Annotated in this window: 101 protein-coding genes, 3 pseudogenes and 3 riboswitches (2 of these 107 running past the window's edge); of the genes and pseudogenes, 63 read left to right on the top strand and 41 right to left on the bottom strand. The window is 51.6% G+C overall.

Translation table 11 applies throughout. The features are described 5' to 3' along the window. The 9 genes from GNP95_RS03315 to tkt all read left to right on the top strand — a co-directional run. A protein-coding gene (locus GNP95_RS03315; protein ID WP_155609449.1) for a DUF7408 domain-containing protein crosses the window boundary here: on the top strand, window positions 1-250 show its final stretch. It extends 2,123 nt beyond the left edge of the window; the window shows 250 of its 2,373 coding nt (coding positions 2,124-2,373); its start codon lies off the left edge, out of view; the stop codon is at window positions 248-250. Then, window positions 247-1,185 (top strand): ABC transporter ATP-binding protein, encoded by a 939-nt coding sequence (locus GNP95_RS03310; protein ID WP_155609448.1) that lies wholly within the window; start codon window positions 247-249, stop codon window positions 1,183-1,185. Before GNP95_RS03315 ends, GNP95_RS03310 begins: the two co-directional genes overlap by 4 nt. After that, entirely contained in the window at window positions 1,172-2,113 is a 942-nt protein-coding gene (locus tag GNP95_RS03305) for an ABC transporter permease (RefSeq protein ID WP_155609447.1), read from the top strand. Before GNP95_RS03310 ends, GNP95_RS03305 begins: the two co-directional genes overlap by 14 nt. Before the next feature lie 57 nt (window positions 2,114-2,170). Then, window positions 2,171-3,850, top strand: coding sequence for a phage tail tape measure protein (locus GNP95_RS03300; RefSeq protein WP_155609446.1), 1,680 nt, complete (start codon window positions 2,171-2,173; stop codon window positions 3,848-3,850). 28 nt (window positions 3,851-3,878) lie between these two features. Continuing rightward, entirely contained in the window at window positions 3,879-4,871 is a 993-nt protein-coding gene (locus GNP95_RS03295; protein WP_155609445.1) for an AAA family ATPase, read from the top strand. Next, window positions 4,868-5,857, top strand: a complete 990-nt coding sequence (locus GNP95_RS03290; protein ID WP_155609444.1) for a DUF58 domain-containing protein — start codon at window positions 4,868-4,870, stop codon at window positions 5,855-5,857. The genes GNP95_RS03295 and GNP95_RS03290 overlap by 4 nt, the downstream gene beginning before the upstream one ends. A 39-nt stretch (window positions 5,858-5,896) precedes the next feature. Further along, the gene (locus GNP95_RS03285; RefSeq protein ID WP_155609443.1) at window positions 5,897-7,948 is read left to right on the top strand and encodes a vWA domain-containing protein; all 2,052 of its coding nucleotides are present in this window, start codon (window positions 5,897-5,899) and stop codon (window positions 7,946-7,948) included. Beyond that, entirely contained in the window at window positions 7,932-10,856 is a 2,925-nt protein-coding gene (locus GNP95_RS03280) for a VWA domain-containing protein (RefSeq protein WP_330163249.1), read from the top strand. Before GNP95_RS03285 ends, GNP95_RS03280 begins: the two co-directional genes overlap by 17 nt. Window positions 10,857-11,039: 183 nt before the next feature. Beyond that, window positions 11,040-13,064 carry a transketolase gene (tkt, locus tag GNP95_RS03275; RefSeq protein ID WP_155609442.1) on the top strand — a complete coding sequence of 675 codons (2,025 nt, stop codon included), beginning with the start codon at window positions 11,040-11,042 and terminating at the stop codon, window positions 13,062-13,064. 963 nt (window positions 13,065-14,027) lie between these two features. Here the strand turns inward: tkt and GNP95_RS03270 are convergent. Continuing rightward, the gene (locus GNP95_RS03270) at window positions 14,028-14,924 is read right to left on the bottom strand and encodes an NAD(P)-dependent oxidoreductase (RefSeq protein ID WP_155609441.1); all 897 of its coding nucleotides are present in this window, start codon (window positions 14,922-14,924) and stop codon (window positions 14,028-14,030) included. A 175-nt stretch (window positions 14,925-15,099) separates the two neighbouring features. Here GNP95_RS03270 and GNP95_RS03265 point away from each other — a divergent pair, with 175 nt between their 5' ends. From GNP95_RS03265 to GNP95_RS03255, 3 genes are all read left to right on the top strand, one after another. Beyond that, window positions 15,100-16,455 carry a glucose-6-phosphate isomerase gene (locus GNP95_RS03265; RefSeq protein ID WP_155609440.1) on the top strand — a complete coding sequence of 452 codons (1,356 nt, stop codon included), beginning with the start codon at window positions 15,100-15,102 and terminating at the stop codon, window positions 16,453-16,455. Between the two features lie 132 nt (window positions 16,456-16,587). Further along, window positions 16,588-17,220 carry a YigZ family protein gene (locus GNP95_RS03260; protein WP_155609439.1) on the top strand — a complete coding sequence of 211 codons (633 nt, stop codon included), beginning with the start codon at window positions 16,588-16,590 and terminating at the stop codon, window positions 17,218-17,220. A 5-nt stretch (window positions 17,221-17,225) separates the two neighbouring features. Beyond that, complete coding sequence (locus GNP95_RS03255; RefSeq protein ID WP_155609438.1) at window positions 17,226-17,822, top strand: TetR/AcrR family transcriptional regulator; 597 nt, start codon at window positions 17,226-17,228, stop codon at window positions 17,820-17,822. Window positions 17,823-18,063: 241 nt separating this feature from the next. Here GNP95_RS03255 and GNP95_RS03250 read toward each other — a convergent pair whose 3' ends face one another. From GNP95_RS03250 to GNP95_RS03230, 5 genes are all read right to left on the bottom strand, one after another. After that, on the bottom strand, window positions 18,064-20,310 hold the full coding sequence (locus GNP95_RS03250; RefSeq protein WP_155609437.1) for a glycoside hydrolase family 31 protein: 2,247 nt from the start codon (window positions 20,308-20,310) through the stop codon (window positions 18,064-18,066). Between the two features lie 23 nt (window positions 20,311-20,333). Next, complete coding sequence (locus tag GNP95_RS03245; RefSeq protein WP_155609436.1) at window positions 20,334-21,152, bottom strand: carbohydrate ABC transporter permease; 819 nt, start codon at window positions 21,150-21,152, stop codon at window positions 20,334-20,336. Between the two features lies 1 nt (window position 21,153). Continuing rightward, window positions 21,154-22,044: a carbohydrate ABC transporter permease gene (locus tag GNP95_RS03240; protein WP_330163248.1), complete on the bottom strand. Its 891-nt coding sequence runs from the start codon at window positions 22,042-22,044 to the stop codon at window positions 21,154-21,156. 92 nt (window positions 22,045-22,136) lie between these two features. Next, the gene (locus GNP95_RS03235) at window positions 22,137-23,390 is read right to left on the bottom strand and encodes an ABC transporter substrate-binding protein (protein WP_155609435.1); all 1,254 of its coding nucleotides are present in this window, start codon (window positions 23,388-23,390) and stop codon (window positions 22,137-22,139) included. Between the two features lie 116 nt (window positions 23,391-23,506). Beyond that, on the bottom strand, window positions 23,507-24,550 hold the full coding sequence (locus GNP95_RS03230; protein WP_196427053.1) for a LacI family DNA-binding transcriptional regulator: 1,044 nt from the start codon (window positions 24,548-24,550) through the stop codon (window positions 23,507-23,509). 362 nt (window positions 24,551-24,912) lie between these two features. On the opposite strand from GNP95_RS03230, the gene GNP95_RS03225 reads away from it, so the two are divergent. Continuing rightward, window positions 24,913-25,977 (top strand): sulfate/molybdate ABC transporter ATP-binding protein, encoded by a 1,065-nt coding sequence (locus GNP95_RS03225; protein WP_155609433.1) that lies wholly within the window; start codon window positions 24,913-24,915, stop codon window positions 25,975-25,977. Window positions 25,978-26,484: 507 nt separating this feature from the next. Further along, a complete protein-coding gene (locus GNP95_RS03220; RefSeq protein WP_155610010.1) occupies window positions 26,485-27,219 on the top strand; it encodes an MBL fold metallo-hydrolase in 735 nt (244 codons plus the stop codon). Window positions 27,220-27,932: 713 nt separating this feature from the next. Here the strand turns inward: GNP95_RS03220 and GNP95_RS03215 are convergent. Genes GNP95_RS03215 through GNP95_RS03205 form a run of 3 tightly spaced genes read right to left on the bottom strand, consistent with a single transcriptional unit; the run spans window position 27,933 to window position 30,816 of the window. Beyond that, window positions 27,933-28,736, bottom strand: coding sequence for a Cof-type HAD-IIB family hydrolase (locus GNP95_RS03215; RefSeq protein WP_155609432.1), 804 nt, complete (start codon window positions 28,734-28,736; stop codon window positions 27,933-27,935). Window positions 28,737-28,791: 55 nt separating this feature from the next. Next, complete coding sequence (locus tag GNP95_RS03210; RefSeq protein ID WP_230873702.1) at window positions 28,792-29,790, bottom strand: DMT family transporter; 999 nt, start codon at window positions 29,788-29,790, stop codon at window positions 28,792-28,794. A 21-nt stretch (window positions 29,791-29,811) separates the two neighbouring features. Beyond that, window positions 29,812-30,816 (bottom strand): lipoate--protein ligase, encoded by a 1,005-nt coding sequence (locus GNP95_RS03205; protein WP_155609431.1) that lies wholly within the window; start codon window positions 30,814-30,816, stop codon window positions 29,812-29,814. A 262-nt stretch (window positions 30,817-31,078) separates the two neighbouring features. Between GNP95_RS03205 and GNP95_RS26535 the strand changes: the two genes are divergently transcribed. The 13 genes and pseudogenes from GNP95_RS26535 (at window position 31,079) to cobS (ending at window position 43,390) form a co-directional block, all read left to right on the top strand. Further along, the gene (locus GNP95_RS26535; protein WP_330163247.1) at window positions 31,079-31,498 is read left to right on the top strand and encodes an aminotransferase class I/II-fold pyridoxal phosphate-dependent enzyme; all 420 of its coding nucleotides are present in this window, start codon (window positions 31,079-31,081) and stop codon (window positions 31,496-31,498) included. Next, window positions 31,438-32,172 carry a pyridoxal phosphate-dependent aminotransferase gene (locus tag GNP95_RS26530; RefSeq protein WP_330163246.1) on the top strand — a complete coding sequence of 245 codons (735 nt, stop codon included), beginning with the start codon at window positions 31,438-31,440 and terminating at the stop codon, window positions 32,170-32,172. The genes GNP95_RS26535 and GNP95_RS26530 overlap by 61 nt, the downstream gene beginning before the upstream one ends. Continuing rightward, a complete protein-coding gene (locus tag GNP95_RS03195; RefSeq protein ID WP_155609430.1) occupies window positions 32,169-33,038 on the top strand; it encodes an adenosylcobinamide amidohydrolase in 870 nt (289 codons plus the stop codon). Before GNP95_RS26530 ends, GNP95_RS03195 begins: the two co-directional genes overlap by 4 nt. Further along, window positions 33,035-33,997 (top strand): adenosylcobinamide-phosphate synthase CbiB, encoded by a 963-nt coding sequence (gene cbiB, locus GNP95_RS03190; protein ID WP_155609429.1) that lies wholly within the window; start codon window positions 33,035-33,037, stop codon window positions 33,995-33,997. Before GNP95_RS03195 ends, cbiB begins: the two co-directional genes overlap by 4 nt. 54 nt (window positions 33,998-34,051) lie before the next feature. Then, the gene (locus tag GNP95_RS03185; protein WP_155609428.1) at window positions 34,052-34,663 is read left to right on the top strand and encodes a histidine phosphatase family protein; all 612 of its coding nucleotides are present in this window, start codon (window positions 34,052-34,054) and stop codon (window positions 34,661-34,663) included. A 115-nt stretch (window positions 34,664-34,778) separates the two neighbouring features. Beyond that, a pseudogene (locus GNP95_RS03180) lies at window positions 34,779-35,742 on the top strand (MsnO8 family LLM class oxidoreductase). An 81-nt stretch (window positions 35,743-35,823) separates the two neighbouring features. Beyond that, a complete protein-coding gene (locus tag GNP95_RS03175) occupies window positions 35,824-36,780 on the top strand; it encodes a TRM11 family methyltransferase (protein WP_155609427.1) in 957 nt (318 codons plus the stop codon). A 73-nt stretch (window positions 36,781-36,853) separates the two neighbouring features. Further along, window positions 36,854-37,112: riboswitch (cobalamin riboswitch) on the top strand. Between the two features lie 201 nt (window positions 37,113-37,313). Then, window positions 37,314-38,327: an ABC transporter substrate-binding protein gene (locus GNP95_RS03170; protein WP_155609426.1), complete on the top strand. Its 1,014-nt coding sequence runs from the start codon at window positions 37,314-37,316 to the stop codon at window positions 38,325-38,327. Then, window positions 38,324-39,370, top strand: a complete 1,047-nt coding sequence (locus tag GNP95_RS03165) for a FecCD family ABC transporter permease (RefSeq protein ID WP_155609425.1) — start codon at window positions 38,324-38,326, stop codon at window positions 39,368-39,370. Before GNP95_RS03170 ends, GNP95_RS03165 begins: the two co-directional genes overlap by 4 nt. Further along, a complete protein-coding gene (locus GNP95_RS03160; protein WP_155609424.1) occupies window positions 39,367-40,152 on the top strand; it encodes an ABC transporter ATP-binding protein in 786 nt (261 codons plus the stop codon). The genes GNP95_RS03165 and GNP95_RS03160 overlap by 4 nt, the downstream gene beginning before the upstream one ends. A 612-nt stretch (window positions 40,153-40,764) precedes the next feature. Then, on the top strand, window positions 40,765-41,844 hold the full coding sequence (gene cobT / locus GNP95_RS03155; RefSeq protein WP_155609423.1) for a nicotinate-nucleotide--dimethylbenzimidazole phosphoribosyltransferase: 1,080 nt from the start codon (window positions 40,765-40,767) through the stop codon (window positions 41,842-41,844). Beyond that, window positions 41,841-42,431 carry a bifunctional adenosylcobinamide kinase/adenosylcobinamide-phosphate guanylyltransferase gene (gene cobU, locus GNP95_RS03150; RefSeq protein ID WP_330163245.1) on the top strand — a complete coding sequence of 197 codons (591 nt, stop codon included), beginning with the start codon at window positions 41,841-41,843 and terminating at the stop codon, window positions 42,429-42,431. Before cobT ends, cobU begins: the two co-directional genes overlap by 4 nt. Further along, the gene (gene cobS / locus GNP95_RS03145; protein WP_155609422.1) at window positions 42,428-43,390 is read left to right on the top strand and encodes an adenosylcobinamide-GDP ribazoletransferase; all 963 of its coding nucleotides are present in this window, start codon (window positions 42,428-42,430) and stop codon (window positions 43,388-43,390) included. The genes cobU and cobS overlap by 4 nt, the downstream gene beginning before the upstream one ends. Window positions 43,391-43,459: 69 nt before the next feature. On the opposite strand, the gene GNP95_RS03140 is transcribed toward cobS, so the two are convergent. Further along, the gene (locus GNP95_RS03140; RefSeq protein ID WP_155609421.1) at window positions 43,460-45,148 is read right to left on the bottom strand and encodes a methyl-accepting chemotaxis protein; all 1,689 of its coding nucleotides are present in this window, start codon (window positions 45,146-45,148) and stop codon (window positions 43,460-43,462) included. A 221-nt stretch (window positions 45,149-45,369) separates the two neighbouring features. Between GNP95_RS03140 and GNP95_RS03135 the strand changes: the two genes are divergently transcribed. Next, entirely contained in the window at window positions 45,370-46,068 is a 699-nt protein-coding gene (locus tag GNP95_RS03135) for a queuosine precursor transporter (protein WP_155609420.1), read from the top strand. 147 nt (window positions 46,069-46,215) lie between these two features. Here GNP95_RS03135 and GNP95_RS03130 read toward each other — a convergent pair whose 3' ends face one another. Next, window positions 46,216-47,301 (bottom strand): M24 family metallopeptidase, encoded by a 1,086-nt coding sequence (locus GNP95_RS03130; protein WP_155609419.1) that lies wholly within the window; start codon window positions 47,299-47,301, stop codon window positions 46,216-46,218. A 369-nt stretch (window positions 47,302-47,670) separates the two neighbouring features. On the opposite strand from GNP95_RS03130, the gene GNP95_RS03125 reads away from it, so the two are divergent. Further along, window positions 47,671-49,200 carry an MDR family MFS transporter gene (locus tag GNP95_RS03125; protein ID WP_155609418.1) on the top strand — a complete coding sequence of 510 codons (1,530 nt, stop codon included), beginning with the start codon at window positions 47,671-47,673 and terminating at the stop codon, window positions 49,198-49,200. A gap of 61 nt (window positions 49,201-49,261) precedes the next feature. Continuing rightward, window positions 49,262-49,504, top strand: coding sequence for a hypothetical protein (locus GNP95_RS03120; RefSeq protein ID WP_155609417.1), 243 nt, complete (start codon window positions 49,262-49,264; stop codon window positions 49,502-49,504). A gap of 95 nt (window positions 49,505-49,599) precedes the next feature. On the opposite strand, the gene GNP95_RS03115 is transcribed toward GNP95_RS03120, so the two are convergent. From GNP95_RS03115 to queC, 5 genes are all read right to left on the bottom strand, one after another. Continuing rightward, entirely contained in the window at window positions 49,600-50,571 is a 972-nt protein-coding gene (locus tag GNP95_RS03115) for a 2-hydroxyacid dehydrogenase (RefSeq protein ID WP_155609416.1), read from the bottom strand. 79 nt (window positions 50,572-50,650) lie between these two features. Then, window positions 50,651-51,148 (bottom strand): preQ(1) synthase, encoded by a 498-nt coding sequence (gene queF, locus GNP95_RS03110; protein WP_155609415.1) that lies wholly within the window; start codon window positions 51,146-51,148, stop codon window positions 50,651-50,653. 53 nt (window positions 51,149-51,201) lie between these two features. Beyond that, the gene (gene queE / locus GNP95_RS03105) at window positions 51,202-51,942 is read right to left on the bottom strand and encodes a 7-carboxy-7-deazaguanine synthase QueE (protein ID WP_330163244.1); all 741 of its coding nucleotides are present in this window, start codon (window positions 51,940-51,942) and stop codon (window positions 51,202-51,204) included. Further along, on the bottom strand, window positions 51,935-52,429 hold the full coding sequence (gene queD, locus GNP95_RS03100) for a 6-carboxytetrahydropterin synthase QueD (protein WP_155609414.1): 495 nt from the start codon (window positions 52,427-52,429) through the stop codon (window positions 51,935-51,937). Before queD ends, queE begins: the two co-directional genes overlap by 8 nt. Continuing rightward, the gene (gene queC, locus GNP95_RS03095; RefSeq protein ID WP_155609413.1) at window positions 52,426-53,094 is read right to left on the bottom strand and encodes a 7-cyano-7-deazaguanine synthase QueC; all 669 of its coding nucleotides are present in this window, start codon (window positions 53,092-53,094) and stop codon (window positions 52,426-52,428) included. Before queC ends, queD begins: the two co-directional genes overlap by 4 nt. A 138-nt stretch (window positions 53,095-53,232) precedes the next feature. After that, a riboswitch (PreQ1 riboswitch) is annotated at window positions 53,233-53,276 on the bottom strand. Window positions 53,277-53,454: 178 nt separating this feature from the next. Between queC and GNP95_RS03090 the strand changes: the two genes are divergently transcribed. The 4 genes from GNP95_RS03090 to GNP95_RS03075 all read left to right on the top strand — a co-directional run bounded on the left by GNP95_RS03090 (window position 53,455) and on the right by GNP95_RS03075 (window position 58,045). Continuing rightward, complete coding sequence (locus GNP95_RS03090) at window positions 53,455-54,939, top strand: copper amine oxidase N-terminal domain-containing protein (protein ID WP_230873700.1); 1,485 nt, start codon at window positions 53,455-53,457, stop codon at window positions 54,937-54,939. A 295-nt stretch (window positions 54,940-55,234) separates the two neighbouring features. Beyond that, the gene (locus GNP95_RS03085; protein WP_155609411.1) at window positions 55,235-56,302 is read left to right on the top strand and encodes an ABC transporter substrate-binding protein; all 1,068 of its coding nucleotides are present in this window, start codon (window positions 55,235-55,237) and stop codon (window positions 56,300-56,302) included. Between the two features lie 31 nt (window positions 56,303-56,333). Then, the gene (locus GNP95_RS03080; RefSeq protein WP_155609410.1) at window positions 56,334-57,251 is read left to right on the top strand and encodes an ABC transporter permease; all 918 of its coding nucleotides are present in this window, start codon (window positions 56,334-56,336) and stop codon (window positions 57,249-57,251) included. Then, window positions 57,251-58,045: an ABC transporter ATP-binding protein gene (locus tag GNP95_RS03075; RefSeq protein WP_155609409.1), complete on the top strand. Its 795-nt coding sequence runs from the start codon at window positions 57,251-57,253 to the stop codon at window positions 58,043-58,045. Before GNP95_RS03080 ends, GNP95_RS03075 begins: the two co-directional genes overlap by 1 nt. A gap of 99 nt (window positions 58,046-58,144) precedes the next feature. On the opposite strand, the gene GNP95_RS03070 is transcribed toward GNP95_RS03075, so the two are convergent. After that, complete coding sequence (locus GNP95_RS03070; protein ID WP_155609408.1) at window positions 58,145-59,005, bottom strand: TIGR03943 family putative permease subunit; 861 nt, start codon at window positions 59,003-59,005, stop codon at window positions 58,145-58,147. Between the two features lie 36 nt (window positions 59,006-59,041). Beyond that, window positions 59,042-60,133 carry a permease gene (locus GNP95_RS03065; RefSeq protein WP_155609407.1) on the bottom strand — a complete coding sequence of 364 codons (1,092 nt, stop codon included), beginning with the start codon at window positions 60,131-60,133 and terminating at the stop codon, window positions 59,042-59,044. Window positions 60,134-60,343: 210 nt separating this feature from the next. On the opposite strand from GNP95_RS03065, the gene GNP95_RS03060 reads away from it, so the two are divergent. The 5 genes from GNP95_RS03060 (at window position 60,344) to GNP95_RS03040 (ending at window position 64,577) form a co-directional block, all read left to right on the top strand. Further along, window positions 60,344-61,561, top strand: coding sequence for a GTP-binding protein (locus GNP95_RS03060; protein ID WP_155609406.1), 1,218 nt, complete (start codon window positions 60,344-60,346; stop codon window positions 61,559-61,561). Between the two features lie 46 nt (window positions 61,562-61,607). Continuing rightward, entirely contained in the window at window positions 61,608-61,757 is a 150-nt protein-coding gene (gene rpmG, locus GNP95_RS03055; RefSeq protein ID WP_148450702.1) for a 50S ribosomal protein L33, read from the top strand. 101 nt (window positions 61,758-61,858) lie between these two features. Further along, a complete protein-coding gene (locus GNP95_RS03050) occupies window positions 61,859-62,575 on the top strand; it encodes a metal ABC transporter ATP-binding protein (RefSeq protein WP_155609405.1) in 717 nt (238 codons plus the stop codon). Further along, window positions 62,512-63,393, top strand: a complete 882-nt coding sequence (locus GNP95_RS03045; RefSeq protein WP_155609404.1) for a metal ABC transporter permease — start codon at window positions 62,512-62,514, stop codon at window positions 63,391-63,393. Before GNP95_RS03050 ends, GNP95_RS03045 begins: the two co-directional genes overlap by 64 nt. Before the next feature lie 98 nt (window positions 63,394-63,491). Then, window positions 63,492-64,577 (top strand): metal ABC transporter substrate-binding protein, encoded by a 1,086-nt coding sequence (locus tag GNP95_RS03040; RefSeq protein WP_196427092.1) that lies wholly within the window; start codon window positions 63,492-63,494, stop codon window positions 64,575-64,577. 10 nt (window positions 64,578-64,587) lie between these two features. Here the strand turns inward: GNP95_RS03040 and speD are convergent, their stop codons facing one another. Continuing rightward, on the bottom strand, window positions 64,588-65,397 hold the full coding sequence (speD, locus tag GNP95_RS03035) for an adenosylmethionine decarboxylase (RefSeq protein ID WP_155609403.1): 810 nt from the start codon (window positions 65,395-65,397) through the stop codon (window positions 64,588-64,590). 185 nt (window positions 65,398-65,582) lie between these two features. Between speD and GNP95_RS26010 the strand changes: the two are divergent. Beyond that, window positions 65,583-65,732: pseudogene (locus GNP95_RS26010) on the top strand (GNAT family N-acetyltransferase); the annotation flags it as partial. Window positions 65,733-65,792: 60 nt separating this feature from the next. Here the strand turns inward: GNP95_RS26010 and GNP95_RS03025 are convergent. Then, the gene (locus tag GNP95_RS03025) at window positions 65,793-66,386 is read right to left on the bottom strand and encodes a 50S ribosomal protein L25 (RefSeq protein WP_155609402.1); all 594 of its coding nucleotides are present in this window, start codon (window positions 66,384-66,386) and stop codon (window positions 65,793-65,795) included. A gap of 408 nt (window positions 66,387-66,794) precedes the next feature. Between GNP95_RS03025 and GNP95_RS03020 the strand changes: the two genes are divergently transcribed. The 3 genes from GNP95_RS03020 to GNP95_RS03010 all read left to right on the top strand — a co-directional run bounded on the left by GNP95_RS03020 (window position 66,795) and on the right by GNP95_RS03010 (window position 70,481). Then, window positions 66,795-67,373: a TetR/AcrR family transcriptional regulator gene (locus GNP95_RS03020; protein ID WP_155609401.1), complete on the top strand. Its 579-nt coding sequence runs from the start codon at window positions 66,795-66,797 to the stop codon at window positions 67,371-67,373. Window positions 67,374-67,445: 72 nt separating this feature from the next. After that, complete coding sequence (locus GNP95_RS03015; protein WP_230873634.1) at window positions 67,446-69,392, top strand: serine hydrolase domain-containing protein; 1,947 nt, start codon at window positions 67,446-67,448, stop codon at window positions 69,390-69,392. A gap of 96 nt (window positions 69,393-69,488) precedes the next feature. Continuing rightward, window positions 69,489-70,481, top strand: coding sequence for a zinc-dependent alcohol dehydrogenase family protein (locus GNP95_RS03010; RefSeq protein WP_155609400.1), 993 nt, complete (start codon window positions 69,489-69,491; stop codon window positions 70,479-70,481). A 61-nt stretch (window positions 70,482-70,542) separates the two neighbouring features. Here the strand turns inward: GNP95_RS03010 and GNP95_RS03005 are convergent, their stop codons facing one another. From GNP95_RS03005 to GNP95_RS02995, 3 genes are all read right to left on the bottom strand, one after another. Then, a complete protein-coding gene (locus GNP95_RS03005) occupies window positions 70,543-72,618 on the bottom strand; it encodes a glycosyl hydrolase family 18 protein (RefSeq protein ID WP_155609399.1) in 2,076 nt (691 codons plus the stop codon). A gap of 410 nt (window positions 72,619-73,028) precedes the next feature. Continuing rightward, window positions 73,029-73,535: an ankyrin repeat domain-containing protein gene (locus GNP95_RS03000; protein ID WP_155610005.1), complete on the bottom strand. Its 507-nt coding sequence runs from the start codon at window positions 73,533-73,535 to the stop codon at window positions 73,029-73,031. A 90-nt stretch (window positions 73,536-73,625) separates the two neighbouring features. After that, entirely contained in the window at window positions 73,626-74,006 is a 381-nt protein-coding gene (locus GNP95_RS02995; protein ID WP_196427052.1) for a MerR family transcriptional regulator, read from the bottom strand. Between the two features lie 125 nt (window positions 74,007-74,131). On the opposite strand from GNP95_RS02995, the gene GNP95_RS02990 reads away from it, so the two are divergent. After that, window positions 74,132-75,049, top strand: a complete 918-nt coding sequence (locus GNP95_RS02990; protein WP_155609398.1) for an aldo/keto reductase — start codon at window positions 74,132-74,134, stop codon at window positions 75,047-75,049. 210 nt (window positions 75,050-75,259) lie between these two features. Here GNP95_RS02990 and GNP95_RS02985 read toward each other — a convergent pair whose 3' ends face one another. From GNP95_RS02985 to GNP95_RS02975, 3 genes are all read right to left on the bottom strand, one after another. Next, complete coding sequence (locus GNP95_RS02985; protein ID WP_155609397.1) at window positions 75,260-76,039, bottom strand: class B sortase; 780 nt, start codon at window positions 76,037-76,039, stop codon at window positions 75,260-75,262. Window positions 76,040-76,058: 19 nt separating this feature from the next. Further along, window positions 76,059-82,361 (bottom strand): DUF7601 domain-containing protein, encoded by a 6,303-nt coding sequence (locus GNP95_RS02980; protein ID WP_155609396.1) that lies wholly within the window; start codon window positions 82,359-82,361, stop codon window positions 76,059-76,061. 417 nt (window positions 82,362-82,778) lie between these two features. Continuing rightward, window positions 82,779-83,378, bottom strand: coding sequence for a DUF2087 domain-containing protein (locus GNP95_RS02975; RefSeq protein WP_155609395.1), 600 nt, complete (start codon window positions 83,376-83,378; stop codon window positions 82,779-82,781). A 189-nt stretch (window positions 83,379-83,567) separates the two neighbouring features. Between GNP95_RS02975 and GNP95_RS25670 the strand changes: the two genes are divergently transcribed. Then, the gene (locus tag GNP95_RS25670) at window positions 83,568-84,074 is read left to right on the top strand and encodes a hypothetical protein (protein ID WP_196427051.1); all 507 of its coding nucleotides are present in this window, start codon (window positions 83,568-83,570) and stop codon (window positions 84,072-84,074) included. Between the two features lie 99 nt (window positions 84,075-84,173). On the opposite strand, the gene GNP95_RS02965 is transcribed toward GNP95_RS25670, so the two are convergent. The 4 genes from GNP95_RS02965 to GNP95_RS02950 all read right to left on the bottom strand — a co-directional run bounded on the left by GNP95_RS02965 (window position 84,174) and on the right by GNP95_RS02950 (window position 86,574). After that, a complete protein-coding gene (locus GNP95_RS02965) occupies window positions 84,174-84,794 on the bottom strand; it encodes an NAD(P)-dependent oxidoreductase (protein WP_155609394.1) in 621 nt (206 codons plus the stop codon). Between the two features lie 25 nt (window positions 84,795-84,819). Further along, the gene (locus tag GNP95_RS02960; RefSeq protein WP_155609393.1) at window positions 84,820-85,455 is read right to left on the bottom strand and encodes a nitroreductase family protein; all 636 of its coding nucleotides are present in this window, start codon (window positions 85,453-85,455) and stop codon (window positions 84,820-84,822) included. Window positions 85,456-85,475: 20 nt separating this feature from the next. Further along, window positions 85,476-85,904, bottom strand: a complete 429-nt coding sequence (locus tag GNP95_RS02955) for a MarR family winged helix-turn-helix transcriptional regulator (protein WP_155609392.1) — start codon at window positions 85,902-85,904, stop codon at window positions 85,476-85,478. A 136-nt stretch (window positions 85,905-86,040) separates the two neighbouring features. Beyond that, on the bottom strand, window positions 86,041-86,574 hold the full coding sequence (locus GNP95_RS02950) for a DUF4269 domain-containing protein (RefSeq protein ID WP_330163286.1): 534 nt from the start codon (window positions 86,572-86,574) through the stop codon (window positions 86,041-86,043). A 39-nt stretch (window positions 86,575-86,613) separates the two neighbouring features. On the opposite strand from GNP95_RS02950, the pseudogene GNP95_RS02945 reads away from it, so the two are divergent. Beyond that, a pseudogene (locus tag GNP95_RS02945) lies at window positions 86,614-86,842 on the top strand (VOC family protein); the annotation flags it as partial. Window positions 86,843-86,923: 81 nt separating this feature from the next. On the opposite strand, the gene GNP95_RS02940 reads toward GNP95_RS02945, so the two are convergent. Further along, complete coding sequence (locus GNP95_RS02940; RefSeq protein ID WP_155609390.1) at window positions 86,924-87,496, bottom strand: DJ-1/PfpI family protein; 573 nt, start codon at window positions 87,494-87,496, stop codon at window positions 86,924-86,926. Window positions 87,497-87,552: 56 nt separating this feature from the next. Then, window positions 87,553-87,635: riboswitch (ZMP/ZTP riboswitch) on the bottom strand. A 153-nt stretch (window positions 87,636-87,788) separates the two neighbouring features. Here GNP95_RS02940 and GNP95_RS02935 point away from each other — a divergent pair. The 3 genes from GNP95_RS02935 (at window position 87,789) to GNP95_RS02925 (ending at window position 89,803) form a co-directional block, all read left to right on the top strand. Then, window positions 87,789-88,223 (top strand): ferritin-like domain-containing protein, encoded by a 435-nt coding sequence (locus GNP95_RS02935; RefSeq protein WP_330163243.1) that lies wholly within the window; start codon window positions 87,789-87,791, stop codon window positions 88,221-88,223. 241 nt (window positions 88,224-88,464) lie between these two features. Further along, complete coding sequence (locus GNP95_RS02930) at window positions 88,465-89,223, top strand: metal-binding protein ZinT (protein WP_155609389.1); 759 nt, start codon at window positions 88,465-88,467, stop codon at window positions 89,221-89,223. 220 nt (window positions 89,224-89,443) lie between these two features. After that, a complete protein-coding gene (locus GNP95_RS02925) occupies window positions 89,444-89,803 on the top strand; it encodes a DUF1878 family protein (RefSeq protein ID WP_155609388.1) in 360 nt (119 codons plus the stop codon). A 76-nt stretch (window positions 89,804-89,879) separates the two neighbouring features. Here GNP95_RS02925 and GNP95_RS02920 read toward each other — a convergent pair whose 3' ends face one another. Both GNP95_RS02920 and GNP95_RS02915 read right to left on the bottom strand, forming a co-directional pair. Further along, entirely contained in the window at window positions 89,880-90,461 is a 582-nt protein-coding gene (locus GNP95_RS02920) for a DUF4256 domain-containing protein (protein WP_155609387.1), read from the bottom strand. Window positions 90,462-90,486: 25 nt separating this feature from the next. Further along, on the bottom strand, window positions 90,487-90,885 hold the full coding sequence (locus GNP95_RS02915) for a YkvA family protein (protein ID WP_155609386.1): 399 nt from the start codon (window positions 90,883-90,885) through the stop codon (window positions 90,487-90,489). A gap of 719 nt (window positions 90,886-91,604) precedes the next feature. On the opposite strand from GNP95_RS02915, the gene GNP95_RS02910 reads away from it, so the two are divergent. Then, window positions 91,605-93,635, top strand: coding sequence for a methyl-accepting chemotaxis protein (locus GNP95_RS02910; protein ID WP_155609385.1), 2,031 nt, complete (start codon window positions 91,605-91,607; stop codon window positions 93,633-93,635). Window positions 93,636-93,727: 92 nt separating this feature from the next. Then, window positions 93,728-93,988 (top strand): hypothetical protein, encoded by a 261-nt coding sequence (locus tag GNP95_RS02905; RefSeq protein WP_155609384.1) that lies wholly within the window; start codon window positions 93,728-93,730, stop codon window positions 93,986-93,988. Here GNP95_RS02905 and rlmD read toward each other — a convergent pair. Continuing rightward, on the bottom strand, window positions 93,968-95,755 hold the full coding sequence (gene rlmD / locus GNP95_RS02900) for a 23S rRNA (uracil(1939)-C(5))-methyltransferase RlmD (RefSeq protein ID WP_330163242.1): 1,788 nt from the start codon (window positions 95,753-95,755) through the stop codon (window positions 93,968-93,970). The genes GNP95_RS02905 and rlmD overlap by 21 nt on opposite strands. A gap of 219 nt (window positions 95,756-95,974) precedes the next feature. On the opposite strand from rlmD, the gene recQ reads away from it, so the two are divergent. Together recQ and GNP95_RS02890 are read left to right on the top strand one after the other, a co-directional pair. Further along, window positions 95,975-97,810 carry a DNA helicase RecQ gene (gene recQ / locus GNP95_RS02895; protein WP_155609383.1) on the top strand — a complete coding sequence of 612 codons (1,836 nt, stop codon included), beginning with the start codon at window positions 95,975-95,977 and terminating at the stop codon, window positions 97,808-97,810. Window positions 97,811-97,822: 12 nt separating this feature from the next. Further along, window positions 97,823-99,727: a B12-binding domain-containing radical SAM protein gene (locus tag GNP95_RS02890; RefSeq protein WP_155609382.1), complete on the top strand. Its 1,905-nt coding sequence runs from the start codon at window positions 97,823-97,825 to the stop codon at window positions 99,725-99,727. Between the two features lie 442 nt (window positions 99,728-100,169). Here GNP95_RS02890 and GNP95_RS02885 read toward each other — a convergent pair whose 3' ends face one another. The 4 genes from GNP95_RS02885 to mnmL form a co-directional block, all read right to left on the bottom strand. Continuing rightward, the gene (locus GNP95_RS02885; protein WP_155609381.1) at window positions 100,170-101,156 is read right to left on the bottom strand and encodes an alpha/beta hydrolase; all 987 of its coding nucleotides are present in this window, start codon (window positions 101,154-101,156) and stop codon (window positions 100,170-100,172) included. A gap of 28 nt (window positions 101,157-101,184) precedes the next feature. Then, the gene (locus GNP95_RS02880) at window positions 101,185-101,583 is read right to left on the bottom strand and encodes a VOC family protein (RefSeq protein WP_155609380.1); all 399 of its coding nucleotides are present in this window, start codon (window positions 101,581-101,583) and stop codon (window positions 101,185-101,187) included. Between the two features lie 138 nt (window positions 101,584-101,721). Further along, window positions 101,722-102,303 carry a tRNA 5-(aminomethyl)-2-thiouridylate-methyltransferase MnmM gene (gene mnmM / locus GNP95_RS02875; RefSeq protein ID WP_155609379.1) on the bottom strand — a complete coding sequence of 194 codons (582 nt, stop codon included), beginning with the start codon at window positions 102,301-102,303 and terminating at the stop codon, window positions 101,722-101,724. A gap of 1 nt (window position 102,304) precedes the next feature. Next, on the bottom strand, window positions 102,305-103,255 hold the full coding sequence (mnmL, locus tag GNP95_RS02870) for a tRNA modification radical SAM protein MnmL/YtqA (RefSeq protein WP_155609378.1): 951 nt from the start codon (window positions 103,253-103,255) through the stop codon (window positions 102,305-102,307). A 384-nt stretch (window positions 103,256-103,639) separates the two neighbouring features. On the opposite strand from mnmL, the gene trmB reads away from it, so the two are divergent. Beyond that, entirely contained in the window at window positions 103,640-104,347 is a 708-nt protein-coding gene (trmB, locus tag GNP95_RS02865) for a tRNA (guanosine(46)-N7)-methyltransferase TrmB (protein ID WP_155609377.1), read from the top strand. Between the two features lie 127 nt (window positions 104,348-104,474). Here trmB and GNP95_RS02860 read toward each other — a convergent pair whose 3' ends face one another. Both GNP95_RS02860 and GNP95_RS02855 read right to left on the bottom strand, forming a co-directional pair. Further along, window positions 104,475-105,608, bottom strand: a complete 1,134-nt coding sequence (locus tag GNP95_RS02860; RefSeq protein ID WP_330163241.1) for an MGDG synthase family glycosyltransferase — start codon at window positions 105,606-105,608, stop codon at window positions 104,475-104,477. 52 nt (window positions 105,609-105,660) lie between these two features. Then, window positions 105,661-106,188: a phosphatase PAP2 family protein gene (locus tag GNP95_RS02855; protein ID WP_155609376.1), complete on the bottom strand. Its 528-nt coding sequence runs from the start codon at window positions 106,186-106,188 to the stop codon at window positions 105,661-105,663. A 562-nt stretch (window positions 106,189-106,750) separates the two neighbouring features. Here GNP95_RS02855 and GNP95_RS02850 point away from each other — a divergent pair. From GNP95_RS02850 to GNP95_RS02830, 5 genes are all read left to right on the top strand, one after another. Next, window positions 106,751-107,989 (top strand): glycosyltransferase family 2 protein, encoded by a 1,239-nt coding sequence (locus tag GNP95_RS02850; protein ID WP_155609375.1) that lies wholly within the window; start codon window positions 106,751-106,753, stop codon window positions 107,987-107,989. Between the two features lie 262 nt (window positions 107,990-108,251). After that, window positions 108,252-108,746, top strand: a complete 495-nt coding sequence (gene infC, locus GNP95_RS02845; RefSeq protein ID WP_155609374.1) for a translation initiation factor IF-3 — start codon at window positions 108,252-108,254, stop codon at window positions 108,744-108,746. A 73-nt stretch (window positions 108,747-108,819) separates the two neighbouring features. Beyond that, window positions 108,820-109,020, top strand: a complete 201-nt coding sequence (rpmI, locus tag GNP95_RS02840; RefSeq protein ID WP_019639356.1) for a 50S ribosomal protein L35 — start codon at window positions 108,820-108,822, stop codon at window positions 109,018-109,020. 30 nt (window positions 109,021-109,050) lie between these two features. Then, window positions 109,051-109,410, top strand: a complete 360-nt coding sequence (gene rplT / locus GNP95_RS02835) for a 50S ribosomal protein L20 (RefSeq protein ID WP_055109039.1) — start codon at window positions 109,051-109,053, stop codon at window positions 109,408-109,410. Window positions 109,411-109,599: 189 nt separating this feature from the next. Then, a complete protein-coding gene (locus GNP95_RS02830; RefSeq protein WP_330163240.1) occupies window positions 109,600-109,899 on the top strand; it encodes a hypothetical protein in 300 nt (99 codons plus the stop codon). Between the two features lie 21 nt (window positions 109,900-109,920). Here the strand turns inward: GNP95_RS02830 and GNP95_RS02825 are convergent, their stop codons facing one another. Then, complete coding sequence (locus GNP95_RS02825; RefSeq protein WP_155609373.1) at window positions 109,921-110,376, bottom strand: GNAT family N-acetyltransferase; 456 nt, start codon at window positions 110,374-110,376, stop codon at window positions 109,921-109,923. A gap of 686 nt (window positions 110,377-111,062) precedes the next feature. On the opposite strand from GNP95_RS02825, the gene ilvB reads away from it, so the two are divergent. From ilvB to GNP95_RS02805, 4 genes are all read left to right on the top strand, one after another. Then, a complete protein-coding gene (ilvB, locus tag GNP95_RS02820; RefSeq protein ID WP_155609372.1) occupies window positions 111,063-112,808 on the top strand; it encodes a biosynthetic-type acetolactate synthase large subunit in 1,746 nt (581 codons plus the stop codon). Next, window positions 112,808-113,302, top strand: a complete 495-nt coding sequence (gene ilvN / locus GNP95_RS02815; protein WP_196427049.1) for an acetolactate synthase small subunit — start codon at window positions 112,808-112,810, stop codon at window positions 113,300-113,302. The genes ilvB and ilvN overlap by 1 nt, the downstream gene beginning before the upstream one ends. Before the next feature lie 166 nt (window positions 113,303-113,468). Further along, window positions 113,469-114,461, top strand: coding sequence for a ketol-acid reductoisomerase (gene ilvC, locus GNP95_RS02810; RefSeq protein ID WP_155609371.1), 993 nt, complete (start codon window positions 113,469-113,471; stop codon window positions 114,459-114,461). Window positions 114,462-114,613: 152 nt separating this feature from the next. Next, window positions 114,614-115,343, top strand: partial view of a glycerol dehydrogenase gene (locus GNP95_RS02805; protein WP_155609370.1) — the 5' portion only. Its footprint extends 377 nt past the window's final position; 730 of the gene's 1,107 nt are visible here — the first part of the coding sequence; its start codon is at window positions 114,614-114,616; its stop codon lies off the right edge, out of view.

The raw sequence follows: 115,343 nt of genomic DNA, 5'->3' as shown, positions 1-115,343 counted from the left end.
AAGCGATGTGAAATTTTCGGAGCTTGCCATGCGCCAGAACAACCGGGGGCACAACATGACCGTGGCGGTATGGAACGCGTCCAAGGGAGAGGTTGAGCCCATCCAATGGAATCAAGGGACAGCGCAGCTTCCTCAGCCGATCGAGCAATACCTGGTTGGGGGAACAACGCTGCGCCTTATCGTCACGGCGCAGGATTGGAGCAGTTTCGACCTGCCCGAAATCTCTGTAAAGGGGAGCAGCAGCCAATGATCGAGATACGTAATTTAACTAAAACTTACGGCGGTTTCGAAGCGCTGAAGTCGGTGAATATTTCCATTTCCAAAGGAACTGTTTTCGGCTTTGTCGGGCCGAACGGAGCAGGCAAATCAACGACGATGTCGATCCTGGCAACGCTGCTGCTGCCGACCTCTGGCACGGCATCGGTTGGCGGCTTCGAGGTGACTGAGCAGCCGCATGAGGTACGCAAGAGAATAGGTTATATGCCGGATTTCTTCGGGGTATATGACCAATTCAGAACGACGGAATACCTTCATTTCTACGGAGCCAGTTACGGGATTCCGCGGCCTGAACGCGAGAAGCTTATTCCCCAACTGCTGGACTTGGTTAATTTAAGCGATAAACGGGATGCCTACGTGGACAGCTTGTCCCGCGGCATGAAACAGCGGCTGTGCCTGGCCCGCTGCCTTGTACATGACCCTGACGTGCTCATCCTCGATGAGCCGGCATCCGGCCTCGATCCGCGGGCGCGAATCGAAATGAGAGAGATTTTGAAAGAACTGAAGCTGATGGGCAAGACGATTATCATTTCATCGCATATTCTGCCCGAGCTTGCGGAGATGGTGGATGAAATCGGCGTCATTGAGCACGGCGAGATGGTTGCTCAAGGCAAGGTGGCTGACATTCAAAATCGCCTGCGTGTCAAGCGGGTCCTGCATATTCGTGTCATGGACCGCGGAGACGAGCTCGCCGCCATGCTGCGGGATGAGCGCCATGTCAGCCAGGTGCTGAGCGACGAAACAGGGGTTCATGTGCATTTCGGCGGCGGAGACGCCGAGCAGGCCCAGCTGTTGAACAAAGTCATTGGCGCAGGTTATGGGGTCGTATCTTTCCATGAAGCACAGACGAATCTCGAGGATGTATTCCTGGAGATCACGAAGGGGGGCGCGTCGGATGGATTGGCGTAGAATTCTAATCAATCCCGTGATGGATAAGGAGTTCAGACTGAGAATGCGCACCTCCCGTTCCGCGGTGACGGTGTTTGCATACGTACTGGTCATGGGACTTCTGGCGATGGGCATCATTTATGTCATGATGAGCAGCGGAGCCGGATTGTCAGGGCGGATTGATCCAGGCACCAGCCGTGTCATGTTCTACGCGCTCAGCATCGCCCAGCTTGTTCTTATCGCATTTATGACGCCTGCGTTAACGGCTGGAGTCATTAGCGGGGAGCGGGAGAAGCAGACCCTGAACATGCTGCTGACGACACAGCAGAGCTCGTCGACGATTATTTTGAGCAAACTGGTATCCTCTTTGAGCTTCATGACGCTGGTCATTTTGGCGACGCTGCCTGTGTACAGCATTGCGTTTCTTTACGGGGGAGTCGCCCCGAAGCAGCTTGTATTCGTTTTTCTGTTTTATTTGTTTATCATGCTGCTGCTCGGTTCGCTGGGTGTGCTGTTCTCCACACTGTTCAAGCGGACGATCGTCGCGGTCATTATGACTTATGGCGTAGGGCTTGTTATTTTCCTCATTACCGGGATCATTTACTTGCTTGCCATGGGCGTAGTCCAGGCTAATTATTATGCTTCGGGGACGACGATGGCGCCGGATTACTCGTGGATCGGATTCATTCTAGGGCTTAATCCTGCGGGAGCATTGATCAGCATTTTTGAACCTTCGTTTTCGGATTCCATCTTTTTGACGCGGTGGGGCAGCCAGCAAGCCGGTGCGCCGATCCAGCTGTGGCAGGAGTTCCTGCTTGTATACAGTGTTGTAATTATATTGGCGCTGTGGCTGGCCATCCGTTATATTCGCCCGGTCAGACGAGTCAGGATCAAGAAGCGGCTGCAGACGGACTGGGAACCGCAAGAGCATGAGCAGGCAGAGAAATAAACAATAGCCGCTCTAGGTAATAGGTTGCAGAACGATGGAGGAAGGGAGGTGGGCAGCATGAAGGAAATTTACGAGCAGCTTAACATCGTCAGGCGCCGCATGCAGTGGCTCGAAGCCTGGAAAGGGACACGCTGCGGACTGCTTGCCGGGCTTGGAGCCGTGCTGCTGTGGTTTGCCGCCGGGCGTTTATGGCCGCTGGAAGGCTTGCTGTGGCAAGGAGCTGTGCTAGTCGTGCTCTTTGCGCTATCCGGGCTGTTATGGGGGTACTTTGCCAAACGAGTATCCTTGCCGGAGGCAGCTCGCATGATGGACCGGGCGATTGCCGATGAAGAGCCGCGCGACGACATGGCGACGGCTTTGGCGTATGGCGAATCCGACGCATTAGCGGCAAAATGGCAGCGGGCGCAAGCCGCTCAATACGGTTCAGCCTACATTAGGGAAATCAAGCGGCGTCTGCCATTCCCGGTTCGCCGTAAATTTTGGCTCTCGGCCGCCTGCCTGTTCATGGCGCTCGTCATTTTGACTATCCTGCCGAATCCGATGCAGCAGGAGCTCGCCAAGCGCAAGGAGCAGAGGGAATGGGTGAACGCTCAGCAGCAAGAGACGGAGGATAAGCTGAAGGAGCTGGAGGCGCACAAGCTTGAGCCCATCGCGAAGGAGGCGTTGGCGAAGGAAATCGCCGAGCTGCGGCGGGCGCTGGAACTCAGTAAAGAACCGGAAGAGGCGCTCGATAGCGTAGAGCATGCGATGAAGAGCCTAAAGGAAATGTCCGACAAAATAGAGCTGAAGCAGCAGGAGATGGAGAAATGGCTGGAAGACTGGAAAACCAATCCGCTTTCCCAGGGCCTGGCAGAGTCTATGAAGCAGCAAAATCAGCAATCCATGAGCGAGAAAATGGAGGAATTCCGTAAAAAGGCTGCTGCCATGTCCACAGAGGAGCGCAAGCGTCTGGCTGAGGATTTGCAGCAAATCGCAGAAGCCGCTCCTCAGAATGATGAGAAGGCTCAGCGTCTCGCCGAAGCTTTAAAAAAAGCAGCCGAGGCGCTAGAGAAGGGAACTCCGCAAGAAATAGAGCAGGCTCTGGAGCTTCTGGAGCAAGCGATTCAAGAGAGTATGGCCGGCCTGAATTCCGACCTTAACCAAGCTGAGGCTGCGGCCGCTTTGGCCGCCGCGCTGGCTGAGCAAGGGATGGGGCTGGCGGAGCAGATGGCCGCCTCCGGGCTTGCGGTGTCCGATACGTGGAGCATGGGTGGAATTGCCGAGCAGTGGGCCGGCGAAGCTATGCTGGCCGGCGGGGAACCGGGAAGCGAAGCATCCGGCGAAGGCGGAGCTGGCAGCGGTTCGGGACAGGGCCAAGGCCAAGGTCAAGGTCAAGGTCAGGGTCAGGGCAGTGGCCAGGGTAGTGGTCAGGGCTCTGGATCTGGAAGAGGCAGCGGTAACGGCAGCGGCGGGCAGGGCGCTGGACTCGGCAGCGGCGGACGCGAGCTCGTGACGACGCCGCGCGATTTGAAGGGCAGCGGCAACGTTGAGCGGGACAGCGGCGAAATTCACGGCAGCGGCGGAGATGTGCAAAAGGGCGGCAAATCGCCCGTATTTGACGGCGAGAGCCGGCCCTATGACGAGGTGTACAGCGACTACGCTGCCGAGGCCAAGCGCTCTCTGGAGCGGAGCGAGCTTCCGATAAGCGTGCAGAGCCTGGTGGAGAGCTATTTTACAGAAATAGACCCGGGATATTAGTCGAGGATGAGGAGAAGGGGGACTTATGATGTTGGAAGCAAATGCGCAGGTGGAGTCATGGAAAAATACGATATCCGGCGTGCGGAAGCAGATTGGAAAGGTCATCGTGGGCCAGGAGGAGATCGTAGAGCAGCTGCTCTGGTGCGTCTTTGCCGGCGGACATGCGCTGCTTGAAGGCATTCCGGGACTCGGCAAGACGATGCTCGTCCGGACGATTGCCGATACGCTCGACCTGTCGTTCTCGCGAATTCAGTTTACGCCCGACCTGATGCCGAGCGATATTACCGGGACGAATGTCATTCGCTTCGGCCCGCAGGGCAGCACGGATACCGTCTTTCAGCCCGGGCCCGTATTCAGCAGCATCGTGCTTGCGGACGAGATTAACCGGGCTACGCCGAAGACGCAGAGCGCTATGCTTGAGGCGATGCAGGAGCAGACGGTGACCGTTGGCGGAGAGACGCACAGGTTGCCGCAGCCGTTTTTTGTGCTGGCAACGCAGAATCCGTTGGAGAACGAGGGGACTTATCCTTTGCCAGAGGCGCAGCTGGATCGCTTCCTGCTGAAGATCCATGTCAGCTATCCCTCGCCTGACGAGTTGAAGGAGATCGTCCGCCGCACGACTTCCAGCAGCCAGCCGACGGCCGACAAGCTGGCTTCGGCCAGCGAGCTGCTGGAAATCAGGCAGGCCGCGAAGGAGGTCCTGCTTGCCGACGATGTGCTGGATTACGGAGTGCGCCTGCTGATGATGACGCATCCCGAGGAGACTTCGGCTCCGGATTCCGTCCGCAAGTATTTGCGCTTCGGATCCGGACCGCGCGGAATTCAGTCGATCGTGTCGGTGGCCAAGGTAAGAGCAATTTCTAAGGGAAGGATGCATGTATCCACGGGAGATATTGCAGCGGTTGCCGTTCCCGCGCTGCGCCACCGCCTGTTTCTAAATTTTGAGGGACAAGCGCTGGGAGTTTCCACGGATTCGCTAATCGAGGACATTCTGTCTTCGCTTGAGGGGGCGAGAAGATGAGCGAGCCTCTTCTTCCGCCCTCGCTTCTCCCCCGCCTCGAACGGCTGTCGATCGACTCCAAGCGGCGGGTTCGCGGAACGATGCAGGGCAAGAGGCGCTCCAGCCGTTTTGGCTCGTCTCTCGAATTTGCCGATTACCGCGAATACGCGCCTGGGGACGACATCCGCCGCTTCGACTGGGGCGTCTATTCACGGACGGGCCGGCCTTTCGTACGCCAGTATTGGGACGAGCAGGAGCTGCAGGTTAGTCTGTATGTAGACGCATCCGCCTCGATGGATTTTGGGGGCAGCGGGGCGTCCAGCCTGGCGGACGGGCTAACGTCTGATGATAACAAGCCTGACGGGAACAAACCCGGCAGCAATCAAACCGGCTGGAACAAAGCAGACCGGAACAAGCTGATTTACGCGAAGCGGCTTGCCGCTTCGGTTGGCTATATGGCGCTAGCGTCATATGACCGCGTGCAGGCAGCCGTTTTCGACTCGGAGGTAGCTAGGCAGCTGTCGCCTGTACGCGGGAAAGCATCGGCCGCCCGGTTGTTTTCGTTTCTGCAATCGGCGGAGCCTGGCGGCGAGGGCCGATTGTCCCAAGCGCTGCGTCAGCCCAAAGCGCTTCCGAAGCAGCCGGGAATGACCTGGATCTTTTCCGATTTCTGGCTGGACGGAGGAATAGATGAGCTGGCTGAGGCATTGTCTTATTACCTTGCTGCGGGGCAGGAAATCCTTCTGGTCCACATATTATCGCCGGAGGAAATCTCGCCTGCCTTAAGCGGAGATTTGCGGCTGGTGGACAGCGAGCTTGGGACGGGCAAGGAAATAGCCCTGACCGGAAAAGTGCTGGAGGAATACAGACGAACGCTGCAGGCATATCAAGCGGAAATTGCGCGATTCTGCAGCGAGCGGGCTATTTTTTATATACAGGTGAACACGGGTGTTCCGCTAGAGACAGGGATCTTCGAAACGCTGCGCGGAGCTGGGGTGCTCGGCTAGCAATATGCGAGACTTAGGCAACAAGAAGGAGGTGAAGGGATGGGAATTGCCTCTTGGTCCGGACTGTGGTTCGCTTTAGCGATCCCGTTGATCATACTGATGTATCTGTTTAAGCGGAAGTATGTGGACACGCTGGTTCCCAGCCATATGCTGTGGAATCGCGTGCTGCGCAATATAGAGGCCAACCGTCCATGGCAAAAGCTTCAAAACAGGCTGCTGCTGTGGCTGCAGCTTCTGGCCGCGGCGCTGCTTGTGCTTGCCCTGATGACGCCATTCATTTGGGTCAAAGGCGGCCTGTCGGGACATACAGTCATTGTCGTCGATGCTTCGGCGAGCATGAGCGGGCAGCGGAATGGAGAACCGGGAAAGGATACTCCTGCATCCTCTACGGCGCTAGATCGTCTCAAGATAAAGGTTCATGAATATATCGACTCGATGGGTACGGATGGCGAGGTTACCTTGCTCAAGCTGGGGACGGAGCCGGAAGTGCTGCTCACTCGCGAGACAGATCAGAGGGCTATCCGTGATCAGGTAGACAAGCTGGAGGCCGAGTTCGGCAAAGCCGCCTACCGGGAAACGATGTCGCTTGCCGCGGCCATGACTCAGGACGATCCCGATGCGAGCGTGCTCGTATTTACCGATGAACAGTGGAGCGAGCGGGCGGATGATATTTCGTTTGCTGCTCCGGTGGAGATTGTATCCCTGAAAGGCGAAGGAACAAGCAATGCTGCGATAGAGCAGTTTGGGATAAAAAATGACGGTGATTACAGCACTGGAGTCGCGGTTATTCGGAATTACGGCGCAAGGCCGTTTGAAACCGGCTTGAATCTGTTTGGGGACGGCCAGCTTTTGGCTTCAAAATCCGTCAAGGTGGACAGTGGCAAGGCTGTGACCGTTACCTTCGATGAGCTCCCCGCCTCGGACGTTTATAAAATAAAACTGGAGCGGGACGACGATTATGCGGTGGATAACGTGGCTTATGCTTTTCGCGAGAGAGGCGGAGCTCCCCATGTACTGCTTATATCAGAGGGAAATCTGTTCCTGGAAAAAGCGCTCCAGCTGTCCGGCGCGAGGGTGACCCGCATGGAGCCTGGGACAAGCGCGCCCTCAAACGAACCGGATAGTGAAGAAGGCAACGGACCGGCTCTTCCGAAGGATAAGCCGGATACGATCATTATCGATGGCATGACTCCGGCTTATCTGAAGACCGGCGAGTGGAGCCGCCTGATTAAGGAGACGCCATCCTGGACACTAGGCGGAGATGGCGGGAAGATACAGCCGGGCAGTGGAAGAACAACCGTCGTCAACCATCCGGTAACCCGCTATATATCGCTGAATGATCCGCCGGCTGCAGCCGTTCTGGCAGGAGACATGCCTTCATGGGGCAAACCGCTCATGGAAATCGGCTCTACACCGGCGGCCTATGCCGGCACGGAGAACGGGGTTAACCGGCTGGTCTTTCTATTCGCGTTAAGCGACGGCGATTTGCCGCTTCGTCCGGAGTTTCCGGTCATGGTTAATAACGCCGTCCAGTGGCTGCAGGCGGGCAGAACGACAGGGCTCGGCCGCATGGTTGCCGGCGCGGAGCTGGAGATGCCGTTGAACGTAGAGGCAGCACAGGCCTCGTGGGTGGCGGCGGACGGTTATGCTGTGGACATAGGCGCTGCTCCAATTCCGGCGGCCGCTAAAGACCACAGCTTGGCAGCGGTACAAGCCGTCCCGCCGCTTCCTGGCTTATGGCGCTTTGAGATGAAAGGCGCGGATGGCAGCGTATTGCCCGCATATAACCTCGAGGTGATCGCCCATCCGTCCGAATCGGCAATCGGCCAGGCGAAGCCGCTTGGTTTTGGCGGCAGTGGAGGCGCATCCGCAGGCGGGGCCGCAGGAAATGGCACAGAGAACAGCACAGGCGCAGGCCAGATCTCGGAGGATGGTTCTGCTAGCCCGGATGCTTCCGGCAAGGCTTTAGGCGGCGTAGGCCCTAATCCTGAGCGAAGTGCCAAGCATTCCCTTACGTATTTGGCCGCATTGCTGGCGCTGATCGTCATTATCGCAGAATGGGGGGTGTACCAGCGTGGGCGTTCAATTTAATCATCCGTGGGTATTGCTGCTGCTGATTTTAGCCGCTGCTGGTGCATTTTACGCGTACCGTTCGGATTTCCGCCTGCATGGCGGGAGGAAGAAATGGGCTGTCGGCCTGCGGGGGACGATCGTTATTTTGCTCATATTGGCCCTGGCCGGTTTTCAGACCTTTACATTGGTTAAAAATAAGGAAGTCGTATTTCTGATCGACCGCTCCGCCAGCATGGAGGATACGGATGCCGCGTTGGCATGGGCCGTACAGGCAGCGGGGGCCAAAGGGGAGCAGGACAGCATTGCCGTCGTATCAGCGGGGCTGGACGGCGCCATCGAGAAAAATCTCGATCCCATGCCGCTGTCTGATGGCGGAGCCCGGGCCGAGGTGAATGCGGCTTTTACCCATCTGGAGAAGGGTCTTCAACTGGCCGGCAGTCTGTTCGGGGGCAAAGGGAACCAGCGGATCGTCGTCATCTCGGACGGTGAAGAAAATGTAGGAGATGCGCTCTCCGCAGCAAGAATGCTGAAGGAGAGAGGCATTGCTGTCGACGTGCTCCAGGCTCCGTCTAAAGAGCGGAAGGATGTCGCCGTCGAATCGCTGCATCTTCCGGAGAAGCTGTACAGAGCGGAGTCTTTTACGTTCGAGGTAGCGATACGCAGTACTTTTTCCGGCAGCGGCGAGCTTCGCCTGTATGAGGACAACCGGGAAATCGGGCGTAAGACGGTTGCGCTGGAGCGGGGGGAGAACCGATTTGTCCTGCAAGGCCTGGCCAAGGAACCGGGGCTGCATCGCTACAAGGCGGAAATATTCATGGATGGGGACGAGCAGGCGGCGAACAATGAAAGTTATGCCTTTACCCGCGTCACCGGCAGCCCGAAGGTGCTGATCGTGGAAGGCAAGCCGGGAACGTCTTCCAATCTGGAGAACGCGCTGAAATCAGGATTGATTCAATATGCAGTCACCGACCCGGGCATGCTTCCGGTGGAGTTGGCGAAGTACGCCGGCTATGACAGCATTATTTTCAATAATGTGTCCGGCGAACAGGTCGGCGGCAAGCAGATGGAGCTTATCGAGCAGGCGGTGCGTTCCTACGGCATCGGTTTTATGATGGTCGGCGGAGAAGAGAGCTTTGGCATGGGCGGATATTTCAAGACGCCGATCGAGAAGCTGCTGCCGGTATCGATGGAGCTGCAGGGCAAACGCGAAATACCGTCCCTGGGGCTTGTTCTCGTCATTGACCGTTCCGGCAGCATGGAAGGAGACAAGATCAGGCTGGCCAAGGAATCGGCGATGCGGACGGTAGAGATGCTGCGTTCTAAGGACACGGTCGGGGTCGTCGCATTTGATGACAGGCCGTGGTGGGTCGTAGAGCCAACGAAGCTCGGCGACCAGAAGGACGATGTCCTCGCCAAGATTAACAGCATACCGAGTGCGGGCGGGACGGATATTTACCCTGCCGTAGCGGATGCTACGGATAAACTGCTGGGCATCGAGGCCCAGCGGAAGCATATCATTCTGCTTACGGATGGGCAGTCGGCAGGCGACTCCGGGTATAATGAGCTGCTAAACACGATGAATGACAACCATATGACGATGTCGACCGTGGCTGTCGGCGACGGCGCGGATACACAGCTGCTGGAATCGCTCGCCCGAGGGGCCAAGGGGCGTTATTATTTCGTTAAAGACGCAACGACGCTGCCTACGATATTCAGCCGGGAAGCGGCCGTGATCGCCAGAACCTATATTGTGGACAAACCTTTTGTTCCGGCGATTGTGCAGCCTGGGGACTGGCGTGAATCGTTATCCGGCGGGCTGCCGACCATCTACGGTTATGTAGCCGCATCGGCCAAATCGACGGCGCAGACAGTGCTGGCAAGCCCTGAGCCCGACCCGCTGCTCGCCCGCTGGCAATACGGTTCTGGACGAACCGTTGCCTGGACGAGCGATCTGACGGGGAAATGGTCGCGGGATTGGGTGAACTGGCCGGGCTTCCCGGATGCGTTTGCGGATATGGTAAAATGGACTTTCCCCCAATTTTCGGCTGCTCCATTTGAAGTAAGCACGACGGTGAAGGGGAATGAGGTTTATTTTGAAGTGGCCGCATCGGAAGGCGTAGCACCGCCCGATGAGCTGGAAGCGGTCATTTCCGGCGAGGATCTGAATGATGCTGCGGTGCCGCTTATCCAGACATCACCCGGAATCTATAGCGGAGTAACGGCGGTGAGAGAGCCGGGCTCCTTTCTGCTTCATTTGCGGGGCAAGCGGGGGGATGAAGTCGTGGAAGGCGGGGGAACGGGCACGGGGTTCGTGATTCCCTATTCTCCGGAGTACCGGATCGTGACGGAGGACGCCGGGGAGCAACTGGCCAAGCTGGCCGATTTAACAGGCGGACGCGTGCTGGCTTGGGAGGAGCCGGGCGCGGCGTTCGATTTCCAGGTGCAGCCGCACAAGTCGCTGCGCAGCTGGGAGCGCGCGCTGCTCATCGCCGCGCTGCTGCTCTGGCTCGCCGACATCGCCGTGCGCCGTCTGGCGCTGCCCTGGGGCCGCATGGCGGAGCGGCTTGCCGCCGCCGCCATGCCTTGGCGCCGCCGCGGCGGCACGCCTGCAGCGGCAGAAGCCGGCGCCGCCCCTGCGGGAGCGGACGCCGGGCTGGCCCGGCTGGCCGCGCGCAAGGCGCGAACGGCCAGCTTCTACGGCGCAGAGGGCGGGGGCGATGGTGTCGCCCCCGTGGAGCCTGCGCCACGTACGGCCCGTCCGCCTGCTGGCGGGACGGGCGGAGAGCCCGCGGGGCCAGCGCCGCGGGCCAGGCCGGCTTCCCCTCCGCAGGAGGAAGCCGGAGGCACGGGGCCCGGCGCGGCCGAGACGCCGGGCGAGGGCACGCTTGGCCGGCTGCTGGAGGCCAAGCGGCGGGGGCGGCGCTAGCCGTATGTTCTTCATATTCCCGGCAAATGCATAAAAAAGTCATCATCCAGGGCAGGGTATGACAAAAAGGGATATGGAAAGGTGCTTAACAACGTGTTACAATATATAAAGTCAAAATGATTTTTTCAAAGTGATTGTTTTGTAACCAAAACGTATTTCTTCATTATTAAGGAGGAAGCTAGAATGCCACTTTCAGACAACAAGGTCATCGAAAATTTGTCGATCACTACGATTCGTACTCTTGCCATAGATGCGATCGAGAAAGCTAAGTCGGGCCACCCGGGCATGCCGATGGGGGCAGCGCCAATGGGTTACCAACTGTTCGCCAAAACGATGACGCACAACCCTGACCAACCAACCTGGATCAACCGCGATCGCTTCGTTTTGTCCGCCGGACACGGCTCCATGCTGCTCTACAGCCTGCTGCACCTGAGCGGTTATGATCTTTCTCTTGACGACCTCAAGCAATTCCGCCAATGGGGCAGTAAAACGCCGGGTCACCCTGAATTCGGACATACCGCAGGGGTAGATGCGACGACAGGTCCGCTTGGACAAGGTATTGCGATGGCCGTGGGTATGGCTCTGGCCGAAACTCAATTAGCGGCTACTTACAACAAGGGCGACTACAAAATCATCGACCACTATACTTACGGTATTTGCGGCGACGGAGACCTGATGGAAGGCGTAGCTAGTGAAGCGGCTTCTCTCGCAGGCCATCTGAAGCTTGGCAAGCTGATCTTCCTGTACGACTCCAACGACATTACGCTGGACGGCAAATTGAACCTGAGCTTCTCCGAGAATGTAAGACAGCGTTTTGACGCATACGGCTGGCAAACGCTGCTTGTAGAAGATGGCAATGATTTGGATGCAATCGAAAAAGCTATCGCTGAGGCCAAAGCGGATACCGAGCGTCCTACACTGATCGAAGTGAAGACGGTTATCGGTTACGGCAGCCCGAACAAGCAAGGTAAAGGCGGGTCCGGCGGAACGCACGGTTCACCGCTCGGCGCGGATGAAGCGAAGCTGACGAAAGAATATTACAAATGGGTATATGAAGAGGACTTCTACGTACCTGAAGAAGTGCGCGAGCATTTTGCAAAAGTAAAAGAGCAAGGCATCGCTGCAAACAAAGCCTGGGATGAGCTGTTTGCGAAATACAAAGCAGAATACCCAGAGCTGGCTGCTCAATTCGAGATTGCTATTGCGGGCGATCTTCCAGAGGGCTGGGATGCTGATCTTCCTAAATACAGTGCAGAGGACAAACCGGTATCGACGCGCGTGGCGTCCGGTAATGCGCTTAACGGTTTGACTGGCGGCGTTCCTCAACTGCTTGGCGGATCCGCTGACCTTGAAAGCTCGACGATGACTCACTTGAAAGGATTGCCGCTCTACACACCTGAGTCGCGCGAAGGCCGCAACCTGTATTTTGGTGTTCGCGAGTTTGCCATGGCTGCTGCCATGAACGGTATTGCGCTGCATAGCGGCCTTAAAGTATTCGGCGGTACGTTCTTCGTCTTTACGGACTACTTGCGTCCGGCAGTCCGCTTGTCTGCGTTGATGGGGCTTCCGGTTACGTATGTTCTTACGCATGACAGTATCGCAGTCGGCGAAGACGGACCTACGCATGAGCCGATTGAACAGCTTGCTTCCCTGCGCATTATTCCTAACCTGACAGTAATTCGTCCGGCTGATGCCAACGAGACTTCTGCGGCTTGGGCTTATGCGGTAGAGAACAAAGGCAATCCGGTAGCGCTGGTGCTGACTCGTCAAAACCTGCCTGTGCTCGAAGGTACGGCCGAGAAAGCCCGCCAAGGCGTAAAACGCGGCGGATACGTTGTATCTGAGGCGAAGGACGGCAAACCGGTTGCTCAGCTGATTGCTTCTGGTTCTGAAGTGCAATTGGCAGTTAAGGCACAAGCGGCGCTTGCTGAGGAAGGCATCCATGTTCGCGTTGTCAGCCTGTCCAGCTGGGATCTGTTCGACAAGCAGGATCAAGCGTACAAAGATTCTGTTATTCTCCCTGACGTTAAAGCGCGCGTAGCTATTGAAATGGCACATCCGTTCGGATGGGAGCGTTACGTTGGCGAGAAAGGCTCCATTATGGGCATTAGCACGTTCGGCGCATCTGCACCTGGCGACAAAGTCATTGCAGAGTACGGCTTTACGGTCGAGAACGTTGTGAAGCATGTAAAAGAGCAGTTGAAATAGACTAGATGAGCATGAAAAAGGCAGGCACCGTGCGGACGCAAGGGGCCTGCCTTTTATTAATCGTTAGTACGGGTGAGGACGCCGACTGCCGCCATCATGCGGTCCTGTGTTCTGTGTGGGACGAGAACTTCTGTTTTACGCGAGTAATTCGGCGATACTGTGCTAGATCAACGCGCCAAACGAGCGGTATTTCAGTACAGTGAATGCGCATATGGGAACTTAACGGGTCTAGGTTCCGCTATTTAACTGAAATTGTGGAAAATGTGAAGCTAACGGATGCAGGAAACGTTATTGGTTTGATTTCAGACGAACAGAGGCGGTTTTACCTAGGATAGCGCCCCCTGAGACCGTTAGGTTCTGGAACGCGTCGAAAAGTCACAAATAACGCATCTTATATCCGTTAGAGTGCTATGCTGCTTGGCACTGGCCAGAACTACAAACCCAAGGGCGCAGCTGCTTCTAGGCCAGGTGGGCTTGGCGAATTTGCAAGCAGTCTGCCTCAGTCACTGCCAAGCTGCTGGCACTTTCGCAGCAGTCTTGCTTCAGGCACTGCCAAGCTGCTGGCACTTTCGCAGCAGTCTTGCTTCAGGCACTGCCAGGCTGCTGGCACTTTCGCAGCAGTCCTGCCTCAGTCACTGCCAAGTTGCTGGCACTTTCGCAGCAGTCCTGCTTCAGTCAGTGCCAAGCTGCTAGCACTTTCGCAGCAGCCTGCCTCAGGCTCTGCCGACTTCCTGATGCTTCCGCCAGCAGCTCGCGCCCTGGGCAGGCTACATCCCAGGGAATCCGATGATCTTCACCGGGCTCGGCTCAACCGTGCTTGCCGTATTGACCACCACGGCCAGCACGACCGGCTCAACCGGCAGGACAGAGTCGAACGCCCCTTTGCCTCAGTCCCGTGCCAGGCTTGGCCAGCAGGCCGGACCCAGCGTCCGGACCCAGCGTCCGGGCCAGGCCACCGACCGGCTACAGCTTGCCGCCGCCGATCGTCTGGCCGATCCAGGCTTCGTACAGCTTAACGACGGAGGAGAGATCCTCGTCGCCGTAGCCTTCGGTCTGGCCGGCCTGGAACATGCTTTTGGCCATGTTCAGCATGGGGGCGGGGATGCCAGCGCCGTCTGTCAGTGAGGAGGCAAGCTTCAAATCCTTAAGCATCAGCGAGAGGGAGAACTGGTTGGTGAAGTCGTGCTCGATGATTTTGCGTCCCTTCAACTCGGCTTGCTTGCTGCCGGCTGAGCCGTTTTGGACGAGCTCCAGGAAGAGGTCGGCAGGCAGACCGGATTTGGCGGCGATGGCGAAGCCTTCAGCCAGGGCGAGGTTGTTGATGCCGACGATCGTGTTGTGCGCCAGCTTGGCGACGGCTCCGCTGCCGTTTGGTCCCATGTGAAGTATTTTCTGGCCCATCGTTTCAAAGATGTCCCGCTGTTCGGCCAGCGCTTCGGCTGATCCGCCGATCATGAATACGAGCGTCCCGGCATGAGCGGCCGGAGAACTGCCGGTAACGGGGGCATCGAGGAACTGTCCGCCGAGCCGGGCAATATCGCCGGCCAATCTATGAACAAGCGACGGAGAGATCGTGCTGCAGTCAATCACGGTGCTGCCGGGGCGCAGTCCCTGCAGAAGACCTTCATCGCCATCGTAAACGGCGCTAATCGAGGCATCGTCGCTGACCATCGTAATTACGGTATCAGCAGCCTGCGCCGCTTGCTTCGCAGTGGCTGCGAGAACAGCTCCTTGCTCAACGAGCGGCTGAGCCTTCTCCGCTGTACGGTTGAATACGGTAACCTCGTAGCCTTGTTTAAGTAAGTTTGCGGCCATGGGAGCACCCATTGTGCCAAGGCCGATAAATCCGATTTTTTTCATTGCAATCACCTTCCATAAGGAATTGAACAGCATTTAATTATTTTATCACGAGTATTGGAATACTGCATATTGTGCCTTGTCTTCACCCGGAATTTACAGTATCCTAGGTGTAAGTTTAATTGTGGATAGGGCAGTAGATAGAAACAATATTGTGTAGACGGAGGAATGAAATACCATGTCTAAAAAAGTCACTTTTGATTACAGCAAAGCTCTCCAGTTCGTAGGTCAGCATGAGATCGATTACTTGACGGAGTCGGTGCGTCTGGCTCATGAACAGTTACATAACGGCACGGGGGCCGGGTCGGACTATCTCGGCTGGATCAATCTGCCGACAGAGTATGATAAGGAAGAATTCAGCCGCATCCAGAAGGCTGCTGCCAAAATTCAAAGCGATTCCGACGTTCTGATCGTCATTGGGATCGGCGGCTCCTACCTTGGCGCGCGTGCAGCGATTGAATCGTTGTCGCACTCCTTCTACAATTTACTTCCGAAAGACAAACGCAAAACTCCGGAAATTTATTTTGCCGGCAACAATATCAGCTCCACTTATGTAAATCATTTGCTTGACCTGATCGAAGGCAAGGATTTCTCGGTTAACGTCATCTCCAAATCCGGCACGACGACGGAGCCGGCGATCGCGTTCCGCATTTTCCGCGCCGCACTTGAGAAGAAATACGGTAAAGAAGAAGCGCGCAAGCGCATCTACGCTACTACTGACCGTGAGAAAGGCGCTCTTAAGAAGCTGGCAACGGAAGAGGGCTACGAGAGCTTCGTCATTCCGGACGATGTAGGCGGACGTTATTCCGTACTTACGGCAGTTGGTCTTCTGCCAATCGCTGCGGCAGGCATCAACATCGAGGAAATGATGCAAGGCGCTGCCGAGGCTGCCAAGGAATTCAGCAACCCTAACCTGGCCGAGAACGCCAGTTATCAATATGCGGCAGTGCGCAACGCCCTGTACCGCAAAGGCAAAGTAACAGAAATTCTTGTGAATTACGAGCCATCCCTGCACTACGTGTCCGAATGGTGGAAGCAGCTGTTCGGCGAAAGTGAAGGTAAAGACTACAAAGGAATTTATCCGGCATCGGTAGATTTCAGTACAGACCTTCACTCGATGGGACAATTCATTCAAGAGGGTAACCGGAACATTTTCGAGACGGTAATCCAAGTGACCGAAGTACCTAGCCATATCACGATTGAATCCGATCCTGCCGATCTGGACGGACTGAATTTCCTTGCCGGCAAGACGCTGGATTTCGTGAACAAGAAGGCGTTCCAAGGTACGCTGCTCGCTCATACGGACGGACAAGTGCCTAACCTGATCGTTAACGTACCTGATTTGACGCCGTATTCCTTCGGCTATCTCGTATATTTCTTTGAAAAAGCTTGTGGCATCAGCGGCTACTTGCTCGGAGTAAATCCGTTCGACCAGCCGGGTGTTGAAGCCTACAAGAAAAATATGTTTGCATTGCTTGGCAAACCAGGCTTTGAGAAAGAAAAAGCAGAACTGGAAGCAAGATTGTCCGAATAGTATTTTGAAGCAGGTTTCAAAAGGACAAGGGACAACATCGTTTCAACCAGAAGATATTAGCGCCAGGGAAGCAGTTCACCGGAGTGTGCCGGTTGAGCTGCTTCTTGGCACATTCTATAAGGATGATCAAATATGCTAGAGCGTTATAAGACGGTTCGCAGAGCCGGAGAAAAGGAAATCGTGATCAAGAAGTCGCGTTTTATCGGGCAGATCAAGCCGGTAGAAAGCGAAGCCGAAGCGATTGCGTTTATTGAAGAAATTAAGAAGAAGCACTGGAATGCCACCCACAACTGTTCCGCCTACATGATTGGGGAACGGGACGAAATCCAGAAGCAGTCGGATGACGGAGAGCCGAGCGGGACGGCGGGCAAACCGATTCTGGAAGTGATTAAGCAGCAGGGTCTCAAAAATGTAGCGATCGTCGTAACAAGATATTTCGGCGGCATCATGCTTGGCGCAGGCGGTTTGATCCGGGCTTACACCGACGGAGCGGTTGCGGCAACCGAGGCAGGAGAGGTCATTACCCGTGTGCTTCATCGCGAAGTATTTGCCGAGCTTGATTATACCTGGCTGGGCAAGGTGGAGAATGAGCTGAGAAACCGGGAAATCCGGACAGGAGAGACCGCTTTTGCGGATAACGTTACATTGTTATGTCTGCCGCTGGAGAGCGAAGCTGAAGCTTTTAAGGCTTGGCTGGTCGATTTGACACAAGGACAGGTCGTATTGAAGGAAGGTAACCAGGTTTACTTTATTGAAGGGGAATAACGCCTATGGCAAGAAGAGCAGTAGAGCAGGAATTGTCGAGGGAAAGAATAATGGATGCGGCCAGACATTTGTTTATCACCAAAGGATACCGGGGGATATCAATGAGAAGCATCGGGCAGCATTTGGGTTATAGTCACGGCTCTCTTTACTATCATTTTAAAGAGAAGGCGGAGCTGTTTTACGCCATCGTGGTGCAGGATTTTAACCATCTGATCCAGCTGTGCGCCCAAGTCCCGAAATCACCGCCGGTCGAAGGGCTGACCAAAATTGAACAGTTGATGCTGGAGTTCATTAAGTTCGGCCTGGAGCATCCGCATCAATATGAAATCATGTTCATGCTTCGGGATGAGGAAATATTGGCCTATTGTCGCAGTGAGCAGGCAAAGTGTTTTGATATATTCGAATCGATCGTCAGAAAGTTTCTGAAGGAAGAGAGACATCCGATGGAAAACAACCAGGCATTTCCGCTTAGTTTGTTTTTGGGAATCCATGGGTTCATATCGTTCTATATTCAAGATCGGTTGACGTTCGAAGAAATTAGGCCTGCTGCCATTGCTCATGTCAAAATGCTCAGCCAGAGCAATTACCGATTGACGTCATAGGACGTTTTTGTTTTCAGGTTACGCTTTAATCATTTACATTGTCATAGCTGTACTTCTTTATTACGTTACTTTAATAACGTAATAAACTTCCAATTTGTTAATTCACTATCAGATTGCTATCATGGATTGGTTCGTGACATGCTTCCGAAGGAGTCATCATCTTACACATGCATAAACAATAAATAAAGAAGTAAGGTACGAGGATACCCTACTTCTTTATTGTTTTTATATGAATATATTATTAGTTCACTTCCACCCATTTCTGGTGCAGCGGATGATAGAATTTGCCTTGGCCATCTGTAATTCCTTCACTGGTGTATGCAGTTATGCTTACTTTGTCCCAATCGATATGATCTGTTGTCAGTGCGGCTTCCACATGCGGGATCGAAGCGCCTGCGCGAACTAGCATAACGATCGGAATTTGGCCCGCTTGGATCGTTAACCATTGCTGCCCTTCATAGACGGCCCCGGTCTGGTAATCGACCCATTGTCCTTGCGGCAAGTAGACGATGCGGCGATCCGTCTCTTCGAATAATGGCGCGACGAGAATATCGGAGCCAAAGAAATATTGATCCTCGATCATCCAGCACGTCGGGTCCTCCGGGAATTCCAGGAACATCGCTCTAAGCAGCGGGTGACCAGCCTGCGAGCTTAAATAGGCTTGCGTATAAATATATGGCATGAGCTTGTACTTCATTTCAGCAGCGGCACGAAAGTCGTCCATAAACGAGGCGCTGTAAGCCCAAGGCTCCTTCGGTGGAGCACCGTGGCAGCGACTGTGGGAGGTCAGCATGCCAAAAGGCATCCAGCGGCGGTAAAGCGCCTCCGGGCTCTCCTTCACGAATCCGCCGATATCATGGCTCCAATAAGTGAAGCCGCTCAAACCGATGGAGAGTGCTGCTCTCAAGCAAGCCAGCATAGCGGAATCAGTATTCTCCGTATCGCCGCCCCAATGGATCGGGTAGCGCTGGCTCCCGGCCCAGGCGCTGCGCGCCCAAATGATACTCTCCCCGTTGACGCGCTCAGTCACATCGGCAACGGCTTTGTTGTAGCGGAGCGGGTACAAATTATGCTCCAATCGACCGCTTTGGCCAGAATGGAACCGCCCAAAAATCGGCGCGCCTTCTCCGAAATCCGCTTTAATGGCGCTTACGCCCATTTTGAGCAATTCGGCGATTTTCTCCTGATACCAGGCTACGGTCTCCGGATTGCTGAAGTCGAGAATCGCATCCTCGGTAGGCAAGTTTCCGTCAGGATCGGTAACGACAAGCCCTTTATCGATCAGCTCCTGGAAGTAGCGGTTCGTCGGCGTAAAATAAGGAATTTGCCATAGACTGACGCGAAGTCCCTGTTTACGCAAGTCCTCAATCATTTTCCGCGGATTGTCGAACCGGGTGTGGGAAAATTCGTAATCACAACGCCAGTCCTCTTCAAACCATCCTGTATCCAGGTGAATAACATCGCATGGAATTTGATGCTCCTGGAGCTTCTGTGCAACTTCCCGGGTTTGAGCCTCGGAATCATAAGTGATCCGGCTCATCCACAGGCCAAAAGACCATAGTGGGGGTACCGGGCTTTTACCGGTCAATGCCGTATATTCGCTAAGGACTTCCTTCGGATCGCCGAAGAAGAAGAAGAGATCCATACTGTCATCATCCATGTAAATCGTATTGGCCGCATCGTACTCTTTGCCGATATCGAGCGTGATTGGCGCAGTGGAATGGATGAACATACCGTATTGCCTGCTGCTCAGGAAAAAAGGAATCGGCTTATACATATCGTCGGTCTGCACGCTAAGCGAATCGCGAGTCCACAGGTCAATGCGCTGGCCGCGTTTGTTGAGACCGGTAAACGACTCGCCGGTGCCATAAATTTTCTCGCCTGGCGAGAGGCTGAAGGTAGCTGCGATTTTATGGGACATATCTTGAATCGAACGGGCAAATGAGAATGGGACAGGGTACATATTTTGCAAGCTGAAGGTATCCTGATGATGCCAGGTTTGTGTCAGCACTTTACCGTTCGCGTCTTTAAAAGTCAGGTGGAAAGGATGAAGGCCAAGCTCGACCTTTCCAAATTGGCTCTCCCATACATAGCCATTATCGGTCTTTGTTGCCGATGTCCACGTTGTATCCTCGCTGATTTCTTTTGAAATCATGAGAGAAGGCTGCTCTTTTGCAACTTTTCTCCGAGTTTGTATACGAATACGCGCTGTTCTTGGCGTAACAAAAGAAATATCAAAAGGCATTTCAGGGGATTCCGGATATTCTACCGGGAACTCCCACGACTGGGTTGGTTCAATAAAGAAATCGTATTGGTTGAACGCAAGTCTCGGCTTGCGGGTAGAGCGGAGCCACTTGATGCGGCCGCTTCTCGATTGCGGATCGAAGTCTGTGACTTGATCCCCCATAAAGTTCAATGTATCCGATTGATGAAAGGGAATGCTAACGTCGATTGCTTCATTAAGTCTGCTAGTTTGATAATGCTTCATGGATTTCCCCACCTATATCTATATTATTTAACCGCTCCGCTAGTAAGCCCGCTAATGATATACCGCTGCAATAGAATGAACATGGCAAGTACGGGAAGGACAGTTATGGTAGCAAAGGACAGCAGATTGTTCCACTGGATGCCGTATTTGCCCATAGAATTGTAAACTCCTGCCGTTAATGGCCACATATCGGTATTGCTAATAAAGGTCATGCTGTAAATCAGATCTCCCCAGGCGAAAAGGAACGAGAACGTTGCCGATACGATAATTCCTGGATAAGAGATCGGAATCATAATTCTCAGGAATGCGGTGAACCGGTTGCAGCCGTCGATCATCGCCGCATCCTCGAGCTCCTTCGGCGCATTCAGGAAGTAGGTTCTGAGTATAAGCACCGAGAAAGGAATCCCTAACGTTGCTGTTGCCAGAATAGGCGCTGCCAAGCTATTGAGCAGAGCCAGCTTCTTGAATAAAATGAACATCGGCGTAAGAACGACGGTTACCGGCAGCATTTGCGTGACGAGGAAGAATAGGATCATCCACTTCTTGCCGGGAACGGGGTATCTAGCCAACCCGTAGGAAGCAGGGATGGCCAGTACAACGACGATGGCCATCGAGCTTAGAGCTACGATTAGACTGTTAATAAAGCTTCTTCCCAGAGCGCCGCCAAGCTGCGAGGTGTAGCCCTCCACATACCATTCATTGGGGAAAAGCGTCGGCGGCATCTGGAAAATTTCGCCTTGCACTTTGAATGAACTGACGACCATCCAGTAAATTGGGAAGAGGATCGCGCCTACAATGACAATTCCAACTATGTTTAACAAAAATTCTTTTGATCTTGGCATTTTACATCACCTCATCGCTGCGAACCATGCGCAAGTAAATCAGACTGACTATGAAGAGAATGAAGAAGAGAATGTTGGAGGCCGCTGCGCCCTGAGAGAAATTGAATTGGTCAAAGGACAGCTTGTATGCCAAGGTCGACAGTACTTCTGTTGCATTTACCGGTCCGCCGGCGGTCATGACAAAGATCAGATCGAACACTTTAAATGTAAAGATGAAGCCCATCATAATGACGATCATAATGACCGGACGAAGCATCGGTAGAGTCATGTAGACAAATTGCTTGAATTTATTCGCTCCGTCGATCGATGCCGCTTCATAAATATCGTCGGGAAGCGAGGATAGCCCGGTAGACAGCAGCATCATGTTAAATGGCGCTCCCACCCATACGTTGGCGATAATGACGCTCCACATTGCAAGCTCTGGATGCGTCAGCCATTCGATTGGCTGATCTACGAACCCAAACGAGAGCAGGATGTAGTTAATGATCCCGACACTTTGGTTGAACATGAATTTGAACAAGAGGGATGTAATGACGATCGGAACTAGATAGGATACGAGCGTCAAACCTCTTAAAAATCCAGCCAACCGGAATTTCATATTAAAGAACAAGGCGAGCGCAAAACCGATCGTAAATTGCAGGAAAATACTCCAAAACGTAAAGAAAAAAGTGTTTTTAAACGCGATATGAAATGAATCCAAACCGATCACTTTACGGTAGTTTTCAAGGCCGGCAAACGCGACATCCGGGTTGTTCAGCGTCATCAGATCCAAATGCTGAAAGCTAATTTTGATGTTGTAGAAAAGCGGATAGCCGATTAACACAAGCATGAAAATAAGCGCTGGAACGACATATGCCAGACTGATCAGCAGATTTCTTTTGTTTAATTCCACAAGAACTGCCCCTTTCAAGGGATTGTCCTTCCCCAGCAGCTTATATTTAAGACGAAGGGGAAGGAGCATGGAGTCATTATTGCATTCTAGTACTATGGATTAATAATGCTTTTGATTTTTTGTCCGGCTTCTGCAGCTGCATCGGCTGGATCCATCGCCATGGAGAACGATTTTTGATATGCCTCCTGGATGACGGAGGAAATTTCCGGCCATTTCGGATGCGGACCGCGTGGCTGTGCGGACTGCATTTGCTCCAGGAATCCGCTCAGATACTCGTCGCTCTTCCAATGATCGGACTTCTCGGCCACGTCTTCACGAGGCGAGAAATAGCCGGTTTGCACAAGGAAAGCTTCGAGATTATCCGCTTCGGACATCCATTTCAAGAAATCCCAGGCGCCATCTACGTTGTTGCCTTTAATAATTCCGATATTCTCGCCGCCAAGTACGGAGGCTTCTTGTTTGTCGATCGGCAGCTTGGCAATGGCAAAATTCATGTTAGGAGCATCAGCTTTTACACCGGCAATATTCCATGGGCCATTGATCATCATCGCCAGTTTGCCGGAAGAGAATTGCTTCAGAGTGTCGCTATTGGATAGGTTAATGACTTCTTTGCTGACAGAGCCGTCTTTGATGAGATCCGTTAAGAAAGTGAATGCACGGGCAGCTTCGGGAGAGTCGATGCTGTCGTAGTTTGCACCGGTGGACAGCAGCCATGGAAGGAAGTCAAATGCACCTTCCTCGGATTTAACGGCAGCAAATCCAAGACCATAACGATCGCCAGTCGTCAATTTTTTAGCGGTTTCGCGAAGCTCGTCCCAAGTTTTAGGAGGTTCGGCAATTCCAGCTTCTTTGAACATATCGGTGTTATAGTAGAGGGCGAGCGTATTGCTCGTAAATGGAAGGCCATATAGCTTGCCTTCATATTTAGCGGACTCGAAAGGGCCGTCAAGGTATTGGCTTCCCTGACCCCATTCATTGACGCGGTCGGTAATGTCTTCGAATATTCCGGCTGCAGCGAAGGAAGCGTGATCAGGATTATCGATGGTTACGATATCTGGCAACTCTTCGCCCATTAGGCCTACGGACAGTCTTTTCTTCATGTCGCCAAATGGCACGTATTGCCCGACAACCTGATATTGATCCTGCGAGCTGTTGTATTTTTGAATAGCGTCCTTAATCGCAGTTTCTTCATTTCCGCCGAAATAATACCAGAATGTAACTTGTTTTTTGGCTCCGTCATCACTAGAGCTGTTCTTGTCGGCGTTTGTTTGATCTCCCCCGCATGCGGTAAGCATAATCGAGAAGATCATCATGGCAATGAGGGTAAGCGATGCCTTTTTTTTCATATTTACGAGCCCCTTTGATTTTAAAATGAGTTGAAATATGATTGGAATGTTTTAGAAATGATGTACGTTAATCATTTTGGCGTAAAAGCAATGCACGAACGTGAATGTCAAAAAAATCATAAAAAGAAATTGGCATTTTCGCGCAGGGCGACTTCAAGCTTGCTTAAGTTAAGAGATGGAATGAAATCGGTTGGACGAGTCAAATGATCGAACAACAGCTTGACGGCTGTATAGCCTTGATTATGCGGATCCTGGCAAATCGTTGCCGTAATGATGTCCTTCTGCAAATAATCATGTACTTCCGGGGTCATGTCATGACCGATGAGGGCTACGTCTAGGCCCCATTTTTCGATATATTGGGCCATGGCGGCAAGCTGGCCAGTAGCCAAATAAATGCCGTCCACCTCCGAAAGCTGGTCTTTCATTAAGTGTTCCATCGAGACCTCGATATTATTCCGGTCCAGCTTGAGAGGGCCGATCATTTGCACGTTGTCGTAATGGCCAATGACCTCGCGAAAGCCCAGGATCTTTTGCTGGAACTGAAACATGTTCTCTGTCTCTAGGATGAAGGCTGTTTTCCCTTTGCGGCCGATAAATTTGCACAGCAATTCCCCTGCTAATTTACCTGCGTCCCGATAATCGCAGCCAACGTAAAATAAGCGCTTACTAATTGGAGAGTCAGTGTTGAATGTGCAGGTGGCAATACCTCTGTTAACAGCTCTGTCAATCAGCTCCGCGATTTCGAAGGAACCGTCGGAGGAAATAGCGATACCATCGTATTTACCGCTGTCCACAACTTCGTTGATCTTCTCGATCTGCTCTTCAATATTGGTATTCATTGTACGGATGATATCCACTTGAAGGCCGAAATGAGACAGTTCATCGAGCGCGTTCTTTACGCCGATTTCGATTTGCTCCCAGAAATAAACGGGATATGTTTGGAATATGACGGCTATGGAAATCATTCTATTCCTGGATAAGTAGCTTGCTGACTTGTTTGGCGAATAGTTGAGCTCCTCGACAGCCTGCATGATTCTGTCATAGGTAGCCTTCTTGACATTCCCCCTCTGGTTTAATGCCCGATCGATCGTAGCGACTGATAAACCGAGTTTTTCCGCTAGCGTTTTCACTGTTACCTTGTTGTAAGACTCTTTTGACATGTTCATCACCTTTCACATCCCTGCTCTCGAAATAATCATAAAAGATAACCTGACGAAATGTCAACGTTTTCATCGAAAAAATGATCAACGTTAATCATTCCAATTATTGGTACACCCCTTAACCTCTTTGACGGTAGGAGATTGCCCATTTTCCCCATGACAAATGTTATGAAATTATTGAAACGTAATGGATTGACGGTAAAGGCAGGGTTTGGTAAAGTATTTTGTAAGATCACAGCTAGAGAATTCGTACGCACCAATCCATGGGTGCTTTTGTTTTAGACATAATGCCGAGTAAGTTCATAAGAATAATATATAAAGTGAGTCGAATAAAGGATTCATCGAAAGGGTGTGGCCTCCGAATGCATGTGGAAGTAAAAAACTTAGACAAACATTTTGGCAATTTTCATGCCGTCAAAGACGTCAGCTTTGGAATCGAGAAAGGACAGCTAATCGGTCTGCTCGGGCCGAGCGGTGGAGGGAAAACTTCCATTTTACGCATGTTGGCAGGCTTGGAACAACCTGATTCCGGGGAAATTTTGTTCCATGGGCAACAGGTTAACAATCTAGCTCCCCAAGAGCGCGGAATTGGCTTCGTCTTTCAGAGCTATGCCTTGTTCAAGCATATGACGGTCTTTGACAATATCGCATTCGGCCTGCAGGTAAAGAAGGTTCCTAAGGCTGCGATTAAGGAGCGGGTCATGGAACTCGTGGAGCTCACCGGCCTGAAAGGGTTTGAGCAGCGTTATCCGCATCAACTGTCCGGCGGGCAGCGTCAGCGGGTCGCCTTTGCCCGCGCTTTGGCTCCAGAGCCGCAGCTGCTGCTGCTGGATGAGCCTTTTGCCGCGATTGATGCCAAGATTCGACAGGAGCTTCGTTCCTGGCTCCGCGAGCTGATCGAGCGCGTTGGGATTACTTCCATTTTCGTCACGCATGACCAGGATGAGGCCATTGAGGTTGCGGATGAAATCATGATTATCAACCAGGGCCGCCTGGAACAGAAGGGAACGCCTTGGGATATTTATAAAGAGCCGATTACGCCGTTTGTTGCGTCATTTATCGGGCAATCCACGCTCGTAGAGAGAGCCTCCGACCTGAAGGGCTTTGAGGAAGCGGCGGAAGGCCCGGGTATCCGGGCATTTGTTCGCCCGGAATACATTGAGGTGGGAACAGAGCAGGAGTTCATTCTGAAGTCCGCAACCGCACCGGGAATCATAAAGCATTTGCACTTCCGGGGGAGCGAATGGCTCGTGGAGGTTGAGGTTGGCGGACATAAATTAACGACGTTCCGGTCGCTGGAGAAAGAGACGCTTCATGCCGGACAGGAGGTAAGAGTGCTGGTGCACCGGGCCTATCTGTTTAATGACGAGAAAAGCTGGATTGTGGAAAATCCGCTGAAAGGCGATCCACTGACCGTAATGATTTAAATGGTGTATGTATTTACTTCAACAACCGTCCTTGAATTGATGAGGACGGTTGTTTTTTTGATGGAGACGGGAAACTGTACTGAGAATGTGTAAGGTCTTTTGCCTGGTATGGCTGGGTGCTGGGTCCGCACTTGCTGTACATAGGAGGATGACCGAGGCTCTAAGGATATGGCCGCAAGACTGTGTTAAAATGATTACATATATGTTCAAACGGATTAAAACAGATTGCACAGAGCGGATATCAATAGGCTATCTATCCAAAACATTGCTGACAACGGGGTGATTAGAGAAGTGAGAAAAGGAGCAGACTGCGAGAAGGCCGGGACGGCGGGGCAACTGGATGAGCTAACGGATGACCAATTGAATGAACGACGAGATGTACGATTGAATGAACGATTGGATGGACGATTGGGAGAGCAACAGAATGAACAACGGAATGGACAACAGGCCGATAGTTCGACCGTGGCGGCAGGAGATCGATTAACGTTTTGGGGGACGGGAGACGCGATGGGCGTACCCAGGGTATATTGCGATTGCGAAACATGCGATGAAGCGAGACAGCAGGGCATCAATCGGCGGTACCGCTCGTCCGTGCTGCTGGAAGGCAGGGAGGGGACATTTCTTATCGATTGCGGCCCGGATTGGCGCAAGGCAATGGAGCGGAAGGGCCTGCGCTTTGTAGAGCATATTGTGGTGACGCATGCTCATTTCGATCATATCGGCGGGCTGCCGGAATGGGCAGATTCCTGCCGCTGGCTGAACCGGCGGGGACAGCTGTATGCGCCGCAGGAAGTGATAGACATGATTATGCGCCAATATCCTTGGCTGCCGGCACAACTGGATATGCATGCGGTTGATCAAGGCTTTGATTTGGCTGGATGGCATATCGAGGGCTGGAAAGTATTCCACGGCAAAAACGGCTACTCCTACGCCTATCGCCTGTCCAAGCGGGGTTACATCTGGGTCTATTGCTCCGATGCGATCGCGCTATCCGTGGAACAGAAGGAGCCGCTTCGCGGATTGGATCTGCTCATTTTAGGAACGAGCTTTTATGAGGAAAAGGCAGAGTTCTCGACCCGCTCTGTATATGACATTAAAGAGGCCTTGGTGCTGCTTCAGGAAGTTCAGCCGAAGCGTGCAATATTTACCCATATGTCCCACGATATCGACCTGCGACGCGACTACGCGCTGCCCGAGGGCGTGGAGCTGGCTTATGTGGGCCAGACGGTTGAATTAGGGTAGCATACAGCCAAAATGGATCTGGAACTCGCACGGTTGTAAGTAAGAGAACGCAACCATCATAAGACGCCAGGCACCGCGTACTGGGAGCTGCGAGGATGGGTTGATCTTGTGCAAAAGCACAGGAAATTTCTGTATAGAGACGTAAATACGGCGTATTGATGCATTGAGACGAAGCCTTATGGCCCCTTAATTGAACTGAAGTTTCTCTCCAAATAATGAAGCTACTGATGATGTATTCTGTACCTAGATGGTCAAGACTGAATTAGGTAACTAGATGTATTTCATGCAGTTAGTTCAGCAGTTTTAGCCGTGTTAGAGGGAACTAACTGCAAAACCTACATTTAGTTTTAAGCTATTTCGGCGAATTCGCTCTATTCAGGCGAACTAACTGCATGTTCTACATTTAGCGCATGTATTTATTATAAAAAGGTTTTACTAGATATATAAAATACATTCCGCTTAAATAATCGGTGATTGACAGGAGAAATGTAGTATTAATTTAGTGTTGCAGTGTTTTCTTCAAACGTAAGTGAAAATGCAACGGAATTCTGCAGTTTTGCAGTATTATTGCTTCCACAGTGTTTCATCCCTAGCTTAATTCAGATTCGATAATTCAGATTTAAAAATCAGATTCAAAAAAATAAGAACCTCGCATACCTATCCATGCGAGGTTCTGTGCTGTGCCGCTTATCTATGAATGTATCCCGCAAGTTTTATGCTTCACGGTTGAAAATAAACTTGTCGATCGCATGCTTGACCCCATCCTCGTTATTGCTCAGAGTGACATAATCGGCGATTTCCTTCAGCGCCGGGATGGCGTTGCCCATAGCGACGCCGAGTCCAGCGGCCTCCAGCATTTCATGGTCATTCCAGGAATCCCCGATCGCGATCGTCTCATTCAGTCCGCAGCCGAAATGGTTGGCGATAAATTTCAGCGCATGGCCTTTTGTCCCTTCTTTGTGCATGAACTCCAGGAAGTTCGGCTTGGACTTGGTAATATGCACGGAAGGACCAAGCAGTTCCCGGAGTACAGGGGCAATTTCATCCAAGTAATCCGGCTCATCGATAATGAGCATTTTTGGCGTAGGCTGCGCCACGAGCTTGGCAAAATCCGGTTCGATAAAATACTCCGTGTTGTTGAGGGACGTATAGTCGATCAGCTTCTGATTTTCCTCTCTCGCATAGAGCTTGTCATCGATATACGTTTGCAGATGCAAACTGTGCTCTACGCAATAGTCAAAAAGCTTGCTGGCCGCGTCCAAAGGGAGATAGCGCTCATAGAGCACCTTCTCGTCGAGCAGATTTTTGACATAGGCGCCTTGATACGTAATGATCGGCACGTTGAGGCCAGTCTGGCGGGCGATGGCTTGGGCTGAGGAATAGGCTCTGCCGGTCGCGAGCGTAACGACGACGCCAGCGGCGACCGCTTCTTCCAATGCCTTTTGCGTGGCCGGGGTAACCTCTTTGTCATCGTTAATCAAAGTATCATCAATATCAATTGCAATAAGCTTATACATCGTCTGGATATCTCCTCTTCTAGTCATGAATTGAAGCAATAATCAGCAACAAACGCTAAGTAGCACTCTTGGTAGGCAACGGGGAGGGAATGCTCTCCTTCATGCCGTCCTCCTTATTGTCTTTAGACTTCGCAATGCAGGAGCTTCCGCCCCTCTGGCCCGGGCTCTGTCCTGCTTTTAATTCGGCCAGGATCATCCCGGTAAAAATAAAGCCGCAGCCCAGCAGCGCAGACCAGCCAAGCTGCTCGCCGGCGAACAGCACGCCCGTAATCGCGGCAAAAACCGGCTCCATCGCGAAGATGACAGCAACCCGCGCCGGGCTCGTGTAATTTTGACAGACGGTCTGAATCCAAAAAGCAAAGGCGCTGGTCGGGCCGATCGAAACAAGCAGCGCCAGCAGTACTTCAGGCCGCAGCAGCAGTTCCGTTGTTTGCGCTAATGTTCCGACATGCTCGCTCATGAGGGAAGCGGCCAGACTGAACAGCCCGGTCACGCCAAGCTGGATCGTTGCCAGCGGCAGCGCCGGATAACGCGGGGCATAGAGCCCGGTAAAGCCGATATGCAGCGCAAAGGCAAGGGCGCAGAACAAAATCAGGGCGTCTCCGCGATTCAGTGAGAAGCTGCCGTTCGTGAACGTTAGCAGGTACAGTCCGGCGGCAGCCAGTATGGCGCTGATCCAGGTGAACACGGACAGTTTATGCCGGAAAAGAACTACCGACAGGAATGGTACAAGCACCACCGATAAGCCGGTAATGAACCCGGCATTCGAGGTTGTCGTATAGAGCAGACCGACCGTCTGAAAACCGTAGCCCGCGCACAAAAACAGCCCCAGCAGCACGCCATGGCCCAGCAAGCGCAGATTGAACCGGCGCCAATCGTTCCGATAGAACAGCGTCGTAATGATCGCCAGCAGCAGGGAGGCTCCGATGAACCGAATCGCATTGAAGGCGAGCGGCGGGAGCGCCTGCACCGCATTTTGCACGATCAGAAAAGTGCAGCCCCACATCATGGCGACGGAGAGCAGACTCAAGTCGGCGATGCGGGAACGCGGCATGTTTATTTTTATCACGATCGGCTACTCTTTCAGAAAAACGAGGCCGACAAAATCGTCAAATTCAAGGTTGCCGAAATAGTGCTTGATGTCGATGCCCGCTAGCGCCTGGCGAACGGCATCTTCCTCGTGACGCACCCCGCGCAGCTTGTCCTCGATATCGGCGACATCGCCTACCCCGAAGAAATCGCCGTAAATTTTAATCTCCTGGATATGTCCGTCTTTAATGTCCATGCGCAGATCGATGATGCCGATGGGGAATTTTTTGGAATGCTTTACATTGGACTCCGGGGACAAGCCGAAATTCCAATCCCAATTTTTATAACGTTCCTTGGAAATTTCGTGAATCTTGCTCCAATCGTCCTCGGTTAGGCGATATTGCGGCACTTTGTCTGCATCCATGCCAAAAATATGCCGCAGCAGCTCGGCGCGAAATTCCTCGATCGTCATTTTTTGCCCCAAGAAGTCAATGATGTTGGCTACCCGGCTGCGCACGGATTTGGTGCTCTTGGATTTGAATTTCTCCGGGTTCGCATGCAGTGAAGCAGCGACATCGCTCAGGTTCAGGTTGAACATCAGCGTCCCGTGGCTGAACATGCGGCCGCGTGTGGAGAATTGGGCGTTGCCGGAAATTTTTTGCTCACCGACCTGCAGATCATTGCGCCCCGTCATCTCTGCATTAACGCCGAGAGATTGCAGCGCTTCAACGACCGGTTGGGTGAACTTGCGGAAGTTGTGGAAGGATTGTCCGTCATCTTTCGTAATGAAACTGAAATTCAAATTGCCCAGATCGTGGTACACCGCACCGCCGCCGGACAAACGGCGCACGACCTGGATATTGTTCTCTTTGACGTAGTCGAGATTGATCTCCTCGATCGTATTCTGATGCTTGCCGATGATGATCGACGGCGCATTGATGTAGAACAGCAAATAGCTGTCATCTTCGAGCGGAAGATGCTTCAGCGCGTACTCCTCGATGGCCAGATTGACCGAGGCGTCGGTGATTCCCTGGTTGTCAATAAACAGCATGACTCTTCCTCCATCCAAATCTATATTTGTAACCTGCAAATTTGAATTATCCTAACGTACATTGTAAACCAATTCAGGCTGAAACCAAAGGAAAAAAGCGGGTACGGGCATTTTCCATTTATTCCGCAGCATGGGGTGTCGTCATTGACGGCGCATAGGGATTCGCCTCATAATGAGGGCATCGAACTTCGGGCGAGAAGCAGTTAAGAGGAAAGAAATGCATAAATACATAAACGGTTTTGGGGAAAAGAGGAATGGCGATATGTTGGAAGTGTACGGACATGGAGGAGATGTAGAGTCGGCAGCACTGCGATACGGCTTTGAGCCGGAGCAATTCACCGACTTTAGCGCAAATATTAACCCGCTCGGGCCGCCGCCAGGCATGCTGGAGGCGCTGCAGGCCGCGCTGCCCGAAATTATCCGGTACCCCGATCCGGGCCATCGGGCGCTGCTCGCTTTATTGGCCGAACGCCACGGGGTTCGGCAGGAGGCGGTTTGCGTAGGCAACGGCGCTGCGGAAATTATGGCCCTCATCTTATTGGCGCTGGCGCCAGGCAAAGTCGGCGTCGTACAGCCTGCTTCTCGGAATACGAAACGCTGTCCCGGCAGTTCGGGGCGGAGGTGCAGGCTGTTTACGGCACCGCAGAGCGGGACTATCGCGCCGAGCCCGGGCAAATCGTGAAACTGATCGCGGCCAGCGACCTCGTGTTCCTTGGCCAGCCGAACAACCCGAACGGGGTGCAATATGATGTGGAGCAATTACAGCAGTTTGCCGAGGCGGGAGAGCGGCATGGGACATATATCGTGCTGGACGAGGCGTTCATCGACTTCATACCTCCAGAGCGGCGCCAGTCGCTGCTCCCTGAGCTGGAACGGTATCCGCACATTATCATCGTTCGGTCGATGACGAAGTTCTATGCGATTCCGGGGCTGCGGCTCGGCTACGGCATCGCCCACCCCCATATGGCAGCGGCAATGAGAGGCAAACAGGTGACGTGGAGTGTTAATATTTTGGCGCTGCGGGCAGGAGAGATCAGCTTGCAGGCAGGGCCGGAATACGAGGCGGCGACAATCAATGCTATTGCAGCGGAGCGAAAGCGCCTTAAAGCTGAGCTTGAGCGCTTAGACTGCGAGGTGACGCCGGGAGAAGCCAACTATTTACTTCTGGGGCTTCCGAGGCCGTGGACGGCTGAAGCGATGCAGGAGGTGCTGGGCCGGCGCGGCGTACTCGTGCGAAGCTGCGCGATGTATCCGGGGCTTGACGCCAGCCATATCCGCGTCGCCGTGAAGGATCGGGCGGCCAATGCCGTGCTGATCCGGGAGATGGAGCAAGTGTTAGGAGGAGGAGAGGGATGACAACCCCTTTTTTGCATGTGCAGGCGGAACAAGCGGTGAAAGCTGGTGGAGCCGGAGAGGCTAGCGAGACCATTGAAATGAATAAAGCTAGTCTTACTGGCTTAGCCGCTCAGGCGAAACCCGCCAAAGTGAATGAAACCCGCCAAATGGGCGAATTGGATCAAGTTGACCAAACGGTCTACCGCTCGAAAATATGGCCGGGACTGAAGCTGTATCGGAAGGAACGGCATATTTTGCTGGAAACGCCAGAGCCAATGGAAAGCTTGGGCAGCGCGGTATACGGTGGCGGAATGCATACGCTCCAGAGGTTCGTGAATATATACGTGGATCGGTTCTATCACTGTGAAGATCCGGTGCGGGATATCCGGAGTTTGCTAGGCGAATGGGGATATCCCGAGCAGGGAACGGCCGGGCTGCTTACGGCGGTGCAGCTGAAGCATGCGGCGGTCGCCGAGGAGCAGGGCGCCGACTTCGGCGTACTGTGCTGCGCGACGGCGGGCGTGTCCAATGCGGCCCGGGCCGGCGTGCGGCGGACGACGTTTCCCGCTTCGTGGACGCCGGGGACGATCAACATTATGCTCGTCGTCGACGGCAGAATGACCCACGCGGCCATGGTGAACGCCGTCATCACGGCGACAGAGGCCAAAGCGGCCGCGCTGAGCGATTTCGGCGTGCGCGACGCCGAGAACGGCCTGGCCGCAACCGGCACAACGACGGATGCGGTCATGCTGGGCGTCAGCCAGCGGGCCGAGTGGCCGCTGCTGCACGCCTACGCGGGAACCGCGACCGATCTGGGCGGCACGATTGGCCGCCTGGTGTACGACGCGGTTCGCGAATCTTTGGCCGCGGCCGGAGGGCCGAAATGACGGCCGCGTGGTGGGTGCTGCCGGTCGCGTATGCGCTTGACCGGCTGCTTGGCGATCCGCGCTGGCTTCCCCATCCCGTTGTCGGGATGGGGAAGGCGATCGCCGCGATCGAGGCGGCCATTCGCCGCCTGGTGAAGCCCCGCGCCTACCGGGCCGCGGGGCTGCTGCTGCCGCTGCTTGTGGCGGGCGGCAGCTTTGCCGTGACCTGGGCCGTGCTGCGCTTGCTGGCCCAGGTCAACCCGTGGCTCGCCGCGCTGGCGGAGGCCGCGCTGATTGCCACGACCATCGCGGCCAAGGGGCTGCGCGATGCCGGCATGGAGGTGTGCGGCCATTTGCGCCGCGGGGATATGCCAGCTGCGCGGCGCGCGCTCGGCATGATCGTCGGGCGCGACACCGCACACCTCCCCGAGCCGGAAGTGGCGCGCGGCGCGGTAGAGACGGTCGCCGAGAATATCGTCGACGCCGTCGTTTCGCCGCTCTTCTTCGCGCTGCTGGGCGGCGCGCCGCTGGCGATGGCTTACCGCGCCGTCAACACCCTCGATTCGATGGTCGGCTACAAGAACGAGAAATACATCGATCTCGGCTGGGCGTCAGCCCGGCTTGACGACATTGTGAATTATATTCCCGCGCGCCTTACGGCTCTGCTGCTGATTGCCGCGGCCTGGCTGTTGCGTTTCAATGCCAAAGGCGCTGCCACCATGGTGCGGCGCGATGCTTCGTCCCATCCAAGCCCGAACAGCGGGTACCCGGAATCAGCCGTTGCCGGAGCGCTCGGCGTTCGCCTGGGCGGTGAAAACTCTTATCATGGCGTGGTGTCCTTTCGCGCATATATGGGAGACAAGTCCCGCGAACTGGAGGCGGAGGACATTCCAAAAACGGGCCGAATGCTGTTTGTAGTTTCAGATATGTTCGTGCTGCTGGGAACAGTAGCGGGGCTGGCGTTAACGGGCGGATTTTAGTTCCCGATCAATAGGTAAAGGCTGTTACTGGGATGTTACTGGGAGGCGGGATGATTGAAGAGGCAAAACAGTTACGCAACTGAGCTCTGGCTGGTCCGCCATGGCCGTACTAGCTGGAATAGGGAGCGGCGTTATCAGGGGCATTCGAATGTTGCTCTATTGGATGATGAAGCGTCTGGATTGGAGGGTCTGGAGAAGGACCTTGAGAGCGTTTCTTTCTCTTCGGTATATTGCAGCGATCTGCTGCGCTGCCGCCAGACCCTGGAGAGAGTCAGGCCAGATCTTGCCGGGAAGGCTGTATACGACTCGCGCTTGCGGGAGATGAACTTTGGACAGTGGGAAGGGCAGACGTATGAAATGCTCAAGGATAGCCTGGTTTACCGCGCCTGGATTGATGATCCGGTATCGGTAACTCCACCCGGCGGGGAAACGTGGGGCGATTTCCACCGGCGGGTAAAAAGTATCTATGAGGAGTGGTTAAACCTGGCGCAACGTAATCCATGCCCAGGTCATAACATGGAGCAGCGGATTCTTGCTGTCACTCATGGGGGCGTCATCTCGCTCGCAGCCTCATTGCAGCGTCCTGGAACGGGATTTTGGGATACGGCTGTCGAAGCTGGAGGCGTAATTCGGCTTAGAATCGGAGAAAGAGCTGCGGCGGATTAGCGGAGCAGGAGTAGTATGATTAAGCCGCCCCAACACCGCAAGGCGAGGTCTTCTGCGGGACAAAATAAATCAAAGTTAGCTATTATGCATCCATACGGACGAAGGAAGTGATGGCATGCCAGAAACAAGAACGGGAGCATCCGTGCAACTGGCGGTTAGTGTGCTGGATCTGGTTCCCCGGTTGCCCGGGTATTCGGATGAAGAAGCGTTAAGACAAGCTGTGTCTTTGGCGCAGCATGCCGAAAAGTGGGGCTACGCCCGGTATTGGACAGCTGAGCATCACGATATGCCCGGGCTGGCCTGTACTTCGCCTGAGGTGCTGCTGGCCCATGTTGGAGCTAAGACAGAGCGGATTCGCCTCGGCTCGGGGGCCGTTCTGCTGCCCCACTACAGTCCGCTGAAAGTAGCGGAGTGGTTCCGGCTGCTGTCTGCATTATATCCGGGCAGGATAGATCTGGGGCTAGGACGGGCTCCGGGCGGGGAAGCGCACGCTGTCATGGCTCTTAGCGGCAATTTTTTAGCGCGGGTTGCTGAGCTGCCGAAGACGATCGCTTCGCTGCTGGAGCTGCTACAGGACGCTTACGAGTATGAGGGGCATGCCGTAATCGCACGGCCCCAGCCGCAAATCGGACCAGCGGTCTGGATGCTCGGAACGAACAAGAAAAGCGCGGAATATGCGGCCAAATTTGGAACGGGTTTTGTTTTTTGGACAGTTTATGAGCGAGCGTGACGGCGTAGACATATTGACCGCCTATCGGGCGAATTTTACACCCTCTGCGCTGCAAAGCGCGCCAAAAACGCTACTGGCCGTTAGCGTAATTTGCGCAAGGGCGGAGAGTGAGGCCGCGCGTTGGGTACAGGTGCTTGATGAGACGTCGAGACAAACGGGGAGGGGTTCGTTCCGAAGCATAAGCGGCACGCCGTATAGCGTGTTTGAGCAGCTTAAAGATTTGCAGCGCGAATACGCCAATGACGAATTTCTGATCGTTTGCCCTATTCCTGACTATGCGGCAAGGCTGGAATGCTACAGACTGCTGGCCGAGGCACTGCGGGGGCTGGCGGCGTTTGACGGTGCGTAACAATGGCCCGTATATTGCTGTAAGGAAACTTGATCCGTGCAAACGGGCAGAAGTCAGTTCATGGTTGGAGGCAAGATTTACATGTATAAAGAAAACAGCGGCGGCTCCATATACACTTACGCCTGCCATGAGAATGAGCGGCGGCTATGCGAAATGGAGCTCGCGGCTTTGTTTGGACATTCGCCGAATACGGAAGGTTACGTCGCAACGGACAAACGGATAGATCCGAGCCGCAGTCCATTTATTTCATACCGGATAGATATTCTGCTTACTGGAGGCGACCTGGACAGTGTGGCCATGCAAGCGGCTGAGCTTGATCTTAAGGGCAAAACATTTAAAGTCGTATGCATAAAGCTGGGCGGCATGCTTGCATTTACTTATGAGGAGCAGCGCGAGCTCGAGAGGCAGATCGGCGGTCGGATTCGAGGTAAAGCGGATATGCGAACTCCCGAGGTGACGTTCGGCCTAATGTTCGTTGAGGGGGCCTGGCTGCTTGGAGTATGCCATGCCGCAGAGTCCGTTTGGCTGCGCCATAAGAGCAAGCCGCGCAATTATTCCACAGGACTGAGCACGGCTGTCGCCAGGGCTTTGGTGAACATCGCGGTGCCCGAGCCGCACGCCGTCAAGGCCATCGACCCTTGCTGCGGGATGGGGAATGTGCTGATCGAGGCGTTATCGATGGGGATCGATATCGTAGGCCGGGATATTAACCCGTTGGCGGTCCGGGGAGCGAGAATCAATTTGCGCCATTTCGGATACGGCGATGATCGGGTCAGCCTGGGTGATCTGAATGAAGTAGGCGAGCTCTACGATGCGGCTATCGTGGACATGCCGTACAATTTATGCTCTGTGCTGTCACCCGGGGAGCGAGGAGAAATGCTGCGCAGCATAAGACGGTTTAGCCAGAGGACAGTCATCGTTTCCACGGAGCAGCTGGAGACGGAAATAGTTGACGCCGGTTTTCGCATTCACGATTACGGAACGGTCAGCAAAAGTTCTTTTGTCAGACATATTTGGGTTTGCGGAGCTAATTGGTAAGGGATGAATGATTGTCATCTGTGCGGTTTTCCCCTATAATCCAATACAGACGAAGATGTATGAATGCCTATTGCCATATGGAAAAACCGTAGGTCCCAAGGCGGCGCTTGTCCGCAAGCTTCCGCCACGGGTTAATAGGGAAGCCGGTGCAATTCCGGCACGGTCCCGCCACTGTAAACAGGGATGAAGCTCATTGTATGCCACTGTCATTCGTTAAACCCGCACTCTGCCTTGCTTTGAAGGTACTTGCAGGAAAGGGACACGCGAAGATGGGAAGGCGAGCCGAATCGGCAACCTGGAGTCAGGAGACCTGCCTATGGGGAATCAAGAGACGGTCCTTCGAGGAAAGGATACGTTCTGCTAAAAGTGCTATGCTGCGGACAACTTGGGTGGCTTGTACCGTACATGGACTTGCTTGTAGACGTAGCCCGATCCTGAACGGATGGGGCTTTTTCCTGTCTTTTTCCTGTATTTCCAGTGAGAACGGGCTTTTCATGTACAAACTATACGCCTTGTAAGGAGAGAGAGATTTCATGAACAAATTTAGAAAGTTCTGGGGGATTTGGCTTTTAGCAATCATGCTCGTCGTGATGGCTGGCTGCGGCAAGGATGCTGCAGGCACGAACACAGGAAATGCTCCAGCTCAGCAGGAACAGAACGTTCAAACCGGACAGGGGGAGCAGGGGGATTCTGCGTCTGATGCGCAGCGCACAGTCTACCCGTTGACCGTGACGGACATTACTGGCGCGGAATTCACTTTCGAAGCTGCGCCGCAAAGAATCGTTTCGCTGGCTCCATCAGAGACGGAAGGATTATTTGCGCTCGGGCTGGATGAGCAAATCGTAGGTGTGTCCGATGTCGATGATTATCCTGAAGCCGTGAAGGACAAGCCGCGTATGGGCGGGTTCCAGGTCAACGTTGAGGCGGTCATCGCTGCCAAGCCGGAACTGGTGCTGGCCGGCAATCTGATCGACCCGGCAACCGTAAAAAGCCTTACCGATCTCGGAATCAAGGTTTATCAATCGAATCCGACCAATCTGGACGAAACGCTGGCCAATATTAGAGCTGTAGGGGAAATTACCGACCGGCAGAAAGAAGCCGAGGAAGTTGTCGCCCAAATGGAGAAAGAACGCGATATGGTTTTGGATGCCGTTAAGTCCTTGACTCCGGATCAGAAAAAGAAAGTCTACATCGAGTTTTCGCCAGGCTGGACCGTTGGGAAAGGCGTGTTCATGGACGAGCTGATTACGCTGGCTGGGGGAGAAAACGTAGCTTCCGATCTGGAAGGCTGGAATGAAATCAATGAAGAGAACATTATTAAGGCGAACCCGGACGTTATTCTGTTTGCGAAAAATGTCGTCGACGAGAACAATAAGACGATTGGAGATATGATTAAAGCGCGTGGTGGCTGGGATCAAATTACGGCCGTAAAAGAAGACCGTGTCATCGGCCTGGATGATAACCTGCTCAGCCGTCCTGGACCGCGCGTGACCCAGGGATTGATTGAAATGGCACGGGCCATTTATCCGGAATTGATCCAGCAATGATGAATAAATTGGCGGGATACGGAACGGCGGGTTTGGCACTTCTGGCTGTTACGCTGCTGGTCTGCATCGGCGTTGGTTCCGTTTTTCTGCCGACCGGCCAGATTATCGGCATTTTGCTTCACCGCCTGCCATGGATCGGCAGTATGATTACGCCGGACTGGGACGTCTCGGCAGAGCAGATCGTCATGCAGGTACGGCTTCCGCGCGTACTGCTCGGCATGCTGGTCGGCGCTTCGTTAGCGGTGGCGGGGGCCGCATTTCAGGGCGTGCTGCGCAATCCGCTGGCAGACCCGTTTACCTTGGGCGTTTCCTCGGGCGCGGCGGTCGGTGCGGCTACGCTGATTTTCTTTGGTTGGCAGTTCTCTTTAATCGGCGTGTTTACGCTGCCGGTCATTGCGTTTATAACAGGGGCAAGCACACTGCTTGTCGTAATGTGGCTGGCCAGGGAAAACGGGAAAATTCCGATCGAAAGCCTTATTTTGTCGGGCGTGGTCATGCAGTCTTTTCTCGGTGCGATCGTTTCTTTTTTGACGGCCATGTCGAAAAAAACGGTGAACGAAATACTATACTGGACGATGGGAAGTCTCAGCTTGCGCGGATGGTCGTATACGATCATCCTTTTCCCGTATTTGGTCATTGGGCTGCTGTTTCTGTGGAGCCAGGCCCGCAGCTTAAATCTGCTCGCGCTTGGTGAGCGTCAGGCATCCCATTCCGGATTGAATGTTGATCGCACGAAGGTCTTGGTTTTGCTTGTGGCGACGTTAATGAGTGCGGCGGCTGTATCCGTGTCTGGGGTCATCGGTTTCGTCGGCTTGGTTATTCCCCATATGATACGGCTGATAACGGGACCGGATTATCGGTTGATTATTCCACTCTCCGCGCTTGGCGGAGGGATATTCATGATGTGGAGCGATTTGGCCGCCCGGACGGTATTGGCCCCAACAGAGATCCCTTTGGGCGTGGTCACGGCCTTCGTCGGCGCTCCGTTCTTTGCTTATCTGCTGTACCGCAATAAGAAGCGGAGAATGGAGGAATTGCAATGATCGAAGTACAAGGGGTAGAGAAATCCTACGGACGCCAAACGGTGCTGAAAGGGATTGACTGGCAGGTGCAGCGGGGCGATTTTTGGGGAATTATCGGGCCGAACGGCAGCGGCAAGACGACGCTGCTGAACGTGCTGTCAGGCGTAGAGAATCCTGAGGCGGGGGAGGTAACGCTGGACGGCAGGCCTCTCACAGCATATGGGCGCAAGGCGCTGTCAAGGAGACTCGCCGTGCTTCAGCAGGACGGCTTGCCGCCGATGGCTTTTCCGGTGCGCCAGGTTCTGGAAATGGGAAGATTCCCTTTTCAAAATTGGCGTGGGAAGGAAGAAGGAAACGGTGCCGAGGTTTTGCTCAATGAAATTGTAAGCCGTCTGGATTTGCAAGGGCTGGAGAACAAGCCGCTGCATGTGCTTAGCGGCGGGCAAAGACAGCGGGTGGCCCTCGGCAAAGTGATGGCGCAGCAGCCGGAGCTTGTGCTGCTGGATGAGCCGACGACCTACCTCGACATCCGCTACCAGATGCAGTTCATGGAACTGGTCTCGAGCTGGCAGCGGGCCGAACATTTAACGGTCGTTGCCGTGATGCATGATTTGAATTTGGCAGCCTTGTATTGCGACAAGCTGCTTGCTTTGCGGGATGGCAAAATCGTTGCCATGGGAACGCCAAACGAAATTATTACCCCGGAAATAGTGAAGTCGCTGTTTGAAATGGATGCTTATTCGGTCATGCATCCGGATCGCGGCGTGCCCCAACTGCTGCTGCGTAGTGAAAAGGGGACGTGAGTCGGGAGAAATCTAGGCATGAGGCATTAGGCATGATGTACGAGGTATGAGGTATGAGGTATGAAGTGTGAGTGTGTGTACCTGAAACTGTACCAGTATCCGTCCCTTTACTGCAACCGTACCAGTTCCAGTGCTGTCTCCTAAGTCTGTTAGGTCGCTGAAAACTACTCAAATAGGTCAAATAGAGCCTCTTGTGTCCGCAAGCGAGCCAGCAAGCAGCGAGCAGCGAGTTTGCAGCAACTTAGGCTCGTTGGTGCCCTGGTTAGTAGTGTTGCAACTCCACATGCCGCGTAACGGACACAGGTTCCGCTATTTCCCGAAAACTTCGGTTTACGGGTAGCTAACGGACCGTGGTTCCGCTATTATGCACCAATCATGGCTTTTTGCACAGATCTGGTGCCAATAAGGTCTTCTAAGTCCGTTAGGTCGCTGAAAACAACGCAAACAGGTCAAATAGCGCCTTCAGTGTCCGTTAGCGAACTTGCAACCAACGAACTTGCCAACCAACGCGCCAGCAACCAGCGAGTTTGTAGCGCCTTCTGTGTCCCTAAGCAAAAGTAACCGTACATTTGTCGACATATTGTAGATTAATTTAGAGAAGAGGGCTGATGAATGAGCTATTCCATTTCGGACGTCATTGGATTAATTGCGCCGCTGCAAAAGAAAGCGGCAGAGTCAGCGGTAGAGCACCTGGATCGATTGACCAAGCCGCCGGGCAGTCTTGGCAAGCTGGAGGAGCTGGCGGTTCAGCTTGCCGGTATAACCGGGCAGGTTAAACCAAGCTTCCCGCAGCGCGCGATCATTGTGATGGCTGCGGATCACGGGGTATGCGAGGAAGGGATTAGCGCTTTTCCGGCTGAGGTTACCCCGCAAATGGTGTTGAATTTTCTGGCTGGCGGAGCAGCGATTAATGTATTTGCCCGTCAGGCTTCAGCGGAAGTGTTGTGTATCGATATCGGCGTGAATGCAGAGCTGAGTCATCCTGACCTGTTGGAGCGGAAGGTGAGGATGGGAACGGGCAATATGGCCCTTGGACCGGCGATGAGCCGTGCGGAAGCAGAAGCGGCTATTTTGGCCGGGGTTGCTGTCGTGAAGGAAGCTGTGAATAAAGGCACAACATTGTTCGTCACCGGTGAAATGGGCATTGGCAACACAACGGCTAGCGCCGCTATCATGAGTGTGCTTACGGGCATTGCTCCAGCCGAATGCGTCGGCCGCGGCACCGGAATTGACGAACGCAAGCTAGAGCATAAAGCATCCGTAGTAGAACGGGCCATTGCGGTAAATCAGCCGGACGCCAATGATCCGCTCGATGTGCTTTCCAAGGTGGGCGGACTGGAGATTGCCGGATTGACCGGGGTCATACTTGGCGCAGCCGCCCATCGATGCCCGGTCGTTATCGATGGATTTATTTCGAGCGTTGCAGCTTTAGTCGCTCAAAGACTATGCGCGGAGACGGCGGGTTATATGGTGGCTTCCCACCACTCGCAGGAGCCGGGGCATATTCAGGTGCTGCGCGAGCTCGGACTTTCCCCGATGCTGGAGCTGAATATGCGGCTCGGTGAAGGAACGGGCGGTGCGCTTGCTTTGCATCTGATTGACGGAGCTTGCCGGATCATGAAGGAAATGGCTACTTTCGAAAGCGCGGGAATCTCTGCGGGTGAACCGGCTGCCGAGGAGGATGCGAAGTGATCGTTATGGTGACTGGCGGCGCCCGGAGCGGGAAAAGCAGCTTTGCCGAACGCTGGTGTATGAAGCACGCATCCAAGTCATACTATGTCGCCACGGCACAGGCTTTCGACGAAGAGATGGAGCAGAGAATTGCTCTGCATCGCGAGGATCGGGCATCGGCAGGTTATACGTGGAGGACGATTGAGGAGCCGCTTCAGCTAAGTAATTTACTCTTTGAACTGGGAAGCGGTCAGCGTGAAGATGCGAACGCAGAAACTGAAGACGAAACCTCTCCTGCCGTACTGATCGATTGCCTAACGCTATGGCTGTCCAATATGCTGCTGGCTGTTGGCGAACAGGTTGATGCCGAATCCGGGATGATGCAGGAAATCGATCGTCTTCTTGAGGCAATCGCAGGTTACAGGGGCATGCTTGTAATTGTAACTAACGAGGTGGGGAGCGGGATTGTTCCCGCGTATCCGCTGGGCAGGCAGTACCGCGATTTGGCGGGGATTTTGAACCGGCGTGTAGCCGCTATAGCTGATCAGGTATTTCTTGTTACAGCGGGAATTCCAATCGAGCTGAAAAGCAGGGAATATAAGCTATGAGCAGAAGCAACGATAGCGAAAGAAACGTTGTGGACGATCCCCGCATGCTCAGCGCAAACAACAATAACAGCGTATCCAGCACCGATAGCGTTAACAACCCCATCATCACTAACAGCACCAACAGTCCGGGCTTACCCGATGCCAGTTCTATTAAGGATACCGGCAAGGATTGGCCGCTGGCGGCGGCGTTTCAATTTTTGTCGCGGTTTCCTGTTCCGGTTGAGGTGAATTTTACGCCGGGGGTGCTGCGGCGCAGCGCCAAATACTATCCGCTAGTCGGCTTCGCTATAGGTGCTGCGCTCGGTCTGGCTGCTGTAGGTATTGCTTGGGTGCTCCCGCCGATGCCGGCTGCGGTGCTCATCCTCGCATTATGGATCTGGCTGACCGGGGGGCTGCATCTCGACGGCTGGATGGATGCAGCGGATGCGCTGCTCAGCTACCGGAGCAGGGAGAGAATGCTGGAAATTATGAAGGACAGCCGGGTCGGCGCCATGGGAGTCATCGCTTGCGTGCTGCTGCTTCTGCTGAAAATGTCTCTCCTCTACACGCTAATCGGCTACGGCTATGCCCAGGTGGGTGCAGCGCTTCTGACAGCAGCAATATGGAGCCGCTGGTTCATGACCTATGCTATGCAAGCATGGCCGACGGCCCGGCAGGGTGAAGGTCTTGCGGGCAATTTTCGCGGGCTGAAGACGGGCAGTATTGCTGTTTCCACGGCTGCCGCCCTGCTGCTATCCGCCGCAGGATTAACAGCAATAACCTCACTGGAACAGGGTAATGATCCAGGCTCTCTTATGCTGTTATACTGTGTCGCGCCTTGCATCTCTTGGCTCGCAGGCACGCTGGCTGCGAGCAGGATCAGCAAGCGGCTAGGCGGATTAACTGGAGATGTGTACGGCGCTCTGAACGAAGGCATTGAGGCAGCGGTACTGCTAGCAGCGGTGATTTGTCTGGGGTAAAAACAACAAAGCCGTGGTACCTTGAGTATCACGGCTTTGCTGAGGCAGTAAATAATTTCTATCCATTTATCAGATGATAAATTTGCTAACGGATTCCCGCAGGGAGAGTGCGCCTTCATGCAGGTTGCGCACGGTGTTGGCATGATCCTTAATTTCCTCCGCCTGTGTTGTAGAGTTGCCGGCAATTTCCTCGATCATCTCGAGCGATTTAGCTGTGATGTTGGCAGCGTCTTCTACAGAGACGGTGACCTCTTCCGCGCTGGCCGAAACCTGCTGGGTCGAAGAGGAGATCGATTGAATGGTCAAGTTTATCGATTGAATCCATTCTGTCAGATGGGAAAAGGCTTCTTCCGCGTTTTTGACGCGGGACGTCCCGGACTGGATTTCCTCGCTGACACGCTGCATGGCACGAACCGAGTTGCCGGACTCCTCCTGGATGGCGAGGAGATAATCGCCAATTTCATCGGTAGCGATGCGAGATTGCTCGGCAAGCTTGCGTATTTCTTCGGCTACGACCGCGAAGCCCTTGCCTTGTTCGCCGGCGCGGGCCGACTCGATGGCGGCATTGAGCGCCAGGATGTTGATCTGTTTGCTGATTTCTTTTACCGTTCCAACGATTTGGGCAATCGCTTCGGAGCGCTCGTTCATCAGGGAAATAAGGTTCATCGATTCGGCCGCGGCTACTTCAACGAGGAGCATGCCGTCGACTGCGCCGTGCGCCAGTTCATTGCCTGTGATTGCCTTCTGCGAGGCTTCGCCGATTTTTTCGGTGATGTCGGCCGAGGAGGACGCGATATATTGAATGCCTTTGGAGATTTCCTCCATGGCCCGCGCATTCTCAGCTGCAGTCGAGGCGAGCGTCGTGCTCCCTGCTTCTACTTGCTGTGCCGCTTTATCGGAGCTGTAAATCAATTGCTCGAAGGTTTGCGCCGAGCTCAGCAAGCGATCCGAAGTGTTAACGACAGCCTGGGACGTATGGTGTACGCTCGAAATCATTCCTTTCAACTGTTCTGTCATCGTACGGAAGCTTAGCGCGAGCTGGGCCAGCTCGTCGTGGCCCTGAACCTGAATCGATTGGCGCAAATCACCGCGGGCCATGGCCTCGGTCACCTGAGTCAGGCTCTTTAACGGCCGTGTAATCCGTTTACTGATCCAAAAGGCTGCGGCAGATCCGACAATGATAATGAGGGCGGTAATGCCGAAGCAGATCCAGAAGATCTCCGATTGCTTCTCCTTGACGAAGGTTGCATCCATACCAACAGCTAGCATTAGCTCGCTGCCCGGAACTTGGATATAAGCCGTCTTATGGTAGCCGAACTTGTCCGAATACAGGTCGCTAATGGCCAGTTTGCCTGCGGACGCCTGCTTCATCGCATTTTGAACGGCGATCGCTTCGGAGGCTTGTACGGCAGAGCCAGTGCTCGCCGCAATGACGGTAGCCTGCTCATCATGCAGATGAATGAGATAAACCGTATCTAGTTGAAAATCCTCTGCGCTCTTTGTTAAGTAAGCCTCCACGCCGAACCGGTTATTTTCTCCGCCCTTAAGCAGCTGGAGGGACATGGTAGTATCGAGTCTGCGGTATATATCCTGCGTACTCGTATGTAGAACTTTATCGAACTGGGGCAAGACGTTATTATTGATAATGCCCATGGATACGTAATAAAAGCTAATACTGAATAAAAGCGAAGACAATACAATGACGACGGCAAAGGTTGTCATGAATTTACGGCTGATAGAATGCTTAATTCCGAGCATGACAAGAAGTCCTCCTAATCTATTTAAACCGTGTTGGTTGGTCGCTATTGCTATTGGTCTCCTTCCATTCACCCAAGCGAAATATTAACCATTGGTTTATTAGACATATAATATAGCAAGTTCTCCCATTTGAAAATAGGGATTTTAATGATTTCTATCTTCTTTCATAAAATTTTCACTGATTTTTCAATTAAGCGACATAAACATAGGGAGGAAGTCATATGTTCAATTTCGGATGGGGCGTTCTGTTCATGCTCGTGAACTTTACGTTCTTCTTGATTTGCTATCGATGGTTCGGTAAAAAAGGCCTTTATGCGTGGATCGGAGTAGCTACGGTCATCGCCAATATTCAAGTGGTAAAAACGATCGAAATGTTCGGGATCGTGATGACCCTCGGCAATACGATGTATGTCAGCCTCTATCTGACGAGCGATTTGCTCAATGAAAAATACGGCCGTGGCGAAGCCAAAAAAGCGGTGTGGTTCGGTTTCTTTACTTTGATTATGACGACCGTCCTGATGCAGATGGCTCTGGTCTTTACCCCTCAACCCGGGGACTTTGCTCAAGAATCGCTACAGAGCATATTCGGCTGGATGCCGCGGCTTGCGCTCGCAAGCCTGACGGCCTACTTCATCAGTCAATTTCTGGATGTCCGTCTGTTTGCATGGATCAGGAAGTTCTATCCGAGCCGGGGCCAGCTGTGGATTCGCAACAATTTCAGCACGATGGTCAGCTCGTTTGTCGATACGCTGATTTTCTGCACCATCGCTTTTGCCGGGCAATACAGCCTGCCTATTTGGACGGAAATTTTGCTCACCACTTATGTCATCAAATTTATTCTTACGGCTGCAGGTACTCCATTCCTGTATATCGCTCGAAACTATCATCCCGATGAGGTTGAAACGGCGCATACCAGGTAGCCGGAATTCATGCGGCGTATCCGGGGAACAATGGCAGGGCGGCACTGCCGAGGCGGTTATTCATGAAAAAATATTGGCAAATGCAAAGGCAGCCTCCGTCTTGACGACGAAGGCTGCTTCAGGTTGGTTATGGCCTCATAAAGTGGTTTACAAATAGGTAAGCTCCTTTGGAAGCGTCGTTAACACATCGACTCCCGAAGCCGTTACCACGACATCGTCCTCGATCCGGACGCCGCCCAGCCCTGGGACGTAAATTCCCGGCTCGACGGTAAATACGTTGCCTTCTTCCAGCAGCAGCTCGTTCTCGCCGTGGACGGAAGGGAACTCGTGAACGTCGATGCCGAGGCCGTGACCGAGCCGGTGAATGAAATAGGGCCCGTATCCGGCGTCCGCAATGACGTCGCGGGCAGCTTTGTCGATCGAGGCATAGGACACTCCGGGCTTAATGGCCTGGATCGCGGCTTCATTGGCAGCGCGGACCGTATTATAGATGCGCTGCAGCGGTTCGTCCAAATGGCCGACAGCATAGGTTCGGGTAATATCTGAAGCGTAACCGCCAGCGTACAGGCCGATATCGAACATTAGCAAATCGCCGCTCGCGATGGCCTGACTGCCTGGCACTCCGTGGGGGAGGGCGGTTTTTTTGCCGGTAAGCACCATGGAATCGAATGCCGGTCCTTCGGCGCCTACTTTACGGATGAGGTACTCGATTTCGGCGACGAGCTCGTTTTCAGTAACGCCTATTGCAGCACGGGGCAAAGTGTCCTGCAATACTTGCTCGATCAGGTTGGCCGCATGCCGGATTTTCTCGATTTCCTCTGGCGATTTACGGTTGCGAAGCTGACGCAGCCAAGGCCCGACATCCAGATATCTAGCGAAGGATAGGGAGTCCTGAAGCTGCTCGAAGCGGGCTACGGACATATGGTCCTTTTCAAAGCCGATCGTACCGACTGAGGATTTCAGATTTTTTTTCAACACTTCATAAGGGTTGTCCGTATCACTGTGCGTGACGACTTCGGCGATGTCGGCTGACACGCGGGCGTTCTCTTCATCCAGCTCGGGAACGAGCAGGAAGGGCTGTTTGCCCATGGAGAATACGGCGCCCAGAAACCGTTCGTGAGGATTGCTGAGAAAGCCTGTCAGATAATAGACGTGCTTGGGATCTGTAATGATTAGAGTTTGTATGCCCACCTCCCGCATTTTTTGTTCCAGTATGGTCCATTTGGAGTTCATATGGCGAACCTCCCTCTCTTTAAAACTATTTATTTATTATAGGGTAAAAGATTCGATGCAGATAGTTTAGCAGCTCTTCTCGGGGCAAGTATTTCAAGAAAAAAGACGTCCTCATTCAGGACATCCTCATGTGAAGTTATCTAATCAAGCTTGAAATAGATGAGGTTGTGATCACGGTAATATTGTATCATATTATTACAATATTTGTAAGTGAATGCTCGTACTTTGTCGTATTATAATTATTTGTCGAGCCTAGGCAGGAGAGAGCGAATCAGGAGGAGCAGCTTTACATTCCGCCTGTTTTCAATAAAATAAACAACAGAAGCAAGTATTTCCAATTTGAATCAGTTAAAGGAGCATACCTATTTGATGACCAAACAGAAGGACAACACATCTCTCATTTTGATCGGCTTGATGTTGGCGATCCTGATGTCGGCGATGGACAACACGATCGTTACTACGGCTATGGGGACGATTGTGTCGCAGCTTGGCGGCATGGAGCAGTTCGTTTGGGTCACTTCGGCCTATATGGTTGCCGTAATGGCCGGGACTCCGATTTTTGGCAAGCTGTCCGATATGTATGGACGCAAGCGTTTTTTTATCTTCGGGATCATTACATTTCTGGGCGGCTCGGTGCTGTGCGGCATCGCTGGAAGCATTGCGCAGCTGAGCATCTTCCGGGCCATTCAGGGGATTGGCGGCGGAGCGCTGATGCCGATTGCTTTTACGATTATATATGACATTTTTCCTCTGGAGAAGCGGGGAAAGATGACCGGCCTTCTCGGCGCGGTATTTGGAACCTCCAGCATCTTCGGCCCCTTGCTTGGCGCTTATATTACAGACACGCTGGGCTGGCACTGGGTGTTCTTCATCAATGTGCCGATCGGCCTGGTCTGTCTCGTGCTGATTATTTTGTTCTACCGCGAATCGCTATCCCGTTCCAAGCAGCGCATCGATTGGGGCGGCGCAGCTACACTTGTCGGGGCTGTCGTGTGCCTGATGTTCGCGCTTGAGTTGGGCGGTGAAACTTACCCTTGGGACTCCACGGCCATACTAAGTCTATTCGCCGGATTTGCTGTTTTATTTATCGCTTTTCTGTTCATCGAAACGCGGGCGGAGGAGCCGATTATTTCATTTAGCATGTTCAAGAACAGGCTTTACGCGACGAGCAGCGGACTGGCCCTGCTCTACGGCAGCGTGTTCATCGTGGCGACCGTATTCATTCCTATCTACGTTCAAGGTGTATTCGGCGGTTCGGCGACGAACTCGGGTCTCATTCTGATGCCGATGATGATCGGCTCGGTCATAGGCAGCATGCTGGGCGGGATGTTATCCACACGGCTGTCCTACCGGACGATCATGACTATTTCCGTCATTTGCTTCGTGAGCGGAATATTCGCCTTAAGCACGATGTCCATCGATACGACCCGTACTTTGCTTACGTTGTACAGCATCCTGACTGGATTCGGGGTGGGTTACTCCTTTTCCGTGCTGAGTATGGCGGCCGTGCATCATTTTGATATGCGCCAGCGCGGAGCGGCCACGTCCACGAACTCGTTCCTGCGGTCGCTAGGCATGACACTGGGAATCACGATTTTTGGAATCGTGCAGAGAAATCTGGTTGCAGGTGAAATGAAGCAGGCTTTCGAGGGCATGGGAATGGGGCAGTCCGGGCAGTCGTTCGGCGATATAAGGGAAGTGCTGTCCCCGGAGAAGAGGGGAGAAATTCCCCCGCCGGTGCTGGAGACAATAACGGAAGCACTCTCCTCTTCCATCGCGCATACGTTTATGTGGGCCCTGATTCCCGCTGGATTAGCGGTTCTTGTTGTGTTGTTCATGCCGAATGACCGTATATCTCCGAAGGGCAAAAGGGAGGAGCAGCCGCAGCATTCCTCGTAGGTACGTTTATTTTGCAGCTTTTTGAGGTATAAAAAGATTACAACGCGTACGAGGTGATGACATGGTGGACAAGTCCAAACGTGGTTCTAAGCCCGGTGAACAGGCAGGAGGATGGGATCATCCCGAGCAGTACCCGACGAGCAAGCCAAGCTTGTTTGATATGCATGAAAGCGAGATGCATGTCGACCCGATTCCCGTGGAGGATTTGAGGCTGGAAGTGCGGGAGGAAAGGGAAAAGGCAGTGACCAAGCACCGGTCTTCAAGCGAAGGCAAATATCATACCGGCTTTGAGGACAATGAATAGCCGTCATGCGGCAAAAAGAAAAGGATGGATCAGCGGCCCTGATCCATCCTTTATTGTTGTTAGACAAAAACCGCAGCAGTTGCTCTAGGCATACCCTACGGGCGCAGTTCCTTGACGAGCTGCGGCGGGATTCTGCCGCTGAGGGCGGCGACGAGGTTCTCGGCGGCCAGCATCGCCATGTCGAAGCGCGTCTTGCTCGTTGCCGAGCCGATATGAGGCAGGGTAACGACATTCGGCAGCTTTAATAAAGGGTTGTCCGGAGAAATGGGCTCCCGCTCAAAGACGTCCAGGCCAGCCCCGTAAATGGTCCGTTGCTCCAAAGCCTGGATAAGCGCCTGTTCATCGACGGTCTGCCCCCGGGAAGCATTAATAAAGATCGCGCTCGGCTTCATTAGCCCAAATTCCCGCTCGCCGATCAGGCGCTGTGTTTCCGGAGTCAGCGGCGTCATCAGCACGATGAAGTCGGCTTCTTGAAGCAGTTCATCCATGGAGCAATACTTGGCTCCAAGCTCCGATTCGGCAGCGGGCTTCCGGCTGCGGTTATGGTACAGGACGTCCATTTGGAAGCCCCATTTAGCCCGGCGGGCAACGGCTTCCCCGATGCCGCCCATGCCGATGATTCCCAGCTTCTTATGATGAACATCCAGGCCGAACAAATCCTGGTTGTTGCCGCGTTTCCATCGGCCTTCCTTTACGTAGCGGTCAAGCTCCACAACCCTGCGGGCGGCAGCCAGCATCAGGGCGAAGATCAGATCCGCGACCGTCTCATTGAGAACGTCCGGCGTATTGGTTCCCATGACCCCGCGGGCTTTCATCGCTTCCAGATCGAAATGGTTGTAGCCCACGCTCATCGTGCTGACCACCTTCAGCTTCGGCGCATGATCCAGCAGCTCGGCATCGATTTTGCCGCCAAAGGTGAGCAGCCCCTCCGCATCGGACAGACCGGCCAGCAAGGCATCACGCGGGATCAGCTCGGGGCGGTCCCATTTGTCATAGATGCAATGCTCGGCAATATAGTCTTCTACTTCCTTAGGCACGTTGCGGGCAATGAATACTTTCGGCTTCAAGGCAGTTCTCTCCCCTCCGGAATAGGTTGCAATCGTCTATTTATTTATTGTAACAGATTGCAGCAGTCTGAACCCTGGTTTATCTGTTATCGATTTTCTCCGGATACATGTCATGCTGAATCAGGCGCTGCTCGGCCATAGCCTCGTATTTCGTGCCAGGACGGCCATAGTTGCAGTATGGATCGATTGAAATGCCGCCTCTTGGCGTAAATTTGCCCCAGACCTCAATATATCTCGGATCCATCAGTTTAATCAGATCGTTCATGATGATGTTCACGCAGTCTTCATGGAAGTCGCCATGGTTGCGGAAGCTGAACAGATACAGCTTCAGGGACTTGCTCTCAACCATTTTGATATCGGGAATGTAGCTGATATAAATGGTCGCGAAATCGGGCTGTCCCGTAATCGGGCACAGGCTCGTAAACTCCGGGCAGTTGAACTTCACGAAGTAATCGCGATAGGGATGCTTGTTATCGAAGCTTTCAAGAATGCCTGGATCATAGGCAAAAGAGTACTGCACCTTTTGATTGCCAAGCAGCGTTAAATCCTGAAGCTCTTCGTTTTGTCTTCCATTCATGTTTAATTCCTCCTAAGCGGGTTAATTCTTGTTTATCCCAGTAATAGAGAACGCTAGACACCGCGTTTGTTGCCCCATACAAGAGCATGAAGCTGGGGCAGTACGCGGACATCGTTCAGCTCTGGATCAGCGACGACCTGATCGATCAACTGCTCGTATCTCTCCAGAAGGTCGGCGGTATGCTGCAGAATATCCATTCTTCTGACGTCTGGATTGCCGACCTGCAGGAAAAACGGAATGTCCGGATAGCGGGCATGCACCTTTTTCGCGTAGGCCAGATCCGCCTCGTCAAAGACGACGACCTTCAGGCTCTGGCTGTAAGGATGAGCCCGGTCTGCCAGCCGCGATACAACGTCGTCCAGCGCGTCCCAGTCGGTCGTCATGCCCGAGCTGGGCGGCTTCGGCGACAGGGTCACCTGGTCGATCTCGGCGAGCCAGTCCTGCCAGCGGGAACCTTGCGTCTCGACCGCAACGGCAATCCCATTCTCATGGAGCAGTGTCACCAATGCGCCGAGCCCGCCGAGGAGGGCAGGGTTGCCGCCGGACAGCGTCACATGGGAGAAGCGGCCGCCGCCTAGAGCTTGCAGCTCGGCATAAATATCCTCGGCGGTCATCGTGCGGATATCATCCTTGGCGCTGCCGTCCCAGGTAAAGGCTGAATCGCACCAGGAGCAGCGGTAGTCGCAGCCCGCCGTACGGACGAACATCGTCTTCTGCCCGATGACCATGCCTTCCCCTTGAATCGTTGGCCCGAATATTTCCAGGACGGGAATCGGCTGATGCTGGTTACTCACCGATCATCCACTCCCGTCTCGCTTCGGCGTAGCTGGTCGGCGTCTCGTAGAGGCGGACGAATTCCATTCGGGCCTCCAGCTCGGGGGAGCGGTAAGCCTCTTTTTGCAGTGCCTGCTCCATTTGCTCATACAGCCATACGGCCATATTTTCTGCCGTTGTATTCATCAGCGGCAGCGACTCGTTCAGATACTGGTGATCGAGATACCCTTCGATCTCCTGCTTCCAGATCGTCTTGATCGTGCCGAAGTCTATCGTCAGGCCGAGTTCGTCTGGGATTCCGCTGATTCCGAATACGACTTTATAGGTATGACCATGCAAGTTTTTACATTTGCCGTCATATGCATGTAGGTGGTGTGCGGCGTCGAATGTGAATTCTTTGCTCACCAGCACGCGCCGCTGATGATATCTTAATTTGGAGCGAGGGATGTCCTCGCCAAGCTTCTGCAGCTTGTCGACGATGCGAAATTCGCCGGGTACGAAGCTCATGACGTCGCCCCCTCTGCTCGCGTCTGGAGATAGGCTTCCATTCCAGCAAGCCTTAGTTTGCAGGCTGGACATTCTCCGCAGCCGTCGCCGATCACGCCGTTATAGCAGGTGAGCGTGCGCTCCCGGATATAGCCGAAGGCGCCAAGCTCGTCGGCAAGCTGCCAGGTGGCGGCTTTATCAAGCCACATAAGCGGGGTATGGATGACGAAATTATGGTCCATGGCCAGGTTAAGCGTAACGTTCAGCGATTTGACGAAGGCGTCCCGGCAATCTGGATAACCGCTGAAATCCGTTTCGCATACGCCGGTAATGATATGCCTTGCCCCGACTCCTTTGGCGAGGACTGCTGCAAAGCTGAGGAACAGATGGTTCCGCCCTTCGACAAACGTGTTGGGAAGCTCTCCGTCCTCGTGAACGATGTCCATGTCGTGGCGGGTCAGTGCATTCGGGCTTAATTGAGACAAAAGACCCATATCCAGGAGGTGGAACTTGACCCCGAGCTCTTCGGCGATTCCGCGGGCGCATTCGATTTCCTGCTTATGGCGCTGGCCGTAATCGAAGGTTACGACTTCGACTTCGCGGAATTGCTTCAAGGCCCAGAACAGGCAGGTGGTGCTGTCTTGACCGCCGCTGAATACGACGACGGCTTTTTCCTGTTGAAGCATAAAAAAACCTCTCTTCTTCTGAATTTTGTGAAAGGATGCGAGGAGCATCATTTACATAGAAGAAAGAGAGTTCTTGAACTGTGACACTATGAAAAAACACGCCGTTGGCCCCGATGGGCACGGCAAAAAGGGCGCAAAGCGCCGATAGTTTTTTATAGAGGGAGTTCGCGAACCTCTCCCATGCCTTAGCAGCATGGATCTTCTTCAATTGTGCTTAACATTCGATGTCATTATAGCATAAATAAAGGGGAAGCTGTTGTTCCAAGAGCTGTCAACTAGTTGTTTTCTCTTATTTACAAGGCGCTGGGGATACAGGATAATAGAATATATTAATTCGTAGGAGGTTATATTTTGAAGAAAATGAGCAAATGGCTGGTGCTGCCGCTAGTACTGATGTTAGTTTTTCTAACGGGCTGCCAGGCTGTAGGGGGCTTTGATGTCAACAAAGCTCTGCTGAAGAGCTTGGAAGTTCAGTCCAGCGAATCCAGACAGAAGGTTTCGGTCGAGGTTGTCCCTGCGGATAACGTGTCCGCGGAAGACAAGGAAATTATAGATCTGATCAATTCCATTTCTTTAACGGTTGACCATGCCAAAATCAAGGATGCTTCGACGATGTCGATGAAGGGCTCGATCGGTTTTTCCGGCGAGGAGCTTCCATACCATATTTCCATGGACGCCACTAGCATGGCGATCCAAGTTGAAGGGGCACAACAGCCGCTGTACATATCCTTAGAGGATTCCTCTGACTATCTTGACCTTGAGCAATACAATGAGCAGGTTCAGGAATTTGGGGTTAAGGCTGCTGGCTTTCTGCTGAAGCATATGCCGAACCCTTCCACGATTTCTGTGAAAAAAGTGCAGGAGAAAGTCAATGAAGAAACACTCAGTCTGACTCATCTGCATGCCGAAATTCGCGGCGATGAGCTGGTGAAGCTGGCCAAGCCGCTGCTGACGAATGTATCGAAGGACGAAGCGGGCTTGAAAGAGCTGATCGGCGCTTTCTATGACGCCATGTATCCGATTCTTAACGCCCAATTGGGAACGGACGCTTTTGATGAAGAACCGGCATCCTCCAAAGAGTTCGTCGTAGCCGCCATGTACGGTGTAGTTAAGGAAGCATTGGACGAGATCTTGAAGGATTATGACCAGCAGGCTGCCGCTCTGTTTGAAGAATCGCCAGAGCTAAGCACTGTGCTCGGCAAAGATACCGTGCTCACAACGGATCTGTATTTTGATGGAGATTTGAACACGCGCAAACAGAACATGGAGCTGACGGTAGCGATCCCTCAAGGTGAAGGAGTGCCTATCAAAGCGTTTAAGGTGAGCAGTGAAGCCGAAATGTGGAATATTGGCGGAGTTGTAGCTGTCGATCAAGTTGACTTAAGCGCAGGCAAGCTGGATCTTGCAGACGAGGAGATCACTCCGGGGCAAATCCTGCGCAATTTCGAGCCAGGCTCGATCATTTACAAGCTGCTTAAGGACGAGATGCAGATCACTTCCAAATATGTTTTGATCGGTTATCCGGGCGATTACTATGAAGTGATCAAGAAGAACGGCACCAGCTTCGTGCCGCTCCGCTATATGTCCGCTGAGCTGGACGCAGAGATCAAATGGAACAAGGAAACGAAGACGATTACAATCATCGATGATATCACGCAAGCGGAGATTGTGCTGACGGTCGGCTCGAGCCAAGCCAAAGTAGCTGGGCAGGCAGCAGCACTGTCCGAGCCGGCGTTCATCCATACGGACGGCAAGACGTATGTGCCGCTTCGTTTCATCTCTGAAGCATTGGGAGCGAAGGTGCATGTAGACGAGGATGGCTGGATTACGGTAACGCGCGACTAATTGCCAGTCGTCGGCGTGAACCAGATTCAGCAGAGAAGAACTGCGGCTTGTTCGGGGAACCGGATAGGGTCGCAGTTCTTTTTTTTAGTTAGCAAATTGACCGCTATTTAATAATTGACGTACAATAAACCTCCATTTAAGATAGGAATAATACTTTCTTCAAAAAGAGCAGCCCGTCATGATTTGTTGCTTTAATACTTTCATCTGTGAAAGCGTTAGCAGGATCATGCTTTCGTGGCCTAAATCTTTATGGGGGTTATCTATCATTTTATTGTTTGAGAGAGGGGTTATCGGTATGAAAAAGAAGATTGGAGTATTCATGGTCATTGCCATTATGCTGATTACGGTAATCGGCTGCGGCAGCAATAATGCTGGAGGCGGCAGCAACACCGGGAATGCGGCAAACCAAGGAAATGCTGAGGCTGGGACTCCGGCCGATACGAGCAAAGAAAGCTATAAAGTCGCGATTTCGCAAATCGTAGAGCATCCATCCTTGGACGCGACTCGTGAAGGATTCCTCGCTGCGCTGAAAGATGCGGGCATCGTGGAGGGCGAGAACCTGAAGCTCGACTATAACAACGCGCAGGGAGACCCGACCAATAACTTGACGATTGCGCAAAAAATTGCCGGAGAGAAATACGATCTCGTACTTGGGATTGCTACTCCTCCTGCTCAAGCTCTTGTAGGCCAGGTTAAGAACTCGCCGATTTTGTTCGCGAGTGTTACCGATCCACTGGATGCCAAGCTGGTCGATAATCTGGAGAAGCCAGGCGGAAATGTCTCGGGGGCATCTGACACGAACCCGGAAGCCATTGTCAAACTGATGGATTTCATCGCTGAAAACTTCAAGGAGGTAAAAGCGGTTGGCGTCGTGATTAACCAAGGCGAGCCGAATGCCGTCATCATGGCGGATCATGCGGAAAAAGCACTTGAAAAACACGGCATCAAGCTGATCAAAGCGCCGGTAACGAACACCTCTGAAGTGAAGCAGGCGGCAGAATCTCTCGTTGGCCGCGCCGATGCACTATATACGACGCTGGACAATACGGTTGTTGAAGCAGTCAGCACTGTCATTCAAATTGCGAATGAGCATGATATCCCGTTCTTCTCCAGCGACCGCGATACGGTAGAGAAGGGTGCTTTTGCCACCGTTGGTTTTAAATATTACGATCATGGCTACCAGGTGGGCGAGATGGCCGTTGAAGTGCTGAAGGAAGGAAAGAAAGTTGGCGACATGCCGGTTACCTTCCCTGACAAGCTGGATCTGATCCTGAACCTCAAGGCAGCCGCCGAGCAAGGAATCGAGGTTACCGACGCCATGAAGGACATGGTTAACGACAAGGAGAATAACTTGCTTGAATAGGCTGGTTTCAATCATTTAGGAGGTACTCATCATGGTGAACTCGTTAATCGGAGCCCTTGAATCCGGCCTGCTCTATGCGTTGATGGCGCTCGGAGTATATATAACTTTTCGGATTTTGGATTTTCCGGATCTAACGGTAGATGGAAGTTTTACGACGGGCGGTGCGATCGCTGCGGTTATGATTACGAAAGGAGCAAACCCGGTAACGGCTACCCTGCTCGCTTGCTTCGGCGGGATTATCGCCGGAATGCTGACAGGGCTGCTTCATACGAAAGGCCGTATTAACGGGCTGCTCTCAGGGATATTGATGATGATCGCGCTGTACTCGATTAATATGCGGATTCTGAGCAAGCCAAACGTTGCGCTGCTTGGTGAAACAACGCTCTTCAGCTCCGTTTCTCCGCTGCTGCTGATGCCGTTTGTCGTCATAGTGGTCAAGCTGCTGCTGGACTTGTTCTTTAAGACGGATCTCGGGCTTGCGCTGCGCGCGACCGGAGACAACAAGCGCATGATTCGCAGCTTCGGTGCGCATACCGATAATACGATTATTCTTGGCCTAAGCTTGTCGAACGGTCTGGTTGCCTTGTCGGGTGCGCTGATCGCCCAGCAGTCCGGCTTTGCCGATATTACGTCAGGGATCGGCATGATCGTGATCGGGCTGGCTTCCGTCATTATCGGGGAAGCCATTCTGGGGGCGAGAACCGTATTCTTTGCTACGCTGGCCGCTATTGTAGGTTCAATCGTATACCGGGTAGTGGTCGCTCTCGCTCTTCGTATCCCATGGTTCGAGTCTTCGGATTTGAAGCTGATTACTGCGGTGATCGTCATCGTTGCTTTGGTGCTTCCATCCGTGCGCCGCGCATCGAAGCAGCGCTCGCTAGCCCGGAAACGTTCAACCGAGGTTGCGGAATCGCTTGGTGAACATGCAGGTTTGGGGGGTGGGCGTTAATGCTGGAGCTGTCGAATGTATCCAAGCTGTTTCATCCCGGGTCACCGGATGAGAAGATTGCGCTCGCTGACGTTAGTCTGCATTTACAGCCAGGAGATTTTGTCACCGTAGTTGGCAGCAATGGCGCCGGAAAGTCCACCTTGATGAATATGATCTCCGGCGTGCTCAAACCTGACGTTGGTGAAATTCGCATCGCGGGCAGCAAGGTCAGCCATTTGATCGAGCACCGGAGAAGCCGCTGGATCGGCCGGGTGTTTCAGGATCCAATGGCCGGAACGGCGCCGAATATGACGATCGAAGAGAACTTGGCGATGGCGTATTCACGGGGGAAGACAAGAGGACTGGGGCTGGGCATCAACGCCTCGCGCCGCGTTCTGTTCCGCCAGCAGCTTAGCCGGCTTGGGATCGGACTCGAGAACAGGTTGCGGGCCAAGGTCGGTACGTTATCCGGGGGTGAGCGCCAGGCGCTCAGCCTGCTGATGGCAACCTTCACACAGCCGAAAATTCTGCTGCTGGACGAACACACCGCCGCGCTTGATCCGGCCCGTGCCGAGCTGGTGACCCAGCTTACGCAGAGCATTGTAAACGAGATGAAGCTGACGACGCTGATGGTGACGCATAATATGGAGCAGGCCATACGTCTAGGCAATCGCCTCATCATGATGGATAAGGGCCGCATCATTCTTGACGTGAATGAAGCGAAGAAGAAGACGCTGACGATCGAAGAGCTGCTCGGTGAATTCGAGAGAATCAGCGGGCACAAGCTGTCGGACGACCGCGTCGTGCTCGGATAGAAATCATGCGACATCTGCTCAGCAGATTGTGCGCATAACATAAAGCTGCCATTCCCTTGACGCATGTAAATGCGGCGGGGGGATGGCAGCTTTTTTGCATCATTTGTCGAGAGCTTCAAGGGGATGATCATTCGGATAAACGTAAGGCGTTGCAGGGCGGGGGATTTCGCGGATTTCCTCCGCTGAGACAGCGAGGATTTCCCGGCCGTTCCTGACCGTCGTTTGCAGGGTTCCCTGTACTTCGATCCAGGCGTCCCGCTTGAACCAGGGAAGAGGCTGCGCAGAGGAAACGACGACGCCGAACGGATAGGCATCCGCGGTACAGCATTGGACAAGGAAGCGGCCAACTACAAATTCACGCGGGCTGTCCGAGCCGGAATCCTCATAGACGAAACCGCTCAGCTTTACGGTTTTACCCCGGAATTGATCCTTGAACAGCTCGAAGGCGCCTATCGTTTCAGAGTAAATTTCCGGTTTAACCTCGATAATGTCTTGAGGGTATAATTTTTTGGCGAGTTCGGCGAATTCCGTGTTGTACTTATCCGGGGCGGTGAAAATATCGTTCAGATGCTCTGCGTTCAGCGCAGGTGAAGAGAGCTGCATGCCCTTTTGATCGGCAGCCATGCTGCCGAGCGCCTGATCCGGCATAACTACGCCTAGCAGCAGCGGAACGAGGAAGAGGGTGTATACAGCGGCATTCTTTAGAGGGGATGCAGGGGCATCATGGTGCTCACAGCCGCATGCGGGAGAAGCGCTGGAAAACAGCGCCTCCCAGGCGAGGCTCAGGGACATGGCCGTAAGCGGGATCGCACTGTAGCGGAGCCAAGGCTCCATTTTCGGGGCGATGTAGTAATGCAGCGTGCCGCTTCTGGACAAATGGGCGATAAATAAGGCAAAGGCCAGCAAAATGAAGCTTCGTGCCAGCTGCTGCCGCCGCAGTGTTGTGCGGGGATTTGTCATTCCGGTAACCTCCTTCCATCGCTTAGGAAATGGACATTAGCTTAAATAGAGTTTGCCTACGAGGACAGAGCCGATAAATACGACAGTACAGATGAGAAAGGCGAAATAAAGGACAAATTTGGCTTTAAAGACAGACAGGAGCATGAGGACGTTCTTGAGATCCAGCATCGGTCCGAACACGAGAAAGGCGAGCAGGGAGCCGGCGGAAAATGTATGCGTGAACGCGGCAGCGACAAAGGCGTCGGAGGTTGAGCACAGCGATAATAGAAAAGCGAAGCCCATCATGAAGGCGTAGGAACCGACTGGACCCCCGCCGATGGCGAGAAGGCTCTCTCTGGGAACGAAGGATTGAATCGCGGCCGTAATGAGGCAGCCCATGATCAAGTATTTTCCCATATCAAATACCTCGTCGGCCGCGTGAACGAATACAGCTGTTATTTTCCCGCCATGCCGGGAAGAGCCGTGATGATGACTATGGTTGTGCTTATGCTTATGGGGATGCTCATGGACATGCTCATGGGGATGGCTGTGATTATGGTTATGATTATGATGGTGGCTTGATGCTGCACCGGAAAGGAGTTTGCTTCTTAGCGGATCCCCTTTCCAGGTGGCGTAGATCATCCAGCCGATCGCTGCGGCGGCAAGGAAGGCTAATCCCATTCTGGCATAGACCATTTCCGGATGCAGCCGAAACGCCATATAGGTTGCTCCGTATACAACCGGATTCACGATCGGTCCGGCCAGAATGAACACGGCGGCAATGTATACGGGCATGCCTTTTTGAATGAGCTTGCGGATCAGGGGAATCATCCCGCATTCGCACACCGGAAATATGAAACCCAGCGTGCAGGCGAACAAAATGCCGGCGGCGGGGTGCTTTGGAATCCATCTGCTTAACATGTCCTCGGAAATATACAGATGTACGAGCGAGGAGAGCAGGGTCCCGATCAGCACGAAAGGGAGCGCCTCCAGCAGTATGCCGATAAAGCTTGTCTTGAACAGATGGAGATAATTGAGGTCGAACGATACAAAAGGCGGCAGAACGGGCGCAATGACAATGAGACAGGCCAGCACAAAGGCTGCGGGAAGCAAAAAGGGAAGCCATCGGGTTAGGGGCAATGGGTTCATAGCAATCTCCTCTATTTTTCATAGGATTATCTTAATCATAATAATTACTATTAATAACGGACGAGGTTCAGAACAAAAATCATGAATTTTGCCGGTCATCCAGCATTGACAAACCGGGGAGCAGGCATTATATTAGGTTTTGTTAATCGTAAACATTACGAATAATATCACTGTAAGAAACTATTCCGAATTACGAAGGGAGTTGGTTGAATGACTGATCAATCATTACCGGTTACCGTGCTCAGCGGGTACTTGGGCTCAGGGAAAACAACGGTGCTGAACCATGTGCTGAATAACCGCCAAGGGCTGAGAGTTGCCGTCATTGTCAATGATATGAGCGAAATAAATATCGATGCAGAGCTGGTAAGCGCAGAAACGAATCTGTCGCGGACAGAGGAGAGGCTGGTAGAGATGTCCAACGGCTGCATTTGCTGCACCCTGCGGGATGATTTGCTGAAGGAAGTACAGAAGCTGGCGGAGGAAGGGAGATTTGATTATATTCTCATTGAGTCTACCGGCATAAGCGAACCGATTCCGGTTGCCCAGACTTTCACTTATGAGGATACAGAGACAGGGATTGATTTGCGTGGTTTGGCTAGGCTGGATTGCATGGTAACTGTCGTGGACGCTTATCGTTTCTGGCATGACTTCTCCTCGGGAGAGACGCTGCTGGAGAGAGGCGAAGCCAGCGGTGAAGGGGATACACGGGATGTTGTGGATCTGCTGATCGATCAAATCGAAACCTGCAATGTGCTGGTTCTGAATAAATGCGACCTGGTCGGAGAGGGGGAGCTGGATGAGCTAGAGGGAGTCCTCAGGAAGCTGCAGCCCGCCGCCAAGTTCATCCGGACGCAGCATGGCAGCATCGATCCTGCGGATATATTGAATACAGGCTTGTTCAATTTCGAAGAGGTGAGCATGTCTGCGGGCTGGATCAAGGAGCTTCAGCAGGAGAGCCATACCCCTGAAACGGAGGAATACGGCATCAGTTCCTTCGTGTACCGCAGGGTGCGGCCGTTTCATCCGGAGCGGCTGGCTGGCTTTATGAGCGACTGGCCTGAAGAGGTCGTAAGGGCGAAAGGCCTGGCCTGGATCGCGGCCAAGACGGATTTTGCGGCTAGCTTGAGCCAGGCCGGCCCGTCGATTCAATTCGGTCCGGCGGGGCAGTGGCTGGCGTCTTATCCTCCAGAGCAGCAGGAGGAGGTCTTACGCAGCGAGCCGGAGATGAGGCGGAAATGGGATGAAGTATGGGGCGACCGTCTCAATGAAATGGTCTTTATCGGCATACATATGAACCGTGCCGAGATCGAAGAATCGCTGGATCAATGCCTGTTAACTGAGGAAGAAATGAGCTTGGATTGGGCCAGCTTCCATAATCCGCTGCCGTGGATCAGCGATGAGGAATATTTGGCAGCAGGCCTTAGGTAGGGAGCAGAGCAGGCAGAGAGCTGACGGATAGAAAGGAGGGTATCGAATGAGAGTAGTCGTAACGCTGGCATGCACTGAATGCGGGGACCGCAACTATACCACAACGAAAAACAAAAAAACGCATCCCGAACGCCTAGAGTTAAGAAAGTACTCGCCGCGTCTTAAGAAATATACGATTCATCGCGAAACTAGATAGGGTGAGGACATATACGCGCTGCAGCGTCTTACATCGACGGATGAAAGGGCGAAATGGCGTTTGATTTAATCGTAATTATTACGTATAAGTGAGGGGTTTAAATGATTCTGTCTTCCATGCGGAATGTCGTATTCGGATATGGGGATACGCCCGTGCTAATCGGCATTTCCGTGGATATTCATCAAGGGGAATTCGTCGGGATTACCGGCCCGAATGGCGCAGCCAAAACAACGCTGCTAAAGCTATTGCTCGGCTTGCTGAAGCCATGGAGCGGTTCGGTGCATATTCACACCGAGGCATTAGAACGAGAACGTTTAAGTATCGGTTACGTGCCGCAGAACGTAGCGTCTTTCAATAGCGGTTTTCCCAGCCGTGTACTGGAGCTGGTCAGGTCAGGCTGTTATTCCCGGCTGGGTCTGTTCAAACGTTTTGCCGCGGGACAGCACGAGATCGTCGAGCAGAGCTTGAAGCAGGTCGGGATGTGGGAATACCGGCATCGTAAAGTCGGGGAGCTGTCCGGGGGACAGAAGCAGCGGATTTGCATTGCCAGGGCTTTGGCGGGGCAGCCGAACGTGCTTGTTCTGGATGAGCCTACGGCGGGAATGGATCAGCAGGGAAGATTAGGCTTCTATCAGCTTATGCGCCATTATGTTACATCGCATAACATGACCGTTATCATGGTGACGCATGAGCTCCAGGAATCGGGAAAATACTTGGATCGCATCATTTCATTGGAACAGCGGGAGAGCGAGGGATGGCAATGTTTGACTACGAGTTCATGCAGCGTGCGTTTTGGGCCGGATCTATGCTTGGAATAATCGCTCCCGTCTTAGGCGTCTATTTGATGCTCAGGCGGCAGGCATTGATGGCGGACACGCTGTCCCATGTCTCTTTGGCCGGGGTGGCGCTTGGTTCCCTCCTTGGAATGAGTCCTGCCGCGACCGGAATCGCAGCCGCGGTGCTTGGCGGAGTTCTTGTGGATGGGCTGAGGCGGGCTTATCGGACCTATAGCGAAATGTCCGTAGCGATCATTATGACCTCGGGTCTTGCCCTTGCCATCGTGCTCATGAGCCTGCGCACCAATTGGAGCAAAAGCTTCAGCTCCTATTTGTTCGGCTCGATTGTTGCGGTGAATGATGCGGGACTGTGGTTGATTGGCGGCGTGACGGCTGCAGGCCTGATTTATTTGTTCGTGCTGCGCAGGCCGCTTTATAATATGACCTTTGACGAAGAGACGGCGCAGATCAGCGGTTTGCAGGTGAAGCGGCTGTCATTATCGTTTGCGATATTAACCGGGATGACGGTGGCTGCAGCGATGCCGATCGTCGGAGTCCTGCTCGTCTCTTCGCTTATGGTTCTGCCAGCCTCGCTGGCCCTGCGCATGGCCAGCGGGTTCACGATGGCAATTCTGATTTCGGTGGCTGCCGGGTGGCTGGGCATCTTTAGCGGTTTGACCATTTCATATTATGTGAACGTACCGCCTGGGGGGACGATTTCACTCATACTGCTATTGATGCTGCTGTCCGCCATGCTTGTGCAGAAGCTGCTGCGAAGACAGGGCAGGTATAAACAACAAGCTCTGCTTATGGGACAAGGGAGCAGAACTTCAAATCTTCGAGAGGGAGTGGAAAGGTGAATCAACATCGTATTCAAAAAGGAAGTACAGGCAGGAATAGAGTATGGAACAAAGGGAATAAAGGGCTGGCTGCCGCCGCACTGCTGCTTGCAGTCATCATGGTTGTTGCGGCATGCGGCGCTAAGGGGGGAGCAGGCGCCGGCGGATCAGAAGCGGAGTCTCCCGCCTCGGCGGCTTCCGATTCTACCAGCAAAGGTAAACTCGATATTCAGGTCAGCTTTTATCCGATGTACGAATTCACGAAACAGGTGGCGGGAGATGCGGCTAATGTGCAGATGCTTGTTCCAAGCGGCGTGGAGCCGCATGACTGGGAGCCAACGCCCCGGGATATCGCCAAGCTGGAGGAGGCCGATGTGTTCGTCTATAACGGCGCCGGCATGGAGGGCTGGGTAGAGCAGGTTCTATCCGCCGTCAGCAGCAAGAAGCTCGTGAAAATCGAAGCCAGCCAAGGGCTCGACATGATCGAGGATGCTGAAGGCCATGATCATCATGGCGGAGACGGGCATGAACCTGCCGAAGAAAGGGCTCACGAGAATCACAACGAGCATGACCACGACCATGACCACGACCATGAGCAGGCGCATGAAGAGGCTCACGATCACAACCATGAGCATGAAGCAGCCGGTCACCATGATCATGGTCACGATCATGATCACGGCGGGCTCGATCCGCATGTATGGCTATCTCCGGCTCTTGCGGTCACAGAGGTTCGCAATATTGAAGCAGGTCTGTCCCAGGCTGCGCCGGAGCATCAAAAGATATTCAAGAAGAATGCGGACGCCTACGTGGCGAAGCTGGAGGCATTGGATCAGGAGTTCAGAGAGACGCTTGCAAGCGTGAAGCGCAAGGATTTCATTACGCAGCACGCTGCATTTGGTTACCTCGCCCGGGAATACGGGCTCCGGCAGGTGCCGATCGCCGGGCTGTCGCCAGAGCTGGAGCCGTCGGCAGCCCAGATGGCGGAAATCGTTAAGTTTGCTAAGGAAAACGATGTGAAAACGATTTTCTTCGAAACTCTGGTATCTTCCAAAGTAGCCGAAGCCATCTCTAAGGAAATCGGCGCCCAAACGGCCGTTCTTAACCCGATCGAAGGGTTGACGGAGGAAGATTTGAGCAGCAGCCGGGATTACATCGTACTGATGCGGCAAAACTTAGAGGCGTTAAAATTAGCGCTTAACGAATAGCTTTAAAGCCTTAGGATGAGATGTTTCTGCCATAGAAAATCTCATCCATTTCCGTTTTCAGCAGCTCAGTGATTTCCGCCTGCTCCTGCGGGCTTAGCTTGTCCTTCGTATAGCCGAACAGATAATTGTTCAGGTCAAATTCCTTCAGCTTGCATTTGGTATGGAAAATATGCTCCTGATAGACGTTTACATCAATCATATGGTACGCATCGACAACTTCATCCGGGATATAATTCTGAATGGAGCTGATCTCGTGGTCGATGAACAGCTTATGTCCATTAATATCCCGGGTGAACCCGCGGACCCGGTAATCGATCGTCATAATGTCCGTATCAAAGGAATGGATTAAATAATTAAGCGCTTTGAGCGGCGAAATTTCACCGCAGGTCGACACGTCGATATCAGCCCGGAACGTGCTGATTCCTTCGTCCGGGTGATATTCGGGGTACGTATGGACCGTAATGTGGCTCTTGTCTAGCTGCAACACTACGTTGTCAGGCAGCGGCCCAGGCGATTCCTCAAAAGATTCCGTAGGCACCTCCACGACAGGCCCCTCCGATACAAGCACGGTTACGCTCGCCCCTTGCGGCACGTAATCCTGCTTGGCCACATTGAGTACATGGGCCCCAATGATGTCGGACACGGCTATCAGAATCTGGGTCAGCCTGTCGGAATTGTACTGCTCGTCGATATATTCTATATAGGCCTGCCGCTCTTCCTTCGTTTTCGTGTAGCAGATATCATACATATTGAAGCTTAGCGATTTGGTCAGGTTGTTGAATTCGTGCAGCTCTACACGCTGCTTCGGTGTCAGTGTCATAGCAGCCTCCGTTAAGAAATGATATGCCTTAATTATCTTTATACCCATTCTTCCATATCCCTAACGGCCGAAAGAAATATGGATTATAATGGAGTTGGCACTTTATTTGCAGAGGAGCGGTCCGATGAATATGCCAGCTATCTTTGATGCATTTCCGCTGTTGGAATCGGGAGACCTAAACGCCCAACGAATCATCCAAGAAGGTGCTGCTCAAAAATGGCTTTAGGCAGGAAGGCACCCTGCGGCAAGCTCATTTATGGTCCGGCAAGGGCGTGGTTGATTTGGAGATCTACGACATTTTGCGAGAGGAATATGTATCGTCTTCATCCAATTAAAAAAAGCGGCAGGCCCGGTTAGTATGCCGGACCCGCCGCTTTGTGCTTGCGCATTTATAATTATTCTTCCGCCGACTCGTCCTGGGACTCGAGATCCTCGGATTGGATTCTCGGAGTAACGACAGAAACGAGAAGCTCGTTTTCCGAAGACAGCAGCGTAACTTCAGGCGGAAGCTCTATATTTCCGACTAGAAGTGAATCGCCAACATCCAGCTCGCTAATATCGACGCTGATGGATGACGGCAGCTGGTGAGGCAATGCTTCGACCTCGATGAATGTGCTCTGTGTCTGCACGATACCGCCCAATTTCGTACCCTTCGGGGTACCGACGTAATCAAGCGTTACTCTCGTACGAACGAGTTCATCCTTCTTTACACGGAGGAAATCCACATGAATATATTCGCGTGTCACAGCATCCCGCTGCAATCCTTCGAGCAGTACAGGGACTTTATCGGAGCCTCCCACTTGAACCTCCAATAACCCTGATCCTCCGCCTCTGACCCAACGATGAAATTCCTGCGAGGAAATATGAATCATGTCGCTCTCTTTGTTCAATCCCATAACTACGCCCGGAAGACGTCCGCTTTGACGCAGGCGCTTCAGGCCCGACCTGTTCATGGGTGATCTTTGTTCCGCTGCAAAACATGCTCTCATCACTACAACACTCCTTGTTATTCAACCATAATATTTTGTGCTCCCAAAATCGCTATCCGTCCGTGAACATTGATTTCGCCCCCTGCGCGGGGGATATAAAGAGCACCATGACATCACCGCCCTGGTTAACATTAAATGTTAATAAATGTATATATGCATGAAGGCACTTCGCTTCGTAGAAAGCGAAATGCCTTATAAAATAACGATAGCATAAACTTGTTGGCCTGTCGACAACTGACAGCTGTTATTCATCGTTTTGTCTTAATTACCATAATTATGCTCTTTCATAACCTCCCGCATTTATTATGGATAGAGAACATGTTGACGGTAGCCTGTTTCTGTGTTTAATATAAAACATATGATACATATCAAGCGATATATATAAATGTTAAGAGGAGTGACCAGGAAATGCCGCCGCAAAAGAAATTCTCCAGAGAGGAAATTATCCAGGCCGCCTTTGAAATTGCTCGAGTAGAGGGGCTAGATCACATTACGATTAGGAAAGTAGCCAGCCGGTTAGGCAGCTCTATCGCCCCGATTTACGTTAACTTTGCAAACGTGGAGGAGCTAATCCAGGCCGTCATTGGAAGAATCTCTGAACTCAGCAGAGAAATATTGATGGACATGGATACGGGGAATCCGTTTCACGATATTGGCGCAGCCAGCTTGCGGTTTGCCAAGGATTACAGCGTTTTGTTCAGGGATCTTGTCATGAAGCAGAACGATCATATGAAGGGGTACGATCAGGACATGGCTCCATTCCTCGTTGAGCAGATGAAGGCGGATGCTGATTTAGCCGGCTTCGAGGATGAGGAATTGCGGCTTATTTTATTGAAAATGAAAATATTCCAGCTCGGTCTTTCGGTCATGATCGCAAACGGATTGCTTCCCGAATCCTTTAGCGAGGAGCAGGCTATCGCGCTGCTGGATCAGACTGCTGGCGATGTGATCGCGGGTGCACGGTTGCGGCAGCAAGGCTCGCTTTAGCTAAAGCGGGTGGTCATGTCACTGCTTATTTTGAAAAAAGAGGAGGTTATGGGAGTAATGCGGGTTTATTTCATGTTATTTATTTTATTATGTGGTGCCCTGTTTTTCGGCCCAGTTGTTCAAGCTGGCATTCAACCGGAAAATCAGACAGGCAAAGCGCAATATGCAGACATTGAAGCTTTTATGGATCAAGAAATGAAAACACAGATGCAAAAGTTCAACATCCCGAATGCCGCCGTAACCGTTGTCGCTAATGGGGAGGTTATCTTCAGCCATGGATATGGCTATGCCGATCGGGAGAAGGAGGTTCCCGTCAACCCGGAGCAAACGCTGTTTCGGATGGGATCAACCTCCAAGCTGCTGACTTGGACCGCCGTCATGCAGCTTGTCGAACAGGGGAAACTTGACCTTGAAGCCGATATCAATACATACTTGGACTTTAAAATGCCGGAGCGGCTCTATACACAATCAGCACGGGAGCCTGCTGCCGCGCCAATTACCTTGACCCATCTTATGAGTCATACCGCCGGGTTTGAGGACTATCCCGACAGGATTTTCAGGCTGGATGAGCAGCAAATGCTCCCGCTTGCAGATTATGTGCGTACTTATATGCCGCAGCGGGCATTTCCTCCTGGCGAGGTCGTAGCGTACTCCAATTATGGCACGGCGTTGGCCGGCTATATTGTCGAGAGGGCGGCGGGCCAGTTATTCGAAGATTATGTGGAACAGCATATTTTTGCGCCGCTTGGGATGGAATACAGCAGCTTCCGCCAGCCGCTGCCGGAACAATTGCAGCCGCATATGGCTCGGGCGTATCGGCTTGCGCAAGGGGAATACGAAGAAGGCAGCTTTGAATTCGTTCCTGGTCCGGCCGGCGGCATGAGCAGTTCGGCTGCCGACATGTCCAAATTTATGCTGGCTTATTTACCAGAGGAGAACGGGCAAGGAGGGCGCATACTTCATGAAGAAACGATCCGTTCCATGCGGAATCAGCAATTTACGCAGCATCCCTTGCTGTCCGGCACTGCGTTCGGGTTTATAGAGGGAGTCTTTAATGGAGAGCGGACGCTTTTTCATGGCGGTAGTACGATGCTGTTCGATACGGGGCTGTATTTGGTTCCCGAGCGAAATTTCGGCTTGTTCGTTTCCTACAGCGGGGGCAGCTACTTGGCCCATCTCGGCTTATTTCAAGCATTCATGAATCATTACTATACTGCCCCTCCTGCAGATCATCCGCTGCCGCCTGAAGGGACGATTGAACGTTCCCGCCAATATGTCGGGGAATATCAGCAGAACAGGCGCAGCTTCACGACTTCTGAGCGGTTTCTAAGCTTGACGATGGGACTGATTCAAGTACAGCTGGATAAAGAGGGATACCTGCTCGTCAGCCATGCAGGAGAAGTGAACCGTTTTGTGGAAATAGAACCTGGCATTTACCTTAATTTAAGGGAGCAGCGAACACAGGATTATTATGGCGGCTTCCGTACGATCGTGTTCGGGGCTGACCCTTACGGCAATACGATGCTCATGTCCGACGGCCCGATGACGTATTCAAAGGCCCCTTGGTATGCTTCGAGTTCATTTACGTTTCTGACGATCATCGTCATTTTACTGTTTATCATCATTACTCTCATCGTCTGGAGTGTTCGAGCAGTACTTGGCCTCTTAAGACGCTCTAAAGCCCGAACGCCATCTGCTAAACTGGCGCGTGCCGCAGCAGGAGCCGCCATAGCGTTCGGCGTACTGACCCTGGCTATCCTGACCGGAGTGGCTATGAACGGCCAAATCGATCCTGTGTACGGCTTGCCGAAGGCAGCCTATGGCATATTGCCTTCATGGAATTCTGTATTGGATGTGCTTCCATGGCTGCAGATGATCATTGGAATATCCATGATTATATTTGCTGTAATGGTAGTGAGGAGAAAGTATTGGAGAATGTCCGGGCGCATCCATTACATTCTGTTTACCGCGGCGGCTTGGACGCTGTTATCGCTGTTCATGTATTGGCAGCTGATTTAGCGGCGGGCAGGGGCAGCAGCTTGACCAATGGATGCTAAAGCAAAATAAAAGGTTAGAACATAAATATGATAGGCTTCGGCAGGAGGGGGCTAGGCGATGCGTGCAGATAATCAATATATTGTCTTTCATGAATTTGGAACGCCTGAAGACGTCCTGAGGGTCGAACAAAGGCCCGTTACAGCTCCCGGACAGGGCGAGGTGCTGGTACGAATGATCGCACGGCCGGTCAATCCTTCGGATCTTATTCCGATCCGGGGAGCGTATTCGCACCGGATATCGCTTCCCTGCATACCCGGATACGAAGGCGTCGGCATTGTGGAGGACGTGGGAAAGGATGTCGCCCCGGAGCTGATCGGCAAGCGGGTGCTGCCGCTGCGGGGCGAAGGCACCTGGCAGCAATTTGTGAAGGCATCGGCGTCCTGGGCCGTTGTGATTCCCGATGCCGTCACGGATGATCAGGCAGCGCAGCTGTATATCAACCCGGTAACCGCCTGGCTTATTTGTCGGAATATACTAAGTTTGCAGCCGGGGTCCGTCCTTGTCGTCAATGCAAGCGGCTCTGCGCTCGGGCGGGTATTGGCCCAGTTGTGCGCTTTTCTTGGCATAAGACTCATCGCTGTGGCGAGAAATGATCATCATACGAGAGAGCTGCTTAAGCTGGGCGCGGAGTCAGTGATCAATACGGACGAGACTCCGCTAAAGCCGGCTGTCATGGAGCTGACCGGCGGCTTGGGGGCAGACGCTGCGGTGGATATGATCGGCGGCAGTCCTGGTACGGAGCTGGCTTGCTGTGTGCGTACGGATGGAATGTTCGTAACGGTAGGGCTTCTGTCGGGAGTGCCGCTGGACTGGGCTGAAATCAGGCGCAGCACGAACGCTTCAGCGACGATGTTTCATCTGCGGCAATGGAATCAGACGGTTAGCGCTCAAGTGTGGCAGGATACATTCAGAGAGCTGATTGCCTTAATTCAGGCGAAGAAGCTGACGCTGCAGCCGCCAGAGGCGCGTTTTGAGCTGCAGAAGGCAAACGCAGCGGTGCGCGCCGCTGAAGCTTACGGGAGGAATCCGGGGAAATACTTTCTTATGTAACACCACATAGAAAAACAGCAGCCAAGAGCTCTGCTCCTGGGCTGCTGTTTTGAATTTTATTTTACAGCAAACCCCATAATGCCGGAACGTTTGCCGGTTCCCAGCCCGGCAGGGATGTGTGGGCTTGGATGCAATAGTATGTTTTGCCCTCGTATGTTACTTGGTCGTTAGCCATGTAGTTGATGTTTGGCGCCCAAGGAGCGATAGCGTTCCCGCCGTCTGCATCGGTCGTTGCTGTTACGGCAGCGCCATCCGATACATTGCCCGCGGCATCCCGGGCTTTGACCGAGAATGTATACGCCGTGTTCGGCGCAAGTCCGCTAATTGTGGCGCTCGTACCGGCTACGTTCAGCTCGTTCGAGCCGTAGCTGACCGTATAACCCGTCACGCCTACGTTATCGGTGGATGCGCTCCAGGACAGGGTAACGGTGTTCGCCGTCGTTCCGGTGACCTGAAGGTTCGCCGGTGCCGTTGGCGGTGTCGTATCGCCGGAAGCCGGGTCCGTCGTGACGGATAGTGGGCTGCTTGGGGCGGAGACGTTGCCTGCGGCATCCCGGGCTTTGACCGTGAATGTATACGCCGTGTTCGGCGCAAGTCCGCTGATTGTGGCATTCGTACCGGCTACGTTCAGCTCGTTCGAGCCGTAGCTGACCGTATAACCCGTAACACCTACGTTATCGGTCGATGCGCTCCAGGATAGGGTAACGCTGTTCGATGTCTTTCCAGTGACCTGAAGATTCGCCGGTGCCGTTGGCGGTGTCGTATCTGAACCGTTGCCAGGACCGCCTGCACCGATGGACAAATCGCTCGCCAGCTTGTTCAGGAGCGTCTTGTTCCGGTCGCCGCTGAACTCCCAGAACATAGCCCCGCCTAAGCCATTGCTCTTAATGAAGGCCGTTTTGTGGCCGAAGGATTCTACGTCGTCATAGGAAATATAAGTCCGGTTTGAAGGGTTGTACAGGTACGGCACTTTAGCCGTATCGTTCCAATGCCGCGTATACCCGTTTTTATTGATATACTTCGCTTCCAGGTCGCTAAAATCGAAGATCCCCGACTCCCATGTTCCATTCGATACGCCGGAGCAGCTTTGATACTGTCCGTTGCTGCCGGAGCCGCAATTGGCCCAGCCGCGGCCGTAGAACGGCATGCCCAGCACGATTTTGCTGGCTGGAACGCCCGCATTCAGATGGCCTTGTACGCCGGCGGCGGCATTAAATGTCGCTGCATCGGGCACTCCTGCGGCAGCAGCGGCAGGATCGTAGTATAGAGGAGCGTTATGCGCGCTAATGGTCTGCCAGCCTCCGTTGAAATCGTAGGTCATAATATTGATCCAGTCGACCACCGAGGCGATGCCGGCGAGATCGGTATTCTGTGCGAATGAAGGGCCTGCGCCTGAGGCGATCGTCAACAGATAGGTTTTGCCGTCTTGCGCACCGGCGGCGTTCAGCTTCTCGCGGACTTTTTGCAGCAGCAGTGTGTAGTTCTGCTTATCCTCGGGCCGGACGCTATTGCCGGACAGTCCGCCGCTAACCGGGTATTCCCAATCCAGATCCACGCCGTCAAACTGATATTTGCGCAGGAAATCGACCGCCGAGTTGGCGAAGGTTTCACGGGTTTGCGCGTTTGCCGCCACATCGGAGAAGCGGTTCGACCAGCTCCAGCCGCCGACGGATATAATTGTTTTCAGTCCGGGATTCTCCTGCTTCAGCTTGATCAGCTGGCCGATATTCCCTTTAATCGGTTTGTCCCAAGTATCGCCCGGGAAGGATTTCTGGGCATCGATCCAGGGATCGCCGAGTACGATCGTTCCGTTCGGAGCGTTGATCGTGCCAGCCTCGTCCTGACAGGACCATGTAACCGGGTTAGGTCCGGTAGGGTCCGGGTTTCCGTGAATGCCATTCCAGCAAATATCCGCGAACGCATAGTTGATATGCGTCACTTTGCTGGCATCAATGTCGGAGACGTTATAGTTTCTTCCATACGCCCCCCAGGATGGATAATATCCGATGATTTTATAATCCGAAGCCGCCTCAGCTTTTTGCCCCCCGTAAGCTAATGAGGAAAACACAGATAGAGTCACGACGACAGCCAGCAGCAGGATGCTGCTCTTTGAAAACAACAGTTTGCGTAGTGCCATTACTTAAATCCACCTCTTTGTCCCATAGTTTTGTAGTGCATGAAGATTGCAGGCAAATCTAAGAATCTATCACCCCCTTCATGAGATAATCAGCGGGAAACAGAAATAGAGAGTTGAACGGCCGTGATAAAGCGTTTTCAATACAAGGGATCAGAATACCGTGTCTATCAACTTAAGTTACCTATTATTGTAATTGATAGTTAGATTTGTATGAAGGGGGAGGTTTATGTGATCCGGGGGGAAAAATCTGCCATCTGTTAATAAAATAAAAGCTGCAAGCCAGAGCTGTTGTTATTGAGGGAAAAGCTTTAATTCCAGGAAAACTTGTACGGAGCGGTGAACCGTAACTAGCGATAAAGCGGGGATAGGCCATGAGAAGACGGGGTTAAAAAAAGAAGCTCTGTTATGAATCATAACAGAGCTCCATGTTCGCGAAGAAGCTCTGCCACAAGGTGATTCCCTTGTTTGATGGCAAGAGACAACGGGCTTTCGCCGTCTTTCGTCCGAGCATTGACGTCGGCACCGTGCTCGATCAATAACTCAATGATCTCTCGATTATCCTCGTGAAAAGCAGCGGTATGTAGACAAGTGTGGCCATTGCTGTCCAGCAGATCAGTTTTGGCATGACGGGCAAGCAGAAGGCGGATGACCTCCAGATTTCTTGCCCCTGCGATGGCAGCATGCAGAGCCGTGTTCGAGGGGATGTAAGAGATTGTGGAGCGGGACACCGCGTTCACATCAGCGTTGTGATCGAGCAGCGCCCGCACTGCTTCCCTCTGTCCGAAATGCGCTGCATATCCTAGCGGGGTGAGACCGTCGCTGTTAGCCGTATTCGCCAAATGAGGATGATTTTCCATGAGCTCCTCCAGCCTGGCTGCGTTGCCTGCCTGTACAGCATCAAAAAATTCATGGATCATGGATGAATCCAAGTCAATCGCCTCCTTTGCATAAAGATGGAAGACTAGTGTCCTTTTATTATTTCAGAGAGCTGGCTTTATTGCAACAGGTCACCGGCGAGCGTATTCTTCGTACTGCGCGCTGAAATGGTTGATTTTCATCGTTACTTTTTTCAGATGCTTCTGCATCGTTTGAATTTCATTCTCGACGTTCTTCTTGTGCTCGATCAATATTTCGCAGCGCTGCTTCAGGGTGCCACCGCCTTGCACGCTTAAATCAACGAACTCTTTGATCTGCTTAATGGGCATGCCCGTTTCCTTCAGACAGCAGATTAACCCGAGCCATTCCAAGTCGTCGTCGGTAAAGCGGCGTATGCCGCCTTCACTCCGTTTCACGAACGGCAGCAGCCCCTCTTTTTCATAATAACGCAGTGTGTGACTAGGTAAATTGGTTTTTTCCGATACTTGTTTAATGGAGTAGATCATCGCCATCTTATTTCTCTCCCGAATATAATTTGGTGTGCAGCTCTTGACTTGAAGTTAACTTTAAGCTTTAAGATTCTATTGTACAATACAAGCCGTTGATTCAAAAGGTCTAGACAAGGAGGATATGAATCATGAGAACGATGAAACTGGGAACCAGCAACCTGGAGGTACCGGTGATTGCTGTTGGCTGCATGCGCATCAATTCGCTGGAACAAGCCGAGGCGGAGAAATTTGTGCAGACGGCGCTTGAAGCTGGGGCGAATTTTTTTGACCATGCGGATATTTACGGCAGCGGCAAATGCGAGGAGATTTTTGCAGACGCGATCCATATGAATGACGATGTGCGCGAGAAAATCATTCTGCAGTCCAAATGCGGCATTCGCCAGGGCATGTTTGATTTCTCCAAAGAGCATATATTAAATTCGGTAGACGGTATTCTGAAAAGATTGAAAACCGATTATCTCGACGTGCTGCTGCTGCATCGTCCTGACGCTTTGGTGGAACCGGAGGAAGTAGCAGAGGCGTTCGACAAGCTGGAGAGCTCAGGCAAGGTGCGCCATTTCGGGGTCTCCAATCAAAATCCCATGCAGATCGAGCTGTTGAAGAAGCATGTGAAGCAGCCGCTGGTTGCGAATCAGTTGCAGCTGAGCATCACGAATGCTACGATGATTTCCAGCGGAATCAACGTGAACATGGAGAACGCAGCTGCGGTTAACCGTGACGGCAGCATTCTCGACTATTGCCGATTGCATGATATTACGATCCAGCCTTGGTCGCCGTTCCAATACGGATTTTTTGAAGGGGTTTTCCTCGGCAACGAGAAATTCCCTGAGCTGAACCGCAAAATCGATGAAATCGCCGCGAAATACGAGGTTTCCAACACGACGATCGCGATTGCATGGCTTCTCCGTCATCCGGCCAAAATGCAGCCGGTAACCGGTACAATGAATCTGGAGAGAATTCTGAACTGCTGTAAAGCCGCTGACATCACGCTGACGCGTGAAGAGTGGTATGAAATTTACCGCGCTGCGGGTAATGTGCTTCCTTAGTTCTTTCATAATCTTTTCTTCTATGCCCTTCTCCTAAGGGCATTTTTTTTCTTCTTCGTGTTAGTGAACCATGGACAAATCGTCCGCAAAATCACATTTCCAGCTTGGCTGCGATAAATGTTCACAGTGAAAGTCAAACCTAATCAAAAAAATCACGTCCTCCGGTGGAGAACGTGATATGAATTTGCTTGAACCCATAGTTCAAAAGCGTCATTTACGCTTTCGGGCGACCAACGCTAACCGGCCGTTATCGGTTGAGTACTCACAAGTAGACAAAACAAGCAGCTTGTCGCCATACCGGGCTGTTACGCCTGTGTCGTAAAGAGCTAGTTTTTTGATGTTCTGAACATATGAGTCGAACTCGGCGGGGGTTCCTGCCTTCTCAATCTGGTAGTACTTAAAAACGTCGTCCGATTTGCGATAGACCTGTGAGAGAAAAACTGCAACGATCTCATACTCTTCCTTCTCGTAAAGCGTACTAAACTCGAAAGTAGCATGCTCCTTATAATAGCTTTCTTTTTTGTACTTCATCAGGTCTGCAAACATCAGGCCGCTTTTCATATGGTGTCCATGAATCAGCAAAATGCCTGAATCGTTTACCCGGCTGGATGCGTCCAAAAAGAGGAGGCCGTTTTTGCTCTTCTTTTTATCGAAATCATGATTGAGATAGTATTGCGGATCCTGCGGGTTCTGCATGACCGGGTAATCAATACGGGTGCCGTCCATTTTCAGCCAACCGATAATGTCCGGGTTCCTCTCGTAGAGCTCTTGAAATCCGGGGAGCATGACTTGTCCGTGCGCTTTCGTGCTGAAAGGGGAGGGGGAGGCAGAGCCCCCGCCTGTGTCTGATCCGTTTTTCCAGACCTCTGCCAGCTCTTTCATTCGCTGCTGCGCCGCATAATCCCGCAAAAGAATTCGCGCAACAGAGAAGAGAGAGAAAATTAACAGAAGAGTGGAACAGGCGATAAGAACCTTTTTGATTTTGCTCATTTTCTTACCGCCTTTCCGGTTACTGAATGTGCTTTTTCTTCTTGCTGCTGGACAGACAGAACGCGATTACCATTAAGGACATCAGTGCCAAAGCCATATAGAAGAATGGCGATGTGCTATTATCCTCTGTTTTCGGAACATCGTCCAGTTCGTCATTGGCGTTACCGACTTTACTATTGCCGCTATCGGCCTCGCTGTAGCCGTTGTCGGCCTCGCTATTGCCGTTAGCGACCTCGGTGTTGCCGTTATCGGCTTCGCTGTAGCCGTTGTCAGCTTCGCTGTAGTCGTTGTCAGCTTCGCTGTAGCCGTTGTCAGCTTCGCTGTTGCTGTTGTCAGCTTCGCTGTAGCCGTTGTCGGCCTCGCTATTGCCGTTATCGGCGTCGCTGTTGCCATTGTCGGTTCCGCTGTTACCGCCACCGGAGCCGCCACCAGAGCCGCCACCGGAACGGATCGGCTTCATTGGCACGTCGTATTTTACAATGTCAAAATCGACAGAAATCGTATCGCTCCTGTGCGTCTCATATCCGTCCTTCGTTACGATCAGATAGTAATCCGCTTCAGGAAACACCATGTATGCATAGAAGCCATTTGCATCGCTATCCTGTTCCGGGCTCTCGTTATCGTGCGGCGGGAAATTCGGAACTGGAGGTAGCGTTACTTTCGTATCCGGAATGCGGCCGTTATCTCTATTCCGCTGTGTATCCGCATAATACAGAGTAACTTTGGCTCCTTCAATTTTCTTGCCAGTAATGGCATCTCCTGTCGTTTCATCATAAACCGTACCGTAAGGGTCGACCAATTCCTCGGAAATATTCAGCTCTCCGTCAGCTTTCACGTTCAGCTGCGTCACTTTGAAGAGCAGTTCCTCGCCGGTTTCAGCTTTATAGCGAACTTCCATGGTGTATTTCTGCTCGCTTAGCCCTTCCACGGAGAAGGTGCCGTTCGAAGCCATCGGAAACGCCTTGGGATGGCTGTTTTCCTTAATATAATTCCCGTCTTTGTCCTTCAAATAGATATACATATTGCTGGTAAACGAATCGTTGAACAGTTCTGTTGTTCCATCCAACTGCTTGAACAGAACGATCCCTACCGCCGTAATGTCCGCCGGAACGGTCTCGTCCGTCACGCTGCTGTCCACATTGGCCTTCTGCGTGAACTCGACAGGGACATCCATCCCGCCTACCTGGTACAGCTTCGTATACGTGATCGTATAGTCGGTATCCGCCTGGGCAGGGATTGAATATTCACCCTTATCATTCGTCCAAATCGTCTGCTGTTCGTTGGTCTTCTTGTTCGTCACGATGATTTTCGCATTCGGAATTTCTTGGCCTGTGTTGTTGTCACGCAGCACGCCTTCCAGATACGGACGGGTATTGACAAAGTGTGCTTCGGCCACTTGTTTCTCCGGAATAGCGCCTATGCGAACGAGACCTTCAGGATCCGTCACATAACCGTCCTTCGTATAATCATCTTGGGTCACCGTATATTCGAGATACGTCGGAAGTCCTTGCACAACGAACGTCTGACCATCTGTAAGCTCCAAGGTGTCTCCGCTCATGATCGTGCCCTTGCTGCCGTCCGATTTCTCATAGGAGTAGGATTCGTTCGCTCCCTCGCCTGTGAAGGTCACCGTATACTTGAACAGCTTTCTCTTGTCGCCGTCTTTGCCTTTAACCGTGTTGCTGATGAGCAGGCCGCCCTCCAAGACTCGCACGTTCGTGAATGGAGCCTCTTCATCTTTGCCCTCCATGGCTCCGGTGTGCTTGTCAGGGATGGTGGTCACGTATTCGTCGGCTGTGTAGTCCTTTTGAGTTACTGTGTATTTCAGATCCTTAGGCAGACCCAAAATCTCCAGTGCCTCTCCATGCTTGAGAGTGAAGGTACCGCCGGACTTGATTTCACCTTTGGCGCCGTCCGACTTCTCGTAAGAGTAGCTTCCATCCTTGCCTGTGCCGTCAAAGATCACCGTGTACTCGAACTCCTTCGTCTTATCGCCGCCGTTCCCCATGACCGTGTTGCTGATCGTCAGCTTGTTGACGGTCCGTTCATTGGTGAAGTCCGTTTCGCGATCGGCGCGCGCCATGACTCCCTCATCAGACAATTCCACAGGGATGGTCGCGTAGCCGTCGTTCTTGTAACCTTCCTGGGTGATCGTATACTTCAAATTCTCTGGAAGATCTTTGATTTTAAAGGTCTCATCATGCTTGAGCTCGAAGGTTTCGCCGGATTTGATCTTGCCGGTCGTGCCGTCTGAATGCTCGTAATCGTATTCTTGACCCTTTCCTGTACCGTCAAAGGTCACCGTGTACTTAAACGGCTTGTCCGGTTCTGCGCCGTCCCCCGTGACGGTATTGCTGACGATCAAATCGTTAACGTACCGCTCGTTGACGAAATCCGCCTTGTGGGTGCCTTTATTCGCGACCATGCCGGACAGCTCTCTCGTCTCCGGCATGGTCGTATAACCGTCAACGGTCGTATAATCGGCCTCGGTTACGGAATAGACCATACCCGCAGGCAGAGCCGGTAATACTACAGATTCCCCGTGCTTGAGGGTAATCTTGCCCCCGTTCTTGATCCTGCCAAACGTATTATCCTGCTTCTTATAGGTATACTCTCCGTCCTGGCCCTCGCCGGTGAAGGTCACGGTGTATTCAAAATCCTTGGAAGAATCGCTGCCGTTTCCTTCTACCTTATTGCTGATGGTCAGCTTGCCCTGGGCAGGAGTTGGCACAACCAGCGGATTATTCGTATCTACCTTTATGCCGTCTATCCAAATGGGCTTTCCTGGTGTATTTCCTACATATACCTGATACACATGGGTGATCGGCAGCCAAGTATTTGTGTCTATATAAGTTTCCTTTAGCTCATAATACCCCGGATCCCGGAAAAACAGATTAAGTTTCCCTCCGCTATCGGTTGTTCCTTTGGCGATTTGAGTTCCGTCGTCTTTCTTATACAGCGTAAACTCTACGTCTTCCAGCGGATTGTTATTAGGATCTACCTTTATCAGGGGCAGCAGGGCATTGGAGCTTGAACTGCCGGCCACGTCTGAATTGTCCAGCGTGCTTTCGCTTCTGGCACTGACTGATTTCAGCTTATCATCGCCAATCAGCTTGACCTCGTTGCCCATTTTATCTCCAGCTTTTGTTTTAGACGGGTCAACCTCTGATTGATACACAAACTGGTAAAACTTATTAGGGTCGTCCATTTTGAATTTTAGAACTGTGGTGCCTCCCGCGCCTGGTGCAGCTTCGATCTGAACTTCAGCATTCGGGTCGCTTAGATCCAGTGCTGCGCCGTCTCGTTCCAGAGCACCGCTAGCAGTCATTTTAGCTGGATAAACTGCCATACTAGGCGCTGTCAGCACAAGCTTTCCATTTACGTCATAGCGCAGATTCATACCTGCACCTAAGGTATCCTGCAAATAAACGCCCTGCTTCATGTTGAACGGCGGGGTATAGTTCACTGTCCATTCCAGCACCCCTGGAACTGGCTTGGTTACCGACTTGCCCAGGGTCTGAATAGGGACGATAACTTTGCGCTGTTCGGTGACGACCTTTTCCGCGCCGCCCCATGTCATATGCAGGTCGGCTTTATTATACAGAACCTGCCTGTCTGTGCCGATGGTAGTGTACTCCTCCAAATATTTCTCCAGCGCCGCATTGGAAGGTCTTGCTTTTACCAAAATGACATAAGGGCCTTCCAGCTCAGAGAATGTGAAGGTGCCTACGTTGCCGCTATGGGAGAAGCTCACCACATGAGCAGGGTCGTTCGGCTCGATGATTGACAAGGCGTTGTTTCGAACCCCATAGCCGGTGCCGCTGCCATTATCCGAATACCCCTTGTAAAGCTCATAGTCCTTTCCATTTGCAAAAGAAACGAATTCCCAGCCCTCCGGCAAGGTATCCACCAGCTTCACATTGGTGATAACCCGATTTCCGCCGTCTCTCGCCATTTCGACCGTGTTGTAGCCCGGCATATTGACGCTTAGACGGAAGGTGACGGCCTTGGTTGTACGGTCATACCCAGCCAAGGTGTATTCGTCGCCGCTTGATGTGCTGTCGTAACCGATATAGCGGCCAACGTCGTTCGGGGTATACCATGTGTCAGCCGTTCCGTCCTTCTTAATAGGATAGGATGCCGTAAGCATATCCTTATTCAGCATACGCAGGTGAAGGTTGATCTGATTTTCTGCCTGTTTTACGTTTTCACCGTCAAGAAGCAAAGCCCGGTTCCAGCGTGTTTTCCCTGCGTTAATATCTTGCCTGAAGAGGACATCCAGGTTGGTTTCGAGTGCACGGAAACTGAAGGATGTTGCTTTGTCGGTGCTGTATCCGGTCACCTTGATCAAATCGGCCACCACTTCACCGTTCACAGTTAAAGGAATAGCCTTCATGTCCAAGCCGGCTGCATTGGTCACACCTTTCAAAGTTCCATTCTGATACTTCTTCCAAAGCTGCGCAGAATTAACTTTTGCTTTGATTTTCGCAATCGTCTCCGCGCTCACCTCGCCGGTTTCATCCACAGCGTTGTCCAAGACGTTCAAATCCCCGCCATGCACCAGCACATCGTATACCGCGGCATTTGGCAGGGCGTACTGTGGCGTTAGATTGACGGTCCAGGTGATGCCGCCTAGGTTATAATCCGCCATCGAAATAGAGCCTGATTTAGTAAAAGTGTGCGCCCCAACGATAATTCTCGCCTCGTCGGTTACCGCATTTGGCCTATTACCGGTTTTAACATCATTGTTCTGTAAGGCGTTTCCGTTCGCGTCCTTGGTCTCCAAATCCCAGTTGGCGCGTGGTACATTGGTGAAGTCGTCTCCGCTTATAATTTTGGACTTAATCACCAGCTGGACGCGCCCATTAATATCCCCGAAGGAGTAAACGCCGTTTGCATCCGGAGTAATCGACTTTGAACCAGATGTAATACCGTCTTCCCATGTCTGATATGTTGCTGACATGAACTCGAGGCCTGTGGGCAGCACATCTGTGATGGTAAAGTTTTTTAGTCCCTTCTTGTTGTACTTACTATTGACATCGGTGGTCCATGTGATGATTTGATTCTCGTGGTCCAGCGAGCCTGCGGTCTGAATCCAGTCTGGGGCAAAGGAAATCTCTTGACCTGCACTCACTAAAAGAGTATCATCACTCTGTTTTAATCTCACTATGCCGTTCATGTCCCGATGGCTACGACCAAGATTCCCCGGTGGATTCTTGTACTCGTAATAGTAAGCTTCCTTTGGAATCCACGTCTTAAACTCAACCTTCGGATCTAAACCGGTACCCGTCGGGAAAATGTAGCTCAGCTTACCGTCGATGTCGATATCCGGATTTACCGCTATATCGTTCACCTTGAAGGAACCAGGCATATAGATACCGCGGACATTACCATTGCTAGTATTATAAGATGCGGGGTCTGTAAAAAACTTCATCCCGTCGAGAGGCAGCTTGATTGTAGTATCAAACTTATCGAAAGCAGATACCGTTGATTGCCAAGTAATCGCACCCTCAACAAATTGCTCGTGTTGAATTCCGCGATAGCCATACTGATCCCACCTGATCATTCCCGGCGAAGCCAATGTGATGCTGTATGCGGGCGTGACATCTGGGTTTTTCAGCTGGTAAGCTCCCCCGAAAATAGAGATAGGCTTTGACTCGCCATACACTAAGCCTGCTACATCCGAATTAGCGGTGGTTTCAAAGCCAAAAGTAACATCTCGTCCAATACCATTGAAAAACCAATCGTCACCATTAAACACAATCTTGATGCTATTCGGGGTGAAATAGGCAATACCGAGCTGTTTCGCCCCAAATTCAGTTGTTGCCATCAAGGTTTTGGTTGCTGTTGGCAGCACCACTTCCTTGAAGTAGTCATCCCTTTTTAGTTCGATCCAGTCGCCTTTCTGAATGTATAGGTCTGGATTCGCGTTAGTCGGATCAGCGTCATCACCATTCACTGGCACCTTGAGACTTTCCGACTTGAGCGTGAATTGCTGTCTGCCCTGGATGGTGCCGCCGGGAGCAACAGCTTGGTTATTCTGCACCACCTCCAGCGGAAAAGGGTCGTTCACTCCCATGAACATCGCCGATTTGTCCGTTGGACCAGCCATTAAGGCCATCGGGAAGGCGGGCTGCAGCGCAACTGGCTCATCGTACACCGCATCAGTTACCGACGGCGAGCCGTCCACGCTGACTGTTGCCGGCCCAGAATCGCCTAGCGCGCTCTGCGCGTATGCTGGAGCAGAGAACGTTTGTAAAATAAGCATAAGCGCTAGGCAGAAAGACAGCAGAGATTTGCTTACACTCCGTTTTTGTTTCATTCCTAGAATCTCCTCCATTTCCGAAGTCTTGTCGACAGCAATATCGTCTGCAGTGTACAAACGAATAGTCAAATGCTATTTGCTTGACCCCAGCGGCCCTTACCATCTTCGAAATCTTGCGGAGTTCTAGATGACCGAGCAAGCTCGGGGTGTGCAGGCGGTTGATCAATACTTAGTAACTCCCCCCTCTCCGTCGACCATCTTCGCTATAAAAAAACAGAATACGCCAAGTTTACACAGCGTATCCGTGCATTTTACTAACACGATCTAGACAAGAACTACACAAGAGCTTTACAAAAACTATACAACCACGAATTGAAGCCGAAAAGGAAACGGCCCTGAGTAAGATGCTCAGAGCTGTTTCCTTAAATTATTATTCCGAATACAAGCTAACATCACACCGCATTGTATTCATATTCACGAAAGCTTCTCCCACTTCGCCCACATCTCCTGCGGGTTCAGCTCATAAATATCGTTCTCCCTGAACATAAACTGATGCATAATGAACTCCCGGCGGATCGTTGCAAAGTCCTCGTGATAGTTCTTGATGAACGCATTGATTTCCGGCTCGCTGTACTTGCGGCCAAGCTCCAGCCGGGATACCAGCTGCTCGAGTACGATCAGCTTCTTCTTTAGCTGGGCAGGAATGCTCTTCAACTTGCCCTCGGCGGTAAAAAAGTTCTTGATGACGGATTCTCTAATCCGCTGCTGCTGTTCATCCAGCATGTCTGTTCCTCCTTCGGACGCCCGGTAAATGAGATTGATGGTGGCGTCGGCGTTATTTTTCAGAAAATAGTGGTTCAGCGAGAAAAAGATCGTATTCTTATCCCTGCGCTCGTTAATCAAGCTCGCCTCCCGCAGCTTTGCAGCATGGTGTGTAATGGTTGCCGGGGTTACGCCCAGCTTCCTGGCCAATTCCTGGCCGTTTCGTTCACCGTCTCCGAGCAGGATCAATATTCGGATTCGGGTCGGATCGGCAAGCGCTTTATGGTAGGCCACGACCTTATCTAATTGCAATAGTAAGACACCTCCATACACGATTTAATGATTATCTAATTAGATATATGTTAAATTACATTTTAATGATACATTAGGGCAATGTCAATTCTTTTTTCCTGAAGAAAAAGGATTTTCAACTGCTTTGTCGAATCAAACATAGTTCTTTAAACCTACATACATTATAGTCAGAAAGGAGTTGCTAGAGGAGTGCAGCCAAACCACAGAACTCCGCTTCAGCCATCGCGTGGATCAGGATCAGGAGGCAGTCAGGCGCAGGATCGCAGAATGGCCGGCAATCCATCCGGTACAGCGGGAGGCTCCATGAACAGAGCAAGCGGAAGCCAAGCGGCAGTAGGCCAAGTGCAGGGGAAGGGGAAGAAGGGCGGCAAGAAGAAGCAGCCTGTTGACCGGCTGGGGCAAGCCGTCGTATCGCTCATTTTCGGCATTTTCGGGATGTTGTTATTCCTATTGTCCTGCATCAAGCTGAACATGGATTCACAGTATTCGTATACGACTTCGCCAGGCACGATGTTCACCATTGTCCTTGCTTATATCGTTAATACCGTCGGTTTTATCTTGGGAATTCGGGCCAGACGTTCGACCAAAGGCCGAGGGACGGCGATTGCGGGGATTACGCTGACAGCGCTGCCGTTCGTGCTGATGACGCTGTTCATTGGCGGGGCGATTATATTGACTTTTCTTTTATTAAGGTAAAAGAAGAGAGGGGGCCCGTCCATTAAAATGGATGGGGCATTTAGAAAAGGATAGAGTCCGCTTAGCGAGCTGCTAAGGACCCTATCCTTTTCTCGTCAATTAGTAAGCGATTCCGGCGCGTGCCCGGATATAGGTTTTATCCCCGATTTGCCTGTAAGCGAATTCTGCCGTATCCGATACCGATATTTCTGATCCGCCTTCAGGCAGGAAATCGCGTTCCACGCGGTATGCTCCTACATGTTTCCCCTCAGGCAAATAGGTAGGGCAAACGATGGTCCAGTCAAGCCTAGATTGCCGGAGCAATTCGTACGCCTTGTGATGTTCCTCGGCAGCACGAGTAAGCTTTCGTTTGGATTCAGCGGACTCGTAACGCAGCAAATGGGGCTGGGCTCTGCTCTGCAGAATACCCGCCGTACCGATCGTAATAATCCGCTTGATGCCCTCCTTGTACATCGCTTCGATGATGAGCGGCATTGAGGCGGATAATGTGGTCGAACCATCCGTGCTCAGCGCGCTGAATACAACATTCTGGCCATGCAGAACGCGGGCGATATTCTCCTTATTTAGAGCATTCCCCTTCACGAGTGTTAGCTGCTTTTCCATAATTGCTATTTTGTCTGGATCGCGAACGAGCGCGGTCACCTGATGGCCATCTTGAAGGGCAAGCGCTGCAATCTGCCGGCCTACGCGGCCTGTTGCGCCTAATATGGAAATGTTCATAGGGAGCACACCTTTCAGGACATGATTACTTCCAGGTCGTTACCGCCTCAACCGGCAGACGGTAGGAAGGGCGGCCTTCAGTGGCTGCCTTGCCGATGGAAATTAGCATGATAGGAACATAGCGCTCTTTCTCAAGACCAAAGGCTTCGGCAATTTGCTGTTTATCATATCCGCCGATCGGATTCGTGTCGTAGCCATGGGCACGAGCAACGAGCATCAGCTGCATCGATACGAGACTGGCATCAATCAGCACAATGTCCCGCATATTCTGTTCGGGCAAATTTTCATACATCGGCTTGAAGGAAGCGACCAGCTTTTCTTTAACATCCTCGGGCATGTAGCCAAGCTCTACCGATTTTCCATAGATCTCATCGGCATTTTCAATGCACTTCATGTCGCCGAATACGGCGATCACAGCTGCTGAGGTGTTGACCTGATTCGTATTGTACATCGCCAGTTCAGCCAACTTAGCTTTGCCCTCCGGCGTATCGATGACAACGAAGCGCCAAGGCTGCATATTGATCGAGGAAGGAGCGGTGGTCGCTTCCGCCAGAATCTCGGTCATCTCCTCGCGGCTGATTTTTACGGCAGGGTCATAGTTTTTTACAGAACGGCGTCCGAGGACGATTTCTTTAAAATCTTTAGCAGTAATTGTACTCATATAATTTCTCTCCTATCTATTTAATATTTACTGATATTGCCTTGAATCCGCGTCAACATGCCGGTTAATGCACGGAGCTCCTCCGGGCTGAACCCCTGCAGCATTTGATCGACAAAACAACGTTTTTCCGTGCTGCAGCTCAGAATTTGCTCCCGGCCTTCACTGGTCAGGCTGACAAAAGTCTCCCGATGGTCGGAAGGATTTCTCCGTCTGGCCACCATTCCCTGGGACTCCAGCTGCTTCAAATGACGGGTAATAGCCGCATTGTCGATATTGACCGATTTCTGCAGGGTGGACTGTGTCATCTCGTCCGTCTCAAACAATTGATGCAGCAGCTCATATCGGGACAAGCTCATATTGGTGTTGCGCTCAAACTTTGGGCCAAACTGATTGCAAAGCTCTCTTAGCAGAAACAAAACGCGTTCTTGATCCGAAATGGAGCAACTCATGTAATGACCTCCTAGGTGCTATAACCCACGGTTCTGCCTTGGTGTTGGATAAACATGTTACTTTTGATTGAGGGGTCAATGATTGACCCCTCAATGAATGTATTACAAAACAGCAAGAAATGCAATAGGATATTTTTTAGCGGATGATCCCTAATGCCCTTCCGTAGGTCAAAAGCTCTTTGTAAGGGTCTCCATCCAAGCCAAGAACCTGAGCGAATGCCGGTTCTGTCTTCATGCCTTGTTCTTTTAAGCGGATGACAGCTGCTCTGTAGTGAGGATTTGCAGTGAGAAGGTGGTGTTCCACAATCATATGAAGATAGGCGTTTTGCTGTTCGACCGGTTTCGCCTGCCCGAATAGTTCGAATTCAAAGCCCTCAAAGCGAAAGTTGGCCATAATCGTCGGAATATGATTAACGGTCAATTCGTTGATGACAAATCCGGACAAATGGCCGTACAGAAGCTGGACCTCTTTTTTGAAAATATCAGGCTCGTGAACTTCCATGATCATATCCAAATCCGAATGGTATACATCAATGGAGATAGGGATCGTTCCGCATAAAACGGGATTGTATTTAGCCATATCGTTAATAATGCTCAGTTCATTTATGGCCTTATAGGCTTGACGTTGAATAGGGGTGCCAAACTGCAAATAGCTTATCGTCTTAAAGATGAAGATATCCTCCTTGCTTGCGATGAATGGAATGACAATTCTAGCCTTATTTTGCATAATAAAGAGTTCGTTGCCAAAATGTCACCGGGCCTGAAGCTGGGTGCGCCGCCCTAAATATTCTTCACGGTGAATCTCGATTGAATTGCACAAAGACTTGATCAGTAAAAATATCAAGGTCGGAGAGATCGTAAATATGCCTAGCGGCCGAGTGTTCAACATTGCGGATGATGAAGACAATTACTTTGCTGGCACGGAGAAGAGCAAGTGACCTGCTGCAGAAGAACTAAGAGGTACACGGTGTCCATACGGCGGCGTCTTACAGCAGTGGAAGTGATCTGCGCCGCATGCTTCAAAATGGCGAATTATAGTATGGGTAATGCATTTGCTCTTGAATTTCCCGGGCAATCTCTTTCCCCGTAAGTGACTCCACTAAGTATAACCCCAAGTCGATGGAAGCCGATACTCCGCCGCCTGTAAATATGTTTCCGTCCCTGATGAAACGTTCCCTCACGACTTCAGAGCAGTAAGGAGCCAACAGCTCGTAAGCGGAGGGATTGGTAGTTGCTCTTTTGCCTTCCAGAAACCCTGCCGCCCCTAAAATCAAAGCCCCCGTACAAACAGACACTTTATATTCTACCTCTCTTGCGGTTTGAATCCATGAAATAAATGCGGAGTCATACCTAAGCTGCCTTGTGGAAAAGCCTCCAGGGATAAAGATTAGATCATACCCCGACAGGTCTGGGGATACATGTTCAATCTTGAGGGTTAATCCCCGGTCATCTTTGATTTCTTCTTTATTGGAACAAAAGTCCCACTGTACATGATCCATGGCGTTTAGAATTCTCATTCGGGTTACAGCATCATAAAAGCCAACCAAATCAAGCGTAGTCATCTGGTCAAATACAATGAAAGCCATTTTCATTAATAAACACCTGACCTTTCGGATGAAATAAAAAAAGCATCTGGTCGCTAAACCAAACACTTTGCCCAGGCGTACGGCTAATATGAGCATATGTGCTTCCTCGTGGTTCTCCACGTTTACGCCAGTTACACATACATTTGTTACCTATTATGTTTATATCAAATATACCTGATTTTAACAATTACTTTTTTGGGTTGTTAAAGAGACTAACTCTGAAGATTTTCAAAAAATACACCATCGCCTAATGAACTGAATATGTTAAGTCAGAATACTGTGGAAGGGTGGCTGAAACGTGTATTACACGAATTATTACCGAAAGGATACCGGATTAGTTGCAGACATTGAACGGGCAATTAATGGAGAATACTCCGCTATTTCATGTTATGAGCAGTTGGCAGGAATGGCTCCCCATGAAGAGGAACGAAACAGAATTCTGGAAATACGGCAAGACGAGATTGGGCATTTTCAAACCTTCTCCCAGATATATACTTCGTTAACGGGCATGCAGCCTGTTCCACACATCACTGAAGAATGCCCTTCAGAATATGCAGCCGGACTCCACTTTGCATTCAAAGACGAACAAGAAACGGTAGATTTTTATTTGGATGTCGCCGATAAAGCTGCCGACCCCTACATTAAAGAGCGTTTCAAGCGCGCATCCGCCGATGAACAAAATCATGCGGTGTGGTTTCTTTACTTCATTACATCAAGACATAGTCCGCGTTGATAAAACGCGGTCTTTTTTGTGGGTATCAAAGTTAACCGGCTTAAAATGATTGTCCAATCAATTACGCATAATTTTCTTATTCGTTGAAGGGGGATACTTCTTATCATGGTGAAAATAAGTATTTTTAAATCGTAATAATTACAATTAATATTGACATAAAATTCAAAACGTAGTATATTCGCTATTGCATAAATAGTAATCATTACGATTTACCCAAAACAGGAAAAGGAGAGATTATTTTATGAAATTTGGATTTATCAAATCTATAGCTGTGTTCTTTTTAGTAGTTGCGCTGCTTACTGCTTGTCAAGAAACAGGTACTCCAATCGAAGAGGCATCTATATCTTCTGAGTTAGTAGAAGCTACCCGTAAAAATCACGATAGCGTTGGTCATAACCATGACCACGACCACGACCATGACCACGAACATGATACTCATCACCATGACGATGAGAAGCTAAAAGAAATATATGCAGGAAAATTTGAAGACAAGGAAGTTAGTGACCGGGAACTGTCCGACTGGGAAGGGGATTGGCAATCGGTATATCCATACTTGCTGGATGGGAGCTTAGATACGGTTTTACATAATAAAGCTGAGACAAACAAAGATAAATCCTTTGAAGAATATAAGGAATACTATTCGATGGGGTATGAGACAGATGTTGAACGCATCGTCATTCAGGACAACACGATAACCTTTTATAGAAATGGAGAAGGAAAAACCGGAGAATATAAATATCATGGATATGAAATATTGACTTATGATTCCGGAAACAGAGGCGTTCGCTATTTATTTGACCTTGCCGGGGAAGCAGACGGTTTGCCGGCGCATGTCCAATTCAGCGACCATAGCATTTATCCGACAAAGGCAGAGCATTATCATATGTATTTCGGGGATGCGGACCATGAGACGCTGTTGAAGCAGTTATCAAATTGGCCGACCTACTATCGGTCAAATTTAAGCGGAGAGGAAATCGCCAAAGAAATGATTGCGCATTAAAACGACGAGCTGTGCGAGGATGGGGAGGCGGACGCGAGTGATCACCCGGCATATCCATGGCGATGTTCATGTGAAACGCAATTAGGGCAGTTCATCTCAAAACATTACTTGTTAAAATATGTAATTCATTATAGAATTTATAGCATTGCTGAGTGATCAATTAGAAGAAAGCAGTACGATCGCGAATCTGCTGGTCTTTATATTTCTATAAAATAAGTGGGTGATTATACTGACGGAGTCTTTAGAAGAAAAGGTGCAACGTCTGGAATTATATGTGAGCTTATTGCGCCAAATTACTCTTGAACCGGAACAATATCGTCTCTGGGATTGGATAATTGCAAATGGCTTAAATGAGAAGCAATTTAATGAAATAAAAAATGTATTAAAGAAATATGTAATGTCTCTAAAGCAGGAAACCAATATACCTACCTTCGATGATATTTCTACAGAGTTAATTCAGGTTTTATCTCCTAATGAGTACATTGCTAACCCTAGAGGAGTATTTCAGTTATTAAGAAATGCAGTTAAGATGGCACCATATCAGTCATTGCAATACTACCTTAACCATACTCAGGAATAATAGCCTTTGACTATTTAAGGATCTCTATGAAACAAGGCTGCTTCAAAAAAGCAGCCTTTCAGTGTCTGTTCAAGATTTACACCCTCAGCGAACCGCGAAATCCCCTTGCGGCATAATAGGATTCTGCTCCATTGTGGTATATAAAGACCGTGTCGTAGCGACGATCGCCAAAGAGGGCTCCCCCGAGTTTTCTAATGCTGGCAGGTGTTATTATCCAGCTTGATGTTTTCATATCGAAATTTCCAAGCTTCTGCAGCTCCCGGTATTGTTCTTCCGTCAACAGCTCAATACCCATGGCAGCTGCCATCCCCACAGCGCTATTTTCAGGTTTGTGTTGTTTCCTTGACTCCAGCGCCTCATGGTCATAGCAGACACTTCGGCGGCCCTTTGGACTTTCCGCGGAACAATCATAAAAAATGTATTCGCCCGTCTTATTGTCAAAACCGACGACATCCGGTTCGCCCCCGGTATGTTCCATCTCATGGAGCGACCACAGTTTTTCTATATTAGCCTCCAGCTTTGCTTGTACATTAGCCCATTCTAGAGTTTTATGGCGGTCTATGTTTTTGTCAAAACGGGCTTTCAATGTGTTGAGCAGTACTTCGCGTTGCTCCGGTGACAGCTCTTTTTTATTGCTGATATCACTGTTTTTTGTCATGTTCGACTCTCCTTTTCTATTTTGTCTACCTGAACTTATTATAGACATATAACGCAATCCAAAACGCAAGCAGCACCCAAACAAGGATGAACAAGGCAGCTGTAAACCAATTCTTGGGCTTACCTTGAATTTCCTGTGCCTTAATTTTGTTTTCTTCAATTACATCTCGAGGTATCATCTTAAGGGCTAGAACGATGCCCAGTGGGACAATGATTAAATCGTCGACATAGCCTAGAACCGGGATGAAATCGGGGATGAAGTCGATAGGACTGAACGCATAAGCCACAACACACAATGTAAACCATTTTGCGTACCATTTCACTCTAGGATCTCTGTAAGACAGATACAGTACAATCAAATTGGACTTGAGCTGTTTTGCAATTTGTTTTAGTTTTTGAAAGATAGGTAATCCCCCTTTTGCCATTGAGTAATAAGGAAAACTTTCTTAGCTTATTGATTGCTGGAGTTGCGGGATTAGAATAGTACGGTGTTTGCCACAAGGGCCTAAAGGATCAATAACTGTATCACCATTTCTCAGTACAGCATAAGCTTTGCGGACGGAATCCTCACTACCATATCGTATACATTAAATGCCATGGTTTGCCAAGCTGTTTTTTTTACTTGTATCGCAATTTTTGGGGCCTCATATACAGCTATGAACAGTTGTCCATTTGAAATTAATTCACAATGTGCAGAGGCATTCTGTGTTGTACAGATCACATTCTGCTGACTCATGCGTCATCCCGTTGCTCTCCTGAGAATGTATTCGATATTTCGAATATAATAAGCCGAATTACGGTTAAATGGTTGAATATATATGAAATTTCATATACATTTACAGATTTTCTCTCCCGGAGCGAATTTATATATGAATATTCGACTAGAATGAGTTGAACACTAGTCGACTTCCATCTAGTCCTCTTTAATAGCGATAGTGCCCGTTTTTCAACATATCATGAGCTTTGCGACAGATTGCTCACTCCCCATATCGTACACGTTGAATTCCATGGTTATTCAGACACTTATGAAGTTTTATAGTAAAGGTAAAAGAGTCGATTTAGATACCCTTTTGCTCTTTGTTTTTTATATACTAGTAGATAAGTAGCATTAATCAATTACAACTAAGGGAGGTCAGAACGATTTATGAAAAAGGTGTTAGGTAATTTGAAGCTTTTTGCGAAAATCGGAATTTTAATCCCGATTGTTGCAGTCTTCTTAATCGGCATGGCAATCATGAATCATCAGATTACTTCAAATGAAATCGAAAAAATGGTTGAAAATGAAATGTCTTTACTTGCTGAAAATGTAACTGATACCGTTGAAAACAAAGTTAATGCGCATAATCAACTGATTTACAGTGTAAAGTCAGCTGTGGAAGCTTCAGATACTTTAATGACTAGAGAAAAATTCGCCAGTTTAGTAGAGCAGATACTTCCATTAAATAAAGAAACCTACGGAATGGGACTATGGCTTGAAAAGGAAGCCGCAAATGGAGAAATATTTGGCCCCTATATATATAAAGACGAGGAGAAGGCCGTTTACACCGATATTTATGAAGAGCCTTCCTATGATTTTTATAAACAAGAATGGTATACAGGAGGATTAACTGCTAAACAAGTTAAACATACGGAACCTTACTTTGATGAAGCATCTGGGGAAATGTTCATTTCATTTAGCGTACAAGTGGCAGATGATTCGAAGCCAATCGGAGTCATTACGGGTGATTACATCCTTAATTCGATTCAGTCCATTGTCTCAGATATCAAAATTAGAGAAAGCGGATATGCTTTTTTAATTGATGATAGAGGTACTTTCTTAACTCATCCCGATAAAGAAAAAGTCAATACGGAAACGATTCAAGACTATTTAAATATTCCACTTGAACAATTAGGAAATGATACAGCTTTGATCCAGACGAAGATAGATGGTGAAGGACATTTCATCCAATATCAGCAAGTTAACGGTATGCCATGGAAAGTAGTATTACTTGTGCCAACGAAAGAACTGTTTAGTGCGCAACAAAAGATGACTTATCAACAGTTTGCTGTAAGTACGGTATTAGTCGTATTAATGTCTTTGTTCGTACTTGTCATTGCAAGATATATTCGCAGTGAAGTAAGAAATATTAATGAGAATTTAGGTAATCTTGCAAACGGGGATTTAACGAAAACTTTATCCGTCGAGACAAAAGATGAATTTGGAGAGATGGCCAATTACTATAACAGTTCTGTCCAAGCATTAGGAGATATGTTGAAAGCGGTTTCAAAAGAATCCGAAGTGGTTGCATCAACTGCGGAAGAATTAACAGCGAGTGTACAGGAAGTAAATCAATCGGTAATGGCAGTAGCTGTTTCAATGCAAGATGTCGCAGAAAATACTAGTAAGCAACAATCTGTTAGTGAACAATTACAATCGGTAACAACATTATTATCGGAAGATATGCAGCAGGTCGTAGCGACGTTGAACGGAGCCGTACAACAATCTGTTTCAACATCTGAAGTTGCCACAGGCGGCTCGAAGGATATTCGAACTTTTATTGATGATATAACACAATTACATACCCAAGTAGAAGAAAGTGCAAGTTTAATGGGTAAATTAAAAGAGCAGTCGGAACAAATTGAGAGCATGAGTCAATTCATTTCATCGATTACGGAACAGACGAATTTATTGTCTCTAAATGCAGCTATTGAAGCAGCACGAGCAGGCGAACATGGTAAAGGATTTGCCGTAGTTGCAGGTGAAGTGAAGAAGCTTGCAGAACAAACCGGAGTGGCTTCAAAAGACATTGCAGACCTTGTTCGGAATATTCAAGATGAAATGAATCTAGCTGTCCTTATGATGGAACAAAGCCGTTCTATTGCTCAAAACGGTATTATTTCCGTAAAACAAGCGGAGGGAACGTTCGATGCGATTGCAGGCGCTATTCAAGATTTAAAACAAATGATTGAAACAACTAGCCAAAATACATCAAACGCTTATGAAAAATTAAAAAATGTCACGGTAACGGTAGAAGATATCAATGACCAAACAAGAACAACAAACGAACACACGTTAAATGTATCCGCTATTACAGAAGAACAATCTTCAACAATGAATGAAATGGCCATCGCTTCGGAACATCTTGCGAAACTTGCTCAAAATTTACAAAAAGAAACCGGGAAATTTAAGATTTAATTAATTGATACAAAAGGCAATTTATCCGCATTGCGGAAATTGCCTTTTGTTTAATCGTCTATTAACTAAAGCGCAATCAAGGAGAGGTGGCAGTGAAAAAGATTGGCACGGCTGCTTGTATTCATTTTGCAGATCTCGTTTTTCCTGGATCAGAGCTGCAGGCCTCCGATCAGCAGGCACCCTCCATATCGGAACCGATTAAATTAAGAAAAGTGTATACATTTGAAAGAAATAATGAGAGTTGGTTCTTCTGCGGACGTAAAGGCCGTAATGCAACAGGAGGAGCCAGGCGCTGGAGCAATCGCCCACTCAGCCTGGCTGGAATCTCCGATTTAATTATCCTTCCGCACTAACAGTGAGCAGCATTCCACATGGCTTGTCTGCGGAAACATGTCTACAGGCTGCACCCATTCCAGTGAATAGCCCCCGTCCAGCAGCTCTTTACAGTCCTTCGCCAAAGTCGAAGGATTGCAGGAGACGTATACGAAGCGTTTTGGCTTCGTGCGCAGTACTGCCTCGATAAAGCGCGGGTCAAGCCCGGTGCGGGGTGGGTCTGCTATGATGACGTCAGCCTTGAAGCCGGACTTCACCCAGCGGGGGAGCAGTTCCTCGGCGTTACCTTCGTAGAAGGAGGTGTTGTCGCGACCGTTGCGGGCCGCGTTTGCCTTGGCGTCCTCTACTGCATCGGCAATCGACTCGATGCCGCGCACCTCGCTGGCGTAAGGGGCCAGCCATAGCCCGATTGTGCCCGTGCCGCAATAGGCGTCCACGACGACCTCCTTGCCTGTGAGCGCGGCCGCCGTGCGAACCGATTCATACAGCTTGACCGTCTGCAGCGGGTTAAGCTGAAAGAAGGCACGAGGGGAGAGGGTGAATTCCAGATCACCTAGCGCTTCCTCGATGCTATCTGCACCCCAGAGGATCGTCGTCTTGTTGCCGAACACAAGCGAGGTGTTCTTTGGATTGACATTCAGTGCAATGCTAGTCAGTTCAGGCATGGCCAGCCGCAGTTCCTTCACAAGCTGATCCAGCCCCGGAATGCGGTCGTTCGCGGCTACCAGCGTCACCTGCAGCTGCCCGGACTGGAAGCCCCAGCGCACAACGATTGTCCGCACGATTCCCTGATTGCTCTTCTCCTGATAGACAGGAATACCCAACTGCTGCAGGACGTTGCGCGTCCTGTCAACCGCTTCGTTCACCTTCGGATGCTGGATCGGACAGCCGGTAATGTCGATCAATTTATGTGAATCCGCGGCATACAGTCCGGCGATGACGCCTTCCTCTTGCAGGCCAAGCTGAAGCTGGGCTTTGTTGCGGTAGCCCCAAGGGTGCTCCATGCCAAGCATCGGCTTCATGCGGAGCTCCTGCAATCCGGCATAGCGTGAGAACGCTTCGCGTACGATCTCTTCCTTGCCCTTTAGCTGGCCTGGATAAGAGATATGTTGAATTTGACAGCCGCCGCAAATACCGAATACCGGGCATGGCGCATCTGTCCGTTGAGGCGAACGTTTTTCGATTTTCACCATGTCTGCGTTGATGAACTTGTCCTGGACCCGGGTCACTTTGGCGTGAACAACTTCATCCGGCAGAGCTCCCGTGATAAAAGCCGCCTTACGCCGGTAGTATCCGACGCCCTCGCCATTGATGCCCAGCCGTTTGATTGTGACGACGATTTGATCGCCGATGCGCAGCTCCTCGGCATGCTCGCGTCCAGAAAGGCGTGGCGCTTGCTGCTTGGCATCGCGTGGCGTATACGATTTGGCATCGCGCGACGCCTTCGTCTTTGCATTGCGGGACTGGTGTGACTTTTCATTGCCGGTTACGTGTTGTTTGTCAGCACCTGATGCATGAGGCTTGGCTTGGTGCGGCTTTTTCGTCCGGGCGTTGTGAACATCCTGCTGTCTGCCATGCGGTACCTGCTGTCCTCCATGCGAGTTCTTCCCTCCTGTACGTGCTTCGTGTTTCCTCGTGTTGCGCGGTGCCTGAGGCTGTGCGTCCCGGGAAGTTTCGGCCTTTGCATATCCGCCTGGGGCAGACTTGCTCCCGCTTACGGTATGCTTGCTTTTTACAGTGCTGTTGTTATTTTTATGGTGATTATGGGATCTTGACGATTCCTTCATGAGTAAGTTAGCTCCATCCTTATGTGAATTGTTACAAATCCAATATACCATGATGAACGGACAACCACCACGCAGAGACGAAAAGCGCCCAAAACGTTCGGAATTCCCATAAAACTCCTGCAAATTGCAAAATCGTTTGCCCAACGCGTTCACTCCCGGTAAACTGGATAAGGAATACATGCAACAAATGATAGTGAGAAGTAAGGAGCTTATTTTCGAATGAATATGCAATCCACTTTAATGGAAGAAGCCAAGTCATATTTGCAAAAATATTACGGTTATCCGGATTTCCGGGAGGGCCAGCGCAAAATCGTAGAGAGTGTCCTAACTGGCGCAGACACGCTCGGCATTATGCCTACGGGCGGCGGGAAGTCGATCTGCTATCAGATTCCCGCGCTCATGCTGCCAGGCCTTACGCTCGTCGTCTCGCCGCTTATCTCGCTCATGAAAGACCAGGTGGACGCGCTCACGACAGCAGGGGTATCCGCAGCATATATCAACAGCACGTTGTCCGGCAAGGAAGTGAACGAGCGCATCCGCGCGGCGAGAAGGGGCGAGCTGAAGCTGCTATACGTCGCGCCGGAGCGGCTGGAGCTTGAATGGTTCCGCGAAGAGATGGGCAGCCTGCAGATTTCCTGTGTCGCCGTTGACGAGGCCCACTGCGTGTCGCAGTGGGGCCATGATTTCCGCACGAGCTACCTCGCGGTGGCGCCGTTTGTGAACGGCCTGCCTGAGCGCCCGATCGTGGCGGCCTTTACGGCGACGGCTACGCCGGAGGTTATGGATGACATGACCCGGCTGCTCCAGCTGCGCGAACCGGAAGTATTCGTCACCGGCCTCGGACGCGACAATCTGGCCATGTCCGTGCTCCGCGGCGAGAACAAGCGTGAGTTCGTGCTGAACTATGCGTCCGCGCACGGGCACCAGCCAGGCATCGTCTATGCGGCAACCCGCAAGGAGGTTGACGATCTGTATGAGCGGCTGCGCCAGAGCGGCATTCCGGCGGGAAGATATCACGCCGGGCTGCCAGACAAGGAACGTGAGGAGAGCCAGGAAGCGTTCCTCTATGACGACATTCGCGTCATGGTCGCAACGAATGCTTTTGGCATGGGGATCGACAAGTCCAACGTTCGTTACGTGATTCACTATAATATGCCGAAGAATATGGAGGCTTATGTGCAGGAGGCCGGCCGTGCCGGGCGGGATGGTGAGCCGAGCGAGTGCATTCTGCTGTTCAGCCCCCAGGACATCATGACGCAGAAATTTCTGATCGAGCAGAATCCGCAGGACGAAGGGCGCAAGCGAAATGAATACCGCAAGCTGCAGCAAATGATCGAATATTGCTATTCGACCAGCTGCCTGCGCTGGGGCATGTTGGATTATTTTGGAGAGAAGCACGACCGCAAGCCTTGCGGTATTTGCAGCTCCTGTACGGACGAGCGGGAACTTGTGGACATGACCCGGGACGCGCAAATCGTCTTCTCCTGCATCCACCGGATGAGGGAACGCTTTGGCGTCACGCTGGTTGCTTCCGTACTTAAAGGCTCGCGCAATAAGAAGGTGCTGCAATACGGCTTCGACAGCCTGCCCACTTATGGCATGATGCCAAGGCGGACGGAGAAGGAGATTTCCGAGCTGATCAATGTGTTTATTGCCGAAGGTTATCTGGCCCTGTCCGAGGGGCAATATCCGGTCGTCCGGCTGCAGCCTCTGGCGGTTGATGTGCTGAAGGGACAACATCAAGTGATGATGCGCCAGCCCGAGCCGGCAGCAAGCCAGGCCGCCGGAAGCAGCCGCCGCCGCAGAGGGGCGTACGACGACGGTCCGTCTGCTGTTAATGAGACGGTATTCGAGCAGCTCCGTCTAATCCGCCGGGATCTGGCGGAGAAAGAGCGCGTGCCGTCGTACATTATTTTCAACGATGCGACCCTTCGCGAGATGAGCGTTGTTTGCCCGGCGAGTGAAGCGGAAATGCTGAACATTAAAGGGGTCGGGGAAGTGAAGTACCGCAAATACGGACGGGCCTTTCTCGAATTTTTTCAAAATATGGAATAGGACTGTGAAATCATGAAGGTTATTCTATCTACGCTGAATGCAAAATTTATCCACACCTCTCTGGCGATTCGCCTGCTCAAGGCTTATAGCGGGAACGATTTTGACATCGAACTCGCCGAATATACGATCAAGGACCCGACGATGAACATCGTGTCGGACTTATTCCAGCGCAGGCCCGATGTAATCGGGTTCTCCTGCTACATCTGGAACATCGAAGAGACAATCCGCGTTATTGACGTGCTCAAAAAAGTCATGCCCGAGACGACCATCGTCCTCGGCGGGCCCGAGGTGTCTTACGATACGCAGTACTGGATGGAACGCGTTAAGAGCGTGGACTTCATCGTGATGGGGGATGGGGAGGAGACATTCCACCACCTGCTGCAGGAGCTGTCCGGGGACCGGAAGTTCCACTATGTATTCGGCACCGCCTACCGCAAAGGGGACGAGGTGATCATCAATCCGGGAAGGCCAAAATCGGATCTGAACACGCTGCCTTCGCCGCATCGTTTTCCCGAGGATATCCCGAATCTCAGCAAACGCATCGTCTATTTCGAGACGAGCCGGGGCTGCCCGTTCAGCTGCCAGTTCTGCCTCTCCAGCATCGAGGTCGGAGTCCGGTACTATGACATCGAGCGCGTAAAGTCAGACATCTTGTATCTGATCGATAACGGCGCCAAAATTATTAAGTTCCTCGACCGGACGTTCAACATCAACCGCAGCTATGCAATGGAGATGTTCGAATTCCTGATCGAAAACCATCGCGGCTGCGTATTTCAGTTTGAGATCACCGCCGACATCATGCGGCCCGAGGTGCTGGATTACCTCGCTGAGAATGCGCCGCCCGGTATTTTCCGCTTTGAGATCGGGGTGCAGTCGACGAACGATCCGACGAATGAGCTCGTGAAACGGCGTCAGAACTTCACGAAGCTGACCCGCACCGTGACCAAGGTCAAGGAGAGCGGCAAAATCGCGCAGCATCTCGATCTGATCGCCGGACTGCCGCAGGAGGATTACGCTACATTCCGCAAGACGTTTAACGATGTATTCGCGCTAGGCCCAGAGGAGCTGCAGCTCGGATTCTTGAAAATGCTGCGGGGCACCGGCCTGCGGAACGACGCGGCGAAATACAATTACGTTTATATGGAGCATGCGCCTTACGAAATGCTTAGCAACGATGTGCTTTCTTTTGCCGACGTCGTCCGCTTGAAACGGCTGGAGGATGTGCTGGAAAAATATTGGAATGCGCACCGGATGGATCATACGCTGAATTATTTGATGAGGGTCGAATTCGACTCCCCGTTCGACTTCTTTCAGGAATTCGGAGATTACTGGGAAGAACAGGGCTGGCAGCGCATCGGGCACCAGTTGGAGGATTTGTTCCTCCGCCTGCATGAGTTCCTGAGCCAGCGCAAGCTGAAGACGCCCGACGTCGTGCTCGGCCTTATGAAGCTCGACTACTTCCTCGGACACAAGTACAAGCCGCGCAAAATCTGGTGGGAAGACCGCATTGGGAAGGATTCGCGCGGAAGGTATCTGAGCATGCTGGCTGAGAAGTTTGCCTGGCAGTCGAAGGAACTGTCTGGGGAGCTTGCCGAGCGGCCAGAAGGTAAGCCGGAGCAGCTTGACGGGCATCCGATGGGTCAGCCTGAGCAGCTTGTCCAGCGTCCGCTGAGTCAGCCAGAACAGCTAGTCGCACAGCAGGAAGCTCTCCCGTACCATTTAGCCGGGCGGAATTTGAGCGAGCGCGAACTGCAGAAGTTCGCCGTCCTGGAGGAGCTGCCTTTCCGGCTAGAGGATGCTCTGCAGAATAAGGAGCTTTCTGCGAAGAGCATGGAGCCGAGCTTACTGGTCGTGCTGTATCAGCAGACGGTGGATGAGAAGCCGCTCTATTTTTCGTTGCCGCTAGCGAGGGTGTAACCTGGCAGTAACATTGAATGAAAATAGGTGGATTTTAAAATAAACTTGAACTATTGAGCAATAAGCATTAGCATTGGGCATTAAGTAAGCATTACGATAGCAATAAGCGATACTAAATGCATTTAATGCATTTAAATGCGCAGTTGATTGCTGAACCCATACGACTAGATGGATTTCTTGCAGTTAGATTGCAGTCTAAAGGGGAGTAAGGGCTAAAAGCAACATTTTAGATGCATGAAATACAGCTAACTTCAAAAAAGTGCCGCAAAAGAGCTAAATAAATGCAAGAAATACAGTTAGTCCAGGCAACATGGCAAAATAGCAACGTACCAATTTAACAATTCAGCACGCGCAGTATTTGGCCGAATTTGAGCGGTTTGAGCGAGCAAGCTAGATCAAGAACAGTGCAAAGAACCGTCCGGTAGTTTTCCGGACGGTTCTTTTATTTGTGCCGCTCCAGCCAACCGGCGAGATCGCGCATGACCTCTTCCCGGTTTATCTCGTTTAGCATCTCATGGCGGCCCCCTGGATAGAGCTTGAGTTCGACGTCCCGGATTAACAGCAGGTTATACAGAGAGGCCAGTTTTTTCACGCCGTCCCCCCGCAGGCCTACAGGATCCTCGTCGCCGCCAAAAATATAGATAGGCTTATCCTTCGGAATGGCTCTCATCCGTTGCGGACGATGAATATCCTGCAACAACGAGAAGAATCCCTGAAAGAAACCGGCGCTGCACAGAAATCCGCAATGCGGATCATTCACGTACTTATCTACCTCCGCTTCATCCCGGGAGAGCCAATCGAACGGCGTACGGGGCGGCAGAAAGCGTTTGTTGTAGGAACCAAAGACAAGTGCGTTCAGCATGAGGCTGGGATGCCGCTCGCCCTGCACCAGGCATTGCAGCCGGGCCAGCTTCTCGCCAAAACTGATCATTCCGCGCGGACCGTTAGTTCCGGACAGGATGAAACCGGAGTAGGGTTCCGGCGCGGTATACATCATCTTTTGCGTAAGAAAAGACCCCATGCTGTGGCCAAGTAGGAACAGGGGCAAATCGGGGTAGCGATCCCGGATGATCCCGCTGAGCGCACTCATGTCCCGCACCATGCCGCCGAAGCCGTCTTTCTCGATGCAGCCCAGTTCAGCTTCGGTTCCGGCCGTCTTACCATGCCCTCTATGGTCGCTCGCAAAGACAATCCAGCCGCGCGCGGTAAGCATTTCAGCCAGGCGCTCGTAGCGCTTGGCCGTCTCGGCCATGCCGTGGGCAATTTGCAGCACACCTTGCAGTTCGCCTTGCGGTCTGCTCTGCAGCACACCTTGCAGCTCGTTTTGCACGACCTCCTGAGGCACCCCAGCCATCTCCACCGGGGACCAATGATAGACGAACACTTCATTTTGCGCATCATTGGTGAAAGTAAAAGTTTGCTCCAGCAACCGCATCACCCCTCTATCAAGTCGTTAATTACGCTAGATGTACCGGTTCAAAGAATTCGATCCGTTCCCCGTCAGGCCCGTTAAAGAAGAAGAGGCGGCTGCCGTTTGGAATCGCGCGGATTTCGGGGTCCATGCCCGACAGGCCGAGCTCAGCGATCCGTTTGTACTCCTCCTCGATATGGCTGACGGTGAATGCGATATGGTGCACCCGGCCTTCACTTGGCAGGGTTTCGCCCCCGCGGACGTAAATCAATTCAATTTCGACGTTCTCCTGACCGGGGAAGGCTAGAAAAGCGAGGCGCAGTTCATCCTCTACTTCGCCGATAATATGTAGCAGCTTAAGACCGATCACCCGCTCATAGAACTCAATGGAATCCTCCAGCGCGGTGACGCGGATGCCGATATGCTCGATTTTCCGAATGGTCATATTCAATCCCTCTAATCCTAGTTAATTTGGCAAATACGGTTCAAACGTAATTTAAATTATTAACCACACAAAACTAACCACATAACACTTATCACAGGTTATCTTTAACAGATTATCCTACTCAGAAACCTTACCGCATTACCTTTTCTCGATGGCGATCAAATAGGGAGCGGCCGGCTTCTGGATTTGCCGGTAGACGATCGCTTGCCCGGCAGAAGGGGGAAGGGAGGCCGCCCATTTCTCGACGGCGCCTGATTCCTCATCGCCTCCCTGATGCCCGGGATACAGAACGATCGTCACGATCCCTTTCGGCCGCAGCAGCCCGAGGCTGGCTTCCAGCGCTGCAAGCGTTGTTTGCGTCAGCGTGATGACTGTGGCATCGGCGCCCTCGGCCGGCAGGTAACCGAGGTTGAACATGATCGCGCCTACCGTACCGTGAACCGCTGCAGGCAGCGCCGCTTCCATCTCGGCATGGCTCCGCTCCAGCAGCGTAACCTCGGCCAGCCGGTTGTCCTGCTCCCGGTCCAGCCTCTGCCGGGTGAGAGCCAGCGCCTCGGCCTGAATATCGAAGGCAAAGACTTGTCCCCTTCGGCCGGAGGTGCGGGCGAGGAAGAGCGTATCCTGGCCAGTTCCTGCCGTAGCATCAATGGCCGGCTCGCCCGGCTGCAGCCGCTCGCCGATCAGCTTATGGGCAAAGCTAAGTACAGACATGAAGCCCATATTATCCCCTCCAATATTTCCCTTGCCAGGTGTCTCGCTGTCTCAGTTCGCTGTCAATCCCGTTCAGCACTTCCCACTTCCTCAGGCTCCACGTCGGGCCGATGAGAAGATCTCTTGGAGCATCGCCGGTCAGACGGTGAACGACCATCTCCGGAGGCAGGAATTCCAGCGTATCGACGATGAGCTTCACATACTCGTCTTTCTCCAGAAAACGGAGCAGGCCGGCTTCGTATTGCTTGACCATCGGTGTCTTGCGCATTAGATGCAGCAGGTGGATCTTGATCCCCTGCACATCCATCGCTGCGACGGCCCGGCCGGTATCCAGCATCATTTCATGGGTCTCCTGCGGTAAGCCGTAAATAATATGCGCGCAGACGCGGATGCCCCGCTTCCGCAGCTTCTCGACCGCATCCAGGTAACATTGCGTGTCGTGAGCCCGGTTAATGAGCTGTGACGTGGATTCATGGACGGTCTGAAGTCCCATTTCAACCCATAGATAAGTTCGCTCGTTGAGCTCGGCCAAGTAGTCAACTACGTCGTCGGGTAAACAATCCGGCCGGGTGGCGATCGACAAGCCGACGACGCCGGGCTGCTCCAGAATGGCCTCGTAGTACTCCTTCAGTACCTCGACCGGAGCATAGGTGTTCGTATAGGCCTGAAAATAGCCGATGTACTTGGCCTGAGGCCATTTTAAATGCTGTCTGTCGCGAATTTTGTTGAATTGTGTCACTAAGTCGTCGCGTCTGCTTCCCGCAAAATCGCCGGAGCCTCGGGCGCTGCAGAACGTACAACCGCCTTTAGCGATGGAGCCGTCGCGATTCGGACAAGTAAAGCCGGCATCAAGCATCACTTTAAACACTTTTTCGCCAAATTCCTCGCGCATTTCGTAATTCCAGGTGTGAAAACGTTTATCTCCCCACAGCTTCGGAGAGGAAAAAATTTCAATATTCATCATAACTCCTTTACAATGTCGCAATTTTTTTTATATTGTCACAAAAAAATTACGAGCGGTACAATCCCCGCTAAGCCGCATTAACAGGGGATTGCCATTGCTTTATTGTATCAAAATATGCGGAAAAATGGGAATCCAACCCCGCTGCTTTCTTGCGATAGATTACATAATATGTTATTTTGAATGTAATACAAATATGGTTTGGACCCCAATTCCAAATATATGAAAAAGGAATCTGCGCAAACCGTCTCCCCGGCGGCCGCAAGATTCCTTTTTCTCACTTCTCCCCTTTACAAGAGGGTCGAACTTCGGCACAATAATTGCAGTATCAGAAAACTCTGCGGACTTAAGCCGCAGGGATGTACAGAAAGCGGAGGAATACACATGCGTTTACGCGGCAGAAAAGGAATTCGGGAAAACCTGGAGCAGCAGAAACATCTCGTTGTCCTGGATCCACGGGAATACAAGGGACGCTGGTCCGAGGTTTTTGGCAACGATCGTCCGATTCATATCGAACTGGGGATGGGCAAAGGACAATTCATCAGCGGGATGAGCGTGAAGTACCCGGATGTTAATTTTATAGGCATGGATATGTACGATGAGCTGGTTCGCAGGGCCAGCGAGAAGGTGCGCGCGATATGGCAGGAGCAGGGGCAGGAGGAGCCTCAGAGCGTCAGATTGGCACTGGGGAATATCGAGTCGATCGAGGAGTTTTTTGCACCGGGTGAAATCGAGCGGATATACTTGAATTTCAGCGATCCATGGCCAAAGAAGAAGCATGGTCGCCGGAGGCTGACCCATCCGAGATTTTTGGAGAAATACCGCTCTTTGCTTAACGAGAACGGGGAAATTCATTTCAAGACGGATTCACGCGAGCTGTTCCAGTTCTCTTTGAACGCCTTTACGGCATGCGGGCTGCAGCTGAATGACATTTCGCTGGACCTGCATCAAGGGGGAATCAATGAAGAGCATGTCATGACGGAGTATGAGACGAAATTCGTCAATCAGGGCGTGAATATTCACCGCTGTGAGGTCATCATTGGAGAAGCGGCATTGGCGCGATATCACGATCATAAAATGGAGCAGTTCTAATAGGCAGACCGCCAATCATAACAACAGGCCACCGATTTATCGGTGGCCTGTTTGGCTTGAGATGAGGAGCCGTTTCCCGCTACTTAAAAAGCGGTGTAGCGGCCTCGGCGTTTGATTTTCTCTGCTCTTAGGAATGTACTTTGTTCTCTTCCAGCAAGTCCATGATCGCCTGCGCGCTTTGCATCGGATGGTATTTGGCGATTTGCTCCAGCACCTTCTCCCGGGCTAGCGCAACCTCATCGTACCGGTCCGTCAGGCGATAGATCCATTTGGTTATATCGTCGAGGGAGTTCATCAAGGTTCCCCATCCCTGCGATTCAAAATAGTGGGAGTTCTCTTCTTCCTGTCCGGGAAGAGGTTTGTGGAACAGCATGGGAATTCCTTTAGCCAGCCCCTCGGTGCAGGTCATGCCTCCCGGCTTCGTAATCAGCAGATCGGATACTTCCATCAGCTTGTCGATTTCCCGGGTGAAGCCGAGAAGACGGATGTTCGGATGGATGAAGCGCGGGTCTTTCTTCATTTTCTCCAGTGATTTTTGATTGCTGCCGAAGCAGAAAATCACCTGGATCTTATCGCTATGCATCGCAAGCAGCGAGTTGACCGCCTCATCCTTCATAAACCCCCAGCCTCCGCCCATCACCAGGACCGTGGGCATGTTCTTGAGAGCGAATTGGCGGCGGATGTCCTCTTTGCTGTGGCGCTCCCAGAAATTCGGGTGGACGGGTATCCCGGTGATTCGAATTTTCCTCTCTTCCACCCCGCGCTCGAGCAGCTTCTCTTTGACCTGCTCGGTAGAGACCAGGTAACAGTCCACCTCCCGGCTGACCCATGTCCCGTGCGCGTCATAATCCGTAATGACGGTACAGAGGGGGACGTTCAGCCCAAGCCGTTTCATGCGCGAGATGACCGCGCTGGGAATCGGGTGTGTACATACAATGACACCTGGATGGAGCTGGCGGATAATCTGGGTCGTGCGGGTATAGAATATCCGATGGAGCGCCGCCGTCGTCAATCGGTTCAAGGATCTCTTATAATTGCTGCGGTACATCATGCGTACGAGACGGGGCTGCGATGATACCGTTTTTTTGTATGCTGTAATGATCAGTGGAGCCATTTTAGGATTCAGAAAGCTGCCAAGCTCCAGTACCTTCGTCTGAATGTGAGGTGCCAGCTTGCGTAAACTGCTGGAAAGCGCATAGGCTGCCTGGGTATGACCGGCTCCGAATCCCTCAGATAAAAGCAAGACTCTTTGTTTAGACACTTTAGTTTCACCTTTTCTCAGAAGGTTTTCCCTCCACTTAACAATATCCCCTTTATGGCCATAATGCAACCGTGCCAAAGGCCGTTAGCGTGCCTACGGCGGCGCCTGCCAGCACGTCCGAAGGATAATGCAAGCCCAGATATATTCTTGATATTCCAACCAGCAGCGCGATCGGTCCCAATATAAATGCGAGGCTTGGCTCGGTCAGCATGAAGGGCATTGTAACGGAGAAGATGGCCGTTGTATGCCCGGATGGAAACGAGTGGTCCGTTAACGGATTGCGGAATGTTTTCGTACCCGGGAGGGTCAAATAAGGGCGAACCCGCGGGTAGGTCTTCTTGGCAAGCGCTACTGGAATATGGCTGGCAGCCAGCGCTACACAGGACTGAAGTCCTACAGTGCTCCAAGGCTTGGGCGCGAAGATCCACACGAGCAGCGAGGAGCTGATCGTAAACGTGGCTCCCCCCAGATGAGTCAGGTAATACAGCCAGAAATTTAGAAAGCTGCCGTGCAGGCGGCCATTAATTCCCATAAAAAGCTTTTGATCCAGTTGTTTTAACGTTTGAATAAATCGAGTCATTTGATCCCTCCGCGCGCAGCAAGGCATTTTCAGGTTAGACTAATCATATTTTTAATCCGTGATCATTTCAAGGATGGAGGCCTTTTTTTTTGTCTAATCTGATTTACCCGATTTTGACTTTGCCGCTATCCAGCTTATACAATGATTCAAATCATAGCAAAAAAGTTTAAAGTAAAATGAGCAATTTAGTAAACTTTTATGCTTGATTTTTCGTCTATGTTTACAAAGGGCTATATATTCAAGCTGCTTACGCTCATTTTCATGAGGTGCAGATGAAATAAAAAACGCCAAAATTGATGAAAATAAGAAATAACCGCACTCATGTGCAGGTAGCGGGAGAGTCCTATGCGATTATACGGCGACTTTGCAGGTATTTCGTGAAGGATGCCGCGAGATTAGCTTTGACAAATGATGAAAAGTCATGGAAAATCGTAATGCGCTGCAGAAGAATTAAAATTTTTACCAGAAACGGTGGCGCAGGGTCATGGTTTAGAGAAAATTAAAAAAACCCGATTAGAGAAAAAAAAGCAAATTCAAAAGGGGTAAGGGGGTATGCGAAATCATGATGGACACCATTTTGATATCGTTGCAAATCGTACTGGCCATTGTAGGGGTGTATCAATTTGGCTTGGCATTGTTCGGGATGTACAAGAAAAAGAAAAAGGTACATTTCCCGCCGACGAAGTCTTTTGCGGTGCTTGTCGCAGCGCATAACGAGGAGACTGTAGTCGGGGCCTTGATGGAAAATTTGAAGCAGTTGAACTATCCGAAAGAGCTTTATGATGTGTTTGTCATTTGCGATAACTGTACCGACAGAACGGTAGATATCGTGCGCAGCCACGGCATGACTGCTTGCGTCCGCACCAACGAGAATCTGCGGGGCAAGGGCTATGCGATCGAGTGGATGCTGAAGCAGCTTTGGAAAATGCCGCGCCAATACGATGCGGTCGTCATGTTCGACGCCGATAACCTGGCGCATCCTGATTTCCTTAGCGAAATGAATAATGATCTGTGCTCCGGCGCCCGCGTCATTCAAGGGTATATCGATACGAAGAATCCGGAGGATTCCTGGATTACCGCCGCTTACGGCATTTCTTACTGGTACTGCAACCGGTTGTGGCAGCTGTCGCGGCACAATTTGGGCCTGGCCAACTTCCTCGGCGGAACGGGCATGTGCTTTGAGACCGAACTCCTTAAGGAAATCGGGTGGGGAGCAACGAGCCTTGTCGAGGACCTCGAGTTCACAATGCGCTGCGTCGAAAAGGGAGTACATCCCGTGTTCAATTACGACGCGAAGCTGTTTGACGAGAAGCCGCTGACCTTTAAGGCGTCTGCGCGCCAGCGCCTGCGCTGGATGCAGGGGCACTTTACGGTGGCCCGCCGCTACTTCTTCCCGCTTCTCTGGCAGAGTATCAAGGAACGGAGTATGGTGAAGCTGGACATGGCTCTTTACGGTGTGAACGTATATATCGTGCTGCTCACGTTCCTGCTAACCGCTTTGATATGGGTCGACCAATCGTTCTTTAACGGTCCGAATTTCGCTACGTTGTACGGATACCTGCCGTTATGGGTGTCGTTCATCGCGATTGCGGCCAACGTGTTTATTTTTCTGGCGGCAATGGTACTGGAGGAGGTCAAGTCGAAGAAGGTATATGCTTATCTCGTCTTATTCCCGCTGTATCTGATTTCGTGGTGGCCGATTACTTTCTATGCGTTCTTTACGCAGAACAATAAGCAGTGGAGCCATACCGAGCATACACGTGTCGTTCGGTTGGAGGAAGTTCAAAGCAAGCAAGGATAATGCTTGACTATTGTTTGATCGTGTGGTAAATTATTTGAGCATGGAACAAATAAATGGATTGTAAGTAGAGGCGCTGTCTTCTCACCTGACCGATGATGTCGGCTGGTTTTGATCCGATGATTTATGAATGTTTATATTCATGATGACTTGATGATCAATTTGGGATGCAGGCGATGCCTGCATCCCTTTTTAATTTTTACAATTGAGGTTGCAGCAGACCGAAAATTCTAAATGGAGGTGTAGAATTATCAGTAAAGAACATTTGATCAATGATGAGATACGGGCGAAAGAAGTCCGTTTGGTAGGCGCTGAAGGTGAACAAATCGGCATCAAGCCGATCCGTGAGGCACTGCAAATGGCCATCGATCTGAATCTGGATTTGGTGAACGTGGCGCCGACGGCTAAGCCGCCGGTATGCCGGATTATGGATTACGGCAAATTCCGTTACGAGCAGCAGAAGAAAGAGAAGGAAGCCCGTAAGAATCAAAAGACAGTGGATATCAAGGAAGTATGGTTCCGCGCGAACATCGAGGAGCATGACTTCCAGACCAAACTCCGCAATGTGATCAAATTTTTGAAGGATGGCGACAAAGTGAAATGCTCGGTGCGTTTCCGTGGCCGCGAAATTACGCATGCTGATATCGGGAAGAAAATTCTGGACCGCGTCAAAGAAGAGGTTGCGGACATTTCCTCGATCGAGCGGATTCCCAAGCTGGAAGGCCGCAGCATGATTATGATTTTGGCACCGAAAAACTAAGAGCCGCTTGCGTAAGCCCGCTCGCCGGAAGCTTTCGCGAAGCTGTGCCCACAAACTTTGAGGGGGAAGTACAATGCCTAAAATGAAAACCCACAGCAGCCTGAAAGGCCGCTTCAAAATTACAGGATCGGGTAAAGTTAGACGTTACAAAGCGAACCGCAACCACCTGCTGTCCCACAAGTCGAACCGTCGTAAACGCGTTCTGGCGAACAGCCCTGTAGCTTACGCTGGGGACGTTAGACGTTTGAAACAGCAACTTGCAAATCTGAAGTAATTCACTTAAATTTCTGGGAGGTTTATTGATATGGCAAGAGTAAAAGGCGGATTCGTTGTTCGTCGTCGTCATAAAAAAGTATTGAAGCTTGCTAAAGGTTACTTTGGCTCGAAACACCGCATTTTCAAAACAGCTAACGAGCAGGTTATGAAATCCCTGCTGTATGCATACCGTGACCGTCGCACGAAAAAACGCGATTTCCGCAGATTGTGGATCGTTCGTATTAATGCTGCAGCTCGTCTGAACGGACTGACTTACAGCAAATTGATGCACGGCTTGAAACTGGCTGAGGTGAACATCAACCGTAAAATGCTGGCTGACCTCGCCGTTAATGATCTGAACGCATTTAACTCTTTGGCTGCAGTGGCTAAAGAGAAAATCAACGCGTAATTATTGCGCTAACACACAAACAGGCGCCCCTTTGGGGTGCCTGTTTTTTTGTGCTTGCAGCGGCCAGAAGCGGGTCGGCAGGGGGCGAAGAATGTTTTTTTCCGTGCAAGGCGATGGTGGAAGCGAATAGAGCGTCCGGTGAATACACTGGCATGAAGCAAGCTAATTTTATTCAAGGAGGAGAATGTAGTGAATAAACCGGTTACGCGTAAAGAAGCCGCAAAATATGTTGGCAAAAATATAACCGCCGTAAAAAAAGATGGAACCATCATTACGGGAAAATTGGTCAAAATTAGCGGGAACCGCTTGATCGTGCGTCAGCCAGGCAAAAAGGTAAAGACGAAGGCGATCCTTCCGCTCGCTTTATTTGACCTGCTCGCCATCGGAACGTCACCTTTCGCCTTTGGTGGCTATGGTTTCGGCGGATATCCTTACGGCTACGGAGGATTCGGAGGATACGGTTACGGTTACCCTTACGGCTTTTTCTAAAGCCTTACAGGGAGCTAGAGCTTAAAGCCGCAGCAGCAGCCTTTTTTCCAGCTCAAAGCATCGCGAAACAGGGATATATCTTATGGTTTCATAGCCGGACTTTTGGTAAAACAGGTGGGCCCGGGTATTCTCCTGGTCCACCAGAACTTTTGCCGTGGTGCAGCCTCTGGAACCGGCTAAGTTTTCGGCATGCGCCATCAGGGTTTTGCCGTGGCGTTTTCGCTGATGCTGGGAGGCTACGGCCATCATATCGATGTATAGCAGATCCCCATGGATCATGAAATGGATAAAAGCGACGGGATCAGCCTCATAATAAGGGGAAGCAACAAGCGTAATCCCTTGAGTGAGCCGTCTGGGAATATCCCGAATTGCTTTTTCCAACTCTGGCCGGGACATGCTCGAATGAGGGACAAGCTCCTTTTTGACAAGATTGATAATGACGGGATCATCCTGCTTGGGTCTTCTATAACGAATCATTCGCCAGCACTCCTCCTTGAGCTGATTGAAGGGCATTTTAATATATCATATGAAGCAGCGGGGCAAATGGTTTCCTGACACGAAATGAGACGAAGTTGAAAGTTGAAGGAGGTTAATTGCTTTTGAGGAGGAATATGGAAAAGGATGGCCTTGGTAAAAGGCGGAAAGCAAAAACCTTTTATCCCTGCAATTCAGCAGTGTAATGAGGTGTTTCGGGCCAGTGTCTGAAAACATATGGCAAAAGGGTATTGACTCTATGCGCGAACTAATCATATAATGTGTCTAAACATTTTTTAACGTTCATAGCTTATCGGCGATGAAGAGGACGAAGGTTTAAGGGCTCTTTGCTCAGAGAGTGGATGGATTTGCTGAGACCACCCACCAATATCCCTTAGATGCGAGCTCACCTCGGAGCTGTTTTCCTGAAAAGCGAAGCTGCGGATACGATGATAAATCCGTTTCGAGCCTATTAGGGAAAATCGTCAGGCCTGCGTTAAAGGCCACGAGTAAGGAAATTGCTGTCCCTACTCGTCAAGGCTCGGTGCTGTGAGGTACCGGGTAAAAATGGGTGGTACCACGGAAGCGATAACCTTTCGTCCCTCGGAACAGGAGACTGTTCTGGCGGGCGGAAGGTTTTTTTGTTGTATTTCTTTAGAAATACTTAAATTTTGGAAGGAGGATGACTGATGAGCGCGCAAATACCAGCAGTGCGGTCTACAGAACAATTACGTGAGAAATGGATGAAACCTGAAGTCATTACGGGATCAGAAATATTGCTACGGAGCTTGGTGCTAGAAGGTGTCGAATGCGTCTTCGGTTACCCGGGCGGGGCCGTGTTGTATATCTACGATGCGTTGTATGGCTTCAAAGATTTCCATCACTTGCTGACAAGACACGAGCAGGGAGCGATTCATGCGGCTGACGGCTATGCACGGGCAAGCGGCAAGGTAGGTGTATGTATCGCAACTTCGGGACCGGGGGCGACGAACACAGTCACCGGGATCGCGACGGCTTTTATGGACTCGGTTCCTCTCGTTGTCATTACCGGAAACGTCGTATCCAGCCTGATCGGAACGGATGCCTTCCAGGAAGCAGATATTACCGGCATCACGATGCCGATTACGAAGCATAGCTACTTGGTTCGCAGTGTAGAAGAGCTGCCGCGAGTCATTCACGAGGCGTTCCACATTGCCAATACAGGACGCAAAGGTCCGGTATTGATCGACATTCCGAAGGACGTATCCGCAGACAAGACCTTGTTTGAACCGGTACAAAGCATTAACCTTCGCGGCTACAACCCTAAGGTCGTACCGAACCATCATCAACTGGAGAAGGTAGCGGCAGCGATCAAGGAAGCAGAGCGTCCGGTCATTCTTGCCGGCGGCGGGGTTGTCTACTCCGGGGGACATGAGGAACTGCTTGAGTTCGTAACCCGGACGGAAATTCCGATCACAACTACGCTTCTGGGCCTTGGCGCATTTCCAAGCGGCAATCCGCTGTGGATGGGGATGCCGGGAATGCACGGTACGTACACGGCTAACCAAGCCATTCAGAATGCCGATTTGCTGATCAATATCGGGGCCCGGTTCGATGATCGCGTTACCGGACGGCTTGACGGATTTGCTCCTCATGCTAAAGTAGTACACATCGATATCGATCCTGCGGAAATCGGCAAGAACGTTAAGACGGAAATACCGGTCGTCGGGGATGTGAAGACAGTGCTCGAGCTCCTCAACCCGTTAGTGAGCCGCAGCGACAAAGCGGATGCCTGGAGAAGCCAGATCAGCCAGTGGATGGCTGACAAGCCATACAAGTACAAGGATTCCGATACGGAGCTTAAGCCGCAATGGGTCATCGAGCTGCTGAACGATACGACAAAGGGCGAAGCGATTGTAACGACGGATGTCGGCCAGCATCAGATGTGGGCTGCACAGTACTACAAGTTCAACCAGCCGCGCTCATGGATTACCTCCGGCGGACTCGGCACAATGGGCTTTGGATTCCCGTCAGCGATCGGTGCGCAAATGGCTCATCCAGACCGGCTCGTTATTTCGATTAACGGTGACGGCGGCATGCAGATGTGCGCGCAAGAGCTTGCGATCTGCGCCATCAACAACATTCCGGTCAAGGTTGTCGTGATCAACAACCAGGTGCTTGGCATGGTTCGTCAGTGGCAAGAGCTCATTTACGAGAATCGTTACAGCCATATCGATCTGGCCGGCAGCCCGGATTTTGTAAAATTGGCAGAGGCATACGGCGTTAAAGGATTGCGGGCTTCGAACAAGGAAGAAGCCAAGCAAGCCTGGAAGGAAGCGATGGAGACGCCGGGACCTGTGCTGGTGGAATTCGTGGTCAGCAAAGAGGAAAACGTGTATCCGATGGTTACCCAGGGTTCCACCATTGATCAAATGCTGATGGGGGACTGTGAATAATGACGACGACAATGACAAGCCATACGATAGCCGTATTAGTGAATGATCAGCCAGGAGTCCTGCAGCGCGTTTCCGGCCTGTTCGGCCGGCGCGGGTTTAATATCGAGAGCATCACTGTGGGCCAGTCCGAGGAAGAAGGATTGTCCAGGATGGTCATCGTGACCCAAGGCGACGACAAAACGCTGGAACAAATTGAGAAACAATTGTATAAACTCATCGATGTTATTAAAGTGGTTAACCTTAGCTCTAAGCCAATGGTTGCCCGTGAGTTGGCACTGATCAAAGTGAAATCGGAGCCGGCGGAGCGTCCGGAAATCATGGGCGTAGTCGAAACCTTTCGCGCCGCTGTTGTCGATATCGGGACAAACAGCATGATCGTCCAGGTCGTCGGCGATACGGAGAAGATTGATGCGATGATCGAGCTGCTCCATCCCTACGGTATTCGCGAGCTGTCTCGTACAGGAGTCACCGCGATGATTCGCGGCAACGCATAAGACGAGTTTTACCATCATTTCCTACGGTGAGCGGGTGCTTGAGGGGATCTCCCGGCAAGAACGGGACGGCATGGTCCTTTGAAGCACCCGCTCATCAAGGGGATAGAATCTAATATAAGGGAGTCCGCCAATGGCGGCCCCGTAAATTTTAGGAGGGCTATAACAAATGGCAGTTACTTTGTACTATGAAAAAGATGCAGAGCTTAGCGTATTGAAAGGAAAAACGATCGCGATCATCGGCTACGGAAGCCAAGGTCATGCTCACGCACAAAACCTGCGTGATAGCGGACTGAACGTAGTAATCGGTCTGCGCGAAGGCAAATCCTTCGACAAAGCCAAAGAAGACGGCTTCGAAGTATTGTCCGTTGCTGAAGCGACAAGCCGTGCTGACGTTGTGCAAATCCTGATGCCAGACGAGACTCAAGCTTCGGTATACCATAACGAAATTGCTCCTAACTTGAAAAAAGGCGCTGCGCTACTCTTTGCTCACGGCTTCAACGTTCATTTCGGACAAATCGTGCCTTCCAAAGACAACGACGTGCTTCTGGTTGCTCCTAAGTCGCCAGGCCACATGGTTCGCCGTACGTATGTTGAAGGCTTCGGCGTTCCTGGCTTGATCGCTATCCACCAAGATGCGACTGGCAAAGCCAAAGAAATCGGCCTGGCTTATGCTAAAGGCATCGGTTGTACTCGTGCAGGGGTTATCGAGACTTCCTTCCGCGAAGAGACAGAAACGGATCTGTTCGGTGAACAAGCTGTTCTGTGCGGCGGCGTAAGCGCCCTGATCAAAGCGGGTTTCGAAACGTTGACAGAAGCTGGCTATGCTCCGGAGATGGCCTACTTCGAGTGCTTGCATGAGCTGAAATTGATTGTTGACCTGATCTATGAAGGCGGTCTTGCGACAATGCGCGATTCCATCTCCAACACTGCGGAATACGGCGACTACGTTACAGGACCTCGCATCGTAACCGAAGAAACGAAGAAAGCGATGAAAGAAGTGCTGTCCGACATCCAGCAAGGTAAATTCGCGCGCGACTTCATCCTGGAGAACCAATCCAACCGTGCCTTCTTGACGGCTACCCGCCGCAATGAAGCCAGCCATCCGATCGAAGTGGTGGGTGAAGAGCTTCGCGGTCTGATGCACTGGATCAAGAAGTAATTATTCATACTTACAAATCAAGCCGTGGAGATTACTCCGCGGCTTTTTTGCGCCCGCCGGATCATATCGCGCTTATGTGTTTAAATCCAGTCGGATTAGCTTATCTTAAAGGGGAACGGAGCAAAAATTTTACCAAAGGAGATCAAACCAGCATGAAGAACAACGTTAAATCGATTACCTCCCCTAAGAAATACATTACCGGAAAAGGACTTCTTGCGAGCTTTAATGAATACATGCAGTTCTTCGGCGACAGCGCCTATATCGTTTGCGATGAGTTCATTCTAGAGCGCGCCCGGAAGGAGGCCGGGAAATCCATCGAGGAGGGCGGCAATAAAGCTGTATTTGAAAAATTCAACTATGAATGCACGAAGGAAGAAATCAACCGCCACCGCGAGCTGGCCCGCAAAGCAGGAGCGAACATCATCGTTGGAATCGGCGGCGGCAAGACGCTCGATACCGCCAAGGCGACGGCGTATTATGAGAAGCTGCCGGTCGTTATTTTCCCTACGATCGCCTCTACCGATGCTCCATGCACTGCACTTGCGGTCATATACAAGAAGGATGGCTCCTTCGACGAGTATCTGTTCCTGCCAAGTAACCCGGACATCGTGTTGGCAGATACCGGAATATTGGCCGCGGCTCCGCCGCGTTTTTTTGCGGCTGGCATCGGCGATGCTTTGGCGACGTATTTCGAAGCCCGGGCCTGCTATCAGTCATTTGGCGACAACTTGGCGTTGATGAAGCCGTCGACGACAGGACTCGGATTAGCACGGTTATGTTACGAGACACTGATCGAAAATGCGGTAAAGGCTCAGCGCGCTGTAGAGCAGGGAGTAGCGACCAAGGCCGTCGAGGATACAATCGAGGCAACGATTTACCTGA

Origin of the sequence: Paenibacillus woosongensis (assembly GCF_009725165.1) — a bacterium.
Classification (GTDB): domain Bacteria; phylum Bacillota; class Bacilli; order Paenibacillales; family Paenibacillaceae; genus Fontibacillus; species Fontibacillus woosongensis.
This window is presented reverse-complemented; position numbering and strand designations above follow the sequence as displayed.

Excerpts from the sequence above, each read along its gene's own strand:
- GNP95_RS03000 (WP_155610005.1), bottom strand. The coding sequence starts at position 73,535 with ATGATCCATGAATTTTTTGATGCTGTACAGGCAGGCAACGCAGCCAGG.
- GNP95_RS03265 (WP_155609440.1), top strand. The coding sequence starts at position 15,100 with ATGTCTAAAAAAGTCACTTTTGATTACAGCAAAGCTCTCCAGTTCGTA.
- GNP95_RS03310 (WP_155609448.1), top strand. The coding sequence starts at position 247 with ATGATCGAGATACGTAATTTAACTAAAACTTACGGCGGTTTCGAAGCG.
- GNP95_RS02855 (WP_155609376.1), bottom strand. The coding sequence starts at position 106,188 with ATGACTCGATTTATTCAAACGTTAAAACAACTGGATCAAAAGCTTTTT.
- GNP95_RS03015 (WP_230873634.1), top strand. The coding sequence starts at position 67,446 with ATGTTATTTATTTTATTATGTGGTGCCCTGTTTTTCGGCCCAGTTGTT.
- speD (WP_155609403.1), bottom strand. The coding sequence starts at position 65,397 with ATGACACTGACACCGAAGCAGCGTGTAGAGCTGCACGAATTCAACAAC.
- GNP95_RS03250 (WP_155609437.1), bottom strand. The coding sequence starts at position 20,310 with ATGAAGCATTATCAAACTAGCAGACTTAATGAAGCAATCGACGTTAGC.
- GNP95_RS02960 (WP_155609393.1), bottom strand. The coding sequence starts at position 85,455 with ATGAGTACAATTACTGCTAAAGATTTTAAAGAAATCGTCCTCGGACGC.
- GNP95_RS02880 (WP_155609380.1), bottom strand. The coding sequence starts at position 101,583 with ATGACCATTCGGAAAATCGAGCATATCGGCATCCGCGTCACCGCGCTG.
- GNP95_RS02850 (WP_155609375.1), top strand. The coding sequence starts at position 106,751 with ATGATGGACACCATTTTGATATCGTTGCAAATCGTACTGGCCATTGTA.
- GNP95_RS03255 (WP_155609438.1), top strand. The coding sequence starts at position 17,226 with ATGGCAAGAAGAGCAGTAGAGCAGGAATTGTCGAGGGAAAGAATAATG.
- mnmL (WP_155609378.1), bottom strand. The coding sequence starts at position 103,255 with ATGAATATTGAAATTTTTTCCTCTCCGAAGCTGTGGGGAGATAAACGT.
- GNP95_RS02985 (WP_155609397.1), bottom strand. The coding sequence starts at position 76,039 with ATGAGCAAAATCAAAAAGGTTCTTATCGCCTGTTCCACTCTTCTGTTA.
- GNP95_RS03090 (WP_230873700.1), top strand. The coding sequence starts at position 53,455 with ATGAGCAAATGGCTGGTGCTGCCGCTAGTACTGATGTTAGTTTTTCTA.
- GNP95_RS03305 (WP_155609447.1), top strand. The coding sequence starts at position 1,172 with ATGGATTGGCGTAGAATTCTAATCAATCCCGTGATGGATAAGGAGTTC.
- GNP95_RS02915 (WP_155609386.1), bottom strand. The coding sequence starts at position 90,885 with ATGGCAAAAGGGGGATTACCTATCTTTCAAAAACTAAAACAAATTGCA.
- ilvN (WP_196427049.1), top strand. The coding sequence starts at position 112,808 with ATGACGACGACAATGACAAGCCATACGATAGCCGTATTAGTGAATGAT.
- GNP95_RS03165 (WP_155609425.1), top strand. The coding sequence starts at position 38,324 with ATGATGAATAAATTGGCGGGATACGGAACGGCGGGTTTGGCACTTCTG.
- ilvC (WP_155609371.1), top strand. The coding sequence starts at position 113,469 with ATGGCAGTTACTTTGTACTATGAAAAAGATGCAGAGCTTAGCGTATTG.
- GNP95_RS03070 (WP_155609408.1), bottom strand. The coding sequence starts at position 59,005 with ATGACAAATCCCCGCACAACACTGCGGCGGCAGCAGCTGGCACGAAGC.
- GNP95_RS03025 (WP_155609402.1), bottom strand. The coding sequence starts at position 66,386 with ATGAGAGCATGTTTTGCAGCGGAACAAAGATCACCCATGAACAGGTCG.
- GNP95_RS03045 (WP_155609404.1), top strand. The coding sequence starts at position 62,512 with ATGGCAATGTTTGACTACGAGTTCATGCAGCGTGCGTTTTGGGCCGGA.
- GNP95_RS02920 (WP_155609387.1), bottom strand. The coding sequence starts at position 90,461 with ATGACAAAAAACAGTGATATCAGCAATAAAAAAGAGCTGTCACCGGAG.
- GNP95_RS03140 (WP_155609421.1), bottom strand. The coding sequence starts at position 45,148 with ATGCTCGGAATTAAGCATTCTATCAGCCGTAAATTCATGACAACCTTT.
- GNP95_RS02930 (WP_155609389.1), top strand. The coding sequence starts at position 88,465 with ATGAAATTTGGATTTATCAAATCTATAGCTGTGTTCTTTTTAGTAGTT.
- GNP95_RS03235 (WP_155609435.1), bottom strand. The coding sequence starts at position 23,390 with ATGAAAAAAAAGGCATCGCTTACCCTCATTGCCATGATGATCTTCTCG.
- GNP95_RS03050 (WP_155609405.1), top strand. The coding sequence starts at position 61,859 with ATGATTCTGTCTTCCATGCGGAATGTCGTATTCGGATATGGGGATACG.
- rplT (WP_055109039.1), top strand. The coding sequence starts at position 109,051 with ATGGCAAGAGTAAAAGGCGGATTCGTTGTTCGTCGTCGTCATAAAAAA.
- GNP95_RS03065 (WP_155609407.1), bottom strand. The coding sequence starts at position 60,133 with ATGAACCCATTGCCCCTAACCCGATGGCTTCCCTTTTTGCTTCCCGCA.
- GNP95_RS03220 (WP_155610010.1), top strand. The coding sequence starts at position 26,485 with ATGGGCGTACCCAGGGTATATTGCGATTGCGAAACATGCGATGAAGCG.
- GNP95_RS03230 (WP_196427053.1), bottom strand. The coding sequence starts at position 24,550 with ATGTCAAAAGAGTCTTACAACAAGGTAACAGTGAAAACGCTAGCGGAA.
- cobS (WP_155609422.1), top strand. The coding sequence starts at position 42,428 with ATGAGCAGAAGCAACGATAGCGAAAGAAACGTTGTGGACGATCCCCGC.
- GNP95_RS02995 (WP_196427052.1), bottom strand. The coding sequence starts at position 74,006 with ATGGCGATGATCTACTCCATTAAACAAGTATCGGAAAAAACCAATTTA.
- GNP95_RS03010 (WP_155609400.1), top strand. The coding sequence starts at position 69,489 with ATGCGTGCAGATAATCAATATATTGTCTTTCATGAATTTGGAACGCCT.
- GNP95_RS03285 (WP_155609443.1), top strand. The coding sequence starts at position 5,897 with ATGGGAATTGCCTCTTGGTCCGGACTGTGGTTCGCTTTAGCGATCCCG.
- GNP95_RS02910 (WP_155609385.1), top strand. The coding sequence starts at position 91,605 with ATGAAAAAGGTGTTAGGTAATTTGAAGCTTTTTGCGAAAATCGGAATT.
- GNP95_RS02825 (WP_155609373.1), bottom strand. The coding sequence starts at position 110,376 with ATGATTCGTTATAGAAGACCCAAGCAGGATGATCCCGTCATTATCAAT.
- cbiB (WP_155609429.1), top strand. The coding sequence starts at position 33,035 with ATGACGGCCGCGTGGTGGGTGCTGCCGGTCGCGTATGCGCTTGACCGG.
- GNP95_RS03225 (WP_155609433.1), top strand. The coding sequence starts at position 24,913 with ATGCATGTGGAAGTAAAAAACTTAGACAAACATTTTGGCAATTTTCAT.
- GNP95_RS03075 (WP_155609409.1), top strand. The coding sequence starts at position 57,251 with ATGCTGGAGCTGTCGAATGTATCCAAGCTGTTTCATCCCGGGTCACCG.
- GNP95_RS03245 (WP_155609436.1), bottom strand. The coding sequence starts at position 21,152 with ATGCCAAGATCAAAAGAATTTTTGTTAAACATAGTTGGAATTGTCATT.
- GNP95_RS03160 (WP_155609424.1), top strand. The coding sequence starts at position 39,367 with ATGATCGAAGTACAAGGGGTAGAGAAATCCTACGGACGCCAAACGGTG.
- GNP95_RS03125 (WP_155609418.1), top strand. The coding sequence starts at position 47,671 with ATGACCAAACAGAAGGACAACACATCTCTCATTTTGATCGGCTTGATG.
- GNP95_RS03205 (WP_155609431.1), bottom strand. The coding sequence starts at position 30,816 with ATGCTGTTTATTGACAACCAGGGAATCACCGACGCCTCGGTCAATCTG.
- GNP95_RS03060 (WP_155609406.1), top strand. The coding sequence starts at position 60,344 with ATGACTGATCAATCATTACCGGTTACCGTGCTCAGCGGGTACTTGGGC.
- rlmD (WP_330163242.1), bottom strand. The coding sequence starts at position 95,755 with ATGAAGGAATCGTCAAGATCCCATAATCACCATAAAAATAACAACAGC.
- GNP95_RS03300 (WP_155609446.1), top strand. The coding sequence starts at position 2,171 with ATGAAGGAAATTTACGAGCAGCTTAACATCGTCAGGCGCCGCATGCAG.
- GNP95_RS02890 (WP_155609382.1), top strand. The coding sequence starts at position 97,823 with ATGAAGGTTATTCTATCTACGCTGAATGCAAAATTTATCCACACCTCT.
- GNP95_RS03215 (WP_155609432.1), bottom strand. The coding sequence starts at position 28,736 with ATGTATAAGCTTATTGCAATTGATATTGATGATACTTTGATTAACGAT.
- mnmM (WP_155609379.1), bottom strand. The coding sequence starts at position 102,303 with ATGGGCTTCATGTCTGTACTTAGCTTTGCCCATAAGCTGATCGGCGAG.
- GNP95_RS03290 (WP_155609444.1), top strand. The coding sequence starts at position 4,868 with ATGAGCGAGCCTCTTCTTCCGCCCTCGCTTCTCCCCCGCCTCGAACGG.
- GNP95_RS03120 (WP_155609417.1), top strand. The coding sequence starts at position 49,262 with ATGGTGGACAAGTCCAAACGTGGTTCTAAGCCCGGTGAACAGGCAGGA.
- trmB (WP_155609377.1), top strand. The coding sequence starts at position 103,640 with ATGCGTTTACGCGGCAGAAAAGGAATTCGGGAAAACCTGGAGCAGCAG.
- ilvB (WP_155609372.1), top strand. The coding sequence starts at position 111,063 with ATGAGCGCGCAAATACCAGCAGTGCGGTCTACAGAACAATTACGTGAG.
- queF (WP_155609415.1), bottom strand. The coding sequence starts at position 51,148 with ATGAATGGAAGACAAAACGAAGAGCTTCAGGATTTAACGCTGCTTGGC.
- rpmI (WP_019639356.1), top strand. The coding sequence starts at position 108,820 with ATGCCTAAAATGAAAACCCACAGCAGCCTGAAAGGCCGCTTCAAAATT.
- GNP95_RS03135 (WP_155609420.1), top strand. The coding sequence starts at position 45,370 with ATGTTCAATTTCGGATGGGGCGTTCTGTTCATGCTCGTGAACTTTACG.
- GNP95_RS26535 (WP_330163247.1), top strand. The coding sequence starts at position 31,079 with ATGTTGGAAGTGTACGGACATGGAGGAGATGTAGAGTCGGCAGCACTG.
- GNP95_RS03080 (WP_155609410.1), top strand. The coding sequence starts at position 56,334 with ATGGTGAACTCGTTAATCGGAGCCCTTGAATCCGGCCTGCTCTATGCG.
- GNP95_RS03020 (WP_155609401.1), top strand. The coding sequence starts at position 66,795 with ATGCCGCCGCAAAAGAAATTCTCCAGAGAGGAAATTATCCAGGCCGCC.
- recQ (WP_155609383.1), top strand. The coding sequence starts at position 95,975 with ATGAATATGCAATCCACTTTAATGGAAGAAGCCAAGTCATATTTGCAA.
- GNP95_RS03170 (WP_155609426.1), top strand. The coding sequence starts at position 37,314 with ATGAACAAATTTAGAAAGTTCTGGGGGATTTGGCTTTTAGCAATCATG.
- GNP95_RS03270 (WP_155609441.1), bottom strand. The coding sequence starts at position 14,924 with ATGAAAAAAATCGGATTTATCGGCCTTGGCACAATGGGTGCTCCCATG.
- GNP95_RS03210 (WP_230873702.1), bottom strand. The coding sequence starts at position 29,790 with ATGCCGCGTTCCCGCATCGCCGACTTGAGTCTGCTCTCCGTCGCCATG.
- GNP95_RS03005 (WP_155609399.1), bottom strand. The coding sequence starts at position 72,618 with ATGGCACTACGCAAACTGTTGTTTTCAAAGAGCAGCATCCTGCTGCTG.
- rpmG (WP_148450702.1), top strand. The coding sequence starts at position 61,608 with ATGAGAGTAGTCGTAACGCTGGCATGCACTGAATGCGGGGACCGCAAC.
- GNP95_RS03085 (WP_155609411.1), top strand. The coding sequence starts at position 55,235 with ATGAAAAAGAAGATTGGAGTATTCATGGTCATTGCCATTATGCTGATT.
- GNP95_RS03175 (WP_155609427.1), top strand. The coding sequence starts at position 35,824 with ATGTATAAAGAAAACAGCGGCGGCTCCATATACACTTACGCCTGCCAT.
- GNP95_RS03260 (WP_155609439.1), top strand. The coding sequence starts at position 16,588 with ATGCTAGAGCGTTATAAGACGGTTCGCAGAGCCGGAGAAAAGGAAATC.
- cobT (WP_155609423.1), top strand. The coding sequence starts at position 40,765 with ATGAGCTATTCCATTTCGGACGTCATTGGATTAATTGCGCCGCTGCAA.
- GNP95_RS02965 (WP_155609394.1), bottom strand. The coding sequence starts at position 84,794 with ATGAACATTTCCATATTAGGCGCAACAGGCCGCGTAGGCCGGCAGATT.
- GNP95_RS03195 (WP_155609430.1), top strand. The coding sequence starts at position 32,169 with ATGACAACCCCTTTTTTGCATGTGCAGGCGGAACAAGCGGTGAAAGCT.
- queC (WP_155609413.1), bottom strand. The coding sequence starts at position 53,094 with ATGCTTCAACAGGAAAAAGCCGTCGTCGTATTCAGCGGCGGTCAAGAC.
- GNP95_RS02980 (WP_155609396.1), bottom strand. The coding sequence starts at position 82,361 with ATGAAACAAAAACGGAGTGTAAGCAAATCTCTGCTGTCTTTCTGCCTA.
- tkt (WP_155609442.1), top strand. The coding sequence starts at position 11,040 with ATGCCACTTTCAGACAACAAGGTCATCGAAAATTTGTCGATCACTACG.
- GNP95_RS03295 (WP_155609445.1), top strand. The coding sequence starts at position 3,879 with ATGTTGGAAGCAAATGCGCAGGTGGAGTCATGGAAAAATACGATATCC.
- GNP95_RS02940 (WP_155609390.1), bottom strand. The coding sequence starts at position 87,496 with ATGAAAATGGCTTTCATTGTATTTGACCAGATGACTACGCTTGATTTG.
- GNP95_RS02990 (WP_155609398.1), top strand. The coding sequence starts at position 74,132 with ATGAGAACGATGAAACTGGGAACCAGCAACCTGGAGGTACCGGTGATT.
- GNP95_RS03130 (WP_155609419.1), bottom strand. The coding sequence starts at position 47,301 with ATGAACTCCAAATGGACCATACTGGAACAAAAAATGCGGGAGGTGGGC.
- queD (WP_155609414.1), bottom strand. The coding sequence starts at position 52,429 with ATGAGCTTCGTACCCGGCGAATTTCGCATCGTCGACAAGCTGCAGAAG.
- GNP95_RS03040 (WP_196427092.1), top strand. The coding sequence starts at position 63,492 with ATGGTTGTTGCGGCATGCGGCGCTAAGGGGGGAGCAGGCGCCGGCGGA.
- GNP95_RS02955 (WP_155609392.1), bottom strand. The coding sequence starts at position 85,904 with ATGAGTTGCTCCATTTCGGATCAAGAACGCGTTTTGTTTCTGCTAAGA.